The sequence below is a fragment of the Bacillus sp. Medicinal_06 genome (assembly GCF_056711665.1).
The window spans coordinates 1-81,984 of sequence record NZ_JBWYHD010000015.1; the positions used below are offsets into that span (position 1 = coordinate 1).

The window sequence follows — 81,984 nt, forward strand, 5'->3', positions numbered from 1 at the left end:
TATGACTTCGAAAAATATAAATGATCTACTTAAATTCGGGGATATGGTCGGCAATACTGCTATATTTTTATTTGGGTTACTACCATTGCTCCTTCTTATCGTCACGCGATTAAAGAGAAAAGGGGGGGCATCGTGAAGAATAACTTTCACTATGTACGGGTTCTTTTGACTTTGTTTTCGATACTTGTGCTCCTGTTTCTGACAGGGTGCTGGAGTAGCAAAGAAATTGAAGAGTTGAGTTTAGTTTTAGCTGTAGCATTGGATAAAGGTAAGGAGTCAACAATTGAGAAAGAGATTAAGGACCGAGGAGGAGGGTATCCTAAAAGAAACCTTATAACATCTACTTATCAAATTGCAAGCCAACAAACGGGGAGTAAAGGAGACGGGGCACAACAAAAACGTTATGTTAATGTTTCTGAGACTGGAGATTCTATTCATCAAATGATTCGTGAATTTTCATTAAGAAGAGATCGTCCTTTGTTCGCTTCACATTTAAAAGTGATTGTGATTAGTGAGAATCTTGTACGCAAATATAGTTTAGACCAATTACTTGATCAGTATCTCCGTGAAAGTGAGAGTAGACTTAGCTGTCTTGTGTTAATCAGCAAGGGGCGAGCTAGTGAGACGCTGGAATCAAAGGAAATAGGAGAAATTCCAGCGTTTCATTTGATTGGGATTGGAGATAATCAATATAGAATAACAAGAATTTTACCTCCTGTATCGCTCGCTAAATTAGGAGGTAAGATGGAAGCAGGATCTAGTTTTCTTTTACAAAATGTAATTTCGACAAACGGTGAAGTAAAATTTGCAGGAGCTGCCATAATCAAAGGAAATACAAATAAGTTACGTGGTTTTTTAAATGAAGAGGAATTAGAGGGACTAATATGGATTAACGGAAAAAGGAAAGGTGGTGTGGTAAAAGGTTTTGATAAAAAGACAGGGCAACCCATCATCTACGAGATAAAGTCCATAAAAAGCAAAATCACCCCACATGTTAAGGGGAATAAGATTTCTTTTGATGTAAACATTGAATCAGAAGGGCGTGTGTCTGAAAATTGGATGCACTCAGGAAAAGGTTTTGAAAATGAATTTTTAAAAAGGGCAGAAAAAGTTGCTGAACAAGAAGTAAAGCACTTGGTGCATCATGTAACAGAAAAAATGCAGAAAAAATATCAAGTTGACGTTGCTGGCTTTGGAAACCTATTAAGAATTGAAGAACCAAAAGTATGGGAGAAAGTCAAAAAAGATTGGGATCAAACATTTAGTAGGGTACCGATTAAATATCATGTGAATGTAACCATACAAGATTATGGGGCGTCCAACTTCAAAAAGTGAGACGCCTTATTCCATTTCGCGAATGTATAATTCTAATTAATTATATTGCAAAAACGTTTTGTGTGCCAGAAACTATCGTTATACGCTCTTGATCTACATCAATACCGAAAGATTTCATCCCATTGAGTTCTGCAGTTCTTTAACGGAGAATACCAGTGGGATTATTGTAATATCCTCGTTCCTCTTTGTATATTTGTACCAGAACCTTTAGAAACTCACAGTGATTATCTCGAAGTTTTTACGCCAAAATGAATTTTAAATACTTTAAAAATTGTTTTATAAAAAATGTACTTTTTGGTAAGATTCTGTACTTTTGATTATAAATTAAAGATACGTTTCTATTAGTTTAGATTCGAAAGCGCCTCAAAGGGTGAACTTTGAATTTTATACTTAGCCTATATTCTTTTCCTTACAGGCCATTTATATAAATTAGACTAGGGATTAACCCCATAATCGCGAAAGGATGATTCTATGTATTTCTATATAGTAGATGATGAGAAAGCGGTTCGCTCAATGTTGGCTCAAATTATCGAGGATGAGGACCTTGGAGAGGTTGTAGGAGAAGCTGAGGATGGCTCATTGTTCGATCAAAAAATGCTAATCCTCAAAAATATAGACATTTTATTTATCGATTTGTTAATGCCGATTCAAGATGGAATAAAAACAATTCGTCAAATAAAACCATCGTTTAAAGGGAAAATCATCATGGTTTCTCAAGTAGAAACAAAAGAATTAATTGCTGAAGCATATTCGCTTGGTGTTGAATACTATATTATTAAGCCTATTAACCGGATTGAAGTATTAACAGTTGTTCAGAAAGTCATCGAACGAATCCGATTGGAAAAACCGATAAATAACATCCAAGAATCGCACAATATGGTGCTTAAATTGGATAGTTATCAAAGTACGCAGAGAAGTGAAAGCGGAAGTAAAGATTTAATGGACATGCTGGATTATTTATATTAATACGAACAAGCTAAAACGTTTGAACAAGGTTTTCCTTCTTTAAAAGAGATTTTTTATACATTTAGCTCAAAAAAGAATTGGATAATCAGCCGAAGAGATCAAATCAAAAAGGTCGATTGATACCTCCAAACAACGGATTAGAAGGGCGATTTATCAATCATTAAACCATTTAGCATCCCTTGGACTTACTGATCTTTCAAACCTGAAGTTTGAAAATTGTGCTTCTAGTTTTTTTGATTTTACAAACGTAAGAAGAAAGATGACAGAGTTGAATAATGAGCAAACATTACCTATTCATATCGATACGAAAAAATTTATTCAGGTTCTTTATTTTGAAGTGAAATGGATACCCTGGGAATTGCAATGACGGACTCTTGTTAATTCTTAAACTGAAATGAAGGGCTTATTTTGTTTTATTAGCTCGATAGCGATGGGTAGCACCCCCAATTATTCGTAATTTTCATTGACAGGAATTATCTTAGTAACTATCATTAGTTGGTGATAATGATTTTCAATTTCATTGTTTTTTATTAATTTTAAGGGGGAAGCATTTACTAATGTTTAGAGAGAAAAGGAAAATCGGTATATTACTATCAGCAATGATTCTACTGCTGTCTATTGTCTTTGTGGGTTGTACACCACAAAATAATGAGCAGGAAGCTAAAAAAGAAACGAGTAATACAGAAAAAACTCTCACTTTGTCTTGGCCAAGGGATATAGGAGAGATGAATCCGCATGTTTACAATCCTTCGCAATTGATTGCACAAGCGATGATTTACGAGCCATTGGTTAGCTATAAAGAAGGCGGTAAGCTAGAACCAGCGCTTGCTGAATCATGGACAATATCTGAGGACGGCAAGGAATATACTTTTGAACTTCGTCAAAATGTAAAATTCTCTGACGGAACCGCTTTTAATGCGAATATCATGAAAAAGAATTTTGATGCGATTATGAAAAATGTGAAAATACATAGCTGGCTAGGATTAATCAACATGATTAATAAGACTGAGGCAGTAAATGATTCTACCTTTAAAATTACATTAAAGCAGGCTTATTATCCAACATTGCAGGAGTTAGCGGTAGTCCGTCCAGTACGCTTTTTAGGTGAAGCAGGCTTCCCGGATGATGGTGATACTTCACAAAGAGTGAAGAAACCTATTGGAACAGGCCCATGGATGCTAGAGGAATATAAGAAGGATGAATATGCGGTATTTACTCGCAACCCGAATTATTGGGGTAAAAGTCCGAAGATTGAAAAAATTGTAATTAAAACAATTCCTGATGCAGAGACGAGAGTGCTTGCTTTCGAAAAAGGTGAACTCGATTTAATTTATGGAGAAGGCGCTATTAGTTTAGATGCTTTTAAACAATTAAAAGAGTCAGGAAAATATAAAACAAGTATTTCTGAACCTGTTGCAACAAGACAGTTGGTTATGAACACGACAAAAGAGCAGCTTTCTGATATCAAAGTACGTTTAGCGCTTCAATATGGTTTTAACAAGCAAGCGATGGTAGAAGGAGTGACTTCTGGACTGGAAGAGAAGGCAGACAATATTTTGGCTCCAAACCTCCTATATACCAATATTAAAACAACACCTATTAAGTATGACGTAGAAAAAGCGAAGAAGTATTTAGAAGAAGCAGGATGGAAGCTGCCATCCGGAAAAAGTGTTCGAGAGAAAGATGGTAAAGCATTGGAGCTGGAGTTGATGTATGATAAATCAAACCAAATCCAAAAGGCGATGGCAGAAGCCCTTCAAGCTGAGTGGGCGATGATAGGTGTTAAGCTGAATATTACTGGTGTTGAGCTGCCTGTTCAAGTAAAACGGTTTGGCGAAAATGATTTTGATTTGAACTTCTACAGTAACTATGGAGCTCCATATGATCCACATACCTTCCTTAACATTGTTTCAATGGACGGCTTTGGATTCTCAGATGCTTTGTCAAACTTGCCAGTGAAGCAACAGCTTGATCAACAAATAAAAGAAGTATTTGCCTCGACGGATGAGAAAAAGCGAAAAGAGTTATACAACACTATCCTACAGACATTGCAGGACCAAGCAGCAATCGTGCCAATTTCTTATATTAAGAAAACAGCTGTGTACCAAAAGGATGTAACTAGCTTTGAATTCCCGGCAAATCGTGATGATCATCCATTCACTGGAATTAGCATTAATAACTAGGAAACGGAAGGATGAGAAATAATGGGTAGCTATATTATCAAACGATTTCTTGCCATCATTCCTATTTTTCTCTTTGCAACACTTCTTACTTTTTTATTGATTCATCTGTCGCCGGTCGACCCTGCTGAAGCATATTTCGCAGCTGCCCATATTCAGCCGACAGCTGAGATGTTAGAACAAAAAAGACAGGAGTTTGGTTTAGATCAGCCACTGTTTGTGCAATATATTCAATCTCTTATTAAGATATGCCAACTTGATTTTGGCATATCTTATCTTTCTAACAAGCTAGTTTGGCAGGAGGTTGTATACCGGATGCCTACGACGATCCAGCTCGCCTTTAGTAGTATTTTCGTAGCTGTACTCGTTAGTGTGCCGATCGGATTTTTAGCTGCAGTGAAGAAAAATGGGGTCGTGGACCAGTTTAGTCGAGTTCTGGCTTTTTTCGGTGCTTCAATTCCGCAGTTTTGGCTCGGTTATTTATTAATTTATTTGTTTGCAGTGAAGTTTAATCTGTTTCCTGTGGAGGGGGCAGGAACATGGAGGCACTTGATTCTTCCATCCGTAACACTGGCTTTGCCGCTCATTGCGATTTATACTCGTTTGCTACGCATAAGTGTACTAGAGAATTTGCAAGATTCGTATGTCTTATATGCGAGGACAAGGGGGATTCATGAGCGTGTCATTCTAATAAAGCATGTATTGAGAATTGCAATTTTACCAATGATTACAGGAATTGGGATGAATTTTGGGAAGCTACTGACTGGAACGATTATTGTTGAGTCCGTTTTTTCGTGGCCTGGGTTTGGACGTTATTTTATTGAGGCAATTTTTAACCGGGATATACCAGTCATCCAATGCTATGTGTTTCTTGCGGCCTGTCTATTTATTTTATGTAATCTGATTGTGGATATTGTGCAAATGTATATGGACCCGCGGGTTTCTTGGAAAGGAGGAACGGACTAATGATTGCAAGTATAAGAGGTGTTTTCAAGCATCAAATCATCATTGTAGTCTGCTCATTCACTTTAATCGTTCTGTTTATCCTTACGATTTTGGCTCCGTGGATTTCTCCGCATGATCCCATTCAAGTGAATTTAGCATTAAAACTAAAGCAGCCTTCCATAGAATATCCGTTGGGTACTGATTATTTAGGACGGTGTAATCTGTCTCGTCTTTTACATGGTGGTCGTATTTCTTTAGGGATTGCATCTTTAATTTTTATTTCTTCCTTAGGGATTGGTTTGCTTATCGGAACTTTTGCTGGTTACAAGGGCGGCAGAATTGATCTTATATTAATGAGATTTTGTGAGGGAGTGATGGCCTTCCCGAATCTTGTACTCATACTTGGACTTGTAGGAATATTTGGTCCAGGAATGAAACAGGTAATTTTGGCAATGGTGCTTGTGCAGTGGGTGTATTACGCGAGGATGTTCCGAGGCTTAGTACTCAGTTTAAAGGAGCAGAATTTTATTACAGCTGCGAGAATAAACGGATCTTCACAATGGAAAATTATTAGACGACATATTATCCCGAATGTACTTCCTCCTATTGTCGTGATGGGGACACTTGAAATGGGGTGGGCTATTATGGATATTTCCGCTCTGTCGTTTTTAGGACTAGGTATTCAGCCACCTACACCTGAGTGGGGTGCTATGATTCATGAAGGGAAATCGTATATACGAAGTAATCCAGAGTTAATGATATATCCAGGTGTAATGATTATGCTCGTTGTCATCACTTTTAATATATTGGGAGAAGCTTTATCAGATCGGTTTGGGGCAAAACGACGTTTTTAAAAAGGAGTGAGACAATTGATAGAAAAACAGCGTAATGTTTTGGAGGTAAGTGACCTGCATGTAAAGATAAAGACCCCCACTGGAACAATCCCCTTAGTGCAGGATATCCATTTTGAACTAAAGCCTGGGCGTGTGCTCGGGCTTGTTGGAGAAAGTGGCAGCGGCAAAACCGTTACTTCCTTGTCACTTCTGCAACTGCTAGATCGTAAAACAACAAGTATAGAAGGTAGTATACGATTGCACGATAGAGAACTAAATGAGCTGAGTGCGAAGGAGATGCGACGGATTCGAGGGAAAGAGATTGCCCTTATTATGCAAAATCCAATGAATGCTTTTACCCCTATATATACGATTGGAAACCAATTCATTGAAACGATTCGCACTCATACTGCTTTAACAAAGAAAGAAGCATTTGAACTGGCTGAGAACTCTTTACATGATGTAAATTTGCCAAATCCTTTAGATGTTATGCGTAGATACCCATTTCAGCTAAGTGGAGGAATGCTACAGCGGGTAATGATTGCTATTTCCCTATGCCTGCGGCCATCTGTAATTATTGCTGATGAGCCAACAACAGCGCTAGATGTGACAAACCAACTGCAGGTGCTGCAGCAGTTGGATTTTATTCGTTCGGAATATGGTACATCTATCCTATTAATTTCTCATGATTTAGGAGTTATTTCGGAACTAGCTGACGATGTCATTGTGATGCAGTATGGAAGAATTGTAGAAAAAGCAGACGTTTATCAGCTATTTGATTATCCACAGCATGAGTATACGAAAAAGTTGCTTCATGCTCGACCGACGCTGCAATTTAACGAAAGATCTCAGGATTTTCTAACATTATTGAAGTAGCATTATTATCCTAAAAACAGGGAGTGAGCCCATGAGTTTACTGCAGGTTAAGAACGTAACACATATGTATGGTTCCTATAACTTGTTTGGCAGAACGGATCAACGAAAAGAAGTACTTTCCAACGTTTCTATTTCCATAGAGCCAGGAATGTGTCTCGGTCTTCTCGGAACAAGCGGAGCTGGGAAAAGTACGCTGGGAAAAGTAATCCTTGGATTGGAGAAACCGCAAAAGGGACAAGTTCTGTTTCAGGGACATGATTTTTATAACATAGACCGTACCACCCGTAAACGGCTTCGCCGTGATCTTCAAGTAGTGTTTCAAGATTGCTACTCTTCGGTAAATCCACGAATGACTGCGGAACAAATTATTAGGGAACCGTTACAAAACTATGAAAGAATGTCCCGGGATGAACAGAGGCGGACCGTTGGAGAGTTACTAGAAAGAGTTGGTTTGAATCGTGAGGATATGCGAAAGTACCCTCATCAGTTTAGCGGGGGACAGCTGCAAAGAATTAATATTGCGAGAGCGATTTCCTTAAAACCGAAGCTAATTGTATTAGACGAGGCGGTAAGTGGTTTGGATATGGTCAACCAAACAAACATTTTAAACTTGTTGAGTGAGTTGAAGTCAGCTTTTGGTCTCTCATACCTTTTTATTACACATGATATAAAAGCTGCCTATTTTATATCTGATACTTTGGCTGTGATGGAGAGAGGAGAAGTAGTTGAGCTATGCGAAAATAAAGACCAGTTTTTCATCTCGCGGCACCCCGTTGCGCAAACTTTGCTCTCGTCCATTCTTTCCGAGCATCCTCGTTACCGTTCTCTTTCTGGAGGAGGCATTACTCCCATCCTCAGGCATGAGAGATGAAGGAGGAAAACTATGAATCATCGATCCTATCTTACGTTAGCCATTCCCTTGATCATTTCAACTATAACAACCCCTTTATTAGGGGCTGTAGATACAGCAGTTGTCGGGCAGCTGCCTGATCCTGCTTATATTGGGGCAGTGGCTGTAGGAACCATCATTTTTAATACGATGTATTGGTTATTTGGTTTTTTGCGAGTGAGTACATCGGGATTTGCTGCTCAAGCGTATGGAGCAAACGATGATATACAAGGGTTTTTAGCCCTAACAAGGCCATTTGTAGCAGCAATTGTAGTAGGGATTATTTTTATTCTTCTGCGGCACCCTGTCGAATATTTATTTTTAACCTTAATAAATCCGGAGTCTGACGTTCGAACGTTGACATCTGATTATTTTAGTATTCGCATATGGGGTGTTCCGTTTACTTTAATGAATTACGTTATCCTCGGATGGTTAATGGGGATGTCTAAGATTAAAATCTCTTTAATGATACAAGTTTCTATGAATCTTATGAATATTATTCTAGCCCTATTATTTGTCAACGTATTCTCTTGGACAGTGTCTGGCGTAGCTGCAGCAACTTTAATATCGGAAATAATGGCCTTTATGATAGGTATCATCATTATATGGAAGGCTGTTCCTTTTACATATAAGCAGCTTCCTTTAAAAGAAATTTTTAATCTTGCTTCGTTCAAAAAAATGATGAGCGTTAACCGCGATTTATTCATCAGAACATTTTGTTTGTTAACCATGTTTAATATGTTTACGGCGAAAGGTGCTTCCTTTGGAACAGAGGTTTTGGCAGCAAATGCTGTTCTTATCCAAATTCATTACATCATGGCGTACTGCTTTGACGGATTTGCGAATGCTTCTAGTATTTTTGTAGGAAAAGCAATTGGAGCAAAAGATAAACAATTGTACAAAAAGACACTTTCACTATCGTGTCAGTGGGCAATCTTTTCGTCCTGTTTTATCGCAGGTATTTACAACTTGCTTGGTCATAATATAATTACACTATTTACGAGTGTACCAAGTGTTATTGAGTTGGCAAACACCTATGGAATATGGATTACGCTATTCCCTCTTTCGGCAAGTTTTGGAATTATTATATATGGTGTTTTTACAGGGGCAACAGAAGCAGCACCCATTCGAAATTCTATGATTTTAGCATTAATTGCTTATCTCGTTGCTCAATTTATCGCAGTGCCTAGCTTTCAAAATCACGGCTTATGGTTCGCCTTTATCGTATTTAGTATAGGGCGTTCTGTATTTTTAGTAATGTATATTCCAAAGTTAAATAAAAAGCTATTTTCGGTACAAGCGCAGAATACTAAAACATTTTACAATTAGGGAGCCTGCCGCTTGTCACCTTAAAATTCCCTAGGTTTTAACAAACGGTGTATAAAGTTGGAACGGAAGAAAAGGTAGAGATAGCATCGAAGTTTTACCTTTCGCAGTTAATCACATTTCCTTAATATAAGAAAAATACTATTCTTTTCGTATAATTATTAAAAAGGATAGCGCTCTTTATGGATATTCTACTTCTAGGGGTACCGTCACACATCCATCAACCTAAGAAATTAGATGTTCCCCAAAACGAAATTTTTATCTTTCCATAATTGTTTATGAGAATTCAATACATTGGGGAACAACGAATTTATGATCTCATTTTTCATATTCTAAGCGCATTTTTGTTTCCTAGGAAACAAAAATGCGCTATACTTGCATACATAACACATAATATTTATTAACTGGGAATCTATTATGTGTACATGTTTTTATACGATTAGTCCTAATCAATCAAATAAATGGAGGGTATGACATGGGAAATCATTATGATGTAGCAGTTGTTGGTGGTGGTCCAGTAGGATTAATGACCGCATGTGAATTAGCTATTCAAGGTATAAAAGTTGTTGTGTTGGAACGAAGAGTAGATCGTATACGAAATTCTAGAGCAATGACATTACATCCTCGCTCCTTAGAATTGATGGCTATGAGAGGTATTGAAAACAGATTTTTATCTCGTGGAAAAAAATTAGATACAAGTCATTTTGCTGTCTTAGAAACAAGATTAAACTTCAAAAATTTAGATACAGATTTTCCCTACACACTTTTTATCCCTCAATCTATTACAGAAGAAATATTAGAAGAACGCGCATTAGAATTAGGTGTAGACATCAAACGAGGGCATACTGTGAAGAACTTAAAACAGTATGAAACATTTGTAAAGCTAGAAATAGAGCAAAGAGAAAATATATATAAACTAGAAGTTCCATATGTAGTAGGCGCTGACGGTGCAAGAAGCATCGTACGCGAATTATCGCATATACCATTTAGTGGAACGGATACTACAGCCACTGCTATATTGGGAGATGTGATTTTAAAAGATATTCCAGATAATCCATTTTTCTCTATATCTAATATACATGGGATAGTAATGATGGTACCGATTACGCCTGGTTTATTTCGTTTTGCAATTGTAGATCCTGTATATCAGCATATACCTGTACAAATTGCTGTCACAGAAGAGGGGCTTATGGATAGTGTTTATCGTATTACAGGTGAACGTATTCAAATTAAGGAAACGATTTGGCTCTCTCGTTTTGGAAATGCAACCAAATTAGCAGATACTTATCGGCATTTGCGTGTATTCTTAGCAGGAGATGCGGCACATATTCATTTACCTGCAGGTGGACAAGGTTTAAATGTAGGTTTACAAGATGCTTTTAATTTAGGATGGAAATTGGGATTAGCTATAAAACAGAAAAAATATGAAAACCTATTAGAAAGTTACCATATTGAACGACATGCTGTAGGAAAACAATTTTTAAAAGAGACACAAGCGCAAGAACAATTAATGATGAACTTTTCAAATGCTGGGATGGAACTAAGAGAGCTATTTTCTCACTTACTCACATATCCAGAAGTGAATCAAGATTTAGCTGAAAAAGTAAGTGGTCTAGGAATTATGTATCCACCTATGCATAATATGGAAAAACATCCATGGCTAGGAAAAAGATGTCCGAATTTTTCTATTTATGCACAAGATCAGAACACTCACACACTCTATGAAGTGATGCATGATGGGAAGTTCATTTTATTGATACATCCTTCTTATGTAGATATGGTAGATAAAATAAACATTGATTCACATGCAAGAGTGATTGTAGGACAAATACAACATTCTGAGTTAGAAAATATAGGTACAGTTTGGATTCGACCGGATGGTCATATAGCTTGGATTGCGCATACCAAGAAAGACGTATCATTAGGTATTGAAAAAATGCAAAATAACATGTAATTCAATATGTTATTAACTAATCAGACTCTTTTGCAGTAAGAAATCAAACAATTTCAAAAAACAAAAAAACATTATTCTTTCTTTACTGCTTTCTAAGAAAGAATAACGTTTTTTATTAATAGAGCAAACAATGAATGAAAATAGGTATTATTTTAGTGTGTTCGTTGAACTACTCACCACTTAACGTCCTTACGGACTGTTTGAAGTGGGAGATTCCTAAGTACGGAGTTCTATCGAACTCTAATGGATTAGGCTATCCCCGTAGTTCCTACGGTTAAGAGACGAATTGCCTCGTTTCTCAGGTTGATCGCTGCATTCCTATCTCTATCGTGATGTGTGCCACAAGAAGGGCAATCCCACTCACGAATTATTAGATTTTTAACATCTTTGTTTTTGTATCCACAATTTGAACATAACTGACTGGAAGCAAATGTTTTAGATACCACAACAACTTGTTTGCCATACCATTTTGCTTTATATTCCAACATCGTTCGAAATTGTGACCAAGATACTTCACTAATTGCTTTTGCAAGCTTTCCATTTTTGAGCAGGTTACTGACTTGTAAGTCTTCTATACCGATGACATCGTGGTTTTTGATGATTTCAGTAGAGAGTTTATGTAAGTAATCAGCTTGTTATCTATAATCGCAATATTACCGTTCGTTTGCTTGGTTGTGTAGGATTGAACCTTATTGTTTTTAGATTTGAATCGTAGAATATCATTTTGTTTCTTGAAAAAACGTGAAAAAGCATCTGCGAGGTTTTTTAATGTGGATTGAAGAGCAATACTATCTACTTCTTTTAACCAAAGTGTATCCTGTTGCTTTTTTAATTGAGTAAGCTCGGCAGAGCAAGAAGGATAGGTTAATCCTTTTCCTGTCTCTTTATAGGTGTCATTCCAGAGAGCAAGAAAATGATTATATACAAAGCGACTGCAACCGATAGTTTTAGCAATTAATATTTCTTGTACCTTATTTGGATAGATACGAAATTTATATGCCTTATTTACTAACATGGGTTGCACCTCACTTTTTTCGTAGGATACCTACAGTATACTAAAAAAAGTAGGCTTACGCCTACCGACATTCATCTCCCACCTAAAATTGGTGTTTTCACACCTTCACATTTTTGAGGAAGGAGTCTTCTGTCGGAAAACGATAAAGAAAAAATAATGGATTATAAACAAAAACTACACTGAAATCCAGTTCGGTATGGTAAAATTGCATAAAAAAAGACCACTTTTGTGAGTGGCTTCAAAAAGAAGAAATGGCTGTCATCCCCCTTAAGCGTACCGATATTAAAAAGCCCAATTTCTCAATTTAATGCTGAGAAATTGGGCTTTTTTCATTACTTCAGAAAAGGAATAAGAACACTATAGGTTTTTATACTCCCATCGGTAATTATTTTTTAAAAGATTTTTAGAAATTTAAAGATGAAGTATTGTATGCATGCAAGTATGACTAAAAATGAAAAGTTGTAAATACTGAATTTGATTAAATACTTTTTACTCTCTTTACGGTTGGCCTGAATGAATAGTTTATAGGAGATTACACTGGCTAAAGATGCGATAATTGTTCCAAGCCCTCCGATATTTACTCCTAATAATAAGGGTTTCCAATCAGAAGTAAAGTTTGACAGGAGAATTGAAGCAGGAAAATTGCTAATCAATTGACTCAAAAATATGGAACTAAAAAAGACTGATGTGTCTCCTCTTAAATTAGTGCGGGCAAATGTCTCCATTGCATTTGAGTTAGAAATATTTCCAATAAAAACAAAAAAACAGACAAAGGTTATCAAAAGAGAATAATCAATCTTAAATAATAATTTTCTATTTAAAATAAATACTGTCACCAATGTAATTATTAGCGCAATGTAATAATTAATGACTCCAAAAATAGATGCAATAATAATGACAAGTATCAGGATCCAGACTGTAGCTTTTTTTCGATCCTCTATAGTAATAACAGGAAGTTCTATTTTTAATTCTGTTTTATGAAGTTTTTGAGTAAATATAAACAACAAACTGATGCCAAGCACAGCTAATAACAAGATTGAACCCAAAAATGGGATGAGCTTAATTCCATAGTAAGAATAGATATACAAATTTTGTGGATTCCCCATAGGCATCAAGCTGCTTCCGATATTTGCCGCAATTGTCTGCAGGATGATTGTATCCATCATATTCATTTGTGTCTTTTTACTAATGACAAGTGTTATTGGTACAAAAGTGAGCAAAGCGACATCATTCGTTACAAACATGGAGCAAATGAAGCATAATAAAATCAGAATAACTGATATTGACCTGCTGTTATTGCATTTATTCAATATAGCAACGGCAAGTTTGTCTAATAATTTTAGCTCTTCAAAGGCCTTTATAGCTACCATTAGATTAAATAAGCTAACCAGCACTTCAAAGTTAATATATTCAAGCCTTGGCGAATATATAAAACAGCTTACCACTGCTAGTATCAGAGAAATGGTAAGCACTATATCCTTTTTTAAAAATAGAAATTTCATAAGAAGTCTTTTTTTATTTTGGACGAATATTAATTCTCTCACAATGCACCACCTGTAATCTATGTTTATAGAAGGAAACGGAAGGGCAATCCTCACCCTAAATAAGCATTCTATATATATATCCAACAAAGGCCATAGATTGCAATAAGTTTAATAGCTTTTCTTGTCAAATAGTTGTACCATAATCCGGCTCTTAAATGGAATAATATGACTAACGTTTTCAAAAAACAACAATAATATAAGGTGTTTTTTATTTGTGGCTCCTGCAAAACACTTTATGACATATAGAAACAGGTTCTTAGCGTGACTGAAATAAGGAATTTTTTCTTTTTAGAACCCTTAACGTTGTAAATCCGTGTAATGTTGGCCGGACCCCATTAGGGGGTTAGCTGAGAAAAACTATTGTTTTTTTGTTAACTTATAATATCATATATAAACCAAATATGATGTTTTTTGAAAATTTAGTGAAAAAAGTTATCAAGCCTTGATTTCAATTACTTTACATGACAAAAAGTATGCAGGATTTTATGAGAAAAGTAGGGAGACTTGTTTGTTTTTGGATATGGGTTTTGGTACTCAATATGGATGAGTTTTTAACGCTTTTTTTAAAAATCAACCAAGTACCATAAACGGTCGTTTTTGTTACAGTGATAGCATAAAAAATTCTACTTTATAAAAAGTAATAAAGTTAAAAGCTACAGTTATTCTATTCGACAATTGGGCCATATTGTTGCAGATATAAAAAGAGGTTGATATTACATCAACCTCTTTTTAATGATTTTTAGGATGCAGCGATTACTTCGCAAGGTTCTGTTGCAAAGTTTTTTTACAGATAGAAAGTTAGGATGGTGTATAGCTGAATTCTATATAATTGTGAGTAATTGCTGTAATTCATTGTACGTTGAAAAAACGAAGTTTAGCTGCAAACTTCGTTTTCGTTTATATATAGCATGAATCGTTTCGATTCCTTTCAAAGTGCGCGAAGCATGGCGAAGACTTTGAAATCCTGCAGATTTGGCAAAGCGGCGTTTTACGTGTCTATGGTCCTGTTCTATGAGATTATTCAAATGCTTGATTCTACAATGAGTTGTATGTTTATAGAAGCCTTGTTCCTTTAATTTTTTGAGTGTACAAAGTAATGCCGGTGCTTTATCTGTTGTTAGAACCGTTGGTTCTCCAAACGTTTTCACTAATCTTTTCATAAAGGCATATGCAGCCTGATGATCTCGTTTTTTACGAAGTTGAATATCCAATGTGTACCCTTTTTTATCAATTGCACGATACAGGTAACACCATTCTCCTTTGACTTTTATATACGTCTCATCCAATTTCCAAGATAGTTGCACTCTTTTATTTTTCTTCTTCCAAATTTGATAAATCAGGTGCCCATATTCATGAACCCAGCGCATAATAGTTGTTGGATGAACTGAAACACCACGTTCTTTCAAAATTTCAGAGACATCACGATAACTTAAAGAAAAACGACAATAGTAGCCAACGGCTACCAAAATAATATCTTTTTTGAATTGTTTTCCTTTAAAATATCTCATTTATGATTCCCCTCACTCTGTTTTGCAAAAGTTTAGCTTAGTTTTAAACACTTTGCAACAGAACCTCTTTTTCTATGCGTGAAATTAATAGTTTTACTTTTCAAGATAAACTTGTTGGAATTGGCAGGTAACCATTTTAATCTTTTATTAAGGCTGCTGGTTCGTCTTCGAATGATAAACCAACTGATAATCTTGTATTTCCTTTTGTTTGATTCCATGTATTCTTTGAAAACAGATATTTCTCAAAATATCTTTATTGTCTACTTCCCACCATTGAAACATCATCAGCCCGTACATATACTTTTAGTTTTTTTAGACGGCCATTCCATAATAATGACGATTAATTGTACCGTCATCCTCATATAAGTATTTTTTTGTAAGTTATAAATCTAATTGCCAATAGAAAGCTTAGATTATCTATCTTATACCCGATATCATAAACATGAATAGTTAGGGAAAAGATAAAATAAGGTAATCAATTACATATCTTTATCCCAAGTGATTAATTGCTATCATCTTTTTATTGAATGGGATATTTTATTTCATGCTTTTTTGAAAGGGTGTTTTTAATGGGAAAAAAAGTATCTGCTATTCCTCAACCGAAAACATATGGACCGCTGGGGAATCTCCCGTTAATCAATAAAGATAAACCGACCCTATCGTTTATCAAGCTAGCGGAAGAGTATGGTCCCATTTTTCGACTTCAAACTCTAAGTGATGCCATCATTGTCGTTTCTGGACACGAACTGGTAGCAGAAGTCTGTGACGAAACACGGTTCGATAAAAGTATAGAGGGTGCTTTAGCAAAGGTTCGTGCCTTTGCTGGAGATGGATTATTTACAAGCGAGACTCACGAGCCTAACTGGAAAAAAGCTCATAATATTTTGATGCCTACCTTCAGTCAACGAGCAATGAAAGATTACCACACCATGATGGTTGATATTGCCGTACAACTCGTTCAAAAATGGGCAAGACTTAATCCGAATGAAAATGTGGATGTTCCAGAGGATATGACCCGCCTTACATTAGATACAATTGGTCTATGCGGTTTTAATTATCGATTTAATAGCTTTTATCGTGAGACTCCTCATCCTTTTATTACTAGCATGAGCCGTGCTCTGGATGAGGCGATGCATCAATTACAGCGACTGGATATAGAAGATAAACTTATGTGGAGAACGAAACGTCAATTTCAGTATGATATCCAAACCATGTTTTCTTTAGTAGATAATATTATTGCTGAACGTAAAAGTAATGGAAATCAGGAAGAAAATGATTTACTTTCCCGGGTTCTGGTGCAAAAATCATTTGATAGAGGCATAGAAACCTGCATAGACTGTTCCATGGTAGATTATGATGCAATTCCAAATAATTTATGTATGAATCTAACTTCATTTTGGGCAGACTTCACCTGTAAGTGAAGTTGTCCTTTTTTCATCATATGCATGGCTTCAACACCACTCAATATAGAGATTGCTGTTTTAAATGACTTTAATCCTAACATAGAACGAACTCGTTTTTTAATAAATCGGTGGTCTTGTTCCACTATATTATTGAGATATTTAACTTGCCTTAGTTGTATGCCTTCAGGCATATGTTTCTCTTCTTTCAACTCTTGAATCGCTACAGGATAGGCAAGGTTCTTATCTACAGTTATCACGCGAGGTTTAGAAACATACGAAAAAGCCAAGGCTTTCTTGAAAAAGCGCTTGGCTGCTTGCTTATCTCTTGATTTACTTAGATAAAAATCAATTGTATTCCCCTCTGAATCAACTGCACGATATAAGTACATCCATTGACCTTTTACTTTAATATAAGTTTCATCGACTCTCCACGAATCATTTGTTAATTTAAGATGATGTCGTACTTTCTCTTCTAATTGAGGTCCATATTGATGAACCCAACGCATAATGGTGGTGTGAGCCATTGATAATCCTCTTTCCTCCATCATTTCTACCAGGTTACGGAAGCTCAAATTGTACCGTAGGTACCACCTTACCGTTAATAAGATTAGTTCAGGCTGATAATGTTTCCATTTAAACAAATTTTCCTTTTCCATACTGATCACACCTTTTTTAGATTCATACTATCAGTATGTCCAAGTTTAGGAGATTACTTGCAAGAGCCTTGAATTTTTTGCACCAGAACCACCTGAATACACGCGAAATAGCCTCCAATACGTCTGAAGATACTTGTATATCACGCCCTTGCTCTAACCATGTATACCAAGTTATTCCTATCCCTGCCAGCTGAGCTACTTCTTCTCGGCGCAGTCCTTCTGTTTTTCTACGTGGCCCAATAGGTAAACCAAAATCTTGAGGAGATAACCGTGCTCGTCGTGTTTTTAAGAAATCCCCTAGTTCTTTCCTTCTTTCTTTATCACTTAACATTTAACCTCTCCCCTTTATAAGTAGTAGTTTTAATAATAGTATAAACACACTCCTATTCCCATTATAAACCTTCATCTATTCTAATAAATGAAGGAGGTGAGTTTAATGATTTTCAAAAATAGGGCTGAGGCTTTTCCTATACTTACGAAAGGATTAGTTCTCCTAATGGCTGCAGCATGTGGTTTTACAGTAGCTAATGTCTATTTAAATCAAACGCTCTTAGTCAGTATGGCAAATACTTTTCACGTTTCTGAAACCAATATAGGAATTGTAGCAACTTTAACTCAAGTGGGATATGCTTTGGGAAATCTTTTATTGGTACCATTAGGTGACATTTTTGAACGAAGAAAATTGATCCTAAGTTTATTATCTATTGTATGTATTATTTTAGCTGCAACTGCTTTATCAATGAATGTAACGTGGCTGATTGCAGCAAACTTAATTCTTGGATTTGTTACCATAGTCCCTCAAATTATTGTTCCTCTTGCTGCTAATTTAGCTTCAGAAGATAACAGAGGAAAAGTGTTAGGGAATGTTGCCATTGGCTTAGTGTGTGGGATTTTAGGTGCTCGATTTATCAGTGGTTTTGTAGATTCACATTTTGGATGGAGATCTATGTATTGGGCTTCTTTTGCTGGCACAATTATAATGATCATTTTAATTGCAATGTATCTTCCAAAAAGCAAAGGAAATCATGCAATACAGTATAAAAAATTACTTGCATCTTTAGGCCTGTTATTTAAAAAGGAAAAAGTGTTGCAAAAAGCTTGCCTTAGTCAAGGAATGATGTTTGGTTCCTTTAGTGCCTTCTGGACAACACTTGTTTTTTTATTAAATACTTCTCCGTATTCTTATGGGAGTACCGTGGCAGGGTTAATAGGTTTAGTGGGAATAGCTGGAGCCTTTGCAACTCCTATTATTGGCCGGGTGATTGATAAAAAAGGACCAAAATTTGCTAATACTTTATGTATGTTTATTTCTTTAATCGCTTTTCTAATCTTAATATTCTTAGGATATTGGTTACCAGGATTAATTCTTGGTGCACTATTAGTAACAGTTGGTACGCAAGCAAATCAAGTTGCTTGTCAAGCTACTATCTTTCAACTATCTCCTGAAAAGAGAAGCAGATTAAATGGATTATACATGGTATCTACATTCTTAGGTGGATCTTTAGGATCATATTTAGGTGTACTTGCTTGGAGCAAATGGCATTGGTATGGAGTATGTACAGTTGGGATACTCATGATAGGTATTGCTTTTAGTTCCTTATTTAGCTTGCCTAAACAAAAAAGAACAGTAAAAAATAGAGAATTCGAGAAAGGAAGTCATGTCTAATGTCTGCAAATACAGAAAACTATAAAAGAGGATTGGAAGTATTATCAAAAATAGATCCGGAAAACTATCAAAATATCGTGAATAATTTTAAAAATTCAGTAGCACCTGACTTAGGAACTTTGGCTGTGGAATTTAATTATGGTCAAATTTTTTCTAGACCAGGATTAGATTTAAAATCTCGCCTTCTTGCAACAGTTGCTGGTCTAACTGCTTTAGGAAATACGGAACAATTAAAGTTTTATATTAACGGAGCTTTAAATGTTGGATGGACCGAAGAAGAAATTGTGGAAGCTATGATGCAAATGTTAATTTATGCAGGCTTTCCTGTCGCATTAAATACCATTTTAACAATAGCTACCGAAGTATTTTCTAAAAGACGAAATCAGCTGTCAGCCAATTAATGGAGGGAGAGTGAAAAATGATTATTGATAGTCATGCCCACGTAGTTCTACCTATAGAAAAACAAATTGAAATGATGGATTCAAGTGGGATAGATAAAACTATTTTATTCTCTACGCTTGTTCATCCAGAAAAAAGTGAAAGCTACGATGAATTTATTCAGGAAATGGATGTACTGAATCAAATTTTAAATAACGAGATAAATCCCCTAGAAGCACGATTAAAAGCTCTAGAAGAATTAAGGGATGCTATCGCAAAATATCCTGACCGTTTTACTGGATTTGGATCAGTTCCCCTTTTAAGTTCCTCTGGAGAACTGCATGATTGGATTGAGAAGATTGTAAAAGATTATAAAATGAAGGGACTTGGAGAATTTACCCTTGGTTCAGGCCAAATTAAAATGCTTGAACCTGTATTCCAGGCAGCTAGTGATTATAATTCCTTTCCGATTTGGGTGCATACATTCCATCCACTCAATTTAAATGATATTCAGGAATTGTTCGTTTTAACTCGTAAATATCCCAATGTACCTGTAATCTATGGCCATTTGGGAGGAATTCATTGGCTGCAAGTTATTGCATTAACAAAAGAGACAAAGAACGCCTACCTAGATATCTCTGCATTTTATACAACCTATGCATTATCTTTGGCTATAAAAGAACTCCCAGAGAAAACTTTATTTAGCTCTGATTTTCCTTATGGTGATCCATTCTTAAATAAGTTGGCAGTTGAACGTCATGCTTCAAGTGAAGAAGTCGTACAACGAGTACTAGGTGGGAATATTGCTAACCTTTTAAATATTTAACTTATGTTTTCATTCATTATGTCGACTTAAGGCATAAAGACAACCCTAGTTTCTGTAAAATGACAATAAAGCTATTTCATTTTAAAAGCTCAAACAAGCATAACCCCGTTCTAAATTTAGGACGGGGTTAAAAATATAGTTGTTTAATTTTTGATGTAAGATACTTCACTACACTAAAAAATATAACAATAAAGTCGTTTAAAAATCTAAGTTTTATTATAGTGATAGGTAAGCTTTTGAAGTTATCGCCAGCTTTTCCCCCACTTCACACCGTACAGGCGAGTTTCCCAGCATACGGCGTTCCAACTAATCCAACTCATTCAGTATTTTTATGTATATGCAAAGATGAAATGTAGAATCAGATAGCTTCGTTCAGACATTGCTTGCGCAATTTATTAACTTCTATAAGTTGCTTTTCATTTAACTTGAGTGAGTTTAAAAGCACTTGTATTTTCTCTTGATCTCTCAAATGTATGAGAAGATGAACAGATTTGTGCAATATCATTAAGTTTCTGTATGAATCATCTTTTGTGAGATAGTACGGTGTCTTATGATGACAATGCCAATCATTCAGTCCTAATTCAATTCCTGTAACACCACATCTCCCGTATTGTGCGATAAATCGGCTAATCCGGTTATCGTTGTATTCGATGGAACGGCTTGGTATGAATTGTTTCATCACATGAGCAAGCGTTTGTTTATTAATCGCTCGCAAGTTTTGATGGATCTTATTTCTACCTTCGGTAGTATAGTTACAAATAGTTTGAGAGAAGTTAAGATTCACCTTATAGCGCTGGGCATGGATTGGGACAAGAACCATTTCTTTTATTTTATAAAGCTTACATTCGTATCCCTTATACCGTTTCTGTAAGGATTTTGTAAAGTCCTGAAACGTAGCTTCTTTTTTCAATTCTTTTAAACGATTGTATAATGTTTTATGAAGACGATAGCTCAGCTCACATAAGTCTATTGTGATGTGCGACGCTGCAGAATAATAATTCTGTATACCCATTATGACCAGATTAAATCGCCAAACGTTTTCAACTGTTTGGTGTTTCTGTATTGCCTTTATAGCTTGTTTTATCTTTGTCTGCGCGTTTTCAAGTGCCTTTTTTGTCATATGTGAACGGGCCACATAAAGTGTTCTTTTATTTGTCTTTTTCCGATGTGCTTTAATGCGAAAACCTAAAAACTCTGAAGAGTTTTTCTTTAGGTTAACTACTTTCGATTTTTCCTTACTAATTTCAAGCTTAAGCCTTGTTTGAAGGAAATCCTTTACTGCATAATGCATTTTAATCGCTTGTGAACAGGTGCGGCAAAGGATTTTAAAATCGTCTGCATATCTCACGATATAGCAATGTTTTAAATTCGATTGTTTCAATGCATTATATCTGCCAATCTGTGATTTATATAGCTTTTGAGTTTCAAAACTTTCCCATTGATTACTAACCCACCAATCTAGTTCATTTAATACAATGTTAGATAAAAGGGGTGATAAAATCCCCCCCTGGGGTGTACCTTTCGTTGGGAAGCCTTCCCCAATTATTTCGGCTTTTAAAAGACGTGAAATAATGGAAAGCAATGCCTTATCACGAATGCCAAGTGACCACATTTGTTTTAATAGTTTGGCATGATCCACAGTGTCGAAGAATCCTTTGATGTCAACATCTACACAATGGTATAAGCATGCACGATTGATGAGCGTTTCAAACCTAGCTTTCGCATGATGTGTACTGCGGTTTGGTCTAAAACCATAGCTATGTTTATAGAACTTTGCTTCACAAATCGGCTCAAGCACTTGCAAGATACACTGTTGGAATAATCTATCCCAAATAGTCGGAATCCCTAAGGGACGCGCTTTTCCATTTGTCTTAGGAATGAAGACTCTCCGAACGGCTTGGGGTGTGTAGTTTTCAAACATTCGTTGTATCGTCGATATGACCTCTGATACGGATAATCGCTTTATATCTTCAATCGTTAATCCATCATATCCAGCCGTTTTACTGCCGGTATTTCGTTTAATATTCCGATAAGGGTTCTGGTGCAAAAATCATTTGATAGAGGCATAGAAACCTGCATAGACTGTTCCATGGTAGATTATGATGCAATTCCAAATAATTTATGTATGAATCTAACTTCATTTTGGGCAGACTTCACCTGTAAGTGAAGTTGTCCTTTTTTCATCATATGCATGGCTTCAACACCACTCAATATAGAGATTGCTGTTTTAAATGACTTTAATCCTAACATAGAACGAACTCGTTTTTTAATAAATCGGTGGTCTTGTTCCACTATATTATTGAGATATTTAACTTGCCTTAGTTGTATGCCTTCAGGCATATGTTTCTCTTCTTTCAACTCTTGAATCGCTACAGGATAGGCAAGGTTCTTATCTACAGTTATCACGCGAGGTTTAGAAACATACGAAAAAGCCAAGGCTTTCTTGAAAAAGCGCTTGGCTGCTTGCTTATCTCTTGATTTACTTAGATAAAAATCAATTGTATTCCCCTCTGAATCAACTGCACGATATAAGTACATCCATTGACCTTTTACTTTAATATAAGTTTCATCGACTCTCCACGAATCATTTGTTAATTTAAGATGATGTCGTACTTTCTCTTCTAATTGAGGTCCATATTGATGAACCCAACGCATAATGGTGGTGTGAGCCATTGATAATCCTCTTTCCTCCATCATTTCTACCAGGTTACGGAAGCTCAAATTGTACCGTAGGTACCACCTTACCGTTAATAAGATTAGTTCAGGCTGATAATGTTTCCATTTAAACAAATTTTCCTTTTCCATACTGATCACACCTTTTTTAGATTCATACTATCAGTATGTCCAAGTTTAGGAGATTACTTGCAAGAGCCTTGAATTTTTTGCACCAGAACCTTTTTTTCTTTTTCTACAAGATCAGTCCGATTTATTTAAAAACAGGAAAACCCCGTATTCAATAAAAAATACGGGGTTTTTATAAATCAGTTTATTTTGTTTAAAGTAACACTTAGTCGAAAGAAGTTCATGAGTTAAATATTACTTATCTAATTAAGAAGCATTTAGATTCCAGCCCAAACATCTTTTCCGTATCGCCCTTCATGTTGCAAATGATCCAACCAATTCCTTGCCTCTTGTTCACTGACTTCATGAATTTCTTGATATGCTTGACAAAGGGTATCTTCTACATCCGGAGCCATTTTACTTCCATCACCACATATATAAAGATGAGCTCCATTATCTAATAACGAAATTAAATTGATTCTATCTTGTTTTATTAAATGCTGTACATATGTTTTGGGATATCCTTCTAATCGAGAAAAAGCTGTGTGTAAAGAGATTAATCCATCTCTTTCATCATTTTCTAGTTCTGTACGATAGAGATAATCCTTTTCAGGATGACGACAACCAAAATATAGATGCGCTTGTCCTAAGTTAATACCTTTTTGCTTTTGAACACGACGCGCTTGTAAGAATCCACGGAATGGTGCAATTCCAGTACCTGGCCCAACCATGATAATTGGTGTTTCTGGATTTTCAGGTAATTGAAAGTTTGATTGTGGCGTTCGAATGAAACAGATAATCTCATCTTTATTATGACGCTGAGCTAAATAATTAGAAGCGACTCCTTCATATGTCCCTTGCCCGCTCCATGCAGGCGCATTAACAACACCGACCGTAATACTCAGACGATCCTGTGCAACGAGTGGAGAGCTTGAAATTGAATAGTAACGCGGTTTGAGCGCAGGAAGAAGTTCTAAAAAGCGTTCAAATCGGATTTCACAAGCCTCATACTTTTCAAGAAGAGCCAACATTGAAATACGTTTCTTTAATATTTGTTCATGATAAACTCCTTCTTCCAATAATGATTCCAATTCCCTTTTATGAGGAGGGCATGCTGTGAATGCCACCATTTCTCGTATTTGTGCTCGAGTGGCTGCTTCTTGAACTTCGACACTATAACTAAGAAGGTCAAATAAACTAACAGGACTGTCTAAAGGTATGTGATTTACACTACGCCCACTTGCGCTCAATATGACTTGATCCTTCCCGTTTAATCCAAAGCGTTTTAAAATTCGGTTGACATTTTTCTGGCTATTAATTGGCAGCACCCCAAGGTGATCTCCTTCTTGATACGTAGCGCCTTCTGGTAAGGATATCTCGATATGTCGAGTGCTTCTATCACTGCTGGATGATTGGAGTTCACGATTTTCCAATACAGATGCATAAACAGCTTCATATGTTCGCGCAAGAGGAGATCCTCCAAGACGACTGACAAATTGCAGACTCAAAGTACTGCGTTCTTTTTCCATATTTTTGTTGAGTTCCAATCCAAATGCCCTCATCGCATCAGACCACATGCTTTGTTTCCATTGCTCGAGCTGTTCCTCGAAATCACCACTTGCATCCGCTTCTCCACGTGTAGAAAATCTTGTTGCTCCTTTTTGAGCCATCTGCTCATCAATGTATCTTGGAATCCGCTGATAGGTACTAGCCCAATTATGATCTCCACAACCAAAAACTGCGTATTGAACACCTTTTAGCTCATCCGGTTTTAATTCCTCCAACCACTGTACAAACTGCTCTGCATTACTTGGCGGCTTTCCATTATAAGAAGAAGTTACGATAAGAACTGCTCCTTCTTTTGGCAAACTTCCAATTCGATCGTTAAGAGCCATCACTTCCGTTTGAACACCTTCTAAACTAGCTGTATCTGCTAGTTCTCTTGCAATTCCTTCTGCTACCCCTGTATCCGATCCATACAGAACAAGAAGCGAAAGATTATCGGCTCCAATAATAGAAGGAGTCTTCTGAACGTGCTGTTCAATTTCATGGTTTTTCAGCTTCTCCTCTATAGGTGCAAGAACAGTAGGATGGCTGATAGTTTGATTTCGGGGTAGAATCTGAATCTTAAAATCACCGGGCTTTAGCGTTAATGTTTGTTTTACGTCCAGCTGATAGTCTTGATAATCAATTAATTCAAAATGTTGAAGAAGCATTCCCATTACGAGAGTGGCTTCATGAAGTGCAAACTGCATACCGATACATGCTCGCTGGCCATTTCCAAATGGCTTATAAGCATGATGAGGAACTTTATCTGGATCTTCAAATCGTTCAGGTTGGAATTCTTCTACATTGTCTCCCCATGCGTCTTTATCCCTATGTAGTTGTGGAATAAGAACAGAAATACGATCTTCTCCTTTCTTAATTGGGTATTTCCCACCAATCACTGTATCTTCTTTTGCATAGAGACTGAATGCTGGAGCAGTAGGCCATAGACGTAGCGATTCATTTAAAATCATCCGTATATACTTAAGTTTCATCACTTGTTGGTATGTTGGAGTAGGATCTGTCAATACCCGATCTACTTCTTCATAGGCTTTTTTCAACTTATCCGGATTCTTTAATAAAAAGTAAATTGCAAAAGATAACAATCCACTTGTTGTCTCGTGCCCAGCTATTAAAAAAGTGATAATTTGGAAACGAATATTTTCATCATCCAATTTTTCACTAGTTTCTGGATCCTGCACATTTAACATACGGGAAAGGGTTCTGGTGCAAAAAATTCAAGGCTCTTGCAAGTAATCTCCTAAACTTGGACATACTGATAGTATGAATCTAAAAAAGGTGTGATCAGTATGGAAAAGGAAAATTTGTTTAAATGGAAACATTATCAGCCTGAACTAATCTTATTAACGGTAAGGTGGTACCTACGGTACAATTTGAGCTTCCGTAACCTGGTAGAAATGATGGAGGAAAGAGGATTATCAATGGCTCACACCACCATTATGCGTTGGGTTCATCAATATGGACCTCAATTAGAAGAGAAAGTACGACATCATCTTAAATTAACAAATGATTCGTGGAGAGTCGATGAAACTTATATTAAAGTAAAAGGTCAATGGATGTACTTATATCGTGCAGTTGATTCAGAGGGGAATACAATTGATTTTTATCTAAGTAAATCAAGAGATAAGCAAGCAGCCAAGCGCTTTTTCAAGAAAGCCTTGGCTTTTTCGTATGTTTCTAAACCTCGCGTGATAACTGTAGATAAGAACCTTGCCTATCCTGTAGCGATTCAAGAGTTGAAAGAAGAGAAACATATGCCTGAAGGCATACAACTAAGGCAAGTTAAATATCTCAATAATATAGTGGAACAAGACCACCGATTTATTAAAAAACGAGTTCGTTCTATGTTAGGATTAAAGTCATTTAAAACAGCAATCTCTATATTGAGTGGTGTTGAAGCCATGCATATGATGAAAAAAGGACAACTTCACTTACAGGTGAAGTCTGCCCAAAATGAAGTTAGATTCATACATAAATTATTTGGAATTGCATCATAATCTACCATGGAACAGTCTATGCAGGTTTCTATGCCTCTATCAAATGATTTTTGCACCAGAACCGACGATAGTGAATTAACAATTTCAGGGTTCAGTTCAACTTTATTCAAAATAAGATTTTTTTGCATTAAAATCAATGTTAGTGGAACTTTTTTAGTTAAACTTTTTTTCTAAATTAACATAAATACTTGCAATATTTAAATTAGTACTATATAGTTCTAGTTATGACAAAGGTAAAATTAATGAATCAAAAACGTGTGATTGAAGTAGCTGCAACATTATTTTTAGAAAAAGGGTTTGCTTATACAAGTATGGATGAATTAGTACGTGTAAGCAAAGTTTCAAAGTCTAATGTGTATTATCACTTTTCTAATAAGGAAGTATTATTAGAAGGGGTCGTTGATTATTGGATTGAAATGTATCAATCTGCAATTGATGACGTACTTTCTCAGAACCAATTTTTAGTTGAAGATCGTATCCAACTGTTTTTAAAGCAATTATCACAAGGAGTTCAGTCGAGAGAGTATAAGGGGAGCTGTCCATTTATTACTCTTTATATTCAAAGTCCTAAACAGGCCACGCAAATAAAAGAAAAAATAGGCCTTTTTTTTACAGAATTACAAAAGAAAGTTTCTCTATTACTTAAACAAGGGGTAGAGAATGGAGAATTCAGAAATACGATTAATATTGATGAGGTTGCATCACTTTTTATTACAAATCTTGAAGGAGCGTTATTTATTTCAGAAACATTGAAGGATGCAACTGTAATCACGAAAACAGCAGATCATTTTTTAAAATTGCTTCGATAAAAGAAGCTTTTTTTTACATCAAATTAGTACTAAATAGTACTAAAAAGGAGATTTTATATGAGAACAGTATTTTTAATTGGTGGAACAGGCTTTATTGGAAAGCAATTAGTGAAAGAATTAGCCAAAGAGGATGTTAAAATTCTTCTTTTAGTGAGGTCGAAAAGTAAAGCAACACGCCTTTTTCAAGAAAGAGGCATCTTAAAAAAGGCAGTTATGCACTTTATTGAAGGTGATTTGACGAAAATAGATTTAGGTCTAAGTGCTGAAGATAAGGAGAGGGTATTGAAAACGGATGTGATTATTCACGCAGGAGGCCCCATGGATATTCAAGTGACAAGTAAAGAGGCAGCTTCCGTATTTTTAAATGGCGCCAAACATATTAGTGAATTAGCTAAAAGTATTCATCAATTGAAGGGCTTGCAACAATTTATTCATGTTGTAGGTTATATGAGTCCCTTTGATGATAAAAATAGCAAGATTGCAATTGATGTGTTTAAAGAAGGAAACAATTATTTGAAAATAAAAAATCCATATGAGAGAACAAAATTTTTAGCAGATCTTTATATCCGTCACCAGGCATCAGCAGTAGGTTATCCGCTTTCTGTAATTAATCCCCCAACTGTAGTCGGTAGTAGTAAAACAGGGAGTACAGAGCAGATAGCAGGATTAGGTTTGCTTGTGATGAGTATACGAAGAGGGCTCATGCCAGTGATTCCTGGAGGTAAGGGATATAGGTTACCACTTATTTCAAACGATGAGCTTGCGAAGTTTATTGTGCAGGTTTTCAGATTGGAGCAACCGACTATTCAAACATATACACTTGTTGAAGACAAACAGCACGATCAGAACATTGCTGAATTATTAAGTATTATGTCGGAAAGTATGAATATGAGGGCACCAAAAATCTCTGTCCCAATGCCACTTATGACAGCAATTATGAATAGTGGAGTAAGTAAAATAACAAAAATTCCTTCTGATGGACTGAATTTTATTACAAAACGAAAATTTTCAAATGTTTCAGCGAAAAAAATTATGGGAGGAGATTGGTTTAAGAAGACGAGTGTAATGAAATTTTTCCCTGCCGTAGTAGCTGATCTGGATTATCGAATGATGTATCAAAATGGCCAGCATAATCATTTATTTAAACGAACATTATGCGATAACACTACCCTTTACCAATTACAAGGAGAGGGTAAACCGTTTATTTTATTACATGGTTTATTGAGTGATGGAGAGGATTTATTTCCTTTAGCACAAGAGCTTCATGAAAAAACTGGTCAACCTGTATGGATCTTGGATCTTCCAGGTTTGGGACGTTCTCCTTTTAAACAAGAGAAAAATCTTCTAGATATCTATTTGAATGTAGTGAAAAAGTTATTGGAGAAAGCTACTAATGGTGCACATCTAATTGGCCATTCATTCGGTGCGTTTATTCTTCTGGAAGCATTGGTACAAGAGTACATAGATAAGAAGTATTCAATCACTTTACTTCAGCCACCAGTTGTTAAAAAAAATGCTAAATCGCTAAATGTTCCTCAATTTATGAACAAATGGATATTAAAACTGGCAACTACTAATTTGATAGGGCGATATTTATTAAGTAATGGTTTGTTTGAAAGTATGGAGAGTATCCCTGAACATTATATTGAAAAAATAAGTAACAGTTTTACTTCTCCTAGAATTTTAAATACTACGGTTCAGCTTAACAGTTTACTACTGAAAAACGATCAAGGTGATTTCAATGAAGTAACAAAGTATAATCTTCACATTATTTGGGGGGATTATGACAGAGGCTATTCTGCTCCATCACATCTTGGTAAGGTTGATTTTGTTCCATATGGCCATCATTTTCCTCTTAGCCATCCGAGTGAAACGGCAACATTAGTAATAAAAAATAGTAATACTAGCAGATGAGAGTGTGGGATAAATAAAAAGTGTGTAGTAAGATCGTTGTGTCTTTGAATTGAACTACTCACCACTTAACGTCCTTACGGACTGTTTGAAGTGGGAGATTCCTAAGTACAGAGTTCTATCGAACTTTAATGGATTAGGCTATCCCCGTAGTTCCTACGGTTAAGAGACGAATTGCTTCGTTTCTCAGGTTGATCGCTGCATTCCTATCTCTATCGTGATGTGTGCCACAAGAAGAGCAATTCCACTCACGAATTATTAGATTTTTAACGTTTTTATTCTTGTATCCACAATTGGAACATAACTGACTAGAAGCAAATGTTTTAGATACCACAACAACTTGTTTGCCATACCATTTTGCTTTATATTCCAACATCGTTCGAAATTGTGACCAAGATACTTCACTAATTGCTTTTGCAAGCTTTCCATTTTTGAGCAGGTTACTGACTTGTAAGTTTTCTATACCGATGACATCGTGGTTTTTGATGATTTCAGTAGAGAGTTTATGTAAGTAATCAGCTCTTGCATTGGCAATATGTTCATGGATTCTTGCAACTTTCACACGCTGCTTGTTCCAGTTCGAAGAACCTTTCGTTCTTCTGGAAAGGATACGCTGTGCTTTTGCTAACTTTTCTTCTAATATATGGAAGAATTTAGGGTTCTTGTATGTTGTTCCATCAGAAAGAATAGCAAAATCTTTTAACCCAACGTCCATTCCACAAGTGGATTCCGTTTTAAGCATTTCTTGTATCTCTGTTTCGACAAGGATAGATACAAAGTATGTACCACTTGGGTTACGTCGAATCGTTGCATTTAGAATACGACCTTCTACTTCACGACTTTTGGCAAAGCGAACAAGGCCAAGTTTCGGTAATTTCATTTTGTTACCTACAATCGCAATATTGCCGTTCGTTTGCTTGGTTGTGTAGGATTGAACCTTATTGTTTTTAGATTTGAATTGTGGAATATCATTTTGTTTCTTGAAAAAACGCGAAAAAGCATCTGCGAGGTTTTTTAATGTGGATTGAAGAGCAATACTATCTACTTCTTTTAACCAAAGTGTATCCTGTTGCTTTTTTAATTGAGTAAGCTCGGCAGAGCAAGAAGGATAGGTTAATCCTTTTCCTGTCTCTTTATAGGTGTCATTCCAGAGAGCAAGAAAATGGTTAAATACAAAGCGACTGCAACCGATAGTTTTAGCAATTAATATTTCTTGTACCTTATTTGGATAGATACGAAATTTATATGCCTGATTTACTAACATGGGTTGCACCTCACTTTTTTCGTAGGATACCTACAGTATACTAAAAAAAGTAGGCTTACGCCTACCGACATTCATCTCCCACCTAAAATTGGTGTTTTCACACCTTCACATTTTTGAGGAAGGAGTCTTCTGTCGGAAAACGATAAAATCGTACTGTTTGGGGTCCCACTTCATCACCATCAAGCTAATATTTTCACATCCCCCTAAATTAAAATTTTCTTTCTCTACAGATAGCAATTCTGAGAAGCCGCTCATTTTTTCGTTTTGGGGGCATTTCTTTTTCTTAAGTTGATGGATGTGTGGTACTACCCCTATATAAAAGAAAAAGATAAAATGGACAAATTCAAATAGGGATGAATTTGTCCATTTTGTTTGCTATTGATAGTGAGACATAATGTAAGTCAAATGTGATAAACTTAGTTTTTACTCTTTAGTGAGACTGGATAATTCAACAGATTTTTGAGTACAACGTTTCATAGCTGAAATGATAGCTGTTCTTAAACCTTTTTCCTCTAATGTTGCTACAGCTTCTATTGTCGTTCCACCTGGAGAACAAACCATATCCTTTAATGCACCTGGATGTATTCCCGTTTCCAATACCATTTTTGCAGAACCTAATACAGCTTGAGCTGCGAATTTATAGGCTTGATTTCTTGGCATATCATCTATCATCTAGCACAGCAGCATCTGCCATGGCTTCTATAAACATATATACATATGCTGGAGAAGAACCACTAATAGATGTTACAACATCCATTAATTTTTCACTTACTATCTCTGCCTGACCAAAACTATTAAATATATTGAGTATCTCTTCTAAATCTCTTTCTGCAACCATTTCATTGGAACATAACGCAGACATTCCTTCTCCAACAAGAGCAGGTGTATTAGGCATTACTCTTACAACCTTTAACTTTTTCCCGAAAGCATTCTCAGTACTCTTAATACTTTTTCCTGCAGCAATAGTTACGACTATCACATCGGTTTTTATCTGTTCTTTTATTTGGTTAATTACGGATAAATATAGATCTGGTTTGATTGATAAAATTAAAATGTCAGCATTCTTAGCTACTTCATTGTTGTCAGTAGTTGTAGTTATGTCATATTTTTCACTAGCATTTTTTAAATTAATGATGTTTAAATCTGAACAAATTATTTTATCCGGAGAAACTATATTTTTATTAATCATCCCACCTATCATAGCGATACCCATGTTTCCGCATCCGATGAATCCTATTTGTTTGTCCATAATATCTCGATCTTGCTCCTTTTATAATAAATTATATCAGTTTGAAGTTATTATTTTGAAAAAATTAAAAATATCCCATGCAATATAAAAAAACATTTTAAGAGAGTGCATTGTTTTTTGCAATACAAAAAATATATAGAAATCGGTTTTATTCTGTACGAAACGCGTATATTCTAAATAATTTAAGCTAAGGGCTTTTTAGAAAATTTCTTTATTTAATAAAAACGCCTCTTGACATAAAAATGCATTATATTACATAATGTATAAAAATCAAATTGAAAATCGTTGAAGGGAACTAGTACATATGTCTTCTTGCGAAAGAGAGTGGAATTCACTGGCTGAAAGATTCCTCGTATAGAAAGTATCGAACCTATCCCTGAGTCTTAAACGAAAGTTTAAGCGTATGCCTTCGTTACAGGTGTTAAGCGGATATATATATTTATATCAATGAAGGTGGTACCGCGGAACAATGACCGTTTCGTCCTTTTTTAGGGCGGAGTGGTCATTTTTATTTTGCCCTTTGTTGCTAGATAGCCAGTATTCATTAGGGAATTCTTTGCTAAATAACATGTATAGAAGCTAATTTTGCAAAAAACTTTGAATTTAGACTAGGAGGTACAAAAGTGAAAAAACAACGAATTGTTGTGAAGATTGGAAGTAGTTCTTTGGCAGCTAATCATGGTGGAATCTCTGAAGAACAGCTTTCAGATCACGTTGCTGCTTTGGCGCGACTGAAACAGGAAGGACATGAAGTGTTGCTAATTACATCTGGGGCTGTCGCTGCAGGTTTTTCCGCTCTAGGGTATCCTAGCCGACCTGTGACAATAAAAGGAAAACAGGCTGCCGCGGCTGTTGGGCAAAGTCTGTTAATGCAGGCGTATACGGAAGAATTCCATAAATATGAGATCGTTACTGCGCAACTCTTGCTGACGAGAAGTGATTTCTCCAGAAAAGAACAATACAGTAATGCCTACGCCACTTTAGGGGAGCTACTAAATCGTTCCGCTCTTCCTATAATCAATGAAAATGATTCTATTTCTTTAGAGGAGCTGACATTTGGTGATAATGACATGTTGTCTGCTTTAGTAAGCGGGCTTGTATCAGCTGATATGCTCATAATTTTTACAGATGTGAACGGTTTGTATGACCGAAATCCTCAAAAAAATCCGGGTGCAAAAAAATATTACTTTCTCCCTGAAGTTACGGAAGAAATCGCTGCTCTTGCTGGAGATGCTGGATCAAAACTTGGAACTGGCGGAATGAAATCGAAAATCGATGCTGCAAAGACCGCACTATCACTTGGAGTGAGTGTATTCATCGGAACAGGGCGTGGACAGGAGAAGTTTTTAGATGTTTTGAAGGGGAAAGGTGACGGAACGTACATCGGTAATGCTCCTCAAAAAGTGATCAAGATGAACAAGCAATGGATTGCGCTACATTCTGTTGTCAGCGGACAAATCGAAGTGGATGCCGGAGCAGCCGCTGCCATCATTCAGCATGGAAAAAGTCTTCTCCCTGCCGGTGTTACCAATGTGTCTGGGTTCTTTCAAGCAGGCAAAGTCGTTGAGGTCATCACACAACAAGGACGCGTCATAGGGAAAGGACAATGTAGATATAGTGCAGAGGAATTACAAGATATAAAAGGTATGCAGAGTCACGACATTCAAGTTCAAGACGAAAGACATAGCTATGAAGTCATTCATAGGGATAATTGGGTTTCATTTTAAGAGTAGAGAGGATTCGTTCAAGTGAAGAGAACAGAGTCCTCCGTCTTAAATCTGCTTGATTCACCTAATATCTATGTAGAAGAGTCTTGGATGGTAGGGCCAAGTTGTCAGAGTTAAACACGCTTCAAGTTTTATATTTTAAATCTTTAAAAGGAGGAAATGAAAATGAACGAAGTGTTGGAAAAGGGACAAAAAGCGAAAAAGATTGCTGGAGAACTTGTACTCAAATCCACTAATCAAAAAAACAAGGCACTTGCGGCGATTGCTGAGCAATTGATAGTAGAGACACCCTATATTTTGAAGGAGAACAAACGAGATATCGAAGAAGGTAAAGCGAAAGGAATGTCTGCTTCTATACTTGACCGCCTAATGCTGAATGAACAGCGCATTATTGATATGACAGAGGGTATCCGGCAGCTGATTGATTTGCGTGATCCTGTTGGAGAATGTGTAACCGCATGGGAACGGCCGAATGGATTGTCTATTCAGGAGATGCGTGTGCCACTAGGTGTTGTCGGGATGATTTACGAGGCGCGACCGAACGTAACAGTTGATGCGGCCACAATTTGCTTAAAAACAGGAAACGCAGTGATTTTGCGTGGTAGTTCTTCCGCTACTTATTCTAACAAAGCCATCGTTGCTGTCATTCACCGAGCGCTCAAACAATCGAGCTTGCCTCCAGAAAGCGTACAGCTCATTGAAGATACGTCAAGAGATGGCGCAAAGCAGCTGTTTACATTAAACGAGTACTTGGATGTTCTTATCCCAAGAGGTGGCAAGCAGCTAATAGATACTGTAGTGAGAGAAGCGTCTGTTCCTGTATTAGAAACAGGTGCGGGAAATTGTCACATTTTCATTGATGAAACAGCGAATAAACAAATGGCATTTGATATTATCATAAACGCCAAAACGCAGCGTCCATCTGTATGTAATGCAATTGAAACGATTATACTTCATGAGAAGTGGGCGCAGCGATTTGGTACCGAGCTCTTTTCTTCCTTAAAGGAAAGAGGAGTGGAGTTGCATGGGGATAAGAAGGTATTGGTAATGGATTCCTCTATTGTAACTGCTTCAGAAGAAGACTGGGGAAGAGAATTTTTGTCTCTCACGCTAGCAGTCAAAATTGTCTCCTCTGTTGAAGAAGCGATTGACCACATCAATACTTATGGATCCATGCATTCCGAAGCGATTATTACAGAGAACGAGGAAAACGTCAGCAAGTTTTTCACGTCCGTCGATGCCGCGGCGCTCTACCATAATGCTTCGACTCGCTTTACTGACGGTTTTGAATTTGGCTTCGGCGCAGAAATCGGTATCAGCACACAAAAGCTGCACGTGCGGGGACCGATGGGTCTGTCTGCATTGACTTCCACAAAATATGTGATTCGTGGGAATGGACAGATTCGGATATAAGAAATAGAAGGACAGAGGCAAAGTAAAGAGGGGGCTTTGCCTCTTTAATAGACATAAAAAGACTATTATTAGTGATGCGATGTTTTGTTTGGTGTCTCAGCTACAAGAACAAGTGATGCGATAAAGCTTATTCAAGCAATTGAAAAGTCTGTCTTCGATATAATTCTGCTTGATTTTCCACCCTATATTCAACCAACACAACAACAGGCAATTTTCTATGTTAATGAATTGTTTAAGCATACGACTAAAAAAGTTGTTCTTTATAATAACCCTTTTCGAACTGGTTTTGACTTACGGACTGAATCTCTTAATATTCTTATTACACAACACTCTAATCTTATTGGGCTTAAAGAGGAGGGCGATATTAATCGTTATAAAAATACAAAACTACCTGATGATTTTATTTTGTTTGCTGGAGGAGATATCAATTTCATAGAAAAGATAAATAATGGATGTAATGGGCTTTCTAGTATGGTAGGGAATGTTTATCCCAAAGAAATCAAGCAAGCGTTCAATAACTTGTTAATGAATAGGCCGGTTGACCACTATAAGATAAAACAATTAATTGATGAAGTTACATATCATCAAACTATTATGAATATAAAACAACATTATAATAATCTTGGTATAAAAGTAGGAACTTGCCGGGCACCTATTAACACTTATAAGGGAACAGTCGTTCAAATAGTATAATCAAACAAATTCTTACTACCAAAAGTCAAAATCTATTGCTGGCATCGTTGCCGTGTAAAATTCTTATCAAGCACAATCGTTTCAATAATTTGTGCTTTTAAAAAATTACAGAAGATAGACTTTTTGAAAAATACCTTTCATTGTACATTAATATACGTCAATAATCTCATTGAGCAAGAACCTTAGTTACAAAAATTTTAATTTAAAAATTTTTGTAACTTTTTGTTTTTTTATGTCATCTTTATTATAAATTAAAAAAATGATTCTATTAAATTTTTGTTCTTTCTTCATCATATGCATCGCTTCTACTCCATAAAGTAAATAGCAGCAATTAATAAGGGCGTTTTATTTTGCATTAGGGAAGAAAGGGGTATCGCCACATGTCCTTTACTAGTTTAAATGGGAGAAAGTTTTGAAGTGCAAACAAGAGCAGTGAAAATAGAGGAAATCTATCAAGAAGTATTAGACGGTAAAAGAAGTAGGTTCCCAGCGAATACATGGAAAGAAGATGACAATAGAGATCTATCTAGAAGAGTAACAAAATATTTAATTGAAACAATTTTAAAGTGGAATGAAGAGGATATTAAACAAAAATGGAATACGCCTTTAATTATAAAATATCGACTACTCGGTGCGCTCAAACATGGTTATGATAACAGTCCATACAAAATGATTGAAGACTTATATCCCAATAGATTTAAAGAGTGGGAGTTTAGTATGACACCTTTAAATTTTTGGACTAAAGAAAAAGCTCTTGAAGTATTAAAATGGACTATTGAAGAAAAAGAACAGCTAAGTAAAGTACAACTACTAAAGATATACGGAAAAAAATGGGTAAAAGAAAATAAACTCAGTGCACCATTAGTTATGTATTGGAATGGTAGCCCTTATGCAATGATAAACGCTTTATATCCTAATAAATTTAAAGAATGGGAATTTAGTATGACTCCTAACAAGTTTTGGACCAAAGATAAAGCATTAGAGGCACTAAGATGGACTATTGAAACGAAAGAAAAGTTAACTCCTGCTCAATTATTACAAGTTTACAGTGTAAAATGGCTAACTATTCATAAATTAATCTCTCCTTGTCAGATATTATGGAAGAACAGTCCGTACTCTATGCTCAATGAATTATATCCGGGTCAAAATAAAGAATGGGAATTTAAATTTACACCTACCGGATTTTGGACCGAAAAAAAAGCATTAGAGGCGCTGAAATGGACTATTGAAGAAAAGGAAAAACTAACAGAGGAGCAATTACTATCTACATACACACAAAGGTGGTTAATAAAACATAAATTATGGACGCCATTAAGAAGATATTGGAATGGTAGTCCATACGAGATGTTAAATGCTTTATACCCAAATCGCTATTCAAAAGATATGTTAAAAGGTTATAAAAATAAATAATGGTTACTAATACATAGGAATAAGCCAAAAGACCATCGCTATCAACCTGACGAAATTAAATACCTCAAAAATGAAAAATTTGAATCTATTAATACGGATTCAAAAAGAAATATTAATAAATTTTAAAACGTTAGTTTGTGTCTTCTTTTGTAGCTATCAATATAAACTGAAATTGAATTTTTAGAAGAATATGAAATAAATCAAAAAGAAATGATGATTATATTAGAAATCCCACGTATAGTCATAAACTATCAAGTTTAAGATAGAGGTAATAAAAAAGTTGATTTAAACAATTCCTAACTTAATTATAGGAAAATAAAAAATTTAATTATAGGAGCGAAATTATATGTCACCTTTACGCGATGAAGCATTAAAAATGCATAAAGAAAAGCAGGGTAAGATCGGTGTTTATCCTAAAGTTAAAGTGCAAAATTCGACAGATTTAAGTCTTGCTTACTCACCAGGCGTTGCTGAACCATGCTTAGAGATTTATAAAGATGAAAGTAAAGTATATGATTATACAATGAAAGGGAATCTCGTTGGAGTTATATCCGATGGAACTGCAGTACTAGGTCTTGGGAATATTGGGCCTAAAGCAGCTATGCCAGTAATGGAGGGAAAAGCTTTACTTTTCAAGTCATTTGCTGAGATTAATGCTTTTCCTATTTGTTTAAACACTAATAATCCAGATAAGATTGTTGAGGCTGTTAAATTATTAGAACCCAATTTTGGGGGGATAAATTTAGAAGACATTGCAGCACCTCAATGCTTTGAAATTGAAGAGCGCTTACGAAGATCCTGTGATATTCCTATTTTTCATGATGATCAACACGGTACAGCTATTGTAACTATTGCTGGCCTAATTAATGCTCTTAAGTTAGCAAGTAAAAAAATGGAAGATGCGCAGGTTGTTGTAAATGGCGCTGGTGCTGCTGGGATAGCTATTGTTAAGCTGTTACTTCATATGCATGTTAAAAATGTTATTTTGTGTGACACAAAAGGGATAATATATGAAAACCGACCTATTGGCATGAATACACTTAAAGAAGAAATAGCTCGTATTACCAACATAGAACAGAAGCGGGGAACATTAGCAGACGCTCTTAGTGGTGCTGATGTATTTATTGGGGTATCAGCTGCAGGTGTAGTTGATGAGGAAATGATTCGTTCTATGAATCATAATCCTATTATTTTTGCTATGGCTAACCCTACACCTGAAATTATGCCTAATAAAGCAAAAATGGCTGGTGCACTAGTAGTTGGTACAGGTCGTTCTGATTTTCCTAATCAAGTAAATAATGTACTAGCATTCCCCGGAGTTTTTCGTGGAGCTTTAGATGTACAAGCAAAAGAAATTAATGAAGAAATGAAGCTAGCAGCTGTTTATGCAATAGCTGAGTTAATTTCAGAAGAAGAGCTTCATGTAAACTATGTCATTCCAGATCCGTTTGATCCTAGAGTGGTGCCGCATGTGGCATATGCTGTTGCGCGTGCTGCAATGGAAACTGGTGTTTCAAGAAGAAATATCAGTATAGCTGAAATTAAAAACAATCTATTAAGATTATCAGAAGAGACAATTGTATTAAAATAAGTATTTGTCTTGAAAAAAGAAAATGTTATGGAGCAAAGATTGCATGTATTTGAAACAGGCTATCCCGAATGAGATAGCCTGCTATATTTTTAAAACTTTTTAATTGTTAATGCATTTATCTTGAAGTTTTGACACCAAAATGACTTTTCTAATACTTAATATTTTTTTGTAAAATCATGTACTTTTTGATTAGATTTTGTAGTATTAATTATAAATTAAAGATACGCTTCTATTAGAATAGGTTTAAAAGCGTGTAAACTCCCCTTATAAAAAAATTGTCAATTTTTTTATAAGGGGAGTTTACATGATGGTTTTTATTGGCTTAGATTCTTTTACTTACAGGCTATTTATAGAGATTAGTAGTGAGAAAGCGGATAAATCTATGTTCTTAAGAAATTTAACAAAAAATCACTTAATGACCATTGATTATTATCAGAGTGGATTTTTGTAAACATGTAAAGGACGTGTTTATAACTTTGATTTAAATCAACAAACCCTTACTTTAATAGATGAATAGCAAAAGGTCTTCTACTTAGTTCTTAGCGTATAGAACGTTAAAACATGTATGTTACTCTTTCTATTATCTATAAAATACATATATATCTAGTTATTTGTAAATAAAATGGAAACGAACAAAATCTTAAAAGGAGCGAACTTGAATGATGATTGTTCTTCAGGTAGTTTTAGCAATTTTTATTTTAGTAGGGGGATTCATAAAACTTTTCCGTATACCTTTTCAGATTGAACATTGGCAACACTATCAATATCCATTATGGTTCATGTCTATAATCGGTTTTATTGAAATTGTTGGGGCAATAGGAATAATCGGTGGTATCTGGAATCCATACTTAGCAATCGGATCAAATATATTATTAGTAGTTCTCATGGTCGGAGCCATTCATGCTCATATTTTTCGGGCACATCAATCTATCTTAATGATTATTCCTGCAACACTCTGTTTAATATTATCTACGACGATAATTATTTGGAACTTAAATGTATTTTCTTAAACTTAACTATAAACTTCCACTTCAAATAATAGGAGTTATATAAATAACAATTTTAATTAAATAAATATAATTTTAAAATTAATAATTATTAAAAAATATTATATAAGATTTATTTAAAATGGTAATTAATCAAAGAGTATTAATGCCGAAAAAATTATCACCACTTTACTTTTGCTTTTAATGATTATATGAATGGAAAGCTCCTTTATTTCTTAAAACGTACCCTTGTAAAGGACATACAAAAGCCTAGGCAACTTTAAGAAGGTGATCTCTTTATTGCATAGGGATAACCTTTTTTAAATTCCATTGGTATATGTAGTAAATCATATATTGTTTATTTTCTTTTTTTAATTTATCTAGAGTCTTTAATAGAGACTTCATCTTTCAGAGGACCTAAGAAAGATTCTTGGGAGAGTTATCCCAACAGTTTCCTCTTCGTGACATAGATTATTGTAACCCTAGTTCCTTAACTGTTTTTTGGAAATTAGGATCCGTATAATGAACTCCTTAATTTGAGTGAATCAATGCACCTTTTGCTTGATACTTACTTGTTCGTTACAAAAAGCCAACATCTCTCGCCAGATCCCGTAAGGTATTTGGAAATGAGATATTTTGAATCTCTTGAGCAAATAATTGTAATTCATCAGATACAGAAATAGCCATACAAAAACGTCATCTTTTCCTATGATTCTACAAAAAGAATAGCGCGTTTTTTCATTTTAGGTGGGATTCTGTGTTATTAACTTGATGGAAATGGGATAAGATTAGATCAGTCTGTCCAAAATCAGAAAGAATTCATTCACCAATTGTTTGGGCTTACAGCATAAGATATGATTCCGCTAGGAATATATGCGTTTTATTCTCTTTCGGGTTATTTTTGCACCAGAACCCTAATGGGTGGGTTGAACAAGAAATAAGAGACTAGTCTCGATATAGTTTACAATGTTTATTTCTTCTATACGGGATATCATTAATTTTCTTAGAATAATAATTTCAAATCAATAAAAATTTATAATAAAAGGAGCAAGATCGAATTATTATGAATAAACAAATAGGATTCATCGGATGCGGAAACATGGGTATCGCTATGATAGGTGGGATGATTAACAAAAATATAGTTTCTCCGGATAAAATAATGTGTTCAGATTTAAACGTCATTAATTTAAAAAATGCTAGTGAAAAATATGACATAACTACAACTACTGACAACAATGAAGTTGCTAAGAATGCTGATATTTTAATTTTATCAATCAAACCAGATCTATATTCATCCGTAATTAACCAAATAAAAGAGCAGATAAAAAACGATGTAATAGTCGTAACTATTGCTGCGGGAAAAAGTATTAAGAGTACTGAGGATGCTTTCGGGAAAAAGTTAAAGGTTGTAAGAGTAATGCCTAATACACCTGCTCTTGTTGGAGAAGGAATGTCTGCGTTATGTTCCAATGAAATGGTTGCAGAAAGAGATTTAGAAGAGATACTCAATATATTTAATAGTTTTGGTCAGGCAGAGATAGTAAGTGAAAAATTAATGGATGTTGTAACATCTATTAGTGGTTCTTCTCCAGCATATGTATATATGTTTATAGAAGCCATGGCAGATGCTGCTGTACTAGATGGTATGCCAAGAAATCAAGCCTATAAATTCGCGGCTCAAGCTGTATTAGGTTCTGCAAAAATGGTATTGGAAACGGGAATACATCCAGGTGCGTTGAAAGATATGGTTTGTTCTCCAGGGGGAACGACGATAGAAGCTGTAGCAACACTAGAGGAAAAAGGTTTAAGAACAGCTATCATTTCAGCTATGAAACGTTGTACTCAAAAATCTGTTGAATTATCCAATTTAACTAATAAATAAGAAGCTACATTTAGGGGTAACGTCACATTCATTAATTCAAGCTATTTTTAAAGTTAAAAGCCTGTTGCTATTCTCTTATAGGGGAGGAGGACCATAACATAGCCTTCCGCCACTGTACTCTAAGCTGAAATAACCTAAATTTGTATAAATAAAGAGTGTATAAAAATTTGTAATCGGAGGATTTATTATGTCAAAAAAAGTTCCTTCTTCCTTTATCATAATTATAGGATTAATGCTATTTGCATTGTTTTTTGGAGCAGGAAATTTAATTTTTCCACCTATGCTTGGTCAAATGGCTGGAAAGAATGTATGGATAGCCAATGCAGGTTTCTTAGTTACCGGAGTTGGTTTACCATTGCTAGCAATAACAGCATTTGTTTTTTCTGGCAAAAAGGATTTACAATCTTTAGCTAGTCGTGTACATCCGTTGTTTGGTATTGTATTTACAACTGTTCTCTACCTAGCAATTGGTCCTTTTTACGCTATCCCTAGATCTGGTAATGTATCGTTTGAAATTGGAATTAAACCTTTTTTATCAAATGATGCAAGTCCTGTTACATTAATTATATTTACAATCTTATTTTTCACAGTTGCATGCTTGTTATCACTTAATCCTACAAAAATTATTGATGTAGTTGGAAAATTTTTGACTCCTATTAAATTGACATTTATCGGATTGCTCGTAGTTGTAGCTCTTGTTCATCCAATTGGAAGAATTCAAGCACCTTTTGAAGGGTATACATCACATGCATTTTTTAAAGGTTTTCAAGAAGGTTACTTAACACTGGATGCTCTTGTAGCTTTTGTTTTCGGGATTATTATTGTGAATGCAATTAGAGAAAAAGGGGCTACCACTAAAAAACAGCTCATGATTGTTTGTGCAAAAGCAACGGCTATTGCTGCTACACTCTTAGCTCTTATCTATACTGCCCTTTCCTATATGGGGGCTTCTAGTGTTGAAAAACTTGGTCGTTTAGATAATGGCGCTGAAGTTTTAGCAAAAGTTTCAGACTATTATTTTGGTTCTTATGGTGCAATTTTATTAGGTTTAATGATTATAGTAGCATGTTTGACCACAAGCGTAGGACTTATCACTGCTTGTTCTTCTTTTTTCCATGAATTATTTCCAAAGATCTCTTACAAAAAATTCGCTATTATTTTGTCTGTTTTTAGTACACTAGTTGCAAATATAGGATTAACACAATTAATTACGATTTCAATCCCTGTATTAATGACTATGTATCCAATTGCTATTACCTTAATATTCTTAACTTTTTTACACTCTGTATTTAATGGTAGATTTGAAGTATATCAAGGTAGTTTGATATTAACATTTATTATTAGTTCATTTGATGGCTTAAATGCTGCTGGAGTAAAAATCGAAATAATTCATAATTTTTTCGCCCATTCTCTTCCTTTGTATAGTGTAGGTTTAGGTTGGGTACTTCCAGCTATTATAGGCGGTGTATGCGGTTATATTTTTAGCGTATTACGGAAGAAAAATACCCTTAGTTCTGGTGAAATTTGATTAAATAAATTTTTTGAATATTTTAAATTCATATAATGTAAAGTTTTGGACCAGCTAATATCTAAGTAAATTTATATATACCACAAGAATTAGAAAAACATACCTTATTTTTTAAAGGAGATACAGAGAATATGAGTAAGTTATTAAAAAAGAAATCTGTTACACAATTGTTAGAGCATAATCAAAGTAAGACCTTAACAAAAACATTAGGAGCATTTGATTTAATTATGTTAGGAATAGGCTCGATAATTGGAACAGGAGTTCTTGTGTTAACTGGATTAGTAGCAGCAAGAGATGCTGGTCCAGCAGTTATTTTTTCATTTGTACTTGCAGCGATTGTTTGTGCATTTATAGCATTATGTTACGCAGAAATTGCTTCTACACTCCCAACGTCAGGTAGTGTATATACGTACTCCTATGCAACAATTGGTGAGTTTGTGGCTCATTTAGTAGGTTGGACGTTACTTTCAATATATATCGTGGCAACAGCGGCTGTCGCTGGTGGATGGACGGGATATTTTCACAATTTAATAAATGGATTTGGATTAGAGATACCAAAAACCCTATTAACAATTCCATCACAAGGTGGTATTGTTAATCTACCAGCTGTAATCATTACATTGATATTAACATGGATGTTATCGCGTGGTACGAAGGAAAGTAAACGTATCAATAACATAATGGTGCTAATTAAAATTGGAATGGTTGTATTATTTATTATAGTTGGTATATTCTATGTAAAGCCAGAGAACTGGATACCATTTACACCATACGGTTTTAGTGGGATTTTTGCTGGTGGAGCAGCCGTATTCTTCGCTTTTATGGGCTTCGATATATTAGCAACTTCGGCAGAAGAAGTAAAAGATCCACAACGTAATCTTCCCATCGGTATTATTGTATCGTTAATCATATGTACACTTATTTACATTATAGTATGCCTTGTTATGACAGGGATGGTTTCCTATAAAGAATTAAATGTACCTGAGGCAATGGCTTATGTAATGGAAGTTGTAGGGCAAGGGAAAGTCGCTGGTGTAATTGCTGCTGGGGCTGTAATTGGCCTTATGGCTGTTATTTTCTCGACTATGTACGCTGCAACACGAGTATTCTTTGCAATGAGTCGTGATGGACTGTTACCAAAATCACTTGCGAAGATTAATAAGAAGACTGGAGCACCAACCTTTACAATTGGATTAGCGGGAATAGGAAGCTCTGTGATAGCTGGATTTATTGATTTAAAAGAATTAGCGAATTTAGTTAACATTGGTGGTTTAGTAACGTTTGCGCTAGTTAGTGTATCAGTTATTATCCTCCGTAAATCACACCCAAATTTAAAACGTGGATTTATGGTGCCGTTTGTACCCGTATTACCAAGCATTTCAATTGTATGTTGTGTGTTCTTAATGCTAAATTTACCATTAAGAACATGGGTGTACTTCAGTATTTGGATCACTATTGGAGCAGTAATATATTTTGTTTATTCGATGAAGCACAGTAATTTAAATGAGGAAAAAATTTCAAAAGCACATGATAAAATGGCGAGATAATAGTCAGAGGAAATACTATTAATAATTATATCGATAATGGAGTAACATAGATATCAATCAAAATTAAAAAAGATGACTTCTGTTGAATACAGAAGTCATCTTTTTGATGTTACATAATTTTTTTGAAATGCCTTCTACAGAAGAGACAGATTCGTATTTTCCCTTACTGTTTTGATGTCCATTTAAATAATTTTTACGCAATCGCTTTAGAATCCTTCGATTGAAAAAAATAAAGCATCATATCTTTTTTATTTTATTGTTTTCCGACAGAAGACTCCTTCCTCAAAAATGTGAAGGTGTGAAAACACCAATTTTAGGTGGGAGATGAATGTCGGTAGGCGTAAGCCTACTTTTTTAGTATACTGTAGGTATCCTACGAAAGAAGTGAGGTGCAACCCATGTTAGTAAATAAGGCATATAAATTTCGTATCTATCCAAATAAGGTACAAGAAATATTAATTGCTAAAACTATTGGTTGCAGTCGCTTTATATTTAACTATTTTCTTACTCTCTGGAATGACACCTATAAAGAAACAGGAAAAGGATTAACCTATCCTTTTTGCTCTGCCGAGCTTACTCAATTAAAAAAGCAACAGGATACACTTTGGTTAAAAGAAGTGGATAGTATTGCTCTTCAATCCACATTAAAAAACCTCGCAGATGCTTTTTCACGTTTTTTCAAGAAACAAAATGATATTCCACGATTCAAATCTAAAAACAATAAAGTTCAATCCTACACAACCAAGCAAACGAACGGTAATATTGCGATTATAGATAACAAGCTGATTACTTACATAAACTCTCTACTGAAATCATCAAAAACCACGATGTCATCGGTATAGAAGACTTACAAGTCAGTAACCTGCTCAAAAATGGAAAGCTTGCAAAAGCAATTAGTGAAGTATCTTGGTCACAATTTCGAACGATGTTGGAATATAAAGCAAAATGGTATGGCAAACAAGTTGTTGTGGTATCTAAAACGTTTGCTTCTAGTCAGTTATGTTCCAATTGTGGATACAAAAACAAAGATGTTAAAAATCTAATAATTCATGAGTGGGATTGCCCTTCTTGTGGCACACATCACGATAGAGATAGGAATGCAGCACTCAATCTGAGAAACGAAGCAATTCATCTCTTAACCGTAGGAACTACAGGGATAGCCTAATCCATTAGAGTTCGATAGAACTCTGTACTTAGGAATCTCCCACTTCAAACTGTCCGTAAGGACGTTAAGTGGTGAGTAGTTCAATTATTTTCAATCGTAGATAAAAGCTCTTCTATTCTTCCAGCTTTTAATTCTCTTTTACTCCTCACAAAAGCTATAAATTCAATTATTTCTTCTGTAGATAATGATTCTCCGTCTATGGAAAGTGTATGGTTAGAATCTTTCAATATCTTTGTAATCTCAACAACACCTATTTTCTTTTGCAGATATTCAGTTCGACCCAATATATAATCTACTGATGTATCAAATAAATCTGCTATTTTGGATAAAGATTGTAATGAAGGCATTCTGTAACCATTTTCATACCCAGCATAGGTACTTTTCGCAATCCCAAGTCGATCTGCTGTATCTTGTAAGGACCATTTTTGATTTTTTCTTAATTCAGATAAACGTTCCAGCATTCGTCTCATACCCCATCTATTTTTGTTGAATCAATTATAACATAGAAAAATAACCAAGAATAGAAAAAAGTACGCGTATAGAATACAAAACCTTGATTATTCCAAATTAAGTTCTATAATGATAAGTATAAATACGCATTTCGCGAACGATATACAGTTATTTATTCTGTGGAGGTTTTATGTATGAAGAAAATTTTAATACTCGCAACTGGTGGAACGATTGCTTCAGTGGAGGGAAACGAAGGGCTCGTTCCAGGATTAGCTGCTGAGGAATTGTTGCATTATTTCTCTAAGTCATCCCCAAACATAGAAATTGATTGCAAAATCTTAATGAACATTGACAGTACCAATATGCAGCCTGAGAATTGGGTAGAAATGGCTAATGCTGTTTTTCACCATTATGATTATTATGACGGATTTGTGATTACACATGGGACAGATACATTAGCCTATACATCTTCTGCGCTTTCTTATATGCTTCAAGGTCTAAGAAAACCGGTTGTTTTAACAGGCTCACAAGTCCCTATCAGTTTTAAAAAAACAGACGCAAGGAAAAATGTAGCTGATGCCCTGAGATTTTCCTGTGAGGATATTGGCGGTGTGTTCATTGTTTTTGATGGTCGGGTCATTATTGGGACAAGAGCCGTTAAAATGCGAACCAAAAGTTATGATGCGTTTGAAAGTGTGAATTATCCATATGTTGCCGATGTAAATGAAAATGAAGTTAGATATCATTGGAAGCCAATGTCTACTAGTAATAAGCTCTCGGTAAATACTAGTTTATGTACAGATGTTTTTCTTATGAAATTGTATCCAGGTACAAAGCCAGAGATATTTGATTGTCTAAAAGGTTTGTATAAAGGAATTATTATTGAAAGCTTTGGTAACGGCGGATTACCTTTTGAAGGAAGGAACTTGCTTTCAAAAATTCAAGAGCTTACTGAAGAGGGAATTGCTATAGTGATCACAACTCAGTGCTTGGAAGAAGGAGAAGATATACTTCTCTATGAAGTAGGACAAAAGGTAGCACAGCATCGAGTAATATTATCTGGAGATATGAATACGGAAGCCATCATGGCGAAACTGATGTGGACACTTGGACAAACTGATAAATTAGAAGAGGTCAAAGAGATCATTGAAACCCCTTTAGCAAGTGATTTAACGCTTCCATCTGATAAGGATTGGTAATGATTCTATCTATCTTTCTAGGATTTTGCATTTTATAGAGGAGAGAAATTAATATGTCAATTACAAAAGAGCACATGCGAGTTGAGAAGGATTTTTTAGGATCAAAGGAAGTACCTATCAAGGCCTATTACGGAATTCAAACTCTACGTGCTGTTGAAAATTTTCCAATCACAGGATTTAGAATACATGAAGAATTAATTAAAGCAATGGCTATGGTGAAAAAAGCAGCAGCACAAGCAAACATGGACGTTAAACGCCTATATTCAGGAATTGGAGAAGCTATTGTAAAAGCGGCAGATGAAATGATGAAAGGGAAATGGCATGATCAAATTATCGTAGATCCTATTCAAGGCGGAGCCGGGACATCAATAAATATGAATGTAAATGAAGTCATTGCCAATCGTGCCATTGAATTACTAGGGAAAGAAAAAGGAGACTACTTCCATTGCAGTCCTAATACTCATGTGAATATGTCTCAATCTACAAACGACGCATTTCCTACAGCAATTCATATCGCAGTGTTGAATCTTCTTGAAAAATTACTGAAAACAATGGCCGATATGCACAGCGTGTTCCAACAAAAAGCACAAGAATTCAATCATGTAATCAAAATGGGCCGCACCCACCTTCAAGATGCTGTACCAATTCGTCTTGGTCAGGAATTTGAAGCATATGGACGCATGATTGAACGTGATATTAAGCGTATTAAGCAATCCAGCCAACATTTATATGAATTGAACATGGGAGCGACAGCAGTCGGTACAGGATTAAATGCAGACACTCGTTATATTAAACTGGTTGTCAAATATCTCGCTGAAATTAGTGAATTACCACTTGTTGGTGCTGAGCATCTAGTCGATGCAACGCAAAGTACGGATGCCTATACAGAGGTATCCGCTGCATTGAAAGTATGCATGATGAATATGTCAAAATTCGCGAATGATTTACGTTTAATGGCATCTGGCCCTAGAGCTGGATTGGGGGAAATTACGTTACCGGCACGTCAGCCGGGTTCATCCATCATGCCTGGTAAAGTAAATCCAGTGATGGCAGAGGTGATTAACCAAGTAGCGTTCCAAGTGATTGGTAATGACCATACTATTTGCCTTGCATCAGAGGCGGGTCAGCTGGAACTAAATGTTATGGAGCCAGTCCTTGTATTTAACCTGTTTCAGTCTATAAGCATTATGGATAATGCTTTCCGTGTTTTCACAAATCACTGCTTAAAGGGAATCAAGGCAAATGAAGAACGTTTGAAAGAATATGTAGAAAATAGTGTGGGTGTCATTACAGCGGTTAATCCCCATATTGGGTACGAGGTTGCTGCCCGCATTGCCAAAGAGGCAATTTTAAGTGGAGCTCCGATAAGAGAACTATGCCTAAAGTATGATGTGTTAACAGAGGAGGAGCTAGATTTAATTCTAGACCCATACGAAATGACACATCCAGGAATCGCGGGTGCAATTTTACTTGAAAGGGAATAGCATATTAACCATTAAACAATGAATACAGCAAACTTTGCTTTAAACTATTAATCCCCAGATTAGAAGCAAATTTAAATATCATCTGGAAAAAACATCAAGTATTTTCTAGTGCAGCAAACTAGTTTTTAGATCAGCTTCAAAACAATATTAAATAGTAGAAATTCGATTGCTATAGAGAATTGCTTATTCAAAGTTTAAAAAACGCTATTTTAATTAGTAAAATAGCGTTTTTTACCTAGCAATAACATATTTTCTTTTTGTCATACGTATAAGCTTCGCCGGGCGGCCGTACTACCGTTGGTATATTTTTAGAGAAAAACTCCTTCATCGATATATTTTGATCAACATATTCCGGTCCGGTAATTGTGGTGATATCTGGAAAATCTACGCCGCTAGTATAAGTTAGCATATCAAACAGGGTGAGAGGTTTTCCTGTTTGATTGGGGATTTTTAATCCACCAAGATATCGTTGTACATCTTCATCTAGTTTGAGCTTTCCTTTATCGACTTGTTGCATCACGTCTAAGGCAGTAAATGTTTTCGAGACTGAAGCAATTTGAAAGACCGTGTCCCGACGGGGATTTTCTTTTCTTTATCTGCATAACCATACCCTTTATTGACGACGACTTTTCCATCATGGACGACGACAAAACTTGAACCGTTCACATTGAACTTCTTCATTTTTTCCTCAAATAACAGATCAGCAAAAGATTCTACTTCTTTTTTTTACTAGGTGCTTTCGTCATTTTGATATCCGTTGTGGATGTTGATGGTTTTGATTTTCCAACTTCTAATGATTGTTGGGAACACGCAGAAATCATGCTTGTAGAAGTAAGCAGAATTGCCATGAGGCCCAATTTATTGATTGTTTTTTCATTTTTCGTGCACTCCTTTGTTTGACTGAAATTTTCTTGTTAGCACAACGAGTTGTCAGCTCGTCAGTGTATGCACTGAGTGTAGCAAGCAGCAAGTCATAGTAGCTAGTGACTTTTTGTCAGATTTATATAGACCATGAAAAATAGGGGGGTACGGCTGTTTTGATAGTCATGACTTACAAATCATGACACTTTGACACTACCGTATGTGACAGACGAATGGTTAAAATCGAAGGGCGGCTCTTAACGTAATAGCAAAGAAAGAGGAGGAGAGAATCTAATGACGAAAACATCATCTCAAAAAATTTTGCAAGATTTTTACTTTTTGTTGTTTACCTTCGGATCTGGATTGTTTTACTTTTGTTTCTATTTGGTCAGCATTACAATTGCGTTGGTGATGACGGTTATCTTCGTGGGTATTCCCTTGTTGGCGAGTGTGTTACAAACAGCTCACACGTTTGTCCAGTATGAACGCATTCAGACGAAAATTTATACAGATATATCGATAGAGCCAATCTTAACAAGGACAGAAAGTGGAGGGGATAGATGGATTAAAGCGAGAGTAACGATTCTTAATAGTAGTAATTGGAGGGCTATTTTTTGGCTCATGCAGAAATTTTTTGTTGGAGTGTTTAGCCTTATAAGTGCCGTTATATTGTACGTAGCTCCGCTTGCATTTATCTTTGCACCATTACTATTTCAATATTTTGAGATATACTTATTGGGAATCGCTGTGAATTCATGGGAGAAAGCTATATTTGTCATGATTGCTGGGTGCATTCTCGTCTGGTTACGCATTCGTATTGGAAGCAGCTTAGTTCAAATAGTTGGAATGTACACGTGTTCCATGTTTAAGGCTATTAAGGGGTGATAATTTGTTTAAGAGCTTGAAAGAATGGTTCTGGTATGATTGGATATTACTTTGTATACGTTTTATCATCTGGCTATCATTGATGTTAACTACTATTCAACACCAAGACCATTTGACTGTGCCACTTTGGATCATTATTCTTTGGGAAGTGGCCTCATTTTCAGTACCTTGGATTTGTTTAATGTTCAGTTATCGCCATTATCTGTTTACTGAGATAGCTTTGTTTGGCGGAGTAAGCTTTTACTTAACTTTATTATTTCCGTCAGCATACCTTGCTTTTTTAATGCCGACTTTCATGATTGCGGCAAATAGTGCCCATAAATCATACCGTTGGTCGGGTGCTGTCACAGTTATTTTGTTTCCGTTACTCATTGCAATAATTACCCATGGAATAGAGTTATGGGTAATTATCATACAACTCGGTTTGGCTTTTGCTATGGGATCTTCCTTTCGTTTACTTGTTGTCAATTACCGTCAAAATGAAGTTATTCGTAACCAGAAGCATGTATTGGAACAGTACGTATCTCAGATTGAACGGATTACTTTGTTGGAGGAGCGTGACAGGCTCTCCAAAGATTTGCACGATACGATGGGGCATTCCTATACCTCGATTATTATGGGAATGGAAACATTACGTACGGAATTAAAGACTAAAGATGGAGAGCAAAAGCTCGACTCATTATTGCAATTGGCCCGTAACAGTATGGAAGAAGTGAGAACGTATTTACATCAAATGGATTCACCCCAAGAATCACTTCCCTTAACTGTTACGTTGCAACAATTAACAGAGGAATTCCAGAAACATGCAAAAGTAAATGTGCGCATTCGAATAATAGGGGAAGAGTATATGGTCTCCAAACAATCAAAAATGACGCTGTATCGGAGTTTGCAGGAATCGCTAACGAATGCGGTGCGACATGGAAACTCCACCGAAATTCTTGTTTCACTACATTTTGAGCCACAACAAACGAGATTGGATGTGCAAGATAATGGCTGTGGGGTGGAGGAATGGAAGGATGGCTTCGGATTAACTACGATGAAAGACCGTGTGATACAGTTACAAGGGAGAGTCACTATATACTCCAAAAAAGGGGAGGGGACGCTCATCTCATGTGTGTTACCCAGACTAGCACAATTGTCCGAAGAACGAATCCGCTTATGTATCGTCGATGATCACTCGTTTATTCGAGAAAGTCTCCATACAATTTTGGATGGACAAGAAGACTTGCAGGTAGTGGGAATGGCTGAAGATGGAAATCAGGCTGTAGAATTGTGCGAAAGCCTCAATCCAGATTTAGTATTAATGGATTTGGAGATGCCCAATCTGGATGGGATTCGTGCGACCAAAGTAATCAAGGAAAAATGGCCTGACATTCGCGTCCTCATCCTGTCAACGTTTCAGGATACAGAAAGGGCAAAGGAAATTATACGAAGTGGCGCTGACGGCTATTTGCTGAAATCGATGGATTCGTGTGAACTGGCTGAATCGATTCGCCTCGTCTATCGGGGAGGCACGATGATTAACCAAGATTTGTTCCATAGACTGTGGGAAAGAAATAATGAGGCAAAGTCAGTCGAATCAAAGTCAGATGGAAAAGAGTATGGCTTAACGAAACGCGAACTAGAAGTTTTGAATCTATTATCACAAGGAATCCGTTATAAAACAATCGCTTCGAAACTTTATTTATCAAATGGCACAGTAAGAAATTACGCCTCCAACCTCTATGACAAGCTGGGAGTCAAAAATCGAGAAGAAGCCGTGGAAAAAGCAAAAGATACAGGATTAATTTCATAGGAGGAGGCATTGCCAACTACTAGGGGTATGTGAGTGATTCTATATTTCATGGGCTACATCGAAAGCGCATTACGGCGATATTGATGAAGGGTATATAGAAGGTCATCACACGAAGCCTATTTCGGAAAAGAATAAAAATGAGGTAACTAAAGTAGAGGATACTGTTCTTGTTTGTTCAAATTGTCACCGTATGTTACACCACAAAAGACCATGGCTTTCTGCTAATCAATTAAAAGATTTATTAGCTAAATAAGTTAAAAACACCAGGCGAACCGTCATCGGCTCGCCTTTCGTAATTTAGATGATCAATAATAGGGATTATAAATATTTAAAATTATTTTTTGCAGTTGAAGTTTTCCGAATAATAAGTTACATTTTTAAAGTTCAAGAAATTATATAACAGTACAAAAAGGGGAGAAACATTGTTATTATGTCAAAAATGAGATGGAAGAGCCATGTATGTTATTTTATTATTTTTATACTACTTGGAGCAACAATAACAATCAAACCAGTTATCTCTAAAGCAGAGGAATCTGATGTTAATATTACATTATTGGGTACTGCAGATATTCATGGTAGGTTTATGCCTTGGGATTATGCACTTGATGGTGCTAATATGAGTGGAAGTTTAACGCAGCTTTATACGGTTATAAAGAAGGTGCGTCAAGAAAATCCAAATACCATATTATTAGATGCCGGAGATACAATTCAAGGGAACTCAGTAGAACTATTCAATGATAAGCCACAGTCTCCAATGATGGTAGCAATGAACGAAATGGGATATGATGCTTGGGCATTTGGAAATCATGAATTCAATTTTGGATTAGATACATTGAAAAAAGTTAGTGAGCAATATAAGGGAAAGACGTTAGCAGGAAATATTTATAAGGAGAATGGAGAGCGTTTTCTTCCTGCATATACGATTGTTGAAAAAGGTGGAATTAAAGTTGGGATTATTGGCATGAATACACCAATGATTAGTGATTTTGAAAAAGGGACAGATCATTTAGCTGGTTTAGTTGTGAAAAATCCAGTAGAAGAGACAAAAAAGGTAATTAAAGAATTAAAAGGTAAAGTAGATGTAATGGTAGGGGTTATGCATATGGGACTAGAAAATGAGAATGGAATCCCTGGTACTGGAGTTCAAGATATTGCGAATGCTTGTCCGGAAATAAGCGCTATTTTTGCAGCTCATATGCATAAACTTGTTAAAAAAGAAGTTGTAAATGGTGTTATTATTACAGAACCAGACAAATATGGAACGCATATCTCACGTATTGACCTTACTTTTACAAAGCAAGATGGGAAGCTGGTTTTAAAAGATAAAATAGCTACCGCTTTACCTGTAAAAAATGCTGATGGAACAACGGTATTATCTGATCCTGCACTTGAAGCAACACTAACACCTTTTCACGAGTATGCGAGAGGAGATGCAAATGTTGTAGTTGCTCAATTAAAGGGTAGAAATCTTGTTCCTGAAAATGAAATAAAGGGTATTCCAAGTGTGCAAATTCAAGAGACACCTTTATCAGATTTTTTTCATGAAGTCATGCTCTATTACAGCAAAGCAGATGTAGTAGCCCATCAAATTGATAACGATTATGCACGTTTAGATGTAGGTCCTATTAAGAAGAAAGATATTGCGTATAATTACCAATATGCTTTGGGAGAAATTACAGTATATAAGATAACTGGAAAAGATTTAAAAGATTATATGGAGTGGACGGCGGGTTATTTTAACTCATCTCGTGCCGGAGATGTAACAGTTAGCTTTGATAAAACACGCCGTGCGTCTAAATACAGTACGAACGACTTCTTTGGAGGCGTGAAATACGAAATTGACTTAACAAAACCATATGGAAGTCGAATTACAAATTTACGATCTATTCGTACAAATAAACCAATCAAAATGAGCGATGTTATGACTCTGGGAATGAATGCATATAGAATGGAGGCTCTTCAAGCAAAAGGAGGGGCTTTAGAGGGACGTAAGTTTGAACAGATTTGGTCATCTAAACAAGAGAATGCATTTGGTGAAACAGGTGGAATCATTCGTAACCTTGCTATTACATATTTAAAAGAGGTAAAGGATGGTGTATACACACCAAAAGTTATGCATAATTGGAAAATTACCGGTGTAGATACACATTCTTCAGAGCATAAGGCTGTAGTGAATCTCATAAATAAAGGGATTTTAGAAATTCCAAAAACAGAAGATGGAAAATATACAAATATAGCAGCTATAAATACTAAAGATTCAATTACAAAAGAAGAGATTGTAGCACTCTCTCAAAAAGCTCATATTAATCCAAATCAGTTTAAGCATGTAAAAACAAAAGGTGAATTTTACAAAAAACTAAATAGGATTATTAAAAATATAGGAAAAATCTAATACTTAGATTGTTTTAGGGAAAGGTTTTCCACTTGGGATAGGGGATCCACAATCTGAATACTCAATGCTAGCTGCTTTAAGCCCTGAGATCGGTGCACCTATGATGGCTAGATTTGGAGTAATGGGAGTCATTATAGCTGTCATGATGATTCGTGGCTGGAGCAAGGTTTTTTTACGAATAGTATTACTCATATTTGTGTATATGTTAGTAGCGATTCTATTATTTGCAGTTATTGACTACCGTGTATTGGCGTCTGCAGCATATGGATTTGTCTTTTTGATTGAAGCGCCATTTGATTTTCCGCATGGAGTGAAATTTTTTGAACAGATAATGTACTGGACGATTGTAAATCAATATATTAGTATGCTAGGAGTATTTCTATGGAGTGCTACTGCTTTAGTCTATCAACGCCAAACATGAAATGCTTGTCCGTATTGTGGCCAAAATAGTAATCCTTCTAAATGGACATCACAATCCTCAGCAGCATCTTGGGGAAAATGGTGTACGTACATTGCTATTATAATTCCTATTTGTTATTCCATAACAAGATAGTGTTGGACAATCGGCATTCCACTAGGAACTACAAAAGAATTACTTGATTCTTTTGAACGTGATTCACCTGGAATTTGGTTAATGGGTGCATCCTTGGCTACCGTAGCGCTCGGAGGGGCAATTCTTACGCTTGGACTTATTCAGCAATGGAGAGAAAAATTTCCACTTTGGTTTCCATTTATTGCTGGCAAGCGTGTACCTCTTTCCTTAGCAATTGTTCCTGCTTCCTTGTTTTCTATTATGGTTACTTCAGCTGGTTTGATGTACATCCTAAGTTTTATTACTAAAGGGGGGCTGGATCATAGGGGATGGGCATTGGAAGGTCCTGAGTTATTATGGCCAACTTGGGGAATCGCTCTGTTTGGTGCTACGATTGCTTATTATTACCGGAGGCGTAGTACGTGTAAATATTGCAAACAGGTTATAAAGTGAAACTCATATCTTTCTACAACAATGCAAAATAGAAGAGGGGAATATAGGAATTGAGAACTCTACATTAAACCCTTGTTTAATCGATAATTAAATATAATTCTAGCAGCTATTATAGTACTTATTTACAACATTGCGATCATATTAACGAAGAAACCAATATAGACTTATCAAAACTATAAGCAAACAAGTAATAAATATAGTGCAAATATGCACCTTTTGAAAAAGAGTGAAAGTTAAAAAAGGGACCCCATGTGGGTTCCTTTTTTAATATATATATCCAAATATAACTCTAGTCCAACGATGGAAAATTATTGTTAATTTTTTGAACTACTCACCACTTAACGTCCTTACGGACTGTTTGAAGTGGGAGATTCCTAAGTACAGAGTTCTATCGAACTCTAATGGATTAGGCTATCCCCGTAGTTCCTACGGTTAAGAGATGAATTGCTTCGTTTCTCAGATTGAGTGCTGCATTCCTATCTCTATCGTGATGTGTGCCACAAGAAGGGCAATCCCACTCACGAATTATTAGATTTTTAACATCTTTGTTTTTGTATCCACAATTGGAACATAACTGACTGGAAGCAAATGTTTTAGATACCACAACAACTTGTTTGCCATACCATTTTGCCTTATATTCCAACATTGTTCGAAATTGTGACCAAGATACTTCACTAATTGCTTTTGCAAGCTTTCCATTTTTGAGCAGGTTACTGACTTGTAAGTCTTCTATACCGATGACATCGTGGTTTTTGATGATTTCAGTAGAGAGTTTATGTAAGTAATCAGCTTGTTATCTATAATCGCAATATTACCGTTCGTTTGCTTGGTTGTGTAGGATTGAACCTTATTGTTTTTAGATTTGAATCGTAGAATATCATTTTGTTTCTTGAAAAAACGTGAAAAAGCATCTGCGAGGTTTTTTAATGTGGATTGAAGAGCAATACTATCTACTTCTTTTAACCAAAGTGTATCCTGTTGCTTTTTTAATTGAGTAAGCTCGGCAGAGCAAAAAGGATAGGTTAATCCTTTTCCTGTTTCTTTATAGGTGTCATTCCAGAGAGTAAGAAAATAGTTAAATATAAAGCGACTGCAACCGATAGTTTTAGCAATTACTATTTCTTGTACCTTATTTGGATAGATACGAAATTTATATGTCTTATTTACTAACATGGGTTGCACCTCACTTTTTTCGTAGGATACCTACAGTATACTAAAAACAGTAGGCTTACGCCTATCGACATTCATCTCCCACCTAAAATTGGTGTTTTCACACCTTCACATTTTTGAGGAAGGAGTCTTCTGTCGGAAAATGATAAAGAAGGGGAGGCGCATAAATTAGTATTTTTCTCTTATATCTCAAAACATAAGAATACTCTTCATTATGAGATATGAACAAAGTTTAATTCAAAATAAATACTAGCACTTAAAGAGAATTTAATCTCACGATATTAAGCCTTATTTAAATAATTGTCCAGCACGCATACTAGAAAAGTCTAATTATAATGTTATTTATACACATAATTTAAAAAGGAAAAATTTCTTCTTTTTCATCTCAATAACATAAGATACCTATTCATTTTGATATGATGTTTTAATACACCAAATCACTACCGATAATTTATCTTATGTAAACTAAATAAAAGTGAATTAATGGACCTAATAGTTTTTGATGTCCCCTATTTGTTCAGTAACACAAAAATATAAACTCTCATTTTAATACACAAAGTGTGCAGTGACAATAAAGTTATTTAAAAAGATGGTGTAAAATTTCAATTAACACCATCTTTTATTTATATGTTGTATTATAAAAGTATGAAATTAACGCTTCTGTTTATTGGTATAATGTATAATAGCGTTATATAAAAATTCAGCTAAGTCTTCATTACTAAATTGATTTATGTAATTTTTGAAGCGATTATCAAATTTATACGTATTTGCAATACATGTCAACATTTCAGAGTCACATACAATAGATTGTTCGAGATAACTCTTCCACTCTACAATTAATTGCTGTACTTCATCGGAAGTAGGTGATTGATTAATATAGGAAGCGATTTTTGTAAATATTCTTTCCATTTTTTGTTCGAATTCATGAAATAAGTTCGTTTTTCCACTAGGAGAGAGTTTTTTCAGTTTCCCCTCAAATTCTTTGTATTTTTCTGTTTCACCATAGATGAATTTCGCCTCATGAGCATATTGTTCTTGTAATGGTAAAATGGATGAATTATTAAAAATATTTAAATTGTAGATATCCTTTCCTGATACATACTCATCCACCGCAGTAATAACTGTTTCTAAACGTTGTTTTTTTAACAATAAAGTTTGGTTATGCTTCTTTAATAATTGTTGCTGTTCTTCTCTCGTAAGTTTCAAAATATCCGCAATTTCCTTTAGAGAAAAGTCCAGTTCCTTAAAAAATAGAATCATTTGAAGTTTTGCTAAACTTTTCCTATCATAGAGTCGATAACCATTTTCTGTTAAGTGAATTGGCTTTAATAAATTTATTTTATCATAATATTGTAAGGTTCTTTTTGTTATGCCTGTAATTTGAACAATATCTTTAACCGTTAATAATTGTTTCTTCATCCCAAAATCCTTTTATTTCATCTAATATTAGATTGGCAGGAATTATTGTGGCTTCAAAGATATTTTTACCTGTTTTTTCTAAATAGTATTTAATTAAATGGTATCCACAGGCATAACCAGCAGCATAAGACATATTGACTGGCATATAGTTTTGAATTTTTGCTAATTCGTCACCATAAAGATACGGTGCAATTTTATCAAATCCTGTTAATTGTAATTGTTCCTTGAGCACAGGTTTAATATGTCTATTAAGCATTTCCATAGTTGTTTTCGATACCCAAGGACCGAGTAGATCCTCTCCAAAAATAGAAGTAGCAAAGTTTTCTGCTAACCCTTCACTAACAATTAATTCACCTAAAGTAACAGTATGGTCCCACTGAATAAATTGATATCGAACGTTATGATTACATTCATGTGCTAAAGCAGCTTTCATTCGAGGTATTGTGTATTCATTTGGCACAAGTGTACACAAAATATAGCCAGGGATACCTCCATCACCACTATATCCTTCATTTAACATTAATGAAGGGCTATTTGGATCCCCTAATAGAATCGTGAATAAGTAATCGGATACACGAAGGTTCACATCATGCTCTCTAAATAAATGAAGGCTTTTCCTAACAACTTCTTTACACTCAGACCAAAAAGAATCAGACGAAATCAATTCTAATTCTGGTGTAATCTCATTTGTAATCTGATTAGGAGAAATGCTCATTATATTATTCAATGTAATAACATCAAAAACATTTGGCTCCTCAGTCTTAAAAGGAACATGTTGAATTTCCCATTTCCCCATAAACGGAGCCAACATTTCTTGTCTGTATAACTCAACCTTTTCCTCTTTTGGAGCTTGTAAAATTTTTCGATATATTTTATCTGAGCGTAATGATTTTATATTCATTTCTTTCACTCCTTATTTAATATAGTTAAAATTATGCACTATGACGTAGCGTTATAGTCAAGGGGGTTAACTAAAAATATAGCAGGAGGATGGGATTAGGTATTTTTTGAAATATTAATAGGACACTTTCATTTGTAATTAGGGGTCACCATACATGCCCATCAATTTTAGAAATTTTAATACCCTCAAATATCGAAAAACGTTATTCTTTCTAAAAATGCTAGATTGGAAAGGATGGCGTTTTCTTATGAATCCCTCGATTCAAGATGAACTACTACCATTTGCAGAAGAATTACAACGATATGTTACACCTGTATTCTTAGAAGAACTTGCAAGAGAAATCGGATTTATAAAACGAAAACGTAAGTTTTTTGGCTCAGATTTAGCTACCATTTGTATTTGGATCAGTCAAAGGGTGACAAGTGATTCCTTAGTCCGATTATGTAGCAGGCTTCATGCAGCTACTGGTACTTTACTCAGCCCTGAGGGCTTAAATAAACGTTTAAATGCAAAAGCAGTTTTATTTTTACAACATATTTTTGCTTTACTGTTACAACAAAAAATATGTGAACAAACGCAATTTTTGAGACAAACACATCTGAACAAATAGATGTGACTGGAAACCACAAAGAAACACAACCATGGATTGAAAATGGAGAGACTACAGTATGTCACTTCTGGTCCTTTGAATTGGTGCACTTTCAACATCATAGTGACATTCAAAGCAAGGTTGTACAGGATATCCTGCAATACTTCTCAACAACTAGAGGCAATTAGATTGGTTCATATAATCATTTTGTCGGCCGTTTCCCATCACCAACAAGGTAAGATGAAATCATGTTTCAAAAACGAAATAAAATTTACCTTTAAAATTAAGTTTAGTCCAAAACGTTCGTTCTTTTACAAATTAAATTACTTTGTCCCTGGTTACAGCAACGCTGGTACTGGGTCAAATAATAAATGTATCTATATATAATGTTTAGTTTAGAATAACTTTATTGCTACTCAAGGGTTTCTTGATCCGCCTTTCCGTTCAGATTTTCTTTTCACTATAAAAACACCCCTTTAGATAAACAGATCCAAAGGGGCAAAGCATCGTAACCTTTTTATAAACGTCGCAGTTCCTACTTTTTTATAATTTATTTTTGCACCAGAACCTTTATTTTCGTCTATTCCTTTTCTGGCCAAATTTTCGCGTTTGTTTCTAATAACCACTTGTGGTCTTCCTCCATAATACGATCGTTCCATGGATTATTCTCAAGATGTCGAATCATCCAACAAAAATACATTGCATAGCCAGGCGCCGTTGCTTGTGGATGGTCTAGCTCACCTGGAATCGTAATAAAGCTATTATGTACGACGCGATAAGCATCCTCGCCAACCATTGCACAACCAAATCCTTGTTGCTTGTTAAAGCGGTAATAATATACCTCTGGTTGATCATGGTGATGCGGCGGATAACTGGACCATCTTCCTGGATAAGAAATAACTTCTCCTACTACCATGTTAGAGTATGCTGCATTGCCATAGTCAAAAATTGTGCGAATAACGCGTTGTGCAGTTCCCTCCCATACCCCTTCTCCAGCTACAACACTTTGACAATCATTTGGAGTATACAACTTAGACACAAATTCTTTATCATTATCCGTTTTTTGAATAAGCACTTCACTGTCTGAAAGAGCAGTAATTGTAACCTTTACATTTTTTGCCACATGCAAACACCAAGGATTTTCCTCAAAAACAGACTGTCTTTGAATCTCTTGTACATTTCCTTCCCACTCTAAACGTATTGTCCCTTCTAGTAAAAGAACCGCCGTTTCATTCTTTTTATCTAATAGTAACTCTTCTTTTCCATAAGACATCTTATAAATGCCGATGTCCATTAACATATCACTGCACTGACCGTTCATTTCTGTTAATACATTATATCCTTCTTTTAATTCACCTAATTTTCCTAACATGGCTTTCTCCCCCTTTTATTTAATGATCACGCTATAATTTCCTATCTTTGTCAGTTGACTAAACTTCGAGTTTCTTCCATTACTAATGAAGGAAGATTTTCTAGTTATGCTCTGTTTTTACTTCCGAATATCTGCATATGATGTTTAATGTTTTCGTATGCGGCATAAATCACATCTTGATGATATGTAAAGTAATCTGAATAAGGAGCATTTCCAACGGAAGCGTTAACCGCAGTAATTACATTATGAAAAGTTGCTGTTGCTACATTAATTTTGCGAACACCATGTTGAATACATTGCTTGAAATCCTCTGAACTCATACCAGAACCACCATGCAATACCAATGGAATATGAACTGCCTCATTAATTTCCTGTAAGCGGTCTAATCGTAAATCAGGATCTCCATTGTACATACCGTGTGCATTTCCAATCGCAACTGCTAACGCATCTACGTTTGTTTCTTCCGCAAATCGTTTTGCTTCTTTGGTGCTTGTCAGCAGCATCTTAATATCTTCTGATCCATCCTCACTACCACCTACTCTGCCAATCTCAGCCTCTACTGTCGCTCCGTACTGCTTCGCAAGTTCTACAATTTCTTTTGTCTTTTGGATATTCTCTTCTAACGGATAGTGAGAGCCATCAAACATAACCGAACTAAAACCGATCTCTAACGTCTCTTTAATCTTTTCAATCGTCATACCATGATCAAAGTGAACTGCTACTGGGACAGTCGCTTTTTTCGCCGCAGCCACCATTAAAGGACCAATCATATGAATTGGCGAATGATTCAGACGAACTTCCGCAATTTGTATAATAAGCGGAGAACGTAACTCTTCAGCTGCTTTAATAGCTCCTATTACCATTTCCATATTGGCGACACTGAAAGCTCCGACTCCATAATTCTCTTGATTTGCTTTTACTAAAATATCCTTCATTTGCACTAATGGCATTACAGATTCACCTTTTTCAATATTATTTATTAAACGGAATAACAAAAGTCTCGTCTTTTTTTCCTTACGTAAGGGGGCAAGTTGATTGCCGAATAATTAACTTAGGGGTAAGAAGCAAGCGTTCCTTACAAAGTTTTGGATGTTTCATCTCTTCAACGAGCAATTCTACTACTTTTGTCCCCATTTGCTTCATTGGCTGGGCAATGGTCGTTAACATAGGGGTTGTTATAGTAGAAAGTACAGTATTATCAAAACCAATAATTTACAAATCTTCAGGAACATTCAAACCAACTTTTTTAGCGGCTTTCATGACTCCAATCGCCAATAAATCATTACAGGCAAAAATCGCGGTCGGTCTTTCTTGCAATCCCAAAAGTTGTTGAGCACTCTCGTAACCTTTTTGAATTGTCGCTTCCGTTTTCACTACATAATCGTTGGGTACGATTATTCCCTCTTCTTGCATGGCTTCTTTAAAGGCGCTTAAACGAAGTTGATTACTTTTGGCATCTTCTGTAATAATAGCGACTTTCCTATGATGTAAAGACAGTAAATAAGAAGTAGCTAAATGAGCTCCTTTATAGTCATCTATTGTTACAGTGTTGACAGGTAATTTAAAGATTTCTGTAGCAATTAAACTAACAGGCACATCTTGTTTCACCATATTCTCCAATAAACTAGCATTTCGGAAGGCTGAAGCGATAATAAGACCGTCGATTCTTTGACGAGTTAATAATGATAAATACTTTTTTTCCTTCTGTGCATCATTATCCGTATTACATATCATGACATGAAACCCCAGCTCATAGCTTCGATCTTCAATACTTCTTGCTACTTCAGCAAAAAACGGATTGGAGATGTCAGGGATGAGAAGACCAATCATTTTTGTTTGTTTTCCTGTTAAAGCAGATGCTACAACACTTGGATGGTAATTTAGTTCATCCATAACCTGGAGTACTTTTCTCCTTGTACGCTCACTAATATTCCCAGTCTGATTGATTACCTTTGAAACAGTAGAGATGGATACACCAGCTTCTTCTGCAACACTATAAATTGTTGGTTTCATATAACACCTCCTTTTCCTACTATTCCTTACTCTTTGTAGACGATTGGAACTTATAATCTTACAATTAGAAATTAAAGACCTGCTTTTTCTTGTATAAATTTCCGAGCTTTTAATGCGTATTCAAAAGGATTCGCTAAAGCTGGATCTTGCTCTGCTTCTACCACAAACCAACCTTTATAACCAGAGTTAGCAAGGATAGTAAACACTTCGTCAAATACAATTACGCCATCTCCCGGAACTGTAAATGCCCCGTTTTTCACTGCCTGTAAGAAGCTTAAATTGTTTTCCTTAACGGCATCTACTACTTCTTGGCGAACATCTTTTAAATGTACGTGTTTAATACGAGGTAAATATTTTTTCAAAATATAAAGTGGCTCTTCTCCTGAAAAAACAAGATGCCCTGTATCAAAAAGCAGGGATACAAGCTCTGGATCAGTCATTTCCATTAATTTTTCAATTTCTGCTGTTGTTTGAACACCCGTACCCATATGATGATGGTAGACAATGTGTAGTCCCTTTTCCTGTGCTAATTTACCGAGATGATGTAGTCCAGCTGCAAGCTTATGCCACTCTTCTTCTGTAAAAACAGGCTTGTTTTTGAATAGCGGTACATCCATTAAACCTTGAATACTATGTCCTTGCTCTGATACAACGATAACTTTTGCACCCACCTCATGTAAGAAGTCTCTATGCTTAATAAATGCTTGTACTGTCTCTTCAAGTGGTTTCGTTGTCAAGAATGCACTAAACCATGCGCTAGCAATCTCTAAACTTCGTAATTCCAAAGCTTTTTTCAATACAGCTATCTCTCTCGGATATTTATTGCCTACTTCACTTCCATTAAAGCCAGCTAGTGCCATCTCGCTAATACATTGTTCAAACGTATTCTCTGCCCCTAGCTCCGGCATATCATCATTTGTCCAAGCAATTGGTGCAATTCCAAGCTTAATCGTGTTTTCTTTGAACATTTTCCTGTCTCTCCTCTATACAAAATGTTGTATACGAACTTCGCCAACTCCCCTTTTACGTTCGTAAAAAAAGAGAGCTTTCTAAAAAAACATGCATATAGATGAAAAGCTCTCTTAATGTCTTAATCTAATAAGATCTTGCCTTTTGCAAGTTACGTACTTTATTCTCGTATGCAGCTTGTACACTTTGACTATTAGATAACTCTGCAACACCTACATGCCACCATGATTCGTATCCATTTGTCATCGTTTTGGGTAATACTTTAATATCAATCAAAGTAGAAACCGTTTGTTTTTTCGCATCTTCAAGCGCTTCTTGTAATTGTTCTATTGATGTAACACGATACGTTTTCACACCATATCCAGTCGCACTAGCTGCAAAGTCAATTTTCATAATACTCCCGTTTAATTTTCCAGTTTCGTGATTTCGGTAACGAAACTCTGTTCCGAAGCTCCCCATTCCATTGCCCATTTGCAAGTTATTAATGCAGCCAAAACCGGAGTTATCAAATAATAATACGTTAATTTTTTTGTCTTCTTGAAGACTTGTAACAAGCTCAGAATGAAGCATTTGGTAGCTTCCATCCCCTACCATTGCATATACTTCCTTCGTTGGTTCAGCTAGCTTTGCACCAAGTGCACCCGCAACCTCATAGCCCATACAAGAGTATCCATACTCCATGTGATATGTATTTGGTTTTCTCGATGCCCACATTCTTTGTAAATCACCCGGGAGACTTCCCGCTGCACCAACGATGACCGCATCTTCATCAAGTAATGTATTAATTTTTCCAATGACTACTGTCTGCGTTAATTGCGTACCAAGTATGTCTACATACTCATTTAAATTCTCATCGAAATGACCTGCTATTTCTGGTGTAAAATCTTGACTTGTAAAGCAAATACTATGTAGACGTGCTAATTCTGTAGCCCAAGCCTCTTTCGCATCTGCTATTTCTGTTGTATAACTAGATTGATAACCAATTGCTTGCAATTCATCTAAAATGGCAAGGAGTGCTTCTTTCGCATCTGCTATAACCTTCAATGCATCAAGCTTGTTCGCATGAAATTCTGAAATGTTGATATTTAAAAACTCAACTTCTTCGTTTTGAAATAATTGTTTAGATGCAGTCGTAAAATCAGTAAATCTCGTCCCGATTCCAATGACAAGATCTGCTTCTTTTGCAATTGTATTGGCTGCTAAATTTCCAGTTACACCAATGCCACCAAGATTATATGGATGGCTGCTTTCAATCGCACTTTTTCCAGCTTGTGTTTCCCCAAATGGAATATGGAATGTTTCAGCAAACTGTTTTAGTTCTTCTGCTGCTTCTGCGTATCGTACACCACCACCGCAAATCATAACTGGCTTTTTCTTTCTCTTAATCATTTCAACCGCATCCGCTAAACTGGCTTTTGTAGGCAGACGACGTTCAATACGATGAATACGCTTTTGGAAGAAGTAGCTTGGAAAATCCCATGCTTCCCCTTGCACATCTTGTGGTAAACAGATTGTTACAGCTCCTGTATCTGCCGGGTTCGTTAAGACACGCATTGCATGAATCATTGCTGTCATCAATTGTTCAGGACGATTTACCCGATCCCAGTACTTACTTACCGCACGAAAAGCATCATTCGTAGAAATAGATAAGTCATGTGTTTGCTCAATTTGTTGAAGAACAGGATCAGGTTGTCTCGTTGCAAATACATCACCTGGAAGTAGTAAAACAGGAATATTATTTGCAGAAGCTGTTGCAGAAGCTGTAATCATATTTGCCGATCCAGGACCAACAGAAGAGGTACATGCCATAATTTGTTTTCGATGCTTTTGTTTTGCAAAAGCTATCGCAGCATTTACCATCCCTTGTTCGTTTCTTCCTTGATATACTTCTAATTCTCCTGCATCCTCTTCTAATGCTTGACCTAGGCCTACTACATTGCCATGACCAAAAATGGTAAAGATGCCCTTAATAAACTTATGTTGCTCTCCATCAAACTCTACGTACTGTTGATTCAAAAATTTCACCAACGCTTGTGCCGTCGTCATTCTAACTGTTTGCATAATGTTTGCTCCTTTCTAATCAGTCATTCTGTATATGAAAAAGGAGTATTAGGAATTTGATAAACTCCTAATACTTCCTTCTTATGTTTTCGTGATACTTTCGTTTACGAGCAATTAGAGAGGAAGTACTTCTCTCTTATTCATTACTTCTCCCAACGAGATGTAAGCATTTTCTTTCTTGTATAAAACTCAACGCCGTCAGTACCGTTCGCATGAAGGTCACCGTAGAACGAATCTTTCCAGCCTGAGAACGGGAAGAATGCCATTGGTGCCGGAACCCCAACATTCACACCTAACATACCTGATTCAATTGTTTCACGGAATTGACGTACACTTGCTCCGCTATCTGTATAAATGCAAGCCCCATTTGCAAATCGAGACTCATTCGCAATTTCAATCGCTTCATCCAATGATTTCACACGAACAATAGATAAAACAGGAGCAAAAATCTCATCTTGCCAGATTTTCATTTCTTTTGTAACATGGTCAAAAATTGTTGGGCCAACGAAGTAGCCAGCTCCTTTTACTGCTGTATCTTCACGTCCATCACGAACTAATGTAGCGCCCTGTTCTACGCCTGAATCGATGTAACCAATTGTGCGCTCTTTATGGTTATCACGAATAACTGGTCCTAAAAATACATCTTCATCAAGACCATTGCCGATCACAATTTTATTTGTTTCTTCTACTAGTTTTCCAACTAATTGATCAGCAATTTCTTCTTGTACTGTTACAACAGAAGCAGCCATACAACGCTCACCAGCTGAACCGAATGCAGCACTAATAATCTGCTTTGTTGCTAGTTCAAGATTCGCATCATTTAATACGATGGAATGGTTTTTCGCACCCGCTAATGCTTGAACACGTTTTAAGTTTTCTGTTCCTTTTTTGTATACATATTCTGCAACTGGCTGAGAACCTACAAACGAAATAGCCTTCACTAATTTATGTTCCAGAAGACCATTTACTACATCGTGTGCTCCATTTACGATATTTAATACGCCTTTTGGTAAACCTGCTTCTTCAGCTAATTCAGCTAATTTTGCCGCTAGAAGTGGTGTACGCTCTGAAGGCTTTAACACAAATGTATTACCGCAAGCAATCGCAAGTGGGAACATCCAGCATGGAACCATCATCGGGAAGTTAAAAGGTGTGATCCCGCCTATAACACCAATTGGATAACGATACATGCCAGACTCAATACCTGTTGCAATATCAGGAAGTTGTTTTCCCATCATTAATGTAGGAGCACCTGCTGCAAATTCCACACACTCAATACCACGAAGAACTTCACCGTAAGCTTCGTTATAGCTTTTTCCATTTTCAATCGTAATAAGTTTCGCTAACTCTTCCCAGTTCTCTACTAGTAATTGTTGATATTTAAATAGAATACGAGCACGTTTTGGCACTGCTGTTTTGGACCAAAGTTTGAACGCTTCATTTGCAGCTAGTACAGCTTGTTCTACATCTTCTTTTGTTGAAAGGGGTACTTGAGCGATTACTTCTCCTGTTGCAGGATTATATACAGCCTCCATCTTAGTTGAAGAGGATTCTACCCATTCGCCGCCAATGTAGTTTTTTACAATTTGTGCTGTTTGTACTGTCATATTAATTCTCTCCTTTTTATGTAATGTAGAAGCGTCCATAGGATACGCCCTTACTTGATTATTGGTTTATGAAGTTTCTATACAATTTCCTCAGCCGTTTCCATAAATGCAGAAATCTCTACACTTGTTGGCATTGCATCAGAACAGCTATGCTTGGAAATAACAATTGAAGCAGAAGCGCCTCCTAATCGCATCGCTTGAGGAATCTCAAGCTCTTGCATTAAGCCGTAAATAAACGCAGAAGCATACGAATCACCAGCACCAAACGTTTTGAGTACCTTTGTTTTAAAGATACCGCCTCGGTGAGATTGACCGTCTTTTGTATAAGCGATTGAACCATCCCCGCCGTGCTTAATTACGACGATTTTCGCATGATGAGAAAACCATCTCTCAGCCGTAACTTGATCATTAGATTGTTCGTAGTTTAATAGTTTTTCCATCCTATCAAACTCTTCACGCGTTCCAATAATGACATCAGATTTTTCAGCCGCTAGATTGTAATACACAGCCGTTTCCACTTCTGACTGCCATGTATAAGGGCGGTAATCCACATCAAAAAATACGACTACATCATGCTTACGCGCATATTCTAGCGCTAAAAATACTGCCTCGCGAGAAGGGCTTTTCGCTAAAGCTGTTCCTGAAATTAAGAGTGCTTTTGATTGTTTAATATAGTCCTCAGATACTTCTGTTGGATCAAGCTTTAAATCCGCGACATTGTCACGATACATTAAAATACTGCAATCTTCAGGGCTTTTAATTTCTGTAAAAGCTAGACCTGTCACTGCACCAGTACGATCAATACATATCTGATCTGTATTAATATTGTTTTCCTTTAGATACCCTGTAATAAAGCGGCCCATTTGATCATCGGACACTTTACCGATAAATCCTGTTTGTAAGCCAAGACGTGCCGCACCAATCGCAATATTGGCAGGAGATCCTCCCACATACTTAGTAAATGTTCTTGTTTCTTCCATAGGGCGTTGTGTTTCATTAGCATTTAAATCAACGCATAAACGTCCAACTGCAATTAGGTCTAATGGACGATCTTCTTTAAAAATAAGTGGATTCATTGTTACTACCTCCCGTGCTTTATAAAAGAGTAAATGATATGGTTAAGAATTTTTTATGAACCTAAAATTCATGACTCTTTATCTATCTATAAGTAAGCGCTCTCTTTATTGGTTTAATGCAGGCTGTTTATGTTCAATTTGAACAGGTTTTCCTGTTAGTAAAGATTCCTTCGCAGCCTTCGCAATTCGTTCTGCTTGCAATCCATCATTACCACTGCAAATAACAGCTTGTCCTTCAATAATTGACTTTGTAAATTGTGTTACTTCTTCAATATAAGCTTGCGTATAGCGCTCTAAGAAGAAATACAACGGCTTATCTTTTACAACACCTTCTGTTTTTGACACTTGTACTGTTGTCGGACAGCAATTATCAGCAGCGACCGCCCCTTTTTCACCAAACACTTCAAGACGTTGGTCATATCCGTAAACAGCTTGGCGGCTATTATCAATTACGCCTAATGTTCCATTTGCAAATTTTAATGTAACAATTGCCGTATCAACATCATTTACTTCCTGAATTGATGGGTCAATTAATGTTGTTCCATATGCAAATACTTCAACAACCTCACTATTCATGACATATCGAGCCATATCAAAATCATGGATCATCATATCCATAAACAATCCACCTGAAGAGCGAACATATTCTATACTTGGCGGTTGCGGATCTCTAGACGTAATTTTTAAAATATGTGGCTGTCCCACTTCTCCTTGTTGAATAAGATCGTAAACTTTCCTGAAGTTAGGATCGAAACGACGATTAAAACCTACTTGAAGAGATACTCCTTGTTCTTTTACCACTTCTAATGCTTCTAATGTTTCTTCTACTGAGAAACTAACAGGCTTTTCGCAGAAAATATGTTTTTTCGCAAGAGCCGCTTCTTTAATAATTTGCGCATGTGTATTGGTTGGTGAACAAATAAAGACAGCATCAATTTCTGGATCTGCTAATAAATCCTGATAGTTTGTAGTCAGAGTGGAAATCCCTTTATCTTGAGCCCACTTTTCTAGATGACTAATCACTACATCTGAAACCGCTTTAATTTTTACTTGTGGCATAAGCTGCAAATTATCAACATGCAGTTTCCCAATTCGTCCTGCACCAATAATCCCAATCGTTAAAACATTCATATGATTTCTCCCTCTTTATTTAAATTTAAGAAACAAAATGAAAGTCTATAAGGTTTAGCTTATCAAATTAAGTTAAGCGCTTTCCCTATTTTTCTTCATTATACACACTTGACTCTAAATTGAAAACATTTTTATTTTTTTGAATACTTTTCTTTTCATTCAAATTTCAAATTTCCTCAATAAACGTACTACATCCATATACAAATTAATAATTAGAAACAAATATCTTCTTTTAAAATACTGATATAACAAAGAAAATTAAACCTTTAAACTACTAACAACCCATCTTTAAGTTATTTATTTCTATTCATACTCACGATTATTTTAGCGTCCAATACTTAAATAAATTGAAACCTATGAAAGAAAGTTGTAAATTGTCAAAAAATTTCATTGACGACCCAATAATGTAAGCGTATACTTTTTTTATCAAAAAGAATTAAGCGCTTAACCAAAAAATAATTTATCGGTGGTGGGAGAATGAACGCAATTAGTTCAAACAAAACATTTATGGACAAGATTGGTATCCCTTCTAATTTAACTTGGGGATACATAGGGATTATTGTTTTTATGATTGGGGACGGTTTAGAACAGGGATGGTTATCCCCTTATCTCGTTGAGAAAGGCCTAACGCTAGAACACGCTGCTCTTCTGTTTACTATTTACGGAATTACTGTATCTGCTTCCTCCTGGTTTTCGGGGGTATTTGTACAAATGTGGGGACCAAGAAAAGTAATGACGTTTGGTTTAGTATCATTCATTTTGGGTTCCATTGGATTCATAGGTATAGGAATTCAACATATGAATTATCCTGTAATATTAATTTGCTACGCTCTACGAGGATTTGGTTATCCCTTATTTGCTTATTCATTCTTAGTTTGGGTATCTTACAGTACTCCTCAGCAAATGCTTTCAAGAGCAGTTGGCTGGTTCTGGTTCGTATTCCAGCTTGGGCTTAGTGTTATAGGAGCCTTTTATTCTAGCTATATGGTTCCTAAAATCGGAGAAATTGCTACTTTATGGAGCGCTTTAATTTTTGTTGTCGTCGGGGGATTATTCTCAATTGTTGTAAATAAGGACAAATTTAAAGCACAAACCGTAAGCGCTAACAAATCAAGTGAATTACTAAAAGGCATTACCATCGCATTTGAAAACCCTAAAGTTGGTATAGGTGGTATTGTAAAAATTATAAACTCGGCTGCTCAGTTTGGATTTGTTGTTTTCCTACCTACCTATATGATGAAATATAATTTTACGATGACTGAATGGCTTCAAATTTGGGGTACTCTATTCTTTGTAAATATGGTGTTTAATATTATTTTTGGTATTGTTGGAGACAAGTTTGGTTGGGTAAATACGATTAAATGGTTCGGAGGAGTTGGTTGCGGAATTGTAACTCTTGCACTCTATTATGTACCACAAATGGTAGGACATAATTATTGGGCAATATTATTTGTTGCATGTTGCTATGGAGCAACACTTGCCGGTTATGTACCTCTTACAGCTTTAGTACCATCTTTAGCTCCCGAAAATAAAGGAGCCGCAATGTCTGTCTTAAATTTAGGTTCAGGATTATCAGCTTTCGTTGGGCCATTAGTTGTAACTGCCTTCATTGGCCCATTAGGTGTAGGTGGCGTGATTTGGATCTTTGCTGGTTTGTACTTCTTTGGTGCATTTTTAACTCATTTCCTTACCATTCCGAAGGAAAATGAAATTAAACAAGATTTAAACACTGAAAGTGGAGAGCAATTCTCAGTATAGACTCTTAACAAAAAGAGAAGAGCATCATAACTGCACATAGTTACGATGCTCTTCTTCTTGTTACATTCAAGTAGGCTACTAAAAAAACTATCATGTAATATCCTTTACTGAGGATCGCTCTACTAATTGAGGAATAATTGTAATTTTTTGCTTAGCATGCGTCTTCATTTCCATCGTTTTTAGCAGTTGTTCAAACGTACAGGCTGCCATTTGTTTAATCGGCTGTTCAATCGTCGTTAACCCTGGATCTGCAATCTCAGCATAAATAGTATTATCAAAACCGATAATTGATAAATCTTCCGGAATCGAAAGTCCTTGTTTTCTTGCTTCATTCATCAGGCATATAGCAATTAAATCTGTACAAGCAAAAACCGCTGTAGGCCTGTTAGGCAAATCAAGTAATTCTTTACTTGCACGTTTGCTATCTTCAACCGTAGAATAGCAGCTAATTATAGCATCATCATCTAACGAAATCCCTGAATCCGTAAGAGCTTGTTTGAAACCATTCAGTCTCCCTAAGCTACTTTTTCTATCCTTCTCCATCATAATTGTTAAAGATGTGTGTCCTTTCTGCGTCAGATAATTCCCAGCCAGATAGCCTCCTCTCATATCATCAGTTGTTACAACATGAGTTGTGATGGAAGGATGATCTACGGTAAATAATACAAGCGGCAAATCTCGATTCACTATTTTTTTAACTAGTTTATAATCATTTAGCTCCGTTGCAATAATAATGCCGTCTACTTGCTTTTTAAATAATAAATCAATATATTCGTGCTCACGTTTTGTTTGATGGTCTGTACTACATAAAATGAGTGTATACCCTGATTCTCGTGCACTATTTTCAAAAGCTCTTGCTACTTCTGCAAAAAAGGAGTTTGAGATATCTGGAACAAGTACCCCAATCGTATATGTTTTTTTACCTGTTAACGCCGCTGCTACACTACTTGGCTGATAATCTAATTCATCCATTACCTTATTTACTTTGTTTATCGTTTTTTCACTAATACGCCCTGTTTGATTAATTACTTTGGATACCGTTGCTATTGATACACCTGCTTTTTCAGCAACATCATAAATTGTTGGTTTCACTTTGATTGTCCCTTCTTAATCATCTTTTTCTTTATTTTATTATAAATAAATTTCGCATCTTGGTACACAAAAGGAATTTTTTTAAAGTTTATAGGTACTTCGACCTACAAGTGTGATTTCTCTCATTTACGTAAATCCTTATTACAAGTGGCTATTTCAACTTATAAACACGCCCCTGTATTAAAGGCTTTTTACGAGCAGAATGCTTCGATAAAAACAAAAAAAGACCGTATTTGGTGTTAGCCCTGTCAAGTAGACAGCTATAAAAAAGACTAAGCAGCCATCAAGATTCGATATTCTATCGGAGCTCGGTGGTTGAGTCGTTTTTGGAATCGTTTATAGTTATAGAAGTAGATATATTCCTCAATTGCTTGTACTACTTCTTCTTCTGTTTTAAAATGGTGTAAATACAACATCTCCGATTTAAAATGGGAGAAAAATGACTCGATGCAGGCATTATCATGGCAGTTTCCTTTGCGAGAGTGGCTGCCGATGATACCCAAATCTGAAAGTCGTTTGTTGTAGACATGAGATGTGTACTGGAACCCTTGATCTGAATGGAGAATGGTTCCACGCACATCTCTTTTTTGTACCAAATTTTCAAGCGTATCTAATACGAGTTCATTGTCATTGCGTCTAGAGATTTTCCAAGAAACAATTTCATTATTATAAATGTCTTGCACGACAGAGAGATAGCGAAATCCATCTTGGATTCGTAAATATGTAATATCTGTAACGAGCGCTTCATTTTGTTTTCGATTTTTAAATTCACGGTTTAAAACATTTGGAAAAGTATTCGAATAATTCCCTCTAAAGAAGCGTCGCTTCTTACGAATAATAGATTGAATGTTGAGCTCACTCATTAATCGATAAACCTTTTTATGATTTACAAAGAAACCTTCCTCCTGTAAAGCTAGTTTCATACGTGGATAGCCGTATTGTTTGTACTTCAGGTGGATAGATTGTATCACTTTTTTTAATTGTTGATCCGCTTCTGATCGTACATTTTTAGCTGTTTTCGCACGGATCCATTTATAATAACCCGCGCGATGTACACCTGCGAATTTAGTAAGCCAAGTGATCGGATATTTCATTTTTAACGATTCAATGATACGATATCGCTCCTTGTGCCTCAGTGCACCTCCCTTTACAGATTTGGATAACGCTTTTTTAAATATGCAACCTGTGCCTTGTAGTAGTCTCTCTCTTCCTCCACACTGTTAAAATGGACACGTTTCCCTTTTAGTGGATTAGGAATACCTTGAGTTCCACTATTTTTTCCACGAGTATCTGTAATATCACCCAATTCTTTATATTTTTTCACCCAATCCTTAAGTTGTGTAGAGCTCCTGATATTATATTGCTTAGCTATAGCTTGATAACTGCCTTCTCCATTTAAATAACTTTGAACAGCTGATAGTTTTAATCCATCTGAATACGTATTGAATGTTGTACCTTTTTTAACCACGAAAAATCCCCTCCAAGTAATAGTGTAACATCCATGTATGTACATGGTCTTTTTACACTGTCTACTTAAAGGGGATAATACCAATTCCGGCCCTTTTTTCTATTAATATGTTATCGATTTAAAAACCTTTAGTTTATCCTTTTTGCTTTGGTCTCAACCTGTCTTGCTAACTTAATAGGCATGGAGCTTTTCCACATCTCCTATATTTCTTATCTACGAATCTGTCCATTTCCACGAATTACATATTTTGTGGAAGTCAATGCAGGAGACCCCATTGGTCCCTATCAGACTTAAGAATTTATTTTAAAAAGGGGGATGATTAATTTTATTTTCTCCTAAAAAATCTTGATTGATTTTATTACATTTCTCGATATAAATAGGATATTCATTATTATCTTTACATGGATAAACATACAAGACTAAGAAATTGTTTTCCATAAAATAAGATAAGCTGAGCTTTTTTTATTTTAGTTAAAGGAGTTGATCCCCCTGAATTCCAATAATTGCAAAGGACATCCCAATCATTGTGCAGTACCTTGTTTTATACCCGCCACTATATCTATACCTATCCCATCAACATCATCAGCAACTATTACTTTGATTGTTGATCCGGCTATAGTATGTACTGCAGGCACAGGAAGCAACACTTCGATTGTTTCAGGTCAAGTATTAATAAACGGAAATCCTGCCCCAGCAGGGACAGTAGTTAGCTTTTCAGTAAGTAACGCTTCTCTTGGTACTATGATTCCCCTTGCTACCATGACTAATGCTTCAGGTAACTTTACGACTATGTTTACAGCTACTAATGGAACAGGATCTGTAATGGTTACCGCATCACTCCCTGATTTTCCTGGGACAATTGCTAGCTTTTTAATAACCATTATAGATTGTAGTCCATCCACAGCTTCTATTACTTTAACCGCTAATCCGACTACAGTATGTACTTCAGGCACAGGAGACAGCACTTCAACTCTTTCAGGTCAAGTATTAATAAACGGAAATCCTGCTCCTACAGGAACAATAGTCAACTTTTCAATAAGTAATCCATCTCTTGGTACCATAGCTCCCTCCACTACCACTGACGCTTCTGGTAACTATATGGCTATGTTTACAGCCACTAATGGAACAGGATCTGTAATGGTTACCGCATCACTTCCTGATTTTCCCGGAATAACCGCTACCTCTTTGATTACCATTGAAAACTGTACACAAGTTTCTATTACTTTGACCGCCGATCCATTTGACATATGTACTCCAGGCACAGGAGACAACACTTCAACTCTTTCAGGTCAAGTATTAATAAACGGAAATCCTGCTCCTGCAGGGACAGCAGTCGAGTTTGCAATACAAGATCCTACTTTTGGGAACGTAATTCCTGACCCTACTGGTACTGATGCTTCAGGTAACTTTACCGCAACATTTACAGCCATTGGCCCAACTGGAATAATACAAGTTTTCGCTGCTCCTGCTGCTTTTATTGACACATTCGATAGTGTTTTTATTAATATTTCTCCCTGTCAGTAAAAACTTTTAATCTTATATGATTCTTATATTTTCTATAAATATCTATTTTTATAGATTAAATAACTATTAATAATCTGGCATTATGTTAAATAAGTATGAACAAGCGTACAAGCGAGAAACTCTTTTATACAATACTTATAATATATGTATTGTATAAAAGAGTTCGACTTTGGCATAATAAATTCACATCGGTTAGATAATAGTAAGCCCTTATTCTCATCCATCTCGTCTACACCTCCTAATCAAATCACCATTCTCATCAAACATTACATCCTCTCTAATCAATAGGGTATAGTTAATTGGTATATTTTTCGAATACGAAATTTGCACTTTATTTACTTCACTGTTAAAATATCAATTAGGAAATAGATGGGAAGAGAGGGCGACATGCCTAATTCTAAACATCATGCCGTCTGTCGAAAGGCAGGTGGTAACATGCTTAAATTTAGATTTTCAAAGAGTCAGGATAACTTAGAGTTTGATTTTCATTGTGATTTCAATCAGATCATCTCTGTTATCGCAGGTAGCTCCTTACTTGAAATTATCCGATATTTAAGTATGTAAACAGATTAAGCTGGTCCTTACGGGCTGGCTTTTTCTCTTTATCTTATAGGTATCGTTTTCTTCACACAATAAGAGATATGCGGCCTGAATGATACCTTTTCGCACCTAGTCGGGTTCATATGAGAAACCCCTTAATATCCAAGGGGTTTCCGTTATGTAGTAAATCAATTCTTATTGCATAAAAGCACCCGATAGTTTATCATAAGGTTTTTCTACTAATAAAAAAAGAGCCACCTTTGTAGCTCTCAACAAAAGAATTTTCTTTGTAAAAAGAAAATTAATATCAATAAGTTTTTATAGCCTTTCCCCATTAGTTGCAATTACATCTTTATACCAGAAAAAGGACTTCTTCTTTTTCCGTTCTAATGTTCCGCTGCCATCGTCATGTTTATCAACATAAATGAAACCGTAACGTTTGGAGAACTCGCCTGTTGACATACTTACCATATCAATACAGCCCCAGCTTGTATAGCCGATTAATTCAACACCATCTTCAATGGCTTCACCCATTTCCTTAACGTGCTCACGAAGATAGTCAATTCGATAGTCATCGTTGATTGTGCCATCTTCTTCTATTTTGTCATAAGCTCCTAACCCATTTTCTACAACAAATAGTGGTTTCTGATAGCGATCATATAATTTGTTTAAACTGATGCGTAATCCTACAGGATCGATTTCCCAGCCCCAATCGCTTGCTTTTAAGAACGGATTTCTTATACCGCCAATAATATTCCCTTGTGTTGCTTCCGCATCTTTCTTCACTTTCTTCTCAGTGCGGGACATGTAATAACTAAAGCCAATATAATCAACAGTGCCTTCCTTTATTAATTCTAAGTCACCATCTTGAATCTCCAATTCGATATTATGTTCTTTCAAGTATCTCTTAATGAAAGCTGGATACTCACCTCGTACTTGTACATCTGCACAATAGTAGTTGAAAAGCTGTTCTTCCTGAAAAGCATACATTACATTTTCTGGATTGGAATCAAAAGAATATACAGGTGCAAAGAGAATCATACATCCAATTTGGGAATTAGGAATAATTTCATGGCATGCTTTGACCGCAAGGGAGTTTGCGACAAATTGGTGATGATATGCCTGGAAGGTAGGCTCGTATTTATCTTCTTCTTTTTGAATTGAAAAACCAAGACCTTGAATCGGCATCATCAAGCTGCTATTGATTTCATTAAAAGTCATCCAAAACTTTACTTTATTTTTATAACGATTGAAAATCGCTTTTACATATCTCTCAAAGAAGTTTACTACTTGGCGGTTTCTCCAACCACCATATTCTTTTACTAAATGCAGAGGCATTTCATAGTGAGAGATGGTCACAACTGGTTCAATGCCGTATTTATGCAATTCATCAAAAACACGATCGTAAAAGGCCAAACCTTCTTCATTTGCCTCTAATTCATCGCCATTTGGAAAAATTCGTGTCCAGGCAATCGACATACGGAATGCTTTGAAACCCATTTCCGCAAACAGCGCAATATCTTCTTTATACCGGTGATAAAAATCAATAGCTTCATGATTCGGATAGTAATATTGATCACGATGAATTTCAAAATCAAAACCTGGATTCATTAATATTTTATAACGCTCGCTTCCACCTGGAAGAACATCGGCAATATTTAGTCCTTTATTCCCTTCATTAAATCCGCCTTCTATTTGATTAGCTGCAGTAGCTCCTCCCCATAAAAAATCTTCAGGGAATTGATAAGTTTTCAATTTGATTACCTCCAGGAAATTTATGTCATCATAACTATTTGTTTTTTTGTTTAAATTTATTAATTTCTCTTCCTTATAAGTAACTACAAAAAAATCATAACTGCGTTTTGTGGGATAGTAAATAAATGAAGAGTGTTTAGTTTTTTATAACGGAGAAAGTGATTTGTTACATAAATGTAACACTATGTTTCTCACGAAAAAGTTGTGTTAAAATGTAGTTATCATTTTTTGCAGGTTACGATACTTTTTTACTGAAGGAGAAACTGGATCAATGTTTACAAACGACATAATCGCTTCTTTTAATGAATTAGAAACTTCTTTATACAACTATATTTGTCAAAACAGTGATAAGGTGACTTATATGCGAATTCGTGAACTAGCAGATGAAACACATGTGTCAACAGCTACAATTTTACGTTTTTGCAGGAAGCTACATTGCGAGGGGTTTTCTGAATTTAAAGTAAAGCTTAAAATGCAATTAAAAGAGAATAAAAAGACAATTATAAAAAGTTCCCAACAATCAGTAATAGAATTTTTTGAGCGAACGTTAAAAGGTGACTTAGAAGAAAAAATTAAGGAGGCTGCAAGTCTCGTTACCAAAGCAGATAACGTTATTTTTATTGGAATCGGCAGCTCTGGTATTCTTGCCGAATATGGTGCAAGATATTTCTCAAGCTTAGGTAAATTCTCGCTATATATTAAAGATCCTCACTTCCCTATTCATTCCAACCTTCGTAATAATAGCGTAACAATTGCTTTATCTGTCTCAGGAGAAAATAATTTTACCGTCACTCATCTTAACCAACTTAAACAAGAGGGAAGTAAAATCATTAGTATTACAAACACTACACTCTCAACCATTGCAAAAATCTCTGATATAAACATTCCCTATTATGTAACAGAGGAATTTGTCGAAGAATCTAATATAACTACGCAAGTACCAGTTGTTTATATTTTAGAATCTATGGCTCGGGAAATACATAAATTTAATCAATAAGTTTTAAAAAAGGCCTGTACACTGTACAGGCCTTTTCTCCGTTACTTTTCTACTTCTATAATACGTTTCATCGCCTTCATTTGACCAATATGATCGGCTTCATGGTACAACATCATACCGTAAAGCTCACCTACCGTTTCCAACCCTAAGAATGGCTCTGAAAGTTTCTTTTCAAATGTTTCTTCCGGAATTCCATTAATGCGTTGTGCTTGCTCTTGTAATTGAGACATTAACACTTCTAATAAGGGTCCTTCTGTTTTCCACTCAGATGGTTTTGTCCCATATCCAAACAAACCTGGATATTCACTTGGCAAATACTTAAACTCTTTTCCAAACATAAAAGTCTCTGCTGCAGTTAACACGTGACCAATATGCCAACGAATTGTGTTGTTGAAGCCCTCCGGCTGCTTATCGACAGTTTTATCATCCAACGTCTCCATAAACTTAACTAATGCCCCACGTGTTAATTCAAATTGTTTTAAACTTATTGTCCTATTCACTCTATCGCTTCCTTCCTTATGTACAGTTTATTTAAATTTAACAGAAACAATCACGAAATACATCTAATATGCTTAACGAACTCCGACTCCCATATACGGTAAGACAAACTTGAACATCTGCTATCATCTCAATTTTTAAAGCCATAAAAATTTTCCAGTTTTATATTATAAACAATCATGAAATCTAAACCTCCAACGGTTTGATTTCTTAGAAAAGGAAGTTCTCTTTGAACTACTCATCACTTATCACCCCTTCTATATGTACAGGCTGATTGAAACCAAACTTTTAGTTTATGCCAACTACAATTCATCTCTCATTTCAAAAGGTGAAGGTCGTTGCCCAATAAAAAATGGAAGATGAATTACAAATTTTAGTAAAGTGCTTCATCCATGCTAATTAGAAATTATTTTTCCATCAAACAAATACCACACTTTACCCTCTCACAGTCATTACGACACATTGTATCTAACTAATACATACCCTTTAGTTGTTTTTTCGAGCAAAACATAACATCTAAAAGAATGTTCTTTTGTTTCCGTACCTTTAGTAACTGCTCAAAGTCTGTTGCTAGTTGATGCAAGGCAAATACATTACCCTTTTCCTCTTTCATTTGAATCACATACAAAAATCCTAATGTTTATGTAGTGCTCTTCTTATATGCCCCACTAAAAAGCCTCTCATATGGCAATAGGGGTTCACTTTTGTAACATAACCCCTTTGTCTGTCTTCACTATACGAATACTTCCAAAAGTCCCTTCCTTCATCATACCTTTTACTACACTTCTCAGTAGCACTTGTATTTATGAACATAAAAAAAGATTCCCCCAGATTACTGAAGGAGATCTTCTTTTGTATTCATATAATCAGTGTTAGTGTAGTCATGTTGGATTAGCTGTTAGAATTTTTTGCATCATACCTTACTCTCTATTACTGTTGTTTCCAAAACATCGGTATCCTGATGAGCATAAGCAATATTTCGTGTCATCAAACTGACAATCACTAAGACCACAATATTAACAATTAGGGCGATAATCCCTTCATTCAAGTCTTTGATTGCTTGAGGAAGATAAGGAAACATTTGGCCAATTTTTATGTTCCCTAAATCCATTATAGAGACTAACAGCCCCCCAGTTATAATCCCGACAAATGCTCCTTGTTTAGTCACAAAGTTCTTTCTCATCAAACTGGCGAAAAATGCGGGAGCAAGTTGTGTGATAAAATTATAAGGGATACCGCCAGCAAATCGGAAAAAACCCACGTTAAGCAAATTTCGACAAAGAAAAGACCGATTTTGACCACGTTAAAGCTAAATCGGCTGTTTCATTTCAAACTTAGTTGTGTGGAATTTATTCATGCAAAATGTTCCTACTCTTATATTAGAGACAAACGAATTCCACTTAATACGTTCGTGTTTATAACACTCTTTTATTGTAGGTCTACTTACCAGTTTAACAAACGCTTCATTTTCTGTTCTGTTTCTCCCTCTTGGCGAGGTTGGTAAATGGTTAATTTTAGTTCAGGTGCATCGTACACCTGAAGAGTAATATGATCCATAATCATTTCTCCAACTAAAGGATGCAGAAGTGTTTTTTTGCCACAAGGAGTACCTAGAACTTCATGCTTGGGCCACCAATTACGAAACTCAGGGCTCTTATTGGTAAGTTCTTTAATGATATCTTTAAACCACTCATCACCGACAAAACGTGTATATGCTAAACGAAATTGAGCAATCAAGCGTTGCGCATGATCTTCCCAATTAAGAAATAGCTCTCGATACTCTTTAGATGTAAAGCAACGCCAGACTGCATTGCGATTTCGATCATCCATTTTATTAAAGTCACCAAAAACCACAGTAGCAGCTTTATTCCAGCTTACTATGTTCAATTTTTCATCGGTTACATAGGTAGGACAGTATTCTAATTGACTCAATAAATTTTTCAAGACGCTATTTACACTTTCAACGAGAGGTCTTCCCACCTTAGATAGCAATGGCTGATTTGCTAATAAAAATAGATGCTCTTTTTCCTCTTCATTTAACCTGAATGGTTCTGGTGCAAAAATCATTTGATAGAGGCATAGAAACCTGCATAGACTGTTCCATGGTAGATTATGATGCAATTCCAAATAATTTATGTATGAATCTAACTTCATTTTGGGCAGACTTCACCTGT

Annotated in this window: 58 protein-coding genes, 15 pseudogenes and 1 other annotated feature; of the genes and pseudogenes, 38 read left to right on the forward strand and 35 right to left on the reverse strand. The window is 35.8% G+C overall.

Features of this window, described 5'->3' with window-relative positions; genetic code table 11:
• The 10 genes and pseudogenes from AC1M36_RS24080 to AC1M36_RS24125 form a co-directional block, all read left to right on the forward strand.
• Positions 1-136, forward strand: a pseudogene (locus AC1M36_RS24080) (spore gernimation protein); the annotation flags it as partial.
• Positions 133-1,335 carry a Ger(x)C family spore germination protein gene (locus tag AC1M36_RS24085; protein ID WP_431613515.1) on the forward strand — a complete coding sequence of 401 codons (1,203 nt, stop codon included), beginning with the start codon at positions 133-135 and terminating at the stop codon, positions 1,333-1,335. The pseudogene AC1M36_RS24080 and the gene AC1M36_RS24085, both read left to right, overlap by 4 nt.
• A gap of 471 nt (positions 1,336-1,806) precedes the next feature.
• Positions 1,807-2,668: pseudogene (locus tag AC1M36_RS24090) on the forward strand (response regulator).
• 190 nt (positions 2,669-2,858) lie between these two features.
• Positions 2,859-4,484, forward strand: a complete 1,626-nt coding sequence (gene nikA, locus AC1M36_RS24095; RefSeq protein WP_336454485.1) for a nickel ABC transporter substrate-binding protein — start codon at positions 2,859-2,861, stop codon at positions 4,482-4,484.
• 21 nt (positions 4,485-4,505) lie between these two features.
• Positions 4,506-5,447, forward strand: coding sequence for a nickel ABC transporter permease subunit NikB (nikB, locus tag AC1M36_RS24100; protein WP_336454484.1), 942 nt, complete (start codon positions 4,506-4,508; stop codon positions 5,445-5,447).
• A complete protein-coding gene (gene nikC / locus AC1M36_RS24105; protein ID WP_336454483.1) occupies positions 5,447-6,280 on the forward strand; it encodes a nickel ABC transporter permease subunit NikC in 834 nt (277 codons plus the stop codon). Before nikB ends, nikC begins: the two co-directional genes overlap by 1 nt.
• 15 nt (positions 6,281-6,295) lie before the next feature.
• A complete protein-coding gene (locus AC1M36_RS24110) occupies positions 6,296-7,135 on the forward strand; it encodes an ABC transporter ATP-binding protein (protein ID WP_479846283.1) in 840 nt (279 codons plus the stop codon).
• 31 nt (positions 7,136-7,166) lie between these two features.
• Positions 7,167-8,006 (forward strand): nickel import ATP-binding protein NikE, encoded by an 840-nt coding sequence (gene nikE / locus AC1M36_RS24115; RefSeq protein WP_336454481.1) that lies wholly within the window; start codon positions 7,167-7,169, stop codon positions 8,004-8,006.
• 12 nt (positions 8,007-8,018) lie between these two features.
• Complete coding sequence (locus AC1M36_RS24120) at positions 8,019-9,353, forward strand: MATE family efflux transporter (RefSeq protein WP_479846284.1); 1,335 nt, start codon at positions 8,019-8,021, stop codon at positions 9,351-9,353.
• Positions 9,354-9,825: 472 nt separating this feature from the next.
• Positions 9,826-11,304: an FAD-dependent oxidoreductase gene (locus AC1M36_RS24125; protein ID WP_336454479.1), complete on the forward strand. Its 1,479-nt coding sequence runs from the start codon at positions 9,826-9,828 to the stop codon at positions 11,302-11,304.
• A 248-nt stretch (positions 11,305-11,552) separates the two neighbouring features.
• On the opposite strand, the pseudogene AC1M36_RS24130 reads toward AC1M36_RS24125, so the two are convergent.
• From AC1M36_RS24130 to AC1M36_RS24145, 4 genes and pseudogenes are all read right to left on the reverse strand, one after another.
• Positions 11,553-12,319, reverse strand: a pseudogene (locus AC1M36_RS24130) (RNA-guided endonuclease TnpB family protein).
• A gap of 392 nt (positions 12,320-12,711) precedes the next feature.
• Positions 12,712-13,863 (reverse strand): anion transporter, encoded by a 1,152-nt coding sequence (locus AC1M36_RS24135; RefSeq protein ID WP_336454344.1) that lies wholly within the window; start codon positions 13,861-13,863, stop codon positions 12,712-12,714.
• A gap of 821 nt (positions 13,864-14,684) precedes the next feature.
• Positions 14,685-15,371 carry an IS6 family transposase gene (locus AC1M36_RS24140; protein WP_479846285.1) on the reverse strand — a complete coding sequence of 229 codons (687 nt, stop codon included), beginning with the start codon at positions 15,369-15,371 and terminating at the stop codon, positions 14,685-14,687.
• Between the two features lie 110 nt (positions 15,372-15,481).
• A pseudogene (locus AC1M36_RS24145) lies at positions 15,482-15,746 on the reverse strand (hypothetical protein); the annotation flags it as partial.
• Between the two features lie 194 nt (positions 15,747-15,940).
• Here AC1M36_RS24145 and AC1M36_RS24150 point away from each other — a divergent pair.
• Positions 15,941-16,666, forward strand: a pseudogene (locus tag AC1M36_RS24150) (cytochrome P450); the annotation flags it as partial.
• A 56-nt stretch (positions 16,667-16,722) separates the two neighbouring features.
• Here AC1M36_RS24150 and AC1M36_RS24155 read toward each other — a convergent pair.
• Together AC1M36_RS24155 and AC1M36_RS24160 are read right to left on the reverse strand one after the other, a co-directional pair.
• Positions 16,723-17,430: an IS6 family transposase gene (locus AC1M36_RS24155; RefSeq protein ID WP_479846286.1), complete on the reverse strand. Its 708-nt coding sequence runs from the start codon at positions 17,428-17,430 to the stop codon at positions 16,723-16,725.
• A gap of 91 nt (positions 17,431-17,521) precedes the next feature.
• Positions 17,522-17,761 (reverse strand): annotated as a pseudogene (locus AC1M36_RS24160) (helix-turn-helix domain-containing protein); the annotation flags it as partial.
• Positions 17,762-17,866: 105 nt separating this feature from the next.
• On the opposite strand from AC1M36_RS24160, the gene AC1M36_RS24165 reads away from it, so the two are divergent.
• The 3 genes from AC1M36_RS24165 to AC1M36_RS24175 are packed head-to-tail and all read left to right on the forward strand — an operon-like array spanning position 17,867 to position 20,300.
• Positions 17,867-19,096 carry an MFS transporter gene (locus tag AC1M36_RS24165; RefSeq protein WP_336454526.1) on the forward strand — a complete coding sequence of 410 codons (1,230 nt, stop codon included), beginning with the start codon at positions 17,867-17,869 and terminating at the stop codon, positions 19,094-19,096.
• A complete protein-coding gene (locus AC1M36_RS24170) occupies positions 19,096-19,497 on the forward strand; it encodes a carboxymuconolactone decarboxylase family protein (protein ID WP_336454525.1) in 402 nt (133 codons plus the stop codon). Before AC1M36_RS24165 ends, AC1M36_RS24170 begins: the two co-directional genes overlap by 1 nt.
• Before the next feature lie 17 nt (positions 19,498-19,514).
• Positions 19,515-20,300, forward strand: coding sequence for an amidohydrolase family protein (locus AC1M36_RS24175; protein WP_336454524.1), 786 nt, complete (start codon positions 19,515-19,517; stop codon positions 20,298-20,300).
• A 358-nt stretch (positions 20,301-20,658) separates the two neighbouring features.
• Here the strand turns inward: AC1M36_RS24175 and ltrA are convergent, their stop codons facing one another.
• The 3 genes and pseudogenes from ltrA to AC1M36_RS24190 form a co-directional block, all read right to left on the reverse strand.
• A complete protein-coding gene (gene ltrA / locus AC1M36_RS24180; protein ID WP_479846287.1) occupies positions 20,659-22,347 on the reverse strand; it encodes a group II intron reverse transcriptase/maturase in 1,689 nt (562 codons plus the stop codon).
• Positions 22,348-22,397: 50 nt separating this feature from the next.
• A complete protein-coding gene (locus AC1M36_RS24185) occupies positions 22,398-23,105 on the reverse strand; it encodes an IS6 family transposase (RefSeq protein ID WP_479846286.1) in 708 nt (235 codons plus the stop codon).
• A 254-nt stretch (positions 23,106-23,359) separates the two neighbouring features.
• A pseudogene (locus AC1M36_RS24190) lies at positions 23,360-25,846 on the reverse strand (bifunctional cytochrome P450/NADPH--P450 reductase); the annotation flags it as partial.
• A gap of 90 nt (positions 25,847-25,936) precedes the next feature.
• Between AC1M36_RS24190 and AC1M36_RS24195 the strand changes: the two are divergent.
• From AC1M36_RS24195 to AC1M36_RS24205, 3 genes are all read left to right on the forward strand, one after another.
• Positions 25,937-26,644, forward strand: coding sequence for an IS6 family transposase (locus AC1M36_RS24195; RefSeq protein WP_479846286.1), 708 nt, complete (start codon positions 25,937-25,939; stop codon positions 26,642-26,644).
• A 242-nt stretch (positions 26,645-26,886) separates the two neighbouring features.
• Complete coding sequence (locus tag AC1M36_RS24200) at positions 26,887-27,453, forward strand: TetR/AcrR family transcriptional regulator (protein WP_141525305.1); 567 nt, start codon at positions 26,887-26,889, stop codon at positions 27,451-27,453.
• Between the two features lie 57 nt (positions 27,454-27,510).
• Positions 27,511-29,367 carry an alpha/beta fold hydrolase gene (locus AC1M36_RS24205; protein ID WP_336454336.1) on the forward strand — a complete coding sequence of 619 codons (1,857 nt, stop codon included), beginning with the start codon at positions 27,511-27,513 and terminating at the stop codon, positions 29,365-29,367.
• A 133-nt stretch (positions 29,368-29,500) separates the two neighbouring features.
• Here AC1M36_RS24205 and tnpB read toward each other — a convergent pair whose 3' ends face one another.
• Complete coding sequence (gene tnpB, locus AC1M36_RS24210; RefSeq protein ID WP_479846288.1) at positions 29,501-30,628, reverse strand: IS200/IS605 family element RNA-guided endonuclease TnpB; 1,128 nt, start codon at positions 30,626-30,628, stop codon at positions 29,501-29,503.
• 423 nt (positions 30,629-31,051) lie between these two features.
• Positions 31,052-31,877 (reverse strand): annotated as a pseudogene (gene proC, locus AC1M36_RS24215) (pyrroline-5-carboxylate reductase).
• A 276-nt stretch (positions 31,878-32,153) separates the two neighbouring features.
• Positions 32,154-32,366, forward strand: a binding site (T-box leader).
• 83 nt (positions 32,367-32,449) lie between these two features.
• Here proC (AC1M36_RS24215) and proB point away from each other — a divergent pair.
• From proB to AC1M36_RS24265, 10 genes and pseudogenes are all read left to right on the forward strand, one after another.
• Entirely contained in the window at positions 32,450-33,604 is a 1,155-nt protein-coding gene (gene proB / locus AC1M36_RS24220; protein WP_420792388.1) for a glutamate 5-kinase, read from the forward strand.
• A 165-nt stretch (positions 33,605-33,769) separates the two neighbouring features.
• Positions 33,770-35,017 (forward strand): glutamate-5-semialdehyde dehydrogenase, encoded by a 1,248-nt coding sequence (locus tag AC1M36_RS24225; protein WP_336454511.1) that lies wholly within the window; start codon positions 33,770-33,772, stop codon positions 35,015-35,017.
• 84 nt (positions 35,018-35,101) lie between these two features.
• On the forward strand, positions 35,102-35,710 hold the full coding sequence (locus tag AC1M36_RS24230) for a dihydrodipicolinate synthase family protein (RefSeq protein WP_336454512.1): 609 nt from the start codon (positions 35,102-35,104) through the stop codon (positions 35,708-35,710).
• A gap of 417 nt (positions 35,711-36,127) precedes the next feature.
• Positions 36,128-37,120: a DUF4046 domain-containing protein gene (locus AC1M36_RS24235; protein WP_336454513.1), complete on the forward strand. Its 993-nt coding sequence runs from the start codon at positions 36,128-36,130 to the stop codon at positions 37,118-37,120.
• 346 nt (positions 37,121-37,466) lie between these two features.
• Positions 37,467-38,711, forward strand: a complete 1,245-nt coding sequence (locus AC1M36_RS24240) for an NAD(P)-dependent malic enzyme (protein WP_336454514.1) — start codon at positions 37,467-37,469, stop codon at positions 38,709-38,711.
• Between the two features lie 659 nt (positions 38,712-39,370).
• Positions 39,371-39,721 (forward strand): DoxX family protein, encoded by a 351-nt coding sequence (locus AC1M36_RS24245; protein ID WP_336454515.1) that lies wholly within the window; start codon positions 39,371-39,373, stop codon positions 39,719-39,721.
• A gap of 1,039 nt (positions 39,722-40,760) precedes the next feature.
• A complete protein-coding gene (gene proC / locus AC1M36_RS24250) occupies positions 40,761-41,579 on the forward strand; it encodes a pyrroline-5-carboxylate reductase (RefSeq protein ID WP_479846289.1) in 819 nt (272 codons plus the stop codon).
• Positions 41,580-41,766: 187 nt separating this feature from the next.
• Positions 41,767-43,107 carry a branched-chain amino acid transport system II carrier protein BrnQ5 gene (gene brnQ5, locus AC1M36_RS24255; protein WP_479846290.1) on the forward strand — a complete coding sequence of 447 codons (1,341 nt, stop codon included), beginning with the start codon at positions 41,767-41,769 and terminating at the stop codon, positions 43,105-43,107.
• 131 nt (positions 43,108-43,238) lie between these two features.
• The gene (locus AC1M36_RS24260; protein WP_336454639.1) at positions 43,239-44,654 is read left to right on the forward strand and encodes an amino acid permease; all 1,416 of its coding nucleotides are present in this window, start codon (positions 43,239-43,241) and stop codon (positions 44,652-44,654) included.
• 398 nt (positions 44,655-45,052) lie between these two features.
• Positions 45,053-45,819: pseudogene (locus AC1M36_RS24265) on the forward strand (RNA-guided endonuclease TnpB family protein).
• Positions 45,820-45,899: 80 nt separating this feature from the next.
• Here the strand turns inward: AC1M36_RS24265 and AC1M36_RS24270 are convergent.
• Positions 45,900-46,280, reverse strand: coding sequence for a helix-turn-helix domain-containing protein (locus tag AC1M36_RS24270; protein ID WP_336454462.1), 381 nt, complete (start codon positions 46,278-46,280; stop codon positions 45,900-45,902).
• Between the two features lie 183 nt (positions 46,281-46,463).
• On the opposite strand from AC1M36_RS24270, the gene AC1M36_RS24275 reads away from it, so the two are divergent.
• The 3 genes and pseudogenes from AC1M36_RS24275 to AC1M36_RS24285 all read left to right on the forward strand — a co-directional run.
• Positions 46,464-47,468 (forward strand): asparaginase, encoded by a 1,005-nt coding sequence (locus AC1M36_RS24275; protein WP_336454463.1) that lies wholly within the window; start codon positions 46,464-46,466, stop codon positions 47,466-47,468.
• 53 nt (positions 47,469-47,521) lie between these two features.
• Positions 47,522-48,952, forward strand: a complete 1,431-nt coding sequence (gene aspA, locus AC1M36_RS24280; protein WP_336454464.1) for an aspartate ammonia-lyase — start codon at positions 47,522-47,524, stop codon at positions 48,950-48,952.
• Between the two features lie 26 nt (positions 48,953-48,978).
• A pseudogene (locus AC1M36_RS24285) lies at positions 48,979-49,074 on the forward strand (LysR family transcriptional regulator); the annotation flags it as partial.
• A 137-nt stretch (positions 49,075-49,211) separates the two neighbouring features.
• Here the strand turns inward: AC1M36_RS24285 and AC1M36_RS24290 are convergent.
• Positions 49,212-49,800 (reverse strand): annotated as a pseudogene (locus AC1M36_RS24290) (serine hydrolase domain-containing protein); the annotation flags it as partial.
• 307 nt (positions 49,801-50,107) lie between these two features.
• Here AC1M36_RS24290 and AC1M36_RS24295 point away from each other — a divergent pair.
• The 5 genes and pseudogenes from AC1M36_RS24295 to AC1M36_RS24315 form a co-directional block, all read left to right on the forward strand.
• The gene (locus AC1M36_RS24295; protein WP_336454465.1) at positions 50,108-50,698 is read left to right on the forward strand and encodes a sensor domain-containing protein; all 591 of its coding nucleotides are present in this window, start codon (positions 50,108-50,110) and stop codon (positions 50,696-50,698) included.
• Between the two features lie 4 nt (positions 50,699-50,702).
• A complete protein-coding gene (locus tag AC1M36_RS24300; RefSeq protein ID WP_336454466.1) occupies positions 50,703-52,493 on the forward strand; it encodes a hybrid sensor histidine kinase/response regulator transcription factor in 1,791 nt (596 codons plus the stop codon).
• Between the two features lie 94 nt (positions 52,494-52,587).
• Positions 52,588-52,746 (forward strand): HNH endonuclease, encoded by a 159-nt coding sequence (locus AC1M36_RS24305; RefSeq protein ID WP_336454469.1) that lies wholly within the window; start codon positions 52,588-52,590, stop codon positions 52,744-52,746.
• Positions 52,747-52,923: 177 nt separating this feature from the next.
• A complete protein-coding gene (locus AC1M36_RS24310) occupies positions 52,924-54,885 on the forward strand; it encodes a bifunctional metallophosphatase/5'-nucleotidase (protein ID WP_479846291.1) in 1,962 nt (653 codons plus the stop codon).
• 16 nt (positions 54,886-54,901) lie between these two features.
• Positions 54,902-55,870 (forward strand): annotated as a pseudogene (locus AC1M36_RS24315) (hypothetical protein); the annotation flags it as partial.
• 406 nt (positions 55,871-56,276) lie between these two features.
• On the opposite strand, the pseudogene AC1M36_RS24320 reads toward AC1M36_RS24315, so the two are convergent.
• The 3 genes and pseudogenes from AC1M36_RS24320 to AC1M36_RS24330 all read right to left on the reverse strand — a co-directional run bounded on the left by AC1M36_RS24320 (position 56,277) and on the right by AC1M36_RS24330 (position 59,360).
• Positions 56,277-57,043: pseudogene (locus AC1M36_RS24320) on the reverse strand (RNA-guided endonuclease TnpB family protein).
• Positions 57,044-57,691: 648 nt separating this feature from the next.
• Positions 57,692-58,459: a MerR family transcriptional regulator gene (locus AC1M36_RS24325; protein ID WP_336454368.1), complete on the reverse strand. Its 768-nt coding sequence runs from the start codon at positions 58,457-58,459 to the stop codon at positions 57,692-57,694.
• A complete protein-coding gene (locus AC1M36_RS24330; RefSeq protein WP_479846292.1) occupies positions 58,434-59,360 on the reverse strand; it encodes a DUF2268 domain-containing putative Zn-dependent protease in 927 nt (308 codons plus the stop codon). Before AC1M36_RS24330 ends, AC1M36_RS24325 begins: the two co-directional genes overlap by 26 nt.
• 247 nt (positions 59,361-59,607) lie before the next feature.
• Here AC1M36_RS24330 and AC1M36_RS24335 point away from each other — a divergent pair.
• Positions 59,608-59,952: pseudogene (locus AC1M36_RS24335) on the forward strand (IS4 family transposase); the annotation flags it as partial.
• 577 nt (positions 59,953-60,529) lie between these two features.
• Here the strand turns inward: AC1M36_RS24335 and AC1M36_RS24340 are convergent.
• The 8 genes and pseudogenes from AC1M36_RS24340 to iolG form a co-directional block, all read right to left on the reverse strand.
• On the reverse strand, positions 60,530-61,321 hold the full coding sequence (locus AC1M36_RS24340) for a 5-deoxy-glucuronate isomerase (RefSeq protein WP_336454370.1): 792 nt from the start codon (positions 61,319-61,321) through the stop codon (positions 60,530-60,532).
• 104 nt (positions 61,322-61,425) lie between these two features.
• The gene (locus AC1M36_RS24345) at positions 61,426-62,271 is read right to left on the reverse strand and encodes a class II fructose-bisphosphate aldolase (protein WP_479846293.1); all 846 of its coding nucleotides are present in this window, start codon (positions 62,269-62,271) and stop codon (positions 61,426-61,428) included.
• A 64-nt stretch (positions 62,272-62,335) separates the two neighbouring features.
• A pseudogene (locus AC1M36_RS24350) lies at positions 62,336-63,334 on the reverse strand (LacI family DNA-binding transcriptional regulator).
• A 71-nt stretch (positions 63,335-63,405) separates the two neighbouring features.
• Complete coding sequence (gene iolE, locus AC1M36_RS24355) at positions 63,406-64,302, reverse strand: myo-inosose-2 dehydratase (RefSeq protein ID WP_336454372.1); 897 nt, start codon at positions 64,300-64,302, stop codon at positions 63,406-63,408.
• A 127-nt stretch (positions 64,303-64,429) separates the two neighbouring features.
• Positions 64,430-66,364: a 3D-(3,5/4)-trihydroxycyclohexane-1,2-dione acylhydrolase (decyclizing) gene (gene iolD, locus AC1M36_RS24360; protein ID WP_479846294.1), complete on the reverse strand. Its 1,935-nt coding sequence runs from the start codon at positions 66,362-66,364 to the stop codon at positions 64,430-64,432.
• 143 nt (positions 66,365-66,507) lie between these two features.
• The gene (locus AC1M36_RS24365) at positions 66,508-67,971 is read right to left on the reverse strand and encodes a CoA-acylating methylmalonate-semialdehyde dehydrogenase (protein ID WP_336454374.1); all 1,464 of its coding nucleotides are present in this window, start codon (positions 67,969-67,971) and stop codon (positions 66,508-66,510) included.
• Positions 67,972-68,048: 77 nt separating this feature from the next.
• Positions 68,049-69,047 (reverse strand): 5-dehydro-2-deoxygluconokinase, encoded by a 999-nt coding sequence (iolC, locus tag AC1M36_RS24370; protein WP_336454375.1) that lies wholly within the window; start codon positions 69,045-69,047, stop codon positions 68,049-68,051.
• Positions 69,048-69,152: 105 nt separating this feature from the next.
• Positions 69,153-70,178, reverse strand: coding sequence for an inositol 2-dehydrogenase (gene iolG, locus AC1M36_RS24375; protein ID WP_336454376.1), 1,026 nt, complete (start codon positions 70,176-70,178; stop codon positions 69,153-69,155).
• A 477-nt stretch (positions 70,179-70,655) separates the two neighbouring features.
• Between iolG and AC1M36_RS24380 the strand changes: the two genes are divergently transcribed.
• The gene (locus AC1M36_RS24380) at positions 70,656-71,936 is read left to right on the forward strand and encodes an MFS transporter (RefSeq protein WP_479846295.1); all 1,281 of its coding nucleotides are present in this window, start codon (positions 70,656-70,658) and stop codon (positions 71,934-71,936) included.
• 90 nt (positions 71,937-72,026) lie between these two features.
• Here AC1M36_RS24380 and AC1M36_RS24385 read toward each other — a convergent pair whose 3' ends face one another.
• From AC1M36_RS24385 to AC1M36_RS24415, 7 genes are all read right to left on the reverse strand, one after another.
• Complete coding sequence (locus AC1M36_RS24385; protein ID WP_336454378.1) at positions 72,027-73,028, reverse strand: LacI family DNA-binding transcriptional regulator; 1,002 nt, start codon at positions 73,026-73,028, stop codon at positions 72,027-72,029.
• A gap of 272 nt (positions 73,029-73,300) precedes the next feature.
• Positions 73,301-74,496, reverse strand: a protein-coding gene (locus AC1M36_RS24390; protein ID WP_479846296.1) for an IS3 family transposase whose coding sequence is annotated in 2 segments (ribosomal slippage) — positions 73,301-74,190 and positions 74,190-74,496 — 1,197 coding nt in all. Because the reading frame shifts where the segments join, the coding sequence is not laid out codon by codon here.
• 662 nt (positions 74,497-75,158) lie between these two features.
• On the reverse strand, positions 75,159-75,377 hold the full coding sequence (locus AC1M36_RS24395; protein WP_479846302.1) for a hypothetical protein: 219 nt from the start codon (positions 75,375-75,377) through the stop codon (positions 75,159-75,161).
• Positions 75,378-75,590: 213 nt separating this feature from the next.
• Entirely contained in the window at positions 75,591-75,743 is a 153-nt protein-coding gene (locus tag AC1M36_RS24400) for a hypothetical protein (protein ID WP_479846297.1), read from the reverse strand.
• A 42-nt stretch (positions 75,744-75,785) separates the two neighbouring features.
• On the reverse strand, positions 75,786-75,980 hold the full coding sequence (locus AC1M36_RS24405; RefSeq protein ID WP_479846298.1) for a hypothetical protein: 195 nt from the start codon (positions 75,978-75,980) through the stop codon (positions 75,786-75,788).
• Positions 75,981-76,100: 120 nt separating this feature from the next.
• A complete protein-coding gene (locus tag AC1M36_RS24410) occupies positions 76,101-76,244 on the reverse strand; it encodes a hypothetical protein (protein ID WP_479846299.1) in 144 nt (47 codons plus the stop codon).
• A 634-nt stretch (positions 76,245-76,878) separates the two neighbouring features.
• Positions 76,879-78,315 (reverse strand): glycoside hydrolase family 1 protein, encoded by a 1,437-nt coding sequence (locus AC1M36_RS24415; RefSeq protein ID WP_479846300.1) that lies wholly within the window; start codon positions 78,313-78,315, stop codon positions 76,879-76,881.
• A 271-nt stretch (positions 78,316-78,586) separates the two neighbouring features.
• Here AC1M36_RS24415 and AC1M36_RS24420 point away from each other — a divergent pair, with 271 nt between their 5' ends.
• Complete coding sequence (locus AC1M36_RS24420) at positions 78,587-79,312, forward strand: MurR/RpiR family transcriptional regulator (RefSeq protein ID WP_479846301.1); 726 nt, start codon at positions 78,587-78,589, stop codon at positions 79,310-79,312.
• 41 nt (positions 79,313-79,353) lie between these two features.
• Here AC1M36_RS24420 and AC1M36_RS24425 read toward each other — a convergent pair whose 3' ends face one another.
• The 4 genes from AC1M36_RS24425 to AC1M36_RS24440 form a co-directional block, all read right to left on the reverse strand.
• A complete protein-coding gene (locus tag AC1M36_RS24425) occupies positions 79,354-79,812 on the reverse strand; it encodes a DinB family protein (protein WP_336454530.1) in 459 nt (152 codons plus the stop codon).
• 470 nt (positions 79,813-80,282) lie between these two features.
• Positions 80,283-80,432: a hypothetical protein gene (locus AC1M36_RS24430; protein WP_336454529.1), complete on the reverse strand. Its 150-nt coding sequence runs from the start codon at positions 80,430-80,432 to the stop codon at positions 80,283-80,285.
• Between the two features lie 291 nt (positions 80,433-80,723).
• Positions 80,724-80,978 (reverse strand): hypothetical protein, encoded by a 255-nt coding sequence (locus AC1M36_RS24435; RefSeq protein WP_336454528.1) that lies wholly within the window; start codon positions 80,976-80,978, stop codon positions 80,724-80,726.
• Positions 80,979-81,253: 275 nt separating this feature from the next.
• A complete protein-coding gene (locus AC1M36_RS24440; protein ID WP_479846303.1) occupies positions 81,254-81,937 on the reverse strand; it encodes an MmyB family transcriptional regulator in 684 nt (227 codons plus the stop codon).
• Positions 81,938-81,984: the final 47 nt, after the last annotated feature.

Excerpts from the sequence above, each read along its gene's own strand:
- iolE (WP_336454372.1), bottom strand. The coding sequence starts at position 64,302 with ATGTTCAAAGAAAACACGATTAAGCTTGGAATTGCACCAATTGCTTGG.
- AC1M36_RS24245 (WP_336454515.1), top strand. The coding sequence starts at position 39,371 with ATGATGATTGTTCTTCAGGTAGTTTTAGCAATTTTTATTTTAGTAGGG.
- iolC (WP_336454375.1), bottom strand. The coding sequence starts at position 69,047 with ATGAATCCACTTATTTTTAAAGAAGATCGTCCATTAGACCTAATTGCA.
- nikB (WP_336454484.1), top strand. The coding sequence starts at position 4,506 with ATGGGTAGCTATATTATCAAACGATTTCTTGCCATCATTCCTATTTTT.
- iolG (WP_336454376.1), bottom strand. The coding sequence starts at position 70,178 with ATGAATGTTTTAACGATTGGGATTATTGGTGCAGGACGAATTGGGAAA.
- tnpB (WP_479846288.1), bottom strand. The coding sequence starts at position 30,628 with ATGTTAGTAAATCAGGCATATAAATTTCGTATCTATCCAAATAAGGTA.
- AC1M36_RS24420 (WP_479846301.1), top strand. The coding sequence starts at position 78,587 with ATGTTTACAAACGACATAATCGCTTCTTTTAATGAATTAGAAACTTCT.
- AC1M36_RS24365 (WP_336454374.1), bottom strand. The coding sequence starts at position 67,971 with ATGACAGTACAAACAGCACAAATTGTAAAAAACTACATTGGCGGCGAA.
- AC1M36_RS24340 (WP_336454370.1), bottom strand. The coding sequence starts at position 61,321 with ATGTTAGGAAAATTAGGTGAATTAAAAGAAGGATATAATGTATTAACA.
- AC1M36_RS24170 (WP_336454525.1), top strand. The coding sequence starts at position 19,096 with ATGTCTGCAAATACAGAAAACTATAAAAGAGGATTGGAAGTATTATCA.
- AC1M36_RS24165 (WP_336454526.1), top strand. The coding sequence starts at position 17,867 with ATGATTTTCAAAAATAGGGCTGAGGCTTTTCCTATACTTACGAAAGGA.
- AC1M36_RS24310 (WP_479846291.1), top strand. The coding sequence starts at position 52,924 with ATGTCAAAAATGAGATGGAAGAGCCATGTATGTTATTTTATTATTTTT.
- nikE (WP_336454481.1), top strand. The coding sequence starts at position 7,167 with ATGAGTTTACTGCAGGTTAAGAACGTAACACATATGTATGGTTCCTAT.
- AC1M36_RS24260 (WP_336454639.1), top strand. The coding sequence starts at position 43,239 with ATGAGTAAGTTATTAAAAAAGAAATCTGTTACACAATTGTTAGAGCAT.
- AC1M36_RS24120 (WP_479846284.1), top strand. The coding sequence starts at position 8,019 with ATGAATCATCGATCCTATCTTACGTTAGCCATTCCCTTGATCATTTCA.
- AC1M36_RS24185 (WP_479846286.1), bottom strand. The coding sequence starts at position 23,105 with ATGGAAAAGGAAAATTTGTTTAAATGGAAACATTATCAGCCTGAACTA.
- nikA (WP_336454485.1), top strand. The coding sequence starts at position 2,859 with ATGTTTAGAGAGAAAAGGAAAATCGGTATATTACTATCAGCAATGATT.
- AC1M36_RS24330 (WP_479846292.1), bottom strand. The coding sequence starts at position 59,360 with ATGAATATAAAATCATTACGCTCAGATAAAATATATCGAAAAATTTTA.
- proC (WP_479846289.1), top strand. The coding sequence starts at position 40,761 with ATGAATAAACAAATAGGATTCATCGGATGCGGAAACATGGGTATCGCT.
- AC1M36_RS24175 (WP_336454524.1), top strand. The coding sequence starts at position 19,515 with ATGATTATTGATAGTCATGCCCACGTAGTTCTACCTATAGAAAAACAA.
- AC1M36_RS24125 (WP_336454479.1), top strand. The coding sequence starts at position 9,826 with ATGGGAAATCATTATGATGTAGCAGTTGTTGGTGGTGGTCCAGTAGGA.
- AC1M36_RS24205 (WP_336454336.1), top strand. The coding sequence starts at position 27,511 with ATGAGAACAGTATTTTTAATTGGTGGAACAGGCTTTATTGGAAAGCAA.
- AC1M36_RS24155 (WP_479846286.1), bottom strand. The coding sequence starts at position 17,430 with ATGGAAAAGGAAAATTTGTTTAAATGGAAACATTATCAGCCTGAACTA.
- AC1M36_RS24240 (WP_336454514.1), top strand. The coding sequence starts at position 37,467 with ATGTCACCTTTACGCGATGAAGCATTAAAAATGCATAAAGAAAAGCAG.
- AC1M36_RS24400 (WP_479846297.1), bottom strand. The coding sequence starts at position 75,743 with ATGTCAAATGGATCGGCGGTCAAAGTAATAGAAACTTGTGTACAGTTT.
- AC1M36_RS24325 (WP_336454368.1), bottom strand. The coding sequence starts at position 58,459 with ATGAAGAAACAATTATTAACGGTTAAAGATATTGTTCAAATTACAGGC.
- aspA (WP_336454464.1), top strand. The coding sequence starts at position 47,522 with ATGTCAATTACAAAAGAGCACATGCGAGTTGAGAAGGATTTTTTAGGA.
- AC1M36_RS24275 (WP_336454463.1), top strand. The coding sequence starts at position 46,464 with ATGAAGAAAATTTTAATACTCGCAACTGGTGGAACGATTGCTTCAGTG.
- AC1M36_RS24380 (WP_479846295.1), top strand. The coding sequence starts at position 70,656 with ATGAACGCAATTAGTTCAAACAAAACATTTATGGACAAGATTGGTATC.
- brnQ5 (WP_479846290.1), top strand. The coding sequence starts at position 41,767 with ATGTCAAAAAAAGTTCCTTCTTCCTTTATCATAATTATAGGATTAATG.
- AC1M36_RS24345 (WP_479846293.1), bottom strand. The coding sequence starts at position 62,271 with ATGCCATTAGTGCAAATGAAGGATATTTTAGTAAAAGCAAATCAAGAG.
- AC1M36_RS24225 (WP_336454511.1), top strand. The coding sequence starts at position 33,770 with ATGAACGAAGTGTTGGAAAAGGGACAAAAAGCGAAAAAGATTGCTGGA.
- AC1M36_RS24395 (WP_479846302.1), bottom strand. The coding sequence starts at position 75,377 with ATGGTTATTAAAAAGCTAGCAATTGTCCCAGGAAAATCAGGGAGTGAT.
- AC1M36_RS24200 (WP_141525305.1), top strand. The coding sequence starts at position 26,887 with ATGAATCAAAAACGTGTGATTGAAGTAGCTGCAACATTATTTTTAGAA.
- AC1M36_RS24140 (WP_479846285.1), bottom strand. The coding sequence starts at position 15,371 with ATGAGATATTTTAAAGGAAAACAATTCAAAAAAGATATTATTTTGGTA.
- AC1M36_RS24270 (WP_336454462.1), bottom strand. The coding sequence starts at position 46,280 with ATGCTGGAACGTTTATCTGAATTAAGAAAAAATCAAAAATGGTCCTTA.
- AC1M36_RS24410 (WP_479846299.1), bottom strand. The coding sequence starts at position 76,244 with ATGGATGAGAATAAGGGCTTACTATTATCTAACCGATGTGAATTTATT.
- AC1M36_RS24295 (WP_336454465.1), top strand. The coding sequence starts at position 50,108 with ATGACGAAAACATCATCTCAAAAAATTTTGCAAGATTTTTACTTTTTG.
- iolD (WP_479846294.1), bottom strand. The coding sequence starts at position 66,364 with ATGCAAACAGTTAGAATGACGACGGCACAAGCGTTGGTGAAATTTTTG.
- nikC (WP_336454483.1), top strand. The coding sequence starts at position 5,447 with ATGATTGCAAGTATAAGAGGTGTTTTCAAGCATCAAATCATCATTGTA.
- AC1M36_RS24195 (WP_479846286.1), top strand. The coding sequence starts at position 25,937 with ATGGAAAAGGAAAATTTGTTTAAATGGAAACATTATCAGCCTGAACTA.